The sequence below is a fragment of the Rhodospirillales bacterium genome (assembly GCA_016699855.1).
Lineage (GTDB): Bacteria > Pseudomonadota > Alphaproteobacteria > Reyranellales > Reyranellaceae.
On sequence record CP064988.1, the window covers coordinates 737,672 to 852,254 of the forward strand.

General features: G+C 71.3%; 101 protein-coding genes, 1 tRNA gene and 6 pseudogenes (2 of these 108 cut by a window edge). 56 read left to right on the plus strand and 52 right to left on the minus strand.

Features of this window, described 5'->3' with window-relative positions; genetic code table 11:
* The 4 genes and pseudogenes from IPK81_03535 to IPK81_03550 form a co-directional block, all read left to right on the plus strand.
* Positions 1–141: the final stretch of an ABC transporter ATP-binding protein gene (locus IPK81_03535; GenBank protein QQS13334.1), read on the plus strand. It extends 564 nt beyond the left edge of the window; 141 of the gene's 705 nt are visible here — the last part of the coding sequence; its start codon lies off the left edge, out of view; its stop codon occupies positions 139–141.
* A 16-nt stretch (positions 142–157) separates the two neighbouring features.
* Positions 158–2,018 (plus strand): annotated as a pseudogene (locus IPK81_03540) (feruloyl-CoA synthase).
* The gene (locus tag IPK81_03545; protein QQS13335.1) at positions 2,015–3,523 is read left to right on the plus strand and encodes a HAMP domain-containing protein; all 1,509 of its coding nucleotides are present in this window, start codon (positions 2,015–2,017) and stop codon (positions 3,521–3,523) included. Before IPK81_03540 ends, IPK81_03545 begins: the two are co-directional and overlap by 4 nt.
* An 11-nt stretch (positions 3,524–3,534) precedes the next feature.
* On the plus strand, positions 3,535–4,734 hold the full coding sequence (locus tag IPK81_03550) for an acyl-CoA dehydrogenase family protein (protein ID QQS13336.1): 1,200 nt from the start codon (positions 3,535–3,537) through the stop codon (positions 4,732–4,734).
* Here the strand turns inward: IPK81_03550 and IPK81_03555 are convergent.
* Genes IPK81_03555 through IPK81_03565 form a run of 3 tightly spaced genes read right to left on the minus strand, consistent with a single transcriptional unit; the run spans position 4,715 to position 6,071 of the window.
* Entirely contained in the window at positions 4,715–5,140 is a 426-nt protein-coding gene (locus IPK81_03555) for a hypothetical protein (GenBank protein ID QQS13337.1), read from the minus strand. The two genes, IPK81_03550 and IPK81_03555, sit on opposite strands and share 20 nt — an antisense overlap.
* 20 nt (positions 5,141–5,160) lie before the next feature.
* The gene (locus tag IPK81_03560) at positions 5,161–5,577 is read right to left on the minus strand and encodes an Rrf2 family transcriptional regulator (protein QQS13338.1); all 417 of its coding nucleotides are present in this window, start codon (positions 5,575–5,577) and stop codon (positions 5,161–5,163) included.
* Complete coding sequence (locus tag IPK81_03565; protein QQS13339.1) at positions 5,574–6,071, minus strand: GNAT family N-acetyltransferase; 498 nt, start codon at positions 6,069–6,071, stop codon at positions 5,574–5,576. The genes IPK81_03560 and IPK81_03565 overlap by 4 nt, the downstream gene beginning before the upstream one ends.
* 147 nt (positions 6,072–6,218) lie before the next feature.
* Here IPK81_03565 and boxC point away from each other — a divergent pair.
* The 3 genes and pseudogenes from boxC (at position 6,219) to IPK81_03580 (ending at position 10,147) form a co-directional block, all read left to right on the plus strand.
* Positions 6,219–7,889: pseudogene (boxC, locus tag IPK81_03570) on the plus strand (2,3-epoxybenzoyl-CoA dihydrolase).
* A gap of 142 nt (positions 7,890–8,031) precedes the next feature.
* Complete coding sequence (gene boxB, locus IPK81_03575) at positions 8,032–9,450, plus strand: benzoyl-CoA 2,3-epoxidase subunit BoxB (GenBank protein ID QQS13340.1); 1,419 nt, start codon at positions 8,032–8,034, stop codon at positions 9,448–9,450.
* A gap of 223 nt (positions 9,451–9,673) precedes the next feature.
* Positions 9,674–10,147 carry a hypothetical protein gene (locus IPK81_03580; GenBank protein QQS13341.1) on the plus strand — a complete coding sequence of 158 codons (474 nt, stop codon included), beginning with the start codon at positions 9,674–9,676 and terminating at the stop codon, positions 10,145–10,147.
* Between the two features lie 19 nt (positions 10,148–10,166).
* On the opposite strand, the gene IPK81_03585 is transcribed toward IPK81_03580, so the two are convergent.
* Entirely contained in the window at positions 10,167–10,478 is a 312-nt protein-coding gene (locus tag IPK81_03585) for a hypothetical protein (GenBank protein QQS13342.1), read from the minus strand.
* Positions 10,475–11,377, minus strand: a complete 903-nt coding sequence (locus IPK81_03590; GenBank protein QQS13343.1) for a J domain-containing protein — start codon at positions 11,375–11,377, stop codon at positions 10,475–10,477. The genes IPK81_03585 and IPK81_03590 overlap by 4 nt, the downstream gene beginning before the upstream one ends.
* A 239-nt stretch (positions 11,378–11,616) precedes the next feature.
* On the opposite strand from IPK81_03590, the gene IPK81_03595 reads away from it, so the two are divergent.
* On the plus strand, positions 11,617–12,231 hold the full coding sequence (locus IPK81_03595) for a hypothetical protein (protein QQS13344.1): 615 nt from the start codon (positions 11,617–11,619) through the stop codon (positions 12,229–12,231).
* 17 nt (positions 12,232–12,248) lie between these two features.
* Here IPK81_03595 and IPK81_03600 read toward each other — a convergent pair whose 3' ends face one another.
* Both IPK81_03600 and IPK81_03605 read right to left on the minus strand, forming a co-directional pair.
* Entirely contained in the window at positions 12,249–13,022 is a 774-nt protein-coding gene (locus IPK81_03600) for a sulfite exporter TauE/SafE family protein (GenBank protein QQS13345.1), read from the minus strand.
* A gap of 1 nt (position 13,023) precedes the next feature.
* A pseudogene (locus IPK81_03605) lies at positions 13,024–13,589 on the minus strand (rhodanese family protein).
* 118 nt (positions 13,590–13,707) lie between these two features.
* On the opposite strand from IPK81_03605, the gene IPK81_03610 reads away from it, so the two are divergent.
* On the plus strand, positions 13,708–14,571 hold the full coding sequence (locus tag IPK81_03610) for an MBL fold metallo-hydrolase (protein ID QQS13346.1): 864 nt from the start codon (positions 13,708–13,710) through the stop codon (positions 14,569–14,571).
* Between the two features lie 94 nt (positions 14,572–14,665).
* A complete protein-coding gene (locus tag IPK81_03615) occupies positions 14,666–16,243 on the plus strand; it encodes a benzoate-CoA ligase family protein (protein QQS13347.1) in 1,578 nt (525 codons plus the stop codon).
* 9 nt (positions 16,244–16,252) lie between these two features.
* Here IPK81_03615 and IPK81_03620 read toward each other — a convergent pair whose 3' ends face one another.
* Positions 16,253–17,062, minus strand: coding sequence for a transglutaminase family protein (locus IPK81_03620; protein QQS13348.1), 810 nt, complete (start codon positions 17,060–17,062; stop codon positions 16,253–16,255).
* A gap of 233 nt (positions 17,063–17,295) precedes the next feature.
* On the opposite strand from IPK81_03620, the gene IPK81_03625 reads away from it, so the two are divergent.
* The 11 genes from IPK81_03625 to IPK81_03675 all read left to right on the plus strand — a co-directional run bounded on the left by IPK81_03625 (position 17,296) and on the right by IPK81_03675 (position 27,905).
* Positions 17,296–18,471 carry an ABC transporter substrate-binding protein gene (locus IPK81_03625; GenBank protein ID QQS13349.1) on the plus strand — a complete coding sequence of 392 codons (1,176 nt, stop codon included), beginning with the start codon at positions 17,296–17,298 and terminating at the stop codon, positions 18,469–18,471.
* 82 nt (positions 18,472–18,553) lie between these two features.
* Positions 18,554–19,468, plus strand: coding sequence for a branched-chain amino acid ABC transporter permease (locus IPK81_03630; GenBank protein QQS13350.1), 915 nt, complete (start codon positions 18,554–18,556; stop codon positions 19,466–19,468).
* Positions 19,469–19,471: 3 nt separating this feature from the next.
* Positions 19,472–20,566 (plus strand): branched-chain amino acid ABC transporter permease, encoded by a 1,095-nt coding sequence (locus IPK81_03635; protein ID QQS13351.1) that lies wholly within the window; start codon positions 19,472–19,474, stop codon positions 20,564–20,566.
* A complete protein-coding gene (locus tag IPK81_03640; GenBank protein QQS13352.1) occupies positions 20,559–21,311 on the plus strand; it encodes an ABC transporter ATP-binding protein in 753 nt (250 codons plus the stop codon). The genes IPK81_03635 and IPK81_03640 overlap by 8 nt, the downstream gene beginning before the upstream one ends.
* A gap of 13 nt (positions 21,312–21,324) precedes the next feature.
* Positions 21,325–22,026, plus strand: a complete 702-nt coding sequence (locus tag IPK81_03645) for an ABC transporter ATP-binding protein (GenBank protein ID QQS13353.1) — start codon at positions 21,325–21,327, stop codon at positions 22,024–22,026.
* A 67-nt stretch (positions 22,027–22,093) separates the two neighbouring features.
* Positions 22,094–23,188 carry a polyamine ABC transporter substrate-binding protein gene (locus IPK81_03650; GenBank protein QQS13354.1) on the plus strand — a complete coding sequence of 365 codons (1,095 nt, stop codon included), beginning with the start codon at positions 22,094–22,096 and terminating at the stop codon, positions 23,186–23,188.
* Positions 23,130–24,290, plus strand: a complete 1,161-nt coding sequence (locus tag IPK81_03655) for an ABC transporter ATP-binding protein (protein ID QQS14945.1) — start codon at positions 23,130–23,132, stop codon at positions 24,288–24,290. The genes IPK81_03650 and IPK81_03655 overlap by 59 nt, the downstream gene beginning before the upstream one ends.
* Positions 24,254–25,168: an ABC transporter permease subunit gene (locus IPK81_03660; GenBank protein QQS14946.1), complete on the plus strand. Its 915-nt coding sequence runs from the start codon at positions 24,254–24,256 to the stop codon at positions 25,166–25,168. Before IPK81_03655 ends, IPK81_03660 begins: the two co-directional genes overlap by 37 nt.
* 3 nt (positions 25,169–25,171) lie before the next feature.
* Positions 25,172–26,023: an ABC transporter permease subunit gene (locus IPK81_03665; GenBank protein QQS13355.1), complete on the plus strand. Its 852-nt coding sequence runs from the start codon at positions 25,172–25,174 to the stop codon at positions 26,021–26,023.
* A 45-nt stretch (positions 26,024–26,068) separates the two neighbouring features.
* On the plus strand, positions 26,069–27,409 hold the full coding sequence (locus IPK81_03670) for a sulfite oxidase (protein QQS13356.1): 1,341 nt from the start codon (positions 26,069–26,071) through the stop codon (positions 27,407–27,409).
* A gap of 37 nt (positions 27,410–27,446) precedes the next feature.
* Complete coding sequence (locus IPK81_03675; GenBank protein QQS13357.1) at positions 27,447–27,905, plus strand: hypothetical protein; 459 nt, start codon at positions 27,447–27,449, stop codon at positions 27,903–27,905.
* A gap of 10 nt (positions 27,906–27,915) precedes the next feature.
* Here the strand turns inward: IPK81_03675 and benE are convergent, their stop codons facing one another.
* Positions 27,916–29,064, minus strand: coding sequence for a benzoate/H(+) symporter BenE family transporter (benE, locus tag IPK81_03680; protein QQS13358.1), 1,149 nt, complete (start codon positions 29,062–29,064; stop codon positions 27,916–27,918).
* Positions 29,064–30,305, minus strand: a complete 1,242-nt coding sequence (locus tag IPK81_03685) for a Zn-dependent hydrolase (protein ID QQS13359.1) — start codon at positions 30,303–30,305, stop codon at positions 29,064–29,066. Before IPK81_03685 ends, benE begins: the two co-directional genes overlap by 1 nt.
* A 171-nt stretch (positions 30,306–30,476) precedes the next feature.
* On the opposite strand from IPK81_03685, the gene IPK81_03690 reads away from it, so the two are divergent.
* From IPK81_03690 to fahA, 3 genes are all read left to right on the plus strand, one after another.
* Entirely contained in the window at positions 30,477–31,670 is a 1,194-nt protein-coding gene (locus IPK81_03690) for a CoA transferase (GenBank protein ID QQS13360.1), read from the plus strand.
* A gap of 93 nt (positions 31,671–31,763) precedes the next feature.
* A complete protein-coding gene (locus IPK81_03695; protein ID QQS13361.1) occupies positions 31,764–33,110 on the plus strand; it encodes a homogentisate 1,2-dioxygenase in 1,347 nt (448 codons plus the stop codon).
* Complete coding sequence (fahA, locus tag IPK81_03700) at positions 33,110–34,411, plus strand: fumarylacetoacetase (protein QQS13362.1); 1,302 nt, start codon at positions 33,110–33,112, stop codon at positions 34,409–34,411. Before IPK81_03695 ends, fahA begins: the two co-directional genes overlap by 1 nt.
* An 8-nt stretch (positions 34,412–34,419) precedes the next feature.
* Here fahA and IPK81_03705 read toward each other — a convergent pair whose 3' ends face one another.
* From IPK81_03705 to IPK81_03715, 3 genes are read right to left on the minus strand one after another with little or no spacing between them, the layout of a single operon-like run.
* Positions 34,420–34,830 carry a PaaI family thioesterase gene (locus IPK81_03705; protein QQS13363.1) on the minus strand — a complete coding sequence of 137 codons (411 nt, stop codon included), beginning with the start codon at positions 34,828–34,830 and terminating at the stop codon, positions 34,420–34,422.
* Between the two features lie 53 nt (positions 34,831–34,883).
* Positions 34,884–35,951, minus strand: a complete 1,068-nt coding sequence (locus tag IPK81_03710; protein ID QQS13364.1) for an Ldh family oxidoreductase — start codon at positions 35,949–35,951, stop codon at positions 34,884–34,886.
* Between the two features lie 49 nt (positions 35,952–36,000).
* A complete protein-coding gene (locus IPK81_03715; GenBank protein QQS13365.1) occupies positions 36,001–36,315 on the minus strand; it encodes an NIPSNAP family protein in 315 nt (104 codons plus the stop codon).
* 70 nt (positions 36,316–36,385) lie between these two features.
* Between IPK81_03715 and IPK81_03720 the strand changes: the two genes are divergently transcribed.
* From IPK81_03720 to IPK81_03735, 4 genes are all read left to right on the plus strand, one after another.
* The gene (locus IPK81_03720; protein ID QQS13366.1) at positions 36,386–37,060 is read left to right on the plus strand and encodes a hypothetical protein; all 675 of its coding nucleotides are present in this window, start codon (positions 36,386–36,388) and stop codon (positions 37,058–37,060) included.
* Between the two features lie 45 nt (positions 37,061–37,105).
* Complete coding sequence (locus IPK81_03725; GenBank protein QQS13367.1) at positions 37,106–38,020, plus strand: thioesterase family protein; 915 nt, start codon at positions 37,106–37,108, stop codon at positions 38,018–38,020.
* A gap of 210 nt (positions 38,021–38,230) precedes the next feature.
* Entirely contained in the window at positions 38,231–38,533 is a 303-nt protein-coding gene (locus IPK81_03730) for an HU family DNA-binding protein (protein ID QQS13368.1), read from the plus strand.
* Between the two features lie 88 nt (positions 38,534–38,621).
* Positions 38,622–39,812, plus strand: a complete 1,191-nt coding sequence (locus IPK81_03735; protein QQS13369.1) for an NAD(P)/FAD-dependent oxidoreductase — start codon at positions 38,622–38,624, stop codon at positions 39,810–39,812.
* 15 nt (positions 39,813–39,827) lie between these two features.
* Here the strand turns inward: IPK81_03735 and IPK81_03740 are convergent, their stop codons facing one another.
* Positions 39,828–40,523 carry a response regulator transcription factor gene (locus tag IPK81_03740; protein QQS13370.1) on the minus strand — a complete coding sequence of 232 codons (696 nt, stop codon included), beginning with the start codon at positions 40,521–40,523 and terminating at the stop codon, positions 39,828–39,830.
* A complete protein-coding gene (locus IPK81_03745; protein ID QQS13371.1) occupies positions 40,520–41,983 on the minus strand; it encodes a DUF4118 domain-containing protein in 1,464 nt (487 codons plus the stop codon). The genes IPK81_03740 and IPK81_03745 overlap by 4 nt, the downstream gene beginning before the upstream one ends.
* 227 nt (positions 41,984–42,210) lie before the next feature.
* On the opposite strand from IPK81_03745, the gene IPK81_03750 reads away from it, so the two are divergent.
* The gene (locus IPK81_03750) at positions 42,211–44,121 is read left to right on the plus strand and encodes a potassium transporter Kup (GenBank protein ID QQS13372.1); all 1,911 of its coding nucleotides are present in this window, start codon (positions 42,211–42,213) and stop codon (positions 44,119–44,121) included.
* 164 nt (positions 44,122–44,285) lie between these two features.
* A complete protein-coding gene (locus IPK81_03755; GenBank protein ID QQS13373.1) occupies positions 44,286–45,125 on the plus strand; it encodes a DUF2927 domain-containing protein in 840 nt (279 codons plus the stop codon).
* Between the two features lie 28 nt (positions 45,126–45,153).
* Here the strand turns inward: IPK81_03755 and IPK81_03760 are convergent, their stop codons facing one another.
* The 4 genes from IPK81_03760 to IPK81_03775 all read right to left on the minus strand — a co-directional run bounded on the left by IPK81_03760 (position 45,154) and on the right by IPK81_03775 (position 48,268).
* Entirely contained in the window at positions 45,154–46,233 is a 1,080-nt protein-coding gene (locus IPK81_03760) for an LLM class flavin-dependent oxidoreductase (protein ID QQS13374.1), read from the minus strand.
* Positions 46,234–46,250: 17 nt separating this feature from the next.
* Complete coding sequence (locus IPK81_03765; protein ID QQS13375.1) at positions 46,251–46,625, minus strand: nuclear transport factor 2 family protein; 375 nt, start codon at positions 46,623–46,625, stop codon at positions 46,251–46,253.
* Positions 46,626–46,691: 66 nt separating this feature from the next.
* Entirely contained in the window at positions 46,692–47,780 is a 1,089-nt protein-coding gene (locus tag IPK81_03770) for an HlyD family secretion protein (GenBank protein QQS13376.1), read from the minus strand.
* Positions 47,777–48,268: a MarR family transcriptional regulator gene (locus IPK81_03775; protein QQS13377.1), complete on the minus strand. Its 492-nt coding sequence runs from the start codon at positions 48,266–48,268 to the stop codon at positions 47,777–47,779. Before IPK81_03775 ends, IPK81_03770 begins: the two co-directional genes overlap by 4 nt.
* Before the next feature lie 76 nt (positions 48,269–48,344).
* Between IPK81_03775 and IPK81_03780 the strand changes: the two genes are divergently transcribed.
* The 7 genes from IPK81_03780 (at position 48,345) to IPK81_03810 (ending at position 55,080) form a co-directional block, all read left to right on the plus strand.
* Positions 48,345–49,715, plus strand: coding sequence for a DHA2 family efflux MFS transporter permease subunit (locus IPK81_03780; GenBank protein QQS13378.1), 1,371 nt, complete (start codon positions 48,345–48,347; stop codon positions 49,713–49,715).
* Positions 49,712–49,885, plus strand: a complete 174-nt coding sequence (locus IPK81_03785) for a hypothetical protein (protein ID QQS13379.1) — start codon at positions 49,712–49,714, stop codon at positions 49,883–49,885. Before IPK81_03780 ends, IPK81_03785 begins: the two co-directional genes overlap by 4 nt.
* 86 nt (positions 49,886–49,971) lie before the next feature.
* A complete protein-coding gene (locus IPK81_03790; protein ID QQS13380.1) occupies positions 49,972–51,042 on the plus strand; it encodes an ABC transporter substrate-binding protein in 1,071 nt (356 codons plus the stop codon).
* Complete coding sequence (locus IPK81_03795) at positions 51,039–52,103, plus strand: ABC transporter ATP-binding protein (protein QQS13381.1); 1,065 nt, start codon at positions 51,039–51,041, stop codon at positions 52,101–52,103. The genes IPK81_03790 and IPK81_03795 overlap by 4 nt, the downstream gene beginning before the upstream one ends.
* A gap of 8 nt (positions 52,104–52,111) precedes the next feature.
* On the plus strand, positions 52,112–52,942 hold the full coding sequence (locus tag IPK81_03800; protein ID QQS13382.1) for an ABC transporter permease: 831 nt from the start codon (positions 52,112–52,114) through the stop codon (positions 52,940–52,942).
* On the plus strand, positions 52,939–53,724 hold the full coding sequence (locus IPK81_03805) for an ABC transporter permease (protein QQS13383.1): 786 nt from the start codon (positions 52,939–52,941) through the stop codon (positions 53,722–53,724). The genes IPK81_03800 and IPK81_03805 overlap by 4 nt, the downstream gene beginning before the upstream one ends.
* 30 nt (positions 53,725–53,754) lie before the next feature.
* Complete coding sequence (locus IPK81_03810; protein QQS13384.1) at positions 53,755–55,080, plus strand: FAD-binding oxidoreductase; 1,326 nt, start codon at positions 53,755–53,757, stop codon at positions 55,078–55,080.
* A gap of 15 nt (positions 55,081–55,095) precedes the next feature.
* Here IPK81_03810 and IPK81_03815 read toward each other — a convergent pair whose 3' ends face one another.
* The 3 genes from IPK81_03815 to IPK81_03825 all read right to left on the minus strand — a co-directional run bounded on the left by IPK81_03815 (position 55,096) and on the right by IPK81_03825 (position 59,070).
* Positions 55,096–56,541 carry an ABC transporter substrate-binding protein gene (locus IPK81_03815; protein QQS13385.1) on the minus strand — a complete coding sequence of 482 codons (1,446 nt, stop codon included), beginning with the start codon at positions 56,539–56,541 and terminating at the stop codon, positions 55,096–55,098.
* Between the two features lie 62 nt (positions 56,542–56,603).
* Positions 56,604–57,704, minus strand: a complete 1,101-nt coding sequence (locus tag IPK81_03820; protein ID QQS13386.1) for a M14 family metallopeptidase — start codon at positions 57,702–57,704, stop codon at positions 56,604–56,606.
* Between the two features lie 40 nt (positions 57,705–57,744).
* Positions 57,745–59,070: an FAD-binding oxidoreductase gene (locus IPK81_03825; GenBank protein QQS13387.1), complete on the minus strand. Its 1,326-nt coding sequence runs from the start codon at positions 59,068–59,070 to the stop codon at positions 57,745–57,747.
* A gap of 112 nt (positions 59,071–59,182) precedes the next feature.
* Between IPK81_03825 and IPK81_03830 the strand changes: the two genes are divergently transcribed.
* Complete coding sequence (locus tag IPK81_03830) at positions 59,183–60,079, plus strand: LysR family transcriptional regulator (GenBank protein ID QQS13388.1); 897 nt, start codon at positions 59,183–59,185, stop codon at positions 60,077–60,079.
* A gap of 72 nt (positions 60,080–60,151) precedes the next feature.
* Here the strand turns inward: IPK81_03830 and IPK81_03835 are convergent, their stop codons facing one another.
* The 4 genes from IPK81_03835 to IPK81_03850 form a co-directional block, all read right to left on the minus strand.
* On the minus strand, positions 60,152–61,600 hold the full coding sequence (locus IPK81_03835; protein ID QQS13389.1) for an amidase: 1,449 nt from the start codon (positions 61,598–61,600) through the stop codon (positions 60,152–60,154).
* Between the two features lie 894 nt (positions 61,601–62,494).
* Complete coding sequence (locus IPK81_03840; GenBank protein ID QQS13390.1) at positions 62,495–63,463, minus strand: alpha/beta fold hydrolase; 969 nt, start codon at positions 63,461–63,463, stop codon at positions 62,495–62,497.
* Between the two features lie 93 nt (positions 63,464–63,556).
* On the minus strand, positions 63,557–65,668 hold the full coding sequence (locus tag IPK81_03845) for a xanthine dehydrogenase family protein molybdopterin-binding subunit (protein QQS13391.1): 2,112 nt from the start codon (positions 65,666–65,668) through the stop codon (positions 63,557–63,559).
* On the minus strand, positions 65,665–66,141 hold the full coding sequence (locus tag IPK81_03850) for a (2Fe-2S)-binding protein (protein ID QQS13392.1): 477 nt from the start codon (positions 66,139–66,141) through the stop codon (positions 65,665–65,667). The genes IPK81_03845 and IPK81_03850 overlap by 4 nt, the downstream gene beginning before the upstream one ends.
* Positions 66,142–66,387: 246 nt before the next feature.
* Here IPK81_03850 and IPK81_03855 point away from each other — a divergent pair, with 246 nt between their 5' ends.
* Entirely contained in the window at positions 66,388–66,921 is a 534-nt protein-coding gene (locus IPK81_03855) for a hypothetical protein (GenBank protein QQS13393.1), read from the plus strand.
* 76 nt (positions 66,922–66,997) lie between these two features.
* Here IPK81_03855 and IPK81_03860 read toward each other — a convergent pair.
* Positions 66,998–67,073 (minus strand) — tRNA-Glu (locus IPK81_03860).
* Positions 67,074–67,153: 80 nt separating this feature from the next.
* Entirely contained in the window at positions 67,154–68,164 is a 1,011-nt protein-coding gene (locus IPK81_03865) for a methyltransferase domain-containing protein (protein ID QQS13394.1), read from the minus strand.
* Positions 68,165–68,258: 94 nt separating this feature from the next.
* On the opposite strand from IPK81_03865, the gene IPK81_03870 reads away from it, so the two are divergent.
* Entirely contained in the window at positions 68,259–68,951 is a 693-nt protein-coding gene (locus tag IPK81_03870; protein QQS13395.1) for a hypothetical protein, read from the plus strand.
* Here the strand turns inward: IPK81_03870 and IPK81_03875 are convergent.
* The 3 genes from IPK81_03875 to IPK81_03885 are packed head-to-tail and all read right to left on the minus strand — an operon-like array spanning position 68,879 to position 70,628.
* On the minus strand, positions 68,879–69,916 hold the full coding sequence (locus tag IPK81_03875; protein ID QQS13396.1) for a low specificity L-threonine aldolase: 1,038 nt from the start codon (positions 69,914–69,916) through the stop codon (positions 68,879–68,881). The genes IPK81_03870 and IPK81_03875 overlap by 73 nt on opposite strands.
* Before the next feature lie 5 nt (positions 69,917–69,921).
* Positions 69,922–70,299, minus strand: coding sequence for a VOC family protein (locus tag IPK81_03880; protein QQS13397.1), 378 nt, complete (start codon positions 70,297–70,299; stop codon positions 69,922–69,924).
* Positions 70,300–70,307: 8 nt separating this feature from the next.
* Complete coding sequence (locus IPK81_03885; protein QQS13398.1) at positions 70,308–70,628, minus strand: hypothetical protein; 321 nt, start codon at positions 70,626–70,628, stop codon at positions 70,308–70,310.
* Here IPK81_03885 and IPK81_03890 point away from each other — a divergent pair.
* Both IPK81_03890 and rpoH read left to right on the plus strand, forming a co-directional pair.
* Positions 70,618–71,691, plus strand: a complete 1,074-nt coding sequence (locus IPK81_03890; protein ID QQS13399.1) for an RluA family pseudouridine synthase — start codon at positions 70,618–70,620, stop codon at positions 71,689–71,691. The genes IPK81_03885 and IPK81_03890 overlap by 11 nt on opposite strands.
* 167 nt (positions 71,692–71,858) lie before the next feature.
* Positions 71,859–72,746, plus strand: coding sequence for an RNA polymerase sigma factor RpoH (gene rpoH, locus IPK81_03895; protein QQS13400.1), 888 nt, complete (start codon positions 71,859–71,861; stop codon positions 72,744–72,746).
* 447 nt (positions 72,747–73,193) lie between these two features.
* Here rpoH and IPK81_03900 read toward each other — a convergent pair whose 3' ends face one another.
* Together IPK81_03900 and IPK81_03905 are read right to left on the minus strand one after the other, a co-directional pair.
* The gene (locus IPK81_03900) at positions 73,194–73,784 is read right to left on the minus strand and encodes a GDYXXLXY domain-containing protein (protein ID QQS13401.1); all 591 of its coding nucleotides are present in this window, start codon (positions 73,782–73,784) and stop codon (positions 73,194–73,196) included.
* Entirely contained in the window at positions 73,781–74,959 is a 1,179-nt protein-coding gene (locus IPK81_03905) for a DUF2157 domain-containing protein (GenBank protein QQS13402.1), read from the minus strand. Before IPK81_03905 ends, IPK81_03900 begins: the two co-directional genes overlap by 4 nt.
* Positions 74,960–75,322: 363 nt before the next feature.
* Here IPK81_03905 and IPK81_03910 point away from each other — a divergent pair, with 363 nt between their 5' ends.
* Positions 75,323–76,261: an NAD(P)-dependent oxidoreductase gene (locus tag IPK81_03910; GenBank protein QQS13403.1), complete on the plus strand. Its 939-nt coding sequence runs from the start codon at positions 75,323–75,325 to the stop codon at positions 76,259–76,261.
* Positions 76,262–76,557: 296 nt separating this feature from the next.
* Here the strand turns inward: IPK81_03910 and IPK81_03915 are convergent, their stop codons facing one another.
* Both IPK81_03915 and IPK81_03920 read right to left on the minus strand, forming a co-directional pair.
* Positions 76,558–77,337, minus strand: a complete 780-nt coding sequence (locus tag IPK81_03915) for a 2,4-dihydroxyhept-2-ene-1,7-dioic acid aldolase (GenBank protein ID QQS13404.1) — start codon at positions 77,335–77,337, stop codon at positions 76,558–76,560.
* Positions 77,338–77,373: 36 nt separating this feature from the next.
* A complete protein-coding gene (locus IPK81_03920) occupies positions 77,374–78,666 on the minus strand; it encodes an adenylosuccinate synthase (GenBank protein ID QQS13405.1) in 1,293 nt (430 codons plus the stop codon).
* 430 nt (positions 78,667–79,096) lie between these two features.
* On the opposite strand from IPK81_03920, the gene IPK81_03925 reads away from it, so the two are divergent.
* A complete protein-coding gene (locus tag IPK81_03925) occupies positions 79,097–80,179 on the plus strand; it encodes a hypothetical protein (GenBank protein QQS13406.1) in 1,083 nt (360 codons plus the stop codon).
* Positions 80,180–80,474: 295 nt separating this feature from the next.
* On the opposite strand, the gene IPK81_03930 is transcribed toward IPK81_03925, so the two are convergent.
* The 3 genes from IPK81_03930 to IPK81_03940 form a co-directional block, all read right to left on the minus strand.
* Positions 80,475–80,807 carry a hypothetical protein gene (locus IPK81_03930; GenBank protein QQS13407.1) on the minus strand — a complete coding sequence of 111 codons (333 nt, stop codon included), beginning with the start codon at positions 80,805–80,807 and terminating at the stop codon, positions 80,475–80,477.
* A 265-nt stretch (positions 80,808–81,072) separates the two neighbouring features.
* A complete protein-coding gene (locus tag IPK81_03935; GenBank protein QQS13408.1) occupies positions 81,073–81,672 on the minus strand; it encodes a DsbA family protein in 600 nt (199 codons plus the stop codon).
* A gap of 26 nt (positions 81,673–81,698) precedes the next feature.
* Positions 81,699–82,463: an SDR family oxidoreductase gene (locus IPK81_03940; GenBank protein ID QQS13409.1), complete on the minus strand. Its 765-nt coding sequence runs from the start codon at positions 82,461–82,463 to the stop codon at positions 81,699–81,701.
* A 127-nt stretch (positions 82,464–82,590) separates the two neighbouring features.
* On the opposite strand from IPK81_03940, the gene IPK81_03945 reads away from it, so the two are divergent.
* Positions 82,591–83,823: a hypothetical protein gene (locus IPK81_03945; GenBank protein ID QQS13410.1), complete on the plus strand. Its 1,233-nt coding sequence runs from the start codon at positions 82,591–82,593 to the stop codon at positions 83,821–83,823.
* A gap of 6 nt (positions 83,824–83,829) precedes the next feature.
* Here IPK81_03945 and IPK81_03950 read toward each other — a convergent pair whose 3' ends face one another.
* Positions 83,830–84,969: an iron-containing alcohol dehydrogenase gene (locus IPK81_03950; protein ID QQS13411.1), complete on the minus strand. Its 1,140-nt coding sequence runs from the start codon at positions 84,967–84,969 to the stop codon at positions 83,830–83,832.
* Positions 84,970–85,175: 206 nt separating this feature from the next.
* On the opposite strand from IPK81_03950, the gene IPK81_03955 reads away from it, so the two are divergent.
* From IPK81_03955 to IPK81_03970, 4 genes are all read left to right on the plus strand, one after another.
* Positions 85,176–88,298 (plus strand): AAA family ATPase, encoded by a 3,123-nt coding sequence (locus IPK81_03955; GenBank protein ID QQS13412.1) that lies wholly within the window; start codon positions 85,176–85,178, stop codon positions 88,296–88,298.
* Positions 88,299–88,386: 88 nt separating this feature from the next.
* A complete protein-coding gene (locus IPK81_03960; GenBank protein QQS13413.1) occupies positions 88,387–88,872 on the plus strand; it encodes a hypothetical protein in 486 nt (161 codons plus the stop codon).
* 128 nt (positions 88,873–89,000) lie between these two features.
* A complete protein-coding gene (locus IPK81_03965; protein ID QQS13414.1) occupies positions 89,001–90,437 on the plus strand; it encodes an alkaline phosphatase family protein in 1,437 nt (478 codons plus the stop codon).
* Positions 90,434–90,928 carry a GNAT family N-acetyltransferase gene (locus IPK81_03970; protein ID QQS13415.1) on the plus strand — a complete coding sequence of 165 codons (495 nt, stop codon included), beginning with the start codon at positions 90,434–90,436 and terminating at the stop codon, positions 90,926–90,928. The genes IPK81_03965 and IPK81_03970 overlap by 4 nt, the downstream gene beginning before the upstream one ends.
* 6 nt (positions 90,929–90,934) lie before the next feature.
* Here IPK81_03970 and IPK81_03975 read toward each other — a convergent pair.
* Positions 90,935–92,529 (minus strand): annotated as a pseudogene (locus tag IPK81_03975) (gamma-glutamyltransferase family protein).
* A gap of 97 nt (positions 92,530–92,626) precedes the next feature.
* A complete protein-coding gene (locus IPK81_03980; GenBank protein QQS13416.1) occupies positions 92,627–93,871 on the minus strand; it encodes a cellulase family glycosylhydrolase in 1,245 nt (414 codons plus the stop codon).
* 63 nt (positions 93,872–93,934) lie between these two features.
* On the opposite strand from IPK81_03980, the gene IPK81_03985 reads away from it, so the two are divergent.
* Positions 93,935–95,176 (plus strand): GntP family permease, encoded by a 1,242-nt coding sequence (locus IPK81_03985; protein ID QQS13417.1) that lies wholly within the window; start codon positions 93,935–93,937, stop codon positions 95,174–95,176.
* Positions 95,177–95,189: 13 nt separating this feature from the next.
* Here IPK81_03985 and IPK81_03990 read toward each other — a convergent pair whose 3' ends face one another.
* The 9 genes and pseudogenes from IPK81_03990 to IPK81_04030 all read right to left on the minus strand — a co-directional run bounded on the left by IPK81_03990 (position 95,190) and on the right by IPK81_04030 (position 105,492).
* Positions 95,190–96,623: an amidase gene (locus tag IPK81_03990; GenBank protein ID QQS13418.1), complete on the minus strand. Its 1,434-nt coding sequence runs from the start codon at positions 96,621–96,623 to the stop codon at positions 95,190–95,192.
* 121 nt (positions 96,624–96,744) lie between these two features.
* Positions 96,745–97,707 (minus strand): annotated as a pseudogene (locus tag IPK81_03995) (dipeptide ABC transporter ATP-binding protein).
* On the minus strand, positions 97,704–98,705 hold the full coding sequence (locus IPK81_04000) for an ABC transporter ATP-binding protein (GenBank protein ID QQS13419.1): 1,002 nt from the start codon (positions 98,703–98,705) through the stop codon (positions 97,704–97,706). Before IPK81_04000 ends, IPK81_03995 begins: the two are co-directional and overlap by 4 nt.
* Positions 98,702–99,583 carry an ABC transporter permease gene (locus IPK81_04005; protein QQS13420.1) on the minus strand — a complete coding sequence of 294 codons (882 nt, stop codon included), beginning with the start codon at positions 99,581–99,583 and terminating at the stop codon, positions 98,702–98,704. Before IPK81_04005 ends, IPK81_04000 begins: the two co-directional genes overlap by 4 nt.
* Positions 99,584–99,585: 2 nt before the next feature.
* On the minus strand, positions 99,586–100,527 hold the full coding sequence (locus tag IPK81_04010) for an ABC transporter permease (protein ID QQS13421.1): 942 nt from the start codon (positions 100,525–100,527) through the stop codon (positions 99,586–99,588).
* 52 nt (positions 100,528–100,579) lie between these two features.
* Positions 100,580–102,184, minus strand: coding sequence for an ABC transporter substrate-binding protein (locus IPK81_04015; protein ID QQS13422.1), 1,605 nt, complete (start codon positions 102,182–102,184; stop codon positions 100,580–100,582).
* A gap of 104 nt (positions 102,185–102,288) precedes the next feature.
* Positions 102,289–103,263 (minus strand): zinc-dependent alcohol dehydrogenase family protein, encoded by a 975-nt coding sequence (locus IPK81_04020; GenBank protein ID QQS14947.1) that lies wholly within the window; start codon positions 103,261–103,263, stop codon positions 102,289–102,291.
* A gap of 22 nt (positions 103,264–103,285) precedes the next feature.
* The gene (gene ftsH, locus IPK81_04025) at positions 103,286–105,106 is read right to left on the minus strand and encodes an ATP-dependent zinc metalloprotease FtsH (protein ID QQS13423.1); all 1,821 of its coding nucleotides are present in this window, start codon (positions 105,104–105,106) and stop codon (positions 103,286–103,288) included.
* A gap of 119 nt (positions 105,107–105,225) precedes the next feature.
* Positions 105,226–105,492: a hypothetical protein gene (locus IPK81_04030; GenBank protein QQS13424.1), complete on the minus strand. Its 267-nt coding sequence runs from the start codon at positions 105,490–105,492 to the stop codon at positions 105,226–105,228.
* Positions 105,493–105,713: 221 nt separating this feature from the next.
* Here IPK81_04030 and IPK81_04035 point away from each other — a divergent pair, with 221 nt between their 5' ends.
* The 5 genes from IPK81_04035 (at position 105,714) to IPK81_04055 (ending at position 110,282) form a co-directional block, all read left to right on the plus strand.
* Positions 105,714–106,751, plus strand: coding sequence for an LLM class F420-dependent oxidoreductase (locus IPK81_04035; GenBank protein ID QQS13425.1), 1,038 nt, complete (start codon positions 105,714–105,716; stop codon positions 106,749–106,751).
* Positions 106,752–106,771: 20 nt separating this feature from the next.
* On the plus strand, positions 106,772–107,797 hold the full coding sequence (locus IPK81_04040; GenBank protein ID QQS13426.1) for an LLM class flavin-dependent oxidoreductase: 1,026 nt from the start codon (positions 106,772–106,774) through the stop codon (positions 107,795–107,797).
* Between the two features lie 20 nt (positions 107,798–107,817).
* Positions 107,818–108,750, plus strand: a complete 933-nt coding sequence (locus IPK81_04045; GenBank protein QQS13427.1) for an LLM class flavin-dependent oxidoreductase — start codon at positions 107,818–107,820, stop codon at positions 108,748–108,750.
* A gap of 31 nt (positions 108,751–108,781) precedes the next feature.
* Entirely contained in the window at positions 108,782–109,636 is an 855-nt protein-coding gene (locus IPK81_04050; GenBank protein QQS13428.1) for an LLM class F420-dependent oxidoreductase, read from the plus strand.
* 127 nt (positions 109,637–109,763) lie between these two features.
* On the plus strand, positions 109,764–110,282 hold the full coding sequence (locus tag IPK81_04055) for a hypothetical protein (protein QQS13429.1): 519 nt from the start codon (positions 109,764–109,766) through the stop codon (positions 110,280–110,282).
* A 6-nt stretch (positions 110,283–110,288) separates the two neighbouring features.
* Here IPK81_04055 and IPK81_04060 read toward each other — a convergent pair whose 3' ends face one another.
* Positions 110,289–111,263 (minus strand): LLM class F420-dependent oxidoreductase, encoded by a 975-nt coding sequence (locus IPK81_04060; protein QQS13430.1) that lies wholly within the window; start codon positions 111,261–111,263, stop codon positions 110,289–110,291.
* Between the two features lie 102 nt (positions 111,264–111,365).
* On the opposite strand from IPK81_04060, the gene cofH reads away from it, so the two are divergent.
* Positions 111,366–113,735, plus strand: coding sequence for a 5-amino-6-(D-ribitylamino)uracil--L-tyrosine 4-hydroxyphenyl transferase CofH (cofH, locus tag IPK81_04065; GenBank protein ID QQS13431.1), 2,370 nt, complete (start codon positions 111,366–111,368; stop codon positions 113,733–113,735).
* 10 nt (positions 113,736–113,745) lie between these two features.
* Here the strand turns inward: cofH and IPK81_04070 are convergent.
* Positions 113,746–114,583, minus strand: a pseudogene (locus IPK81_04070) (alanine--glyoxylate aminotransferase family protein); it runs 349 nt beyond the window's last position.

The following is a 114,583-nucleotide window of genomic DNA, read 5'->3' on the forward strand; positions in this document are numbered from 1 at the left end:
TTGGTGGAGCAGAACGTCATGGCTTCGCTCAAGCTCGCCGACCGCGCCTACGTGCTCGAGAACGGCCGCATCGCGCTGGAGGGGACCGGCGCGGCGCTGCTCGAGGACGACAAGGTCCGTCAAGCGTATCTCGGGCTGTGAGATCGGGAGTGTCGGCATGGCCGCGCAGGCACCGTTGAGACCCGTCGACTTCGCCCCGCGCCGCGCGGACGTGGAGCGCCGCGCCGATGGCGGCGTCGTGCTGCGCGGTCCGGCGCTCGAGGCCGGCCATCCCGCCTCGCTCGGCGCGGTGCTGGAAAGGCGGGCGCTGGAGATCGCCGACCGCGTGTTCCTCGCCGAACGCGCCGCCGACGGCGATTGGCGCCGGATCACGTTCGGCGAGGCGCGCGACGCCGTCCGCGCCCCTCGGGCAGGCGCTGCTCGACCGCGGCTGCGGACCGCGGCGGCCTCTGGCGATCCTCTCCGGCAATTCCATCGACCATGCGTTGCTGACGTTCGCGGCCATGCATGTCGGCGCGCCGGCGGCGCCGGTGTCGGTCGCGTATTCGATGATGTCGCAGGACCACGCCAAGCTCGCGCATGTCGTGCGGTCGCTGACGCCGGCCGTGATCTTCGCCGACGACGGCGCGGCCTACGCCAATGCCGTCGCGTCGCTGCGCGCGCAGGGTCTGCTCGACGGCGTGCGGTTGGTGTTCACGGCCAACGCGCCGGCCGGCGCCGAGACCCTGGCGGACCTGCTGGCCGTCGAGCCGACCGCCGACGTCGACCGGGCGCTGGCGGCGGTCCGCGACGACACCGTCGCCAAGGTGCTGTTCACGTCGGGTTCCACCGGCATGCCGAAGGGCGTGATCAACACGCAGCGCATGCTGTGCACCAACCAGCAGGCGGCGCTCCAGACCTTCCCGTTCCTCGCCCAACGGCCGCCGGTGCTGCTGGACTGGCTGCCGTGGAACCACACCTTCGGCGGCAATTTCGTGCTGCATCTGGCGCTGTGGAACGGCGGCACGCTGCACATCGACGACGGCCGGCCGATGCCCGGCCTGATCGAGAAGACCGTGCGGAACCTCCGGGAGGTCGCGCCGACGCTCTATCTCAACGTGCCGCGCGGCTACGACCTGCTGCTGCCGTACCTCGAGGGCGATCCCGCGATCGCCCGCGCGCTGATGGCCGATTCCGCGTTCCTGTTCTATGGCGGCGCGGCGCTGCCGGAACCCGTGTGGGATCGCCTCGTGGCGGTGTCCGAGAGGACGCTCGGCCGCCGGATTCCGCTGACCGCCGCCTGGGGCTCGACCGAGACGGCGCCGCTGGCGACGGCGCTGCACTGGCCGGTCGATCGGCCCGGCAACATCGGCCTGCCGGTCCCGGGCGTCGAGGTGTTGCTGACTCCGAACGGCACCAAGATGGAGTTGCGGGTCCGCGGGCCGAACGTCACGCCGGGCTACTGGCGCGATCCGGAAAAGACGGCGGCGGCGTTCGACGCCGAGGGATTCTACCGCATCGGCGACGCCGGCAGGCTGGCCGATCCCGGCGACCCGACGATGGGCGTGATCTTCGACGGCCGCGTGGTCGAGGATTTCAAGCTGACCTCCGGCACCTTCGTGCATGTCGGCGGCCTGCGGCTGGCGGTGGTCGGCGCCGGCTCGCCGGTCGTCCAGGACTGCGTCGTCACCGGCCACGACCGCGACGAGATCGGCGCGCTGGTGTTCCTCAATCCCGCCGCCTGCGCGGCGCTCGTTCCCGGGGCGACCGCGACCACGCCGCTGGCGGCGTTCGCGGCGCATCCCGCGGTCCGTGACCTGATCGCGCGCGGCCTCGCCGCCCACAACCGCGCCAATCCGGGCGGCTCGACCCGGGTCCGCCGCGCGCTGCTGCTCGAGAGCCCGCCGGGAATCGACGCCAACGAGATCACCGACAAGGGCTACGTCAACCAGCGCGCCGTCCTCGATAACCGCGCCGCCGACGTCGCCCGGCTCCACGCCGACACCCCGGACCCCGGCGTGATCGTCGTGCCGGCATGAGCGCGCCGGCCGCCGCTGACGTCGAGGCGCGCCGGCTGACGCGCCGCTACTACCTCGCGATGTCGACGGTGTTCTTCGTCGACGTCGCGATCACCGCCATCTTCAGCGCGGTCCACCGCGCCCCGGGCCTGTTCGCGCTCAACGCGGCGATCGACATGGTCGTCCTCCTCGGCCTCAACCTCCTCGGCGCCCGGGCGTTGTTCGCGCCGATCCGCGCCTTCCTCGCCGGGAAGCGGCCGTTCGACCGCATCGAGCGGGACCTGACGCAGCTGCCGCTGAAATCCGCCGTCTGGGTGATGGGTCTATCGGCGCTGGTCTTCGCCGAGCGGCTCCTGCTCCCTCGGATACTCGGCGCGACGTCGTCGGGCGTGCCGCTGTCGACCTGGCTCGACGTCGTCGTGACGTTCACCGTGCAGACGCTCTTCCACTTCGTGCTGACGTACTTCCTGGTGAGCGGGTACCTCGCGCGGTTGTGCCGCGCGATCTTCGACCGCCACGGCCGCAACATGACGTTGTTCTTCGGCAGCTTCACGCTCAAGGCCGGCGTCGCCCTGGTGTTCTCCTCCGTCGGGCCGCTCGCGCTCGTCGCCGCCGACGTCTACAGCTACGAGGGCGCGCGTCTCCACCAGGAGGCGGCCGTCGACCTCCTCGCCTCCCTCATCGGCCTGCCGATCACCATCTACTGGGTGTCGCGTTCGCTGGCGGCGCCGCTGCGCCGGCTCGACGCCGGGATCGGGCGCGTGGCCGACGGCGACCTTTCGGCGCGGCTTCCGGCGACGTCCAACGACGAGGTGGGCCGCGTCACCGCCGAGTTCAACCGCATGGTCGAGGGGCTGGGCGAGCGGCAGCGCATCCGCGAGACCTTCGGCAAGTACGTCAGCGAGAGCGTCGCCTCGGCCCTGCTGCGCGGCAGCGGCGACGGCCGGCTGATCGCCGAGACCCGCACCGCCACCGTCCTCTTCACCGACATCGAGGGCTTCACGGGTATCGCGGAATGGCTGCCCGCCGACGACCTCGTCGCCGCGATCAACGAGTACCTCGCGTTGATCCTCGAGCCGATCCAGCGGCACGGCGGCGTCGTCAACGGATTCATCGGCGACGGGTTGATGGCCAGTTTCAACCTGCCGCTGGCCAACGACGACCACGCCGCCGCCGCCGTTGCGGCCGCGATCGAGATCGAGCGCCTGGTCGCCGACCGCACCTTCTCGGGCGTCGCCTTCGCGACGCGCATCGGCGTCAACACCGGCGAGGTGATCGGCGGCACGGTCGGCGCCGGCGACCGGCTCGGATACACGCTGCTCGGCGACGCCGTCAACACGGCCGCGCGACTCGAGCAGCTCAACAAGGAGCACGGCACGCGAATCCTCGTCGCCGGCTCCACGCGGGACCTGTGCGGCGACCGCTTCGCGTTCCGCGGACTGGGCGCCGTTAGTTTGCGCGGACGCGCCGGATCGGCGCTGGTCTACGCGATCGACGCGCCGCCCGCGGACGCCGTCGCGACGTGATGGAGGGAACCATGCCGCTCGATCTCACGACCGAACAACGCACGCTCCAGGCGAAGGCGCGCGAGCTTGCCAGGGGGCCGGTCGCGGCGCGCGCCGCCGAGGTCGATCGAACCGAGACCTATCCATGGGACAACGTCGCGCTGCTGAAGGAGGCAGGCCTCCTCGGCATGACGATCCCCACCGCCTATGGCGGCCAGAGCCGGTCGTGGCTCGACGCCACGATCGTGATCGAGGCGTTGTCGGCGGCGTGCTCGGTGACCGGCCGCATCGCCGTCGAGACCAACATGGGCGCGATCAGCGCCGTCATGGCCTACGGCTCGGAGGAGCAGAAGCGCATGGCCGCCGCGATGGTGCTCGACGGCGACAAGCCGGCGATCTGCATCACCGAGCCGGAGGCCGGCTCCGACGCCGGCGGCATGACGACCCGCGCCGACCGCCGCGGCAACCGCTTCGTGGTCAACGGCCGCAAGCACTGGATCACCGGCGGCGGCGTGTCGCGCCTGCATCTGATCTTCGCCAAGGTGTTCGACGCGGACGGCGTCGAGGAAGGCATCGGCGGCTTCCTCGCCATCCGCGACGAGACCGCGGGGCTGCGCATCGTCCGGCGCGAGCCGACCATGGGGCTGCGCGGCATCCCCGAGGCCGAGATCGCCTTCGAGGACATGGACCTGCCGCCCTCGGCGCTGGTGATCCCGCCGCGCGGCCTGCGCAAGGGCTTCGCCGACCTGATGAACGCCTACAACAGCCAGCGCGTCGGCGCCGCCACCGTGGCGCTGGGCATCGCGCAGGGCGCCTACGCGCTGGCGCTGGACTGGTCGGAGCGGCGCGAGCAGTTCGGCCGGCCGATCAACGAGTTCCAGGGCCTGCAATGGAAGCTGGCCGACATGTCGATCCGGCTCGCGGCCGCGCAGGCGCTCGTCTACAAGGCCGCGCGCAGCGGCGCCGACGGCTTCCCCGACATGCTGATGGCGGCGCAGGCCAAGATCTTCACGTCGGAGAACGCCATCGCCGTCGTCAACGACGCGCTGCAGTGCTTCGGCGCCCGGGGCTACTCGCGCGAGCTGCCGCTCGAGCGCATGGCGCGCGACGTGCGCATGTTCACGATCGGCGGGGGCACGGCCGAGGTGCTCCGCAACGTCGTCGCCGGATCGATCCTCGGCAAGAAATTGCCGCAGACACGCGACGGATGGCTCACGGATCGCGGATCCTGAAGCCGGGCACCGGCCGCCGCTCGACGTAGTCGGGATGGTACATGTCGAGGAACACGCGCCGCGCCATGCTGGCGCAGGTCACCGTGTACATGTCGAGCACCGTGCCGAACGGTCCCTTGCCGGCGGAGCCCGCGCGGCTGAACGCCGGCGCGCCGCCCTCGGGGCAGATCAGGCGCGACAAGTAGGCGCGTTGGCCCGGCGGCATGTAGACCCGCACGGGGTTCTCGCGCTCGCCCAGCGGCGCGGGATTGATGTAGCGCCAGTTCGGCAGGATCGTCTTGCGGCCCTCCAACGGCGTCTCGATCACGATCTCGCCGGACGGTCCCTCGATCTGCTGGGCGGACGCCGCCGCGGACGCCGCGAGAATGGCGATCGAGAGGGCTGAGGACATCGCTGCCGCGCGCATCGGCTTTCTCCGTGGTTCGCTCACGACGCCGCGGCGCCGGTACGCCGGATCTGCCGCAACAGCGTCTCCAGCGTGATCGAGCGCAGCGTCGCCTCGGCGATCTCGTCGATCTCCGTCAGAACGCCGGCGAGCGCCACGCCGATGTCCGTGTCGTCGCCGGCCTCCGGCGGCCGCCTTCCGGGCTCGACCTCGAACAGCGCGACGATGTCCATCAGCGTGACGCGCCGTGGATTGCCGGTGAAGCGGTAGCCGCCGGTGGCGCCGCGCTCGCCGGCGATCAGTCCGGCTCGCGCCAGCTCGCGCAGCACCTTGGCGAGATGGTGGGTCGACACGCCGAAGCGCGCCGCGAGATCGGTGGCCGATAGCTGGACCCCGGGATCGCGCGCCAGCTCGAGCGCCGCGTAGAGACCCAGCCGCGTCGCGGTCTGCAACCTCACGGCGCGCCCGCCCCTTGGTCGATCAGGCGTTCGAGTTCGATCGACGGGCCGGCCGTCAGCCCCTGGCTGCGGAAGAACGACAGGATCAGATGGTCCTTGCGGTCCACCATGGTGCGCACCCGGTCGACACCGGAGGTCCTGAACCGCGCGCAGATCGCGTCGAACAGCCGCGTGCCGATCCCCGCGAGACGCGCGTCGGGATCGACCTCGATCGCGAAGATCCAACCCGCGGGCGGCGCGCCGAACTCCCAGGCGCGGATTTCGCCGATCACGAAGCCCGCCAGCGCGCCATCGGGGGTCTCGGCGACGAGGAAGAACCGGTCTGGAGGCCCTCCACCGTAACGTTCGATGGTGGCGCGCCAGTAGTCCGGCTTCGCCACCGCGGTCAGGCGATGGTCGAGCGCCACGATCGACGGCAGATCGACCGCCTCGACGTCGCGTAACACCAAACCACCCGGGTCACCGGCGGCGTGCGCGTGTCCGGCTGTCGGCATCCCGCTTCCGGCCATCCGCTTCGCTTTCGATGCCACGACCATCCCCAAGGCGAACCCGCAAGGTTGACAGGATGAGGTGGTGGTGACATTCTGTAAATAGGTATTTCAGTACTGAATTACAAAATACCCTCCCGGCAGGAGCGCGACATGGCAGACGACACGGCGGAACCGGCGATCGACTTCCGCACTTCGCCCGACCGCTACCGCCACTGGAAGCTCGCGGTCGACGGCGCCGTGGCGACGCTGACCATGGATGTGGACGAGGCGGCGACGCTGCGGCCGGGCTACCGGCTGAAGCTGAACTCCTACGACCTCGGGGTCGACATCGAGCTCTACGACGCGGTCCAGCGCCTGCGCTTCGAGCATCCCGGCGTCGGCGCCGTGATCCTGACATCGGGCAAGGACCGCGTGTTCTGCTCCGGGGCCAACATCAACATGCTCGGCGTGTCGTCGCACGCGCACAAGGTCAACTTCTGCAAGTTCACCAACGAGACGCGCCTCTCGATCGAGGACGCCGCGGCGTCGTCGGGGCAGACGTGGATCTGCGCCATCAACGGCACGGCGGCCGGCGGCGGCTACGAGCTGGCGCTGGCCTGCGAGAGCATCATGCTCGCCGACGACGGCAGCTCGGCGGTGTCGCTGCCCGAGCTGCCGCTGCTCGCGGTGCTGCCGGGCACCGGCGGGCTGACGCGGCTGGTCGACAAACGCCGCGTGCGCCGCGACCGCGCCGATTTCTTCTGCACGACGTCGGAAGGCATGCGCGGCAAACGCGCGGTGGACTGGCGCCTGGTCGACGAGGTCGTGCCGCGCTCGAAGCTCGATGAGACCGCCCGCGGACGGGCGCTGGCGCTGGCCGCGACGTCGGACCGGCCGAAGGACGCCAAGGGTATCGCCCTGACGCCGCTGGAGCGCGCCATCGACGCCGACCGCGTGGACTACCGCCATCTCTCGGTCGAGATCGACCGCGCGCTACGCGCCGCGCGGTTCCGCCTGCGCGGACCGGAGACGCCGCCGCCGGCCGACGTCGCGGGCATCCACGCGCTCGGCGCCGCGTTCTGGCCGCTGGCCTTCGCGCGCGAGCTCGACGACGCCATCCTGCATCTGCGCCTCAACGAGCCGGAGATCGGCACCTGGGTGTTCCACGCGGCCGGCGACGCCGATCTCGTGGCCGCGCACGACGCGGCGCTGGCCGCCCACGCCGGCGACTGGCTGGTCCGCGAGATCACGCTGTTCCTCAAGCGCACGCTGAAGCGCGTCGACGTCAGCTCGCGCAGCGTCGTGGCGCTCGTCGAGCCCGGCAGCTGCTTCACCGGGACGTTGCTCGAGCTGGTGTTCGCGGCCGACCGCGCGTTCATGCTGTCGGGCGCGATGGAGGGCAGCAACCTGCCGCCGGCCACGATCCGCCTCGGCGCGATGAATTTCGGCCCGCTGCCGATGGGCAACGGCCTGACCCGCCTGGAGACGCGCTTCCTCGACGAGCCGGAGACGATGGCCGGCCTGAAGGCGCGCATCGGCGAGGACCTCGACGCCGAGGCGGCCGACGCGCTCGGCCTGGTGACGTTCACGCCCGACGACATCGACTGGGAGGACGAGGTGCGCCTCGCGCTGGAGGAGCGCGCCAGCTTCTCGCCCGACGGTCTCACCGGCATGGAGGCGAACCTGCGCTTCGCCGGGCCGGAGACGATGGAGACCAAAATCTTCGCGCGGCTGACGGCGTGGCAGAACTGGATCTTCCAGCGTCCCAACGCCGCCGGCGCCGACGGCGCGCTCAAGCTCTACGGCAGCGGCCGCAAGCCGCAATACGACCGCGCGCCTGTCTTTCGACGGGGGAGAAGGTGCCGGGCGGAGAGGCTTCCCGGGACGGCGGGCCAGGAGCCAGAAGCCCCTCATCCGGCGCTTCGCGCCAGCTTCTCCCCTCCCTTGAGGGGAGAAGGAAGAATTCGAAGAGGAGGCCCACGCCATGTCGATCGACTACACCCAGCGCATCCCCAACAACGTCGACCTGTCGGACGACCGGCGCCTGCAGCGCGCGCTCGAGGCTTGGCAGCCCGGCTTCCTCAACTGGTGGAAGGAGCTCGGACCCGAGGGATCGCTCGGCTACGACGTGTACTTGCGCACCGCGATCTCGACCGACGCCAACGGCTGGGCGAATTTCGGCCACGTGAGGATGCCGGACTACCGCTGGGGCATCTTCCTCGCGGACCGCGATCCGGACCGCGCCATCGAGTTCGGCGACCACAAGGGCGAGGCGGCGTGGCAGGAGGTGCCCGGCGAGCACCGCTCGACGCTGCGCCGGTTGATCGTCACGCAGGGCGACACCGAGCCGGCCTCGGTCGAGCAGCAGCGCCTGCTCGGCAAGACCGCGCCGTCGCTCTACGACCTGCGCAACCTGTTCCAGGTCAACGTCGAGGAGGGCCGCCACCTCTGGGCGATGGTCTACCTGCTGCACGCCTATTTCGGCCGCGACGGCCGCGAGGAGGCCGAGGCGATGCTGGAGCGCCACTCCGGCGACCCCGACAAGCCGCGCATCCTCGGCGCCTTCAACGAGAAGACGCCGGACTGGCTGTCGTTCTTCATGTTCACCTACTTCACCGACCGCGACGGCAAGTACCAGCTCGCCTCGCTGGCGGAGTCCGGCTTCGATCCGCTGGCGCGCTCCTGCCGCTTCATGCTGACGGAGGAGGCGCACCACATGTTCGTCGGCGAGACCGGCGTCGGGCGCATCATCCAGCGCAGCTGCGAGATGATGAAGGAGCACCGCACCGACGACCTGCGGCCGTTCGGCGGCATCGACCTCGCGACGCTGCAGAAGTACCTCAACTTCCACTTCTCCGTGTCGCTCGACCTGTTCGGCCAGGAGGCCTCGACCAACGCCGCCAACTACTACACCGCCGGGCTGAAGGGCCGCTTCCTCGAGGGCAAGATCGCCGACGACCACAAGCTGACCGACGCGACCTACGGGATCATGGGCCTCGACGGCGGCGCGATCGTCACGCGCGAGGTCCCGGCCCTGTCGGCGCTCAACGAGCGGCTGCGCCAGGACTACATCGACGACTGCGCCAAGGGCGTGCTGCGCTGGAACAAGATCCTCGAGCGGGCCGGCGTGCCGTTCGAGCTCAAGCTGCCGCACCGCGCCTTCAACCGCCGCATCGGCGCCTTCGCCGACAGCCGCGTGTCTCCGGACGGCCGCGTTCTGGGCGAGGCGGAGTGGCGCGCCAACGAAGGCAAGTGGCTGCCGACCGACACCGACCGCGCCTACGTCACCTCGCTGATGGGCCCGGCCGTGACCGCGCCCGGCAAGTTCGCCAACTGGATCGCGCCGCCGGCCCGGGGCATCAACAACCAGCCTGTCGATTTCGACTACGTGCGCTTCAACTAGGGCGGCGATCCCGGCGCGAAGGCCCCCACGTCGTCCCGAGCGGAGCGCGGGGGTCTCAGGCGGCCTCGAGATCCCTCGCTGCGCTCGGGATGACGCGGCGCGGCGCGTCGCCAACCCCACGAGACGGCCCGTCGTCGGCCGCGCCCCGCGCCATGGCGCGGCCGACGATCGCGCTTGATCCGCCGCCGCCGCGTGGGCAGCCTGCCGGCCGGGAGATGCGCCGATGTTCGGTCTGTTCAAATCGCCGCCGTTCGTCGATCCGGCGCTCGGCACCCTCGCGCGCTCCGGCGGCCTGTGGCGGTGCCGGATCCGGCTCGATGGCGCCGACGCCGCCATCCCGCTGGCCGTCGCCGGGCCGCGCGCGGCGCCCGATCCCGCCGCGCTGGCCCTCGCCCGCGCCGTCGCGGCGTCATACCCGGCGTGGCGTGGCCCGCTCGCGGCGGCGTTGTTCGACCACTACCAGCCCTACGCCGAGGCCGGCGCCGACGAGGCCGGTGGCGCGCCGGCGCCCGTGATCGCCGGCCCATCCGCCGTCTGGCCGCACGTGTCGCCGGTGTTCGTCGCCGTCGCGCCCCTCGACGGCGCGCTGGCGACGGAGATCGGGCTCAACGTCGCATGGGACGAGGAACACACGCTCGCCGCGCGCTTCCGCGACGGCCAGCTCGTAGAGCTCAACGGCAGCGTCGTCGCACCGTAAGCCCGCGCGCCCCGGTCCGCTACGATCTGCCGGCGTCGCCGTCGTCCACGTCCGCGCGCCGCGCGCGCGCGACGCGCAGCGTGTCGCCGAGCGCGCGTCGCAGGCCATGCACCTGGTCGAGCAGGTCGAGGATCACGCCGACGCCGGCGGCGTTGACGCCAAGATCGTCGGTCAGGTCGCGGATCAGCAGCGCGCGCGCCAGGTCGGCCTCGGAGAACGCCGGCTCGGGCGCCGTCCGGTCCGGCGCCAGCCACGCCTCCTCGATCCAAACCTCCAAGGTCGCGTCGTCGAGCCTCGCGCGGCGCATGAACTCCAGCTTGCCGATGATCATGGCCGCAGCTCCTTGCGCGGGTCGTAGCCGGCGACGGGCTTCCAGCCCGCGAGGAACGCCTCCAGCTCGGCGTCGGGCGCCGTCGGCAGCGCCACCTTGAGCGTCACGAACAGGTCGCCGGGCGCGCCACGGCGCGCGACCCCCTTGCCTTTCAACCGCAGCACCGCCCCGGTGTTGGAGCCCTTTGGAATCGTCATCATCACGGAACCCGTCGGCGTCGGCACCTCGACACGGCCGCCGAGCACGGCCTCGCCGAGCGTGACCGGCAGTTCCATCCGGATGTCGTCGCCGTGGCGCGTGAAGAAGCGGTGCGGCGCGACCGATATCTCGACCAGCGCGTCGCCGGGAGGTCCCTCGCCCCGCGACGGCGCGCCCTTGCCGCGCAGGCGCAGGACCTGCCCCTGCTCGATCCCGGCCGGGATCGACACATCGAGCGTGCCGCCATCCGGCAGCGTGACGCGCCGCGTCGCGCCGTTCACGGCGTCGAGGAAGTCGACCCCGAGATGGAAGCGCAGGTCCATGCCGGGCGCGCGCCGCGCCGCCTGGGCCTGGCGACGCAGCAGTTCGGCGAAGATGTCGTCGCCCTCGAAATCGGCGAAGCCGGAGCGGTTCTCGTAGGGATGGCCTTCGGCCGCCTCGGCCGCGAAATCCTTGTAGTAGCGCGGCCGCGGTCGCTCGGCCCCCGAGGCGTCGATCTCGCCGGCGTCGAAACGCCGCCGCTTGTCCGGGTCGGACAGCAGCTCGTTGGCGGCGGAGACCTCCTTGAACCGATCCTCCGCCGCCTTGTTCCCGGGGTTGAGATCGGGGTGGTGCTTCTTGGCGAGGCGGCGGTAGGCCTTCTGGATGTCGTCCGCGGAGGCGTCGCGCGCCACGCCGAGCGTCTCGTAGGGGTCTTTCACTGTGCCTCCGTCAACCGCACCGCCGCCGGTCGATGATCCGAGTGGGTTCGCATCGCCACTACATTTGATCGACCGACCAGCGGGTCAAGATCGCTCGGCGCGGCCACCAGCTCCATGCGCTCGATCAACCCCGGCGCCGCCGGCAGCGCGGCGCTTGATCTAGCCATGTATAAAGTGCACGCTCACTCTCTTTGTAAGCGGCCGTGTTTCCGTCCCCGCCTCGAGCGAAGGAGACGACGATGCCTACGACCCTCAACGCGCTGCTCGCCATCTCGCCGGCGGACGCCGAACGCCTCGCCCCCGCCGTGATCCGGCCGTTCCCCGGCTGGAAGTCCGAGGAGATCCGCCGCTACCTCGCGGCGGCGGTGCGCGCCTCGCGCCTGGTCAACACCCGCCACGCGCTGCTCGACGCAAAGGGCCGCGAGGCGGCGTGGGACGCGCCCGGTAGCATCGAGCTGAGATGGTTCGGCGTCTTCTCCCGGCATAAGGCGCGCAAGGTGCGCGCGACCTTCGAGGGGATCACGCAGCATCTGTCGAGCTGGCGCCTCGACGTCGTCGGGGATCCGCACAAGACGTCCTACGCCAGCGCCCTGCCCGTGATCCGCAAGATCACGCTGGGCCAGCGCTGGGTGACGCCGCCGGCGCACGTCGACGCCGACAGCGAGCGCGTGCAGACCTTCGTGCACGAGGCCTCGCACATCTGCGGCCGCTTCTCCGCCGACGAGGCCAATGGCTACGGCGCGGCGGACGCCCAGGCGCTGGCCGGCGACGGCATGCGCGCGACACGCAACGCCGACAACTACGGCTACTACGCGATCGACGCGATCACCGCCCCGCCCGTATCGACGATCTGAGGCGCGGCAGGGGCCGCCTAACCGGTGGCCGCGCTAAACGACCGCCACAGCATGTAGACGGCGACCGCGCCGATCGCGGCGGCGAAGACGCGCGTCAGGGCCGTTTTCGAGGTCGACAAGCGCGCGCCGGCGGCGGCGCCGAGCCACCCGCCGACGACGCCGCCGATCACGAAGAGGACGGCCGTCGGCCAGACGACCAGGCCGGCGGCCGCGTACGTGGCCGTCGTCGCCAGCCCGAACGCGCCCACCGCGAGCAGCGACGAGCCGATCGCATCGATCATCTTCAGGCGCGCAGACCACAACAGCGCCGGCACGATCAAAAAGCCACCGCCGATGCCGAAGAAGCCGGACGCGAGGCCGACCGCCAGCGCGGCGCCACCGACCCTGAGCGCCATGCCGCGGTCGAACGGCACCGCGCCGGCGGCGCCGGCCGCGCGGGGTCGCAGCATCGCGCCGGCGACGACGAGCATCACGAGCGCGAACAGGACGAGCAGCCGCTGGCCGTCGACCAGCTTGCCGAGGCTCGCGCCGCCGACCGCGGCCGCCGCGCCGACGCCCGCGAACAGGCCGGCGGGCCGCCAGCGCACGTGGCCGGCGAGCGCGTGCGGCACCAGGTTCGAGAAGGCGTTGGCGGACACCGCGAACGCGCTGGTGCCGATGGCGAGGTGCGGCGACCCGATGCCGACGACGTAGAGCAGCAAAGGCACGGCGAGGATCGAGCCACCGCCGCCGATCAAGCCGAGCGAAAATCCGACCAGCGCGCCGGACAGGATCGTGACCGGGTCCGGCACCTCACGCCGCCGACGGACGGACGGGCGGCAGGTCGATCTTGTTCCACGGCATGATCTGGAGCAGACGCGCCATGCCGCAGAATCCCGAGACGCCCGCGAACACCAACCCGGCGCCGACGAACCCGGCCAGCAGGTTGAACCATGGGGAGACCAGCGCCCCGAGGGCGACGCCGAGGAACACCAGTCCGCCGGCCGCGATCTGGACCTGCCTGAACAGGTCGATCGGCGCGTCCCGATTCCATGGGTCGGCAGGCCGGCCGCCTTCCACGCCTCGATTCCGCCCTGGAGCGCGTAAACGCGTCCGAAATCGCGGGCGAGGATCCGGGCCGCGTTGCTGGCGGTGCGGCTGCCGCTGCGGCAGTGCACCACGATGGTCTTGCCGCGGTCGCGGTCGAAATCGTGGCTGTCGAAGGCCGAGATCGGCACGAGACGGGCGCCGAGGATGTGCTCGCGCGCGTGCTCGGCCGGTTCGCGGATATCGACGAGGATCGCCGCACCGGCGTCGAGCTCGCGGCGCAACGTCGCGGCGTCCATGGTCGGCAGGGCGTTCGTGGAGCGGTCGGACATGGTCGGTCTCCCTCGCCGCGTCGCCGCGGCCGTGTGGATCGGATGAACTGAATATAAGCGCGCTTGTTATTTTAGCAATTACTAATATATAGGCGGCAGACGGAAAATGGAGACGACGATGCCAGCGCGAATCGACGCGTTCTTCGACCCTCGAACGTTCACCGTGACCTATCTGGTGGCGGACCCGGCCACCGGAGCGGCGGCCGTGGTCGATCCGGTTCTCGATTTCGATCCCAAGTCGGGGCGCACGTCGACGACGTCGATCGACCGCGTGATGTCGCGCGCGAGAGAGACCGGGGCGCGCGTGGAATGGGTGCTCGAGACCCACGCCCACGCGGACCATCTGAGCGGCGCGCAGCGCATCAAGGCGGCCACCGGCGCCCGCATCGGCATCGGCGCCGAGATCACCCGCGTCCAGGAGACGTTCAAGGCGGTGTTCAACGCCCCCGACATGGCCACCGACGGAAGCCCGTTCGACGCCTTGTTCGCGGACGGCGCGCGGATCCCGCTCGGCGGGCTGGAGATCGAGGTGATGCACACCCCCGGCCACACGCCGGCCTGCGTCAGCTACCGCGTCGGGGCGGACGTGTTCGTCGGCGACACGCTGTTCATGCCGGACTACGGCACGGCGCGCTGCGACTTTCCCGGCGGCGACGCGCGCACGCTCTACCGCTCGATCCAGCGCGTGCTCGCGCTGCCGCCGGAGACCACGCTCCACCTGTGCCACGACTACAAGGCGCCCGGCCGCGAGGCGTACGCTTGGACGACGACCGTGGCCGCGCAGCGGGCCGGCAACGTCCACGTCCGCGACGGCGTGTCCGAGGACGCGTTCGTCGCCATGCGCGCGGCGCGCGACGCGAAGCTCGACATGCCCACGCTGATCCTGCCGTCGATCCAGGTGAACGTGCGCGCCGGCAACCTCCCCCCGGCCGAGTCCAACGGCACGATCTACCTGAAGCTGCCGGTCGATCTGCTCGGATGAGGGCCGTGGCGCCGCGATGACAGCGCGCGCCCGCTCGCTATACTCGCGGCGCGACGCGCCGAAGACTTCGGAGCGGTGACGGCGGGAGAACGGCATGCGGGAAATCGGGGTGGAATTCGACCGGTCGGGCGCGACGCCGCGGGCGGTGTTCCCCGCGTCGTTCAACGCCGCCACGCCGTTCATCGACCGCCACACCGCCGCGGGCCGCGGCGCCAAGGCCGCCATCGTCACGTCGGCTGGCGAGACGGTCACCTACGCCCAGCTCGCGCAGCGCGTGGACCGCGCCGGCAACGCGCTGCTGGCGCTCGGCATCCGGCCCGGCGACCGGCTGCTGATGGTCGTCAAGGACTGCCCGGCGTTCTTCTACGCCTTCTGGGGCGCGATCAAGGCCGGCATCGTGCCGGCGCCGGTCAACACGCTGCTGCGCGCGCCCGATTACGCCTACATGGTCGACGATTCGGCCTGCGCCGCGGTGCTGTACTCGGCCGAGTTCGCGGCCGAGGTCGAACCGGCCCTGGCGCTTGCGTCGTCGAAGCCGGTCGCGCTGCGCGCCGACGCCGACGATGGCGGCCTGCTCGACCGCATGGCGCTGTCCGGCGCCACGCTGGAGGCGCGGCCGGCGACGGCAGAGGATGATTGCTTCTGGCTCTATTCCTCCGGCTCGACCGGACGGCCGAAGGGCGCCATCCACCGCCACCGCGATATGGTCGTGACCAGCCAGTTCTACGGCGTCGACACGCTGGGCGCCGGCGAGACGGACGTCTTCTACTCCGCCGCCAAGCTGTTCTTCGCGTACGGGCTGGGCAACGGCATGACGTTCCCGCTCTGGGTCGGCGGCACGGCGGTGCTCGACGACCGGCGGCCGACGCCGGACACGACGTTCGAGAACATCGCGCGCTTCCGGCCGACGTTCTTCTTCGGCGTCCCGACGCTCTACGCCGCCCAGCTCGCCGCGCTGGAGGTCCGCGACGCCGACTTCAGCGCGCTGCGCGCCTGCGTCTCGGCCGGCGAGGCGCTGCCGGCCGACATTTTCCGCCGCTGGAAGGACCGGACCGGCACGACCATCCTCGACGGCATCGGCTCGACCGAGATGCTGCACATCTTCCTGTCGAACCGGCTCGACGACGTCCGTCCCGGCACCAGCGGCAAGCCCGTGCCGGGCTACATCGCAGAGATCCGCGACGAGAACGGCGCGCCGGTGGCCGGCGACGCCAGCGGCCGGCTGTGGGTGAAGGGCGACTCGGGCGCGCGCGGCTACTGGAACAAGCCGGAGCGCACCGCCGCGACCATGGTCGACGGCTGGATCGACACCGGCGACACCTACCGGCGCGACGCCGACGGGTACCATGTCTACGAGGGCCGCAGCGACGACATGATGAAGGTCGGCGGCATCTGGTGCTCGCCGATCGAGATCGAGGGCTGCCTGATCGGCCACCCCGCCGTGCTCGAGGCCGCCGTGGTCGCCAAGGCGGATTCCGACGGGCTCCTGAAACCGCACGCGCTGGTCACGCTGAAGCCCGGCCAGAGCGGTGGCGAGGCGCTGACGGCCGAGCTGATGGCGCTCTGCCGCCGGACGCTGGCGCCGTACAAGTATCCGCGCTGGGTCGACTACGTCGACGAACTCCCGAAGACCGCCACCGGCAAGATCCAGCGCTTCAAGCTGCGCGGCTGAGCCGGACGCTCACGCCGCCAGCTCGTCGGTCCACACCTTGAACCCCGCCAGAGTGTTGGCGCCGAAGGCGTTGCTCAGCGCGACGTCGGTGGCGTCGCGGCCGCGCGCCATGAGGACGCGGCCGATCCGCGGCCGGTTGTGGCGGGCGTCGAAGGTGTACCAGCCGCCGCCCAGCCACGCCTCGAACCACGCGCTGAAATCCATCGGCGCCGGATCGGCGGGCACGCCGATGTCGCCGAGATAGCCGGTGCAATAGCGCGCGGGGATGTTCATGCAGCGGCAAAGCGCTATGGCGAGGTGCGCGAAATCACGGCACACGCCCTGGCGCTCCTGGAAAACGTCGAGCGCGCTCTTGTCGGCGCGCGCCTGGGCGTAGTCGAAGCGCACGTGGCCGTGGACGAAGTCGCAGATCGCCTGGACCTTGCCCCAGCCCATCGGGGCGGCGCCGAACATCGACCACGCCTGGTCCGCCAGCCGGTCAGTCTCGCAGTAACGGCTGCCCAGCAGGAACACGAGCGTATCGTCCGGCAGGTCCGCCACTTCGCTCTGGAAGGCGTCGCGGACAACCGGGTCGGGGGCGCCGCGATCCTCGACGACGCAGTCGCTGGTCAGCGTCAGCCGCCCCGCCGGCGCGACGACTCGGTGGCAGATGTTGCCGAAGCCGTCGACATACCGCCGGAGCGGCACCGGCGGATCGCACCGCAGGCGCTCCGGCTCGACGACGTCGCCGGCGCGCGACGGATGCACGCTGAGCGCCAGCAGCATGGGCGTCGGCTTGGGGCAGTCGTAGATCAGTTCGAATCCGGCTCGTATGCGCATCGGCTACCTCCCGGGCGGCGCGGCGGCCGGCGCCGCGGAGGGCCCGGTACGGACCATCGCACGTCCAACGCCCGGTCCCTATGCAAGTTCCTGTCCGCGGCCGGACCACCGCCGCGCCGGCCGCGGAAACCGTTTGTTGCGTCTGCGTTTTTCGGCTTTTATATCCGCCGTCGATCCGTCCCTGCCGAACGCGGCGGGACCAAGCAAATCCACCGTTCCAGGGAGCTGACACGATGAAGACCAGCCTCGTCGCCTCCGCCGCCGCGCTCGCGCTGCTGGCCGGCCCCGCCCACGCCCAGCAGCCGCCGATCAAGATCGGTTTCATCAGCACCTATTCCGGCCCGCAGGCCGCGATCGGCCAGGACATGCGCCGCTCGGTCGAGCTGGCGCTTGAGCACCTCGGCGGACGCATGGCCGGCCGCACGGTCGAGGTGGTCTACGAGGACGACCAGTTCAAGCCCGAGGTCGGCAAGCAGAAGTCCGAGAAGCTGGTGCAGCAGGACAAGGTCAACTTCGTCAGCGGCTACATCTGGTCGAACGTGCTGCTGGCCTCGCTCAAGGCCGTGACCGACGACGGCGACACCATCCTGATCAGCGCCAACGCCGGACCGTCGCAGATCGCCGGCGAGCTGTGCCACCGCAACTTCTTCTCGACCTCGTGGCAGAACGACCAGACGCCCGAGACCATGGGCGCCTACATGCAGGCCAAGGGGATCAAGAAGGTCTACCTGATGGCCGGCAACTACGCCGCCGGCAAGGACATGCTCGCCGGCTTCAAGCGCACCTTCAAGGGCGAGATCGTCGGCGAGGACCTGACGAAGTGGCCGGACCAGCTCGACTTCTCGGCCGAGATGTCGAAGATCCGCGCCACAAAGCCGGACGCCGTGTTCATCTTCTACCCCGGCGCGCACGGCGTGCAGTTCCTGTCGCAGTACACCCAGACCGGCCTGCGCGGCACCGTGCCGCTGTACCAGGCGTTCTCGATCGACGCGCTGTCGCTGCCGCAGATGAAGGAGCTGGCGCTGGGCGTGCCCGGCGCGCAGGAGTGGGTCAACGACCTGCCGAACGACGCCAACAAGCGCTTCGTCGCCGACTTCAAGAAGAAGCACGGCGTGTACCCGTCGTTCTACGGCGCGCAGTCGTACGACGCGATCATGCTGATCGCCTCGGCGGTCGACGCGCTCAAGGGCGACGTCTCCAACAAGGACAGGATCCGGGCGGAGATCAAGAAGGCGAACTTCAAGTCGGTGCGCGGGCCGTTCGCCTTCAACACCAACCAGTTCCCGATCCAGAACTTCTACATCCAGGAGACCGTGAAGGACGCCGACGGCGCCTTCACCCTCAAGACCGTGGCGACGGCGCTGACGGCGCACAAGGATTCCTACGCCGCGAAATGCCCGATGAAGTGACCGCGCGGGCGGCCGCGCCGGCTCCGGCCGGCGCGCCGCCGCGCGTCCGCCGGTCCGCCGCCGCGCGCGGGCGGAGCGCGCCATGACGCTGCTGATCGAACAGTTCCTCAACGGCGTGCAGCTCGGCCTGCTGATGTTCCTGCTGGCGGCGGGGCTGACGCTGGTGTTCGGAATCATGGACCTGGTGAACCTCGCCCACGGTTCGCTGTACATGTTCGGCGCCTATTTCTGCGCCTCGTTCGCGGGATGGACGGACTCCTTCGTGCTCGGCGCGCTGCTCGCGCTGCCGGCGGCGCTGGCGCTGGGCGTGCTGGTCGAGCTCGTCGTGGCGCGGCGGCTTTACGCCCGCGACCATCTCGACCACGTGCTGGCGACGTTCGGGCTGATCCTGATCGCCAACGACCTCGTGCGGCTGGTGTGGGGCCCCGACGGCCGGCGCATCCCGCTGCCGGCGTGGCTCGCCAGCCCGATCCACATCACGCCCGACCTGCCCTACCCGACCTACCGCTTCGCCGTGATCGTCGTCAGCGCGGCGGTCGCGCTGTTCCTCTACTGGCTGGTGACGCGCACCCGCATCGGCATGTGGATCCGCGCCGGCGCCTCGGACCGCGACATGATCGGCGCGCTCGGCGTCGACATCCGCACGCTGTTCACCCTGGTGTTCGGGCTGGGCGCCACCTTGGCGGCGCTGGCCGGCCTGATGGCGGCGCCGATCGTCACCGTGCAGATCGGCATGGGCGACAACATCCTGATCCTGGCGCTGGTTGTCATCGTCATCGGCGGCATCGGCTCGATCAAGGGCGCCTTCGCCGCCGCCATGATCGTGGGCATGATCGACACGCTGGGCCGCGCCTTCCTGCCCGGCCTGCTGAAGACGGTGCTGTCGGTCAACGCCGCCAACACGGCGGCGCCGGCCATCTCCTCGATGCTGGTGTACCTGCTGATGGCGGCCGTGCTGGTCTGGCGCCCGACCGGCCTGTTCGGCGCGCGCGGCTGAGCCATGGAACCGCTGCGCGAGCTCGGCGCGACGCTGCGCACACGACACGGCGCGGTCACCTTCGCGCTCCTGCTGGCGCTGGCGACGCTGCCGCTCTACGCCGGCCTGCTCGAGGACGCCGGGATCATCAGCCAGAAATTCGCGCTGTCGCTGATGACCCGCGTGCTGATCCTGGCGCTGGCGGCCGCCAGCCTGAACCTGATCCTCGGCTACGGCGGCATGGTGAGCTTCGGCCACGCCATGTACATCGGCGTCGGCGCCTACGCGGTCGGCATCTCGGCGCACCACGGCCTGACCAACGGCTTCCTCCAGATCCCGCTGGCGGTGGCGCTGGCCGCGCTGCTGGCGCTGCCCGTGGGCGCGCTGTCGCTGCGCACGCGCGGCGTCTACTTCATCATGATCACCCTGGCCTTCGCGCAGCTCGTCTACTATTTCGGCGTCGGCCTCGAGGCCTACGGCGGCGACGACGGCCTCACCATCCAGCGCCGCAGCGAGTTCGCCGGCCTGGTGACGACGCGCGGCCCCGGCAAGTTCGCCTCGTTCTACGCCGTCGCGTTCGTGGTCCTGATGGCGGCGCTGTGGCTGCAGCACCGCGCCACGCGGTCGCGCTTCGGCATGGCGCTGCGCGGCGTCAAGTCGAACGAGCAGCGCATGGAGGCGCTCGGCTTCCCGGCCTTCCGCTACCGGCTGGCGGCCTTCGTCATCGCCGGCGCGGTGTGCGGGCTGGCGGGCGCCCTGCTCGCCAACCACAGCGAGTTCGTGTCGCCGGCGCTGATGCACTGGACGCGCTCGGGCGACCTGATCGTCATCGTCGTGCTCGGCGGCATGGGCACGCTGTTCGGTCCGCTCTACGGCGCCATCGCCTTCCTGCTGCTGGAGGAGTTCCTGCCGTCGCTGCTCAAGATCGCGCTCGGCGGCCTGCACGCCGCCGCCACGACCGTCCTCGGACCCGACAAGGCGGGCACCGCGGCGGACTGGCTGCGGCTGGCGGAGTACTGGCAGATCGCGCTCGGCGTGATCCTGATCCTGGTCGTGCTGCACGCCCGCGGCGGCGTCGACAGCCTCGTCCGCGGCCCCTCCGGGGCGCGCGATGGCTGAGCCGCTGCTGCGCGTCGAGCGGCTGACCAAGCGCTTCGGCGGCCTGGTCGCGACCGACGACGTGTCGCTCGACGTCGCCACGGGCGAGGTGCACGCGCTGATCGGCCCCAACGGCGCGGGCAAGACCACGCTGATCGCCCAGCTCTCCGGCTTCCTGCGTCCGGATTCCGGACGGATCTCGTTCGACGGCCGCGACGTGACGCGCCAGCCCGCCTCGGCGCGCGTCGGGCTGGGCCTGGCGCGCTCGTTCCAGATCACCAGCGTGTTCCGCGAGTTCACCGCCCTCGACAACGTGGCGCTGGCGACGCAGGCGCGGCAGGGCCACTCCTTCCGCTTCTGGAAGCCGGCGCGCAGCGACGGATCGCTGCGCGCGCCGGCCGCCGCGGCGCTGGAGTCCGTCGGCCTGCGCGACCGGACCGACGCGCCCGTCGCCAGCCTGTCGCACGGCGAGCGCCGGCAACTCGAGGTGGCGATGGCGCTGGCCTGCGATCCCAAGCTGCTGCTGCTCGACGAGCCAATGGCCGGGATGGGCCCCGAGGAATCGGCGCGCATGGTCGGGCTGCTGCGCGGTCTGAAGGGCGCGCGCACGATGCTGCTGGTCGAGCACGACATGGACGTGGTCTTCGCCCTGGCGGACCGCATCACGGTGCTGGTCTACGGCCGCGTGATCGCCACCGGCGCCCCGGCCGAGATCCGCGCCAATCCCGAGGTCCGCGCCGCCTATCTCGGCGACGGCGACCATTGAGGCGGAGGCGGCGATGCTGAAGGTCAGCGGCCTGCGCGCCGCCTACGGCGACAGCCAGGCACTCTTCGGCATGGATTTCGAGGTCGCCGCCGGGGAGGTGGTGACCCTGATGGGCCGCAACGGCATGGGCAAGACCACCACCGTCCACGCGATCATGGGCATCGTGGCGGCCAGCGCCGGCGAGATCGTCCTGGCATCGACCGACATCCGCGGCCTGCCGCCGCACCGCGTCGCCCGCCTCGGGCTCGGCCTGGTGCCGGAGGGGCGGCGCATCTTCCCGAATCTCACCGTCGAGGAGAACCTCGTGGCCGCCGCCGCCAACCGCGACGGGCGGGCCGATCCATGGACGCTGCCCGGCGTCTACGCGATGTTCCCGCGGCTCGCCGAGCGGCGCGCCAACATGGGGAACCAGCTCTCCGGCGGCGAGCAGCAGATGCTGGCGATCGCGCGCGCGCTGATGACCAACCCGCGCCTGCTGATCCTGGACGAGGCGACCGAGGGCCTGGCGCCGCTGATCCGCGAGGAGATCTGGGCCTGCCTCGGGCGGCTGAAGCGCGACGGCCAGGCGATCCTCGTGATCGACAAGAACGTCGGCGCCCTGATCGCGTTGGCCGACCGCCACTACATGGTCGAGAAGGGCCGCGTGGTGTGGAGCGGCACGTCGGCCGAGCTGGCGGCCGACCCCGGCCTGCAGCACCGCTATCTCGGCGTGTGACGCACCCGCGCTTGCCTTCCACAGGCGGCGCCGGCCAAGGTGCCGGCGTCCCGCACCGGAGTCCGCCATGAAGTCCCGCGCCTTCGCCGCAGCCATTCTCGCGACCTTCGCCGCGTCCCCGGCGCTGGCGCAGGGCAAGGCCGTCAACGTCTACAACTGGACCGACTACATCGCCGAGGACGCCGCGAAGGACTTCCAGACCGCGACCGGCGTCAAGGTCAACTACACGACCTACGACACCAACGAGATCCTCGACGCCAAGCTGCGCACCGGCAAGTCCGGCTACGACGTCGTGACGCCGACCATGTCGCCGCATTTCGCGCGCCAGCTCGCCGCCGGGCTGTTCCAGAGGATCGACCGGTCGAAACTCAAGAACTACGCCAACCTCGATCCCGACATCATGGCGGCGCTCGCGAAGTACGATCCCGGCAACGCGCACGGCGTGCCGTGGATGTGGGGCACGACCGGCGTCGGCCACAACGTCGAGGCGGTCAAGAAGCGCATGCCCGACGCGCCGGTCGGCAGCCTGCGCATGGTGTTCGATCCGGCGGTCGTGGCGAAGTTCAAGGATTGCGGCGTCATGATGCTCGACAGCCCGACCGACGTGTTCCCGGCGGCGCTGCTCTACCTCGGCCTCGATCCCGACAGCAAGAAGGCGGAGGACCTCGGGAAGGCCGCCGACGTCGTGCGCAAGGTGCGTCCGTTCATCCGCAAGTTCACCAGCGCGGAGATGATCAACGCGCTGGCCAAGGGCGACATCTGCGTCGCCTTCACCTTCTCTGGCGACGTGCTGCAGGCGCGCGACCGCGGCGCCAAGGCCAAACCGAAGGCCGTCGCCGTCGAATACGCGATCCCCAAGGAGGGTACGCAGCTCTGGATCGACGTCATGGCGATCCCCAAGGACGCCCGGAACGTCGAGGAGGCGCACCGCTGGATCGACCACCTGCTGGACGCCAAGGTCGCGGCGGCGTCGAGCGACGCGGTCGGCTACGCCAACGGCAACCGCGCCGCCGTGCCGCTGATGAAGAAGGACGTGTCGGGCGATCCGCTGGTCTATCCGCCGGCGGAGGTGCGCAAGACCTTCTTCACCATCACGCCGGGCGATCAGGAGCACGTCCGCGCCCGCACGCGGCTGTGGACCTCCGTCAAGACCGGCAAGTGACCCCGCCTTGACCGGCGACGACGCCATCCTTCGGCTGCGCGGCGTCGTCAAGCGGTTCGGCGACGCGACGGCGGTCGACGGCGTCGACCTCGACATCCACCGCGGCGAGCTGTTCGCGCTGCTCGGCGCCTCGGGCTGCGGCAAGACCACCTTGCTGCGGCTGCTCGCCGGGTTCGAGACGCCGGATTCCGGCCGGATCGAGATCGACGGCGCCGACATGGCCGCGCTGCCGCCCTATCTGCGCCCCGTGAACATGATGTTCCAGTCCTACGCGCTCTTCCCGCACATGAGCGTGGAGCGCAACGTGGCGTACGGGCTCGCGCAGGAGCGCCGCCCCAAGGGCGAGATCGCGACGCGCGTGGCGGAAGCGCTCGATCTCGTGGAGATGGGCGCCTTCGCCGCGCGGCGGCCCGACCAGCTCTCGGGCGGCCAGCGGCAGCGCGTCGCGCTGGCCCGCGCGATCATCAAGCGCCCGCTGGTGTTGCTGCTCGACGAACCGCTGGCGGCGCTGGACCGCAAGCTGCGCGAGCGCACGCGGCTGGAACTCGTCGAGCTGCAGCGGCGCCTGGGCATCACCTTCGTGATGGTCACCCACGACCAGGACGAGGCGATGGCGATGGCGACGCGGATCGCCGTGATGGATCGCGGCCGCCTCGTCCAATGCGGTGCGCCCGCGGCGGTGTACGAGCGTCCGGCCGACCGATTCGTGGCCGATTTCATCGGGTCGGCGAACATCCTCGAGGCCCGGCTGGTGTCGCGCGACGGCTCCGGCGCGACGTTCCGATGCGATCGGTGGGGCGGCGACGTCCGCGTGGCGCACCCCGGCGCAGCGGCGGCCGACGCGCCGGCGTGGCTGGTGCTGCGGCCGGAGCGGATCGCCGTCGACCGCGCCGGCGCCGGCGGCGCGAATTCCGCCCGGGGAACGGTGCGCGACATCGCCTATCTCGGCGACCAGTCGATCCTCCATGTCGCGCTGGACTCGGGCACCGTGGTCCAGGCGTCCTACGCCAACGTCGGACCCGCCGCGGCGGTCGGCCTCGCGCGTGGCGACGCGGTGTCGCTCTCCTGGATGCCGGACACCGCCGTGGTGGTGACGTCGTGAACCGCGCCACGCGATCGCCGGCGTGGCGCGATTGCGCCCTCGCGGCGCTGGTCCCCTACGTCCCCTATCTCTGGCTGCTGCTGTTCTTCGCCGCGCCCTTCGTCCTGGTCGCGGTCATCAGCGCCGGCGACGCCGCGCCCGACGCGACGCCGCCGATCGCGTTCACCGGCAGCGGTGGATCCTACGCCCGGCTGGTCGGCGATCCGCTCTACATCGCCGCCTATATCGGATCGCTTCGCATCGCCGCGCTGTCCACGCTGCTGGCGCTGCTGATCGGCTATCCGATGGCCTACGCCATCGCGCGCGCGCCGGAATCGTGGCGCGCGGGCCTGCTGGCCGCCGTCATCCTGCCGTTCTGGACGCCGTTCCTGATCCGCGTCTACGCGTGGACCGGCCTGCTGTCGGAAAACGGGTTGGTCAACCAGCTCCTGCGCGGCACCGGCGTCGCCGAGAATCCCGGCACGATCCTCGGCACGGAATGGGCGGTGTGCCTCGGCATCGCCTACGCCTACCTGCCGTTCATGGTGCTGCCGCTCTACGCGACGCTGGTGAAGCTGGACGGCGCTCTGCTGGAGGCCGCCGCCGATCTCGGCGCGCCGCCGTGGCGCGCGTTCCTCACGGTGACGCTGCCGCTGTCGCTGCCGGGCGTCGCCGGCGGGTGCCTGCTGGTCTTCATCCCCGCCGTCGGCGAGGTGATCGTCCCCGACCTGCTGGGCGGCGCCGACACGCTGATGATCGGCAAGGTGCTGTGGGACGAGTTCTTCGCCAACGGCGACTGGCCGGCGGCGTCGGCGGTCGCTGTCGCGATGCTGGTCATGCTCGTCCTGCCGGTCATGGCGCTGCAGCGCGCCCGCGGACGCGCGCTGGAACGGCGTTAGCCCTTGCCCCACCGCCTCCACCGGCGTCTGCTCGCCGCCCTCGTCGTCGGCTACGCCTTCCTCTATGTGCCGATCGCGTCGGTGGTGGTCTATTCGTTCAACGAGTCGAAGCTCGCCACGGTGTGGGCGGGCTTCTCGCTGCGCTGGTGGGGCGAGTTCTTCCGCAACGAGGCGATGATGGAGGCCGCGACCCTGTCGCTCGCCATCGCCGCGGCGAGCGCGTCCGGCGCCACGATCCTCGGCACGATGGCCGGCTTCGCGCTGGCGCGGCGCGCGCGGTTTCCCGCCCGCACGGTGTTCGCCGGTCTCGTCGCCGGGCCGATGCTGCTGCCGGAGGTGGTGACGGGCATCGCCACGCTGCTGCTGTTCGTCGCGCTGGAGCGCCTCGTCGGCTGGCCCGAGCGGGGCGCCGCGACCATCGCCATCGCCCACGTGACGCTGTCCATGGCCTTCGTCGCCGTCGTCGTGCAGGCGCGGCTGGCGGATTTCGACCGCTCGCTGGAGGAGGCCGCGCTCGACCTCGGCGCCCGGCCGGCCGTCGTGTTCCGCACCATAACCCTGCCGCTGATCGCGCCCTCGGTCGCGGCCGGCTGGCTGCTGGCCTTCACGCTGTCGCTCGACGACCTGATCGTCGCGCAGTTCGTCGCCGGCCCGCAGTCCCAGACCCTGCCGATGCTGGTCTATTCCAGCGTGCGTCTCGGCGTCAGCCCTCAGGTCAACGTCCTGGCCACGATCATCCTCGTCGCGGCGGCCTCGATTCTCCTGGTCGCGCGTGCTTTCCTCAAGGCGGGGGAGCCGGCTGGTGACCGTATCGCGCGGCGGGATTGCTCCGACGCCGGAACTATAGCACATTAGCAATAACTAATAATAAATCGCGCCAACGAACCGAGGGAGACGACGATGACGGGCAAGGTCGAGCGTGGAATGCATGAACTCTACGGCGACGATCCGGAGCGCGCCGACGCGCTGGTGTTCGGCCGCCGCACCGGGCGGTCGCGCCGCGGCTTCCTGAAGGGCGCCGGGCTGGCGACCATGGGCGCCGCCGTCGGCGCCTCGCTGCCGTTCGCCGGCGGCATGCCGGGCGGCCTCGTGCCCGCGGCGCTGGCGCAGGCGCCGGCGGAGAAGGGCCCGAAGATCCTGAAAATGGACGGCAAGGCCAATCTGGTCGTCCTCGGCGACAAACCGTTGGTCGCCGAGACGCCGGCCGAGCTGCTGGACGACGACGTCACGCCGACCGAGAAGTTCTTCATCCGCAACAATGGATTGACGCCCGAGGCGTCGTCGATGCCGTCGGATCCGAAGGCTTGGAAGGTCAAGATCGACGGCGAGGTGAACACTCCGCTGGAGATCGCGCTCGGCGACCTGATGACGAAGTACCAGGCGGTCACGCTCAAGCTGATGCTGGAATGCGGCGGCAACGGCCGCTCGTTCTTCTCGCCCGAGGCGCGCGGCAACCAGTGGACCAACGGCGGCGCGGGCTGCGCCGAGTGGACCGGCGTGCGTCTGTCCGACCTGCTGAAGGCCGCCGGCCTGAAGCCGGGCGCGGTGTACACCGGCCACTACGGCGCCGACGTCCACCTGTCGGGCGACGCGTCGAAGCCCTCGATCTCGCGCGGCGTGCGCATCGCCAAGGCGATGGACGAGCACACGCTGGTGGCGTTCAAGATGAACGGCAAGGACATCCCCGCGATCCACGGCGGCCCGGTCCGCCTGATCGTGCCGGGTTGGGCCGGATCGGCGTCGCACAAATGGCTGACCCGGATCTGGATCCGCGACAAGGAGCACGACGGCCCGGGCATGGGCGGCTTCTCGTACCGCACGGCGAAGACGCCGATCGTGCCCGGCAGCAAGGGCGACCCGAAGGACACGGCGATCCTCGAATCGATGCCCGTGCGCTCGATCGTCACCTTCCCGGCGCACGGCGCGCGGCTCGCCAAGGGCACGCGCAAGATCGATCTGCGCGGCCATGCCTGGGCCGGCGACAACGCCGTGCAGTCGGTCGACGTGTCGATCGACTACGGCGTCACGTGGAAGAAGGCCGAGGTGAAGGCGCCCGCCAACAAATTCGCGTGGCAGCGCTTCACCGCCTCGGTCGACCTGCCCGGCGCCGGCTACTACGAGGTGTGGTGCAAGGCGACCGACACCAAGGGCGTCACGCAGCCGTTCCTCGCCGGCAACTGGAACCCGCAGGGCTATGGCGGCAACCCGGTGAACCGGATCGCCGTGCTCGTCGAGGCGTGAACCCTCGACGGCGCGGAACCGTGGTGTCGCTATCGCGATGAACATCTCGATGACCGGCGCGGTGACGTTGGCGATCGGCTCGCTGGCGTTGCTGATGATGCTGGACCGCGCCGGCGGATTCCGGCCGGCGCGCGAAGCGCCGGCCGCCACGGCGTCGTCCACCGCCGCGCCGCCGGCCGCGCGCGGCGGCCCGCTCGCCAAGGGCGCGATCCCCAAGGCGCTGCCGCCCGACGCCAAGCACCAGGACACGATCGACAGCCTGCCGGCCGGCAAGGGCCAGGAGGAGACATTCTATCTCTGCGCCGCCTGCCACGGCACCGCGCTGATCAAGGCGCAGGGCATGACGCGCGACATGTGGGACTCGACCTTCCAGCTGATGGTCGAGCGACACGCCATGGCGAACCCCGATCCGGACGACCGCGCCCTGATCCTCGACTATCTCGCCACGAACTTTCCGCCGCGCCGCCGCGGGCGCGACAATCCGTTCCTGAAATAGCGGCCGGCGTTCACCGCCACGGGCGGCGTTCGAGCGCGACCAGCAGCAGCCCGACGCACAGACCCCAGAAGGCCGATCCAACGCCGAACAATGTCAGGCCCGACGCCGTCGTCGCCAGCGTCGCCACGGCGGCGAAGCGGTCCTTCTCGACCGACAGCGCCGTGGCGGCGGCGCCGGCCATCGGGCCCAGCAGCGCCAACCCCGCCACGGTCGCCAGCAGCGCCGCCGGCAACGCCGCGAACAGCGCGACCGTGGCGCCGGCGAAGACCGCGATCAGCGCCCAGCAGGCAGCGTAGACCGGCCCGGTCAGCCAGCGCCGCGCCGGATCGGGATGCGCGTCCCTGCCGGCGCAGATCGCCGCCGTGATCGCCGCGAGGTTGGTGGTGTGGGCGCCGAGGAACGCGGTCGCGACCGACGCCAGGCCGGTGACGGCGAGGATCGAGCGCGTCGGCGGCTCGTAGCCGGAGGCGCGCAGCACGGCGTAGCCCGGCAGGTTCTGCGACGCCATCGTGACCAGGTACAGCGGCACGCCGACGCCGATCAGGGTCGCGGGGTCCCATGCCGGCGCGATCAACGCCGGCAGCGTCGGCGCCAGCGACCCGGCCGGCGCCGACACGAGGCCGAGCGCCACCGCCAGCGCGGCGCCGCCGACCAGCACCACCAGCGCGGCGAGCGCCGGCGCGACCAGGCGGATCACGAGGAACGCCGCGATCATCGGCAGCACGAGGCCGGGCGCGATCCGCACCTGGTCGACCATCGCGATCACCAGCCGCAGCAGGATGCCCGCCAGCATCGCCGCCGCGATCGTCGCGGGGATGCGGTCGACCAACCGCGACAGCGGCCGCAGGGTGGCCGTCAGCGCGATCAGTCCGGCGGCGAGCAGGAACGCCCCGACGGCGGCCGGCATGCCGGGAATCGTTGCCGACGCGGCGATCAGCGCCGCGCCCGGCGTCGACCACGCGGCGATGATCGGAATGCGGTGGCGCAGGCTGAGGATCGCTGTGCTGGCGGCGGTCGCGAGCGCCAGCCCGGCCAGCCACGAGACGGTCTGCGCCGGCGAGGCGCCCGACGCCTGCGCGGCGGCGAGGATCAGCGGCAGCGTGCCGCCGAGGCCGACCAGGACCGCGACGACCGCGGCGCTCAGGACGGAGACGCGCATCAGGCGTTCGCGCGGCCGACCATAGCCTGCAGCAGGATCTGGCAGCCCGCGGCGATATCCTCCTTACGGGCGTCCTCGACCTCGTTGTGGCTGATGCCGTCCTTGCACGGCACGAAGATCATGCCGGTCGGCGCGACCTTGGCGACGTAGCAGGCGTCGTGGCCGGCGCCGCTGACGATGTCCATGTGCGGCAGGCCGGCCCTCTCGGCGGCGGCGCGGACCGCGGCCACGCAGGCGGCGTCGAACGGGGTCGGCGGGAAGTACCAGATCTGCTCGATCGCCACCTCGAGACGGTGCGCCGCGGCGATCCGCGCGGCGGCTTCGCGCATCTCGGCGTCCATCCGCGCCAGCTCGGCGTCGTCGGGATGGCGGAAATCCAGCGTCATGAACACGCGGCCGGGGATGGTGTTGCGCGACTGCGGCTTGCTCTCGATCACGCCCACCGTGGCCCGCCCGTTGGGGCGCTCGCCGATGCGCCGCGCCTCGGCGATCAGCAGCGCCGCGCCCAGCAGCGCGTCGCGGCGGCCCTCCATAGGCGTCGTGCCGGCGTGGCTCTCCATGCCGGTCCACGAGATCTCGTACCAGCGCTGTCCCTGCGCCGCGGTCACCACGCCGATGGTCTTGGCGTCGCGCTCGAGGATCGGTCCCTGCTCGATATGCGCCTCGAAGAACGCCCCGACCTCGCGGCCACCGACCTCCTCGGGTCCGTCGTAGCCGATCTTGCGCAGCGCCTCGCCGAACGTCACCCCGTCGGGGTCGGTCCGCGACAGCGCGTAGTCCAGCGTGAAGACGCCGCCGAACACGCCCGACGCCGTCATCGCCGGCGCGAAGCGGCAACCCTCCTCGTTGGTCCACACCGCGACCTCGATCGGCGCCTCGGTCTCGTAGCCGTGGTCGTTCAGCGCGCGGATCACCTCGAGCCCCGCCATCACGCCGTAGCAGCCGTCGAACTTTCCGCCGGTGGGCTGGGTGTCGAGGTGGCTGCCGGTCATGATCGGCGGCCTGGACGGATCGCGGCCGGGCCGCCGCGCGAAGATGTTGCCGACCTTGTCGACCCGGATTTCGCAACCCGCCTCCCGGCACCAGCGCACGAACAGGTCGCGCCCCTGCCGGTCCAGGTCGGTCAGCGCGATGCGGCAGACGCCGCCCTTCTCGGTGCCGCCGATCTCGGCCAGCTCCATCAGGCTCGCCCAGAGGCGGTCGCCGTTGATCGCGAGATTGCCGATGTCCTGAAGCGCCATGATCGAGCTCCGCCGGGGCCAAGGGGTCCTAGGTAGCGAAGCCGCCGCCCGATGTCATCCGCGCGGGCCGGCGAATGGCTGCCATACCCCGCAGGGCGCGCGCGCGGCTTGCGGTGGGCGGCGCCACCGCGCAGTTTCGCGCCACCGTCCGCTCCAGCCCACGGAACGCGCATGCTGCCGCTCGAAGGAACCCTCGTCCTCGACCTCACGCAGGTGATCGCCGGCCCGACCGCCGGCCAGATCCTCGGCGACATGGGCGCGGACGTCATCAAGATCGAGCCGCTGCAGGGCGACCATTTCCGCCCGCAGATGGGCGGCGCCTGGGTGCCGGCGATGAACCGCAACAAGCGCGGGCTGGCGATCGACCTGAAATCGCCGGGCGGGCGCGACGTGCTGATGCGGCTGGTCCGGAAGGCCGACGTCTTCATGGAGGCGTTCGTGCCGGGCGTGATCGGCAAGCTGGGCTTCGACTACGCCACCGTGTCGGCGGCCAATCCGCGCATCGTCTACCTGTCGATCTCGGGCTACGGCCAGACCGGCCCCTACAGCCCGCGCGCCGGCTACGATCCCTGCATCCAGGCCGAGGTCGGATTGATGGAGGCGACCGGCCACGCCGGCGGCCCGCCGGCCCGCGCCGGCACCGCGCCGGTCGACCAGTCCACCGGCGCCTATGGCGCGCTCGGCGTGGCGATCGCTCTGCTCGGTCGCAACCAGTCCGGCAAGGGCCAGCACGTCGACGTGTCGCTCTACGACGTCGGCGCGCAGCTCATGAGCCACTGGATCACCAACTACGGCCGCACCGGCGAGAACCCCCAGCGCATGGGCACCTCGCACACGATGATCGTGCCGCTGCGCACCTTCGACACGAGGACCCAGCCGGTCTACGTCGCCTGCACCAACGACGCGTTCTGGGCCAAGCTGTGCGACGCGCTGGGGCTGGCGGATCTGAAAGCCGATCCGCGGTTCAAGACCAACGACGACCGCGTCGCCAACCGCGCCGCGCTGGAGCCGGCGCTCGAGGCCGTGTTCGCGGCGGCGACGGCGGAGCAGCTGCTCGGCAGGCTGATCCCCGCCAACGTGCCGTGCGCCGCCGTGAAGACGGTCGGCGACATGCTGAGCGACCCGCACGCCGTGGCGCGGCGCAGCTTCCTGAAGTTCGACTACCCCGGCCTCGGCGAGTTGATGACCGCCAACAACCCGATCCGGCTGTCGGACGCGCCGGTCGAGATCCGCCGCATGGGGCCGCGGCTTGGCGAGCACACCCGGGAGATCCTGCGCGAGCTCGGTTTCCGCGACGACGACATCGCCGCGTTGAAGGACGCCCGCGCCATCGGCCTCGACGGCGACGCGCCGCCCGGCCACTAGACCGTCCTTCCGCCTCACTTCCGGCGCCGGACTCGGGCTATAGTCCGGCGGCCGGGGCGCCCGACGCCCCGCCTCCAGGGAGGAGGAGCGGAGATGAGATTTTCCGACGTCGCCGACGGCCGCAGCGCCGCCACCTCTAGCGCCACCGCGCTCGCCTACCAGACCGGCTTCGGCAACGAGTTCGCCACCGAGGCGCTGCCCGGCGCGCTGCCGGTCGGACGCAACTCGCCGCAGAAGGCCCCCTACGGCCTCTACGCCGAGTTGCTGTCCAGCGCCTCGTTCCTCGCGCCGCGCGCCGTGAACCGCCGGACGTGGATGTACCGCATCCGGCCGGCCGCGAGGAACGCGCCGTTCCGGCCCTACGCGCAACCGCTATGGCGCACCGGCCCGGTCGACGAGGTCCCGATGCCGGCCGACCGGCTGCGCTGGAGTCCGTTCGCGGCGCCCACCGGCCCGACCGACTTCATCGACGGCGTGGCGACGCTCTGCGCCAACGGCGACGCCGCGATGCAGGCCGGCATCGGCGTCCACGTCTGGCGCGCCAACACGTCGATGGTCGACCGCTACTTCGCCAACAACGACGCCGAGATGGTGTTCCTGCCGCAGACCGGCCGCGTCCGGCTCGCGACCGAGATGGGCGTCGTCGAGGCGCGGCCGGGCGAGATCGCGGTCGTTCCGCGCGGCGTGCGCTGCCGCGTCGAGCTGCCCGACGGCCCGTCGTACGGATACCTTGGCGAGAACTACGGCACGCATCTGCGGCTGCCCGAGCTGGGGCCGTTCGGCTCCAACGGGCTGGCCAATCCACGCGACTTCGAGACGCCCGTGGCGGCCTATGAGGACCGCGCCGGCGATCTCCGGCTGGTCGTGAAGTTCGGCGGCAATCTGTGGGAGTGCGACACCGACCACTCGCCGCTCGACGTCGTGGCGTGGCACGGCACGCTCGCGCCCTACAAATACGACCTCGCCCGCTTCAACACGATGGGCACGGTCAGCTACGACCATCCCGATCCGTCGATCTACACCGTGCTCACCGCGCCGTCGGACACGCCGGGCTGGGCCAACATCGATCTCGTGATCTTCCCGCCGCGCTGGATGGTGGCCGAGGACACGTTCCGCCCGCCGTGGTTCCACCGCAACGTCATGAGCGAGTTCCTCGGCTTGATCCACGGCCAGTACGACGCCCGCGCCGAGGGCTTCGTCCCCGGCGGCGCCTCGCTGCACAACGCCTTCGCGCCGCACGGCCCCGACGCGCCGACCTTCGAGAAGGCGAGTTCCACGGCGCTGGCCCCGCACAAGATCGACGACACGCTGGCCTTCATGTTCGAGACCCGCTACCCGCTGCGTCCGACCCGCTTCGCGATGGAGGCGGTCGAACGGCAGCGCGACTACCACCGGATCTGGGACGGGCTCGCCGCCACCTTCGACGGAAAGAGGACGTGATGGCGTTGAACGAGACGCACGATCCCGCGCTACGCAGCTGGGTCGAGTCGGCCAACGCGGCCGGCACGGACTTCCCGATCCAGAATCCGCCCTTCGGCGTGTTCCGCCGCCGCGGCGCCGAGGAGGCGTTCAAGCCCGGCGTCGCGATCGGCGACATGATCCTCGATCTCGGCGCGCTGCCGGCGGGGCATTTCGGCGCCGAGGGCCGCAGCGTCGCCGCCGCGCTGGCGACGCGCGACCTCAACGCGCTGATGCGGCTGGGCCCGGCGGCGTGGTCGGCCGTCCGGCTGGCGGCGTCGCGCGCGCTGCGGCAGGGCTCGCCGCTGCAGGCCTCCCTGACGCTCACAGCGCAGGCCGACGCCGAGATGGCGGTGCCCGCGCGCATCGCCGACTACACGGATTTCTACGCCTCGATCCACCACGCGACGGCCGTCGGCCTCCAGTTCCGCCCCGACCAGCCGCTGTTGCCGAACTACAAGTGGCTGCCGATCGCCTACCACGGGCGCGCCTCGTCGATCCGGGTGAGCGGCCAGCGCTTCCATCGGCCGAAGGGCCAGCTCAAGCCGCCGGAGGCCAACGCGCCGGTCTACGCGCCCTGCCGCCGGCTCGACTACGAGCTGGAGATGGGCGCCTTCGTCGGCGTCGGCAATCCGCTGGGCACGACGATCCCGATCGCCGAGGCCGAGCGCCATCTGTTCGGGCTGGTGCTTCTCAACGACTGGTCGGCGCGCGACATCCAGGCGTGGGAATACCAGCCGCTGGGACCGTTCCTCGCCAAGAGCTTCGCCACCACGATCTCGCCATGGATCGTGACCATGGAGGCGCTGGAGCCGTACCGCGCGCCATGGACGCGGCCGGCCGACGATCCGCAGCCGCTGCCGCATCTCGATTCGCCCGAGAACCGGGCGCGCGGCGCGTTCGACATCCGCCTCGAGGTGCTCATCGAGAGCGAGCGCATGCGCGCCGGCGGCGTCGCGCCGACGCGGCTCTCGACCTCGAACTTCCGCGAGTCGTATTGGACGTGGGCGCAGATGCTGGCGCACCACGCGTCGAACGGCTGCGATCTGGCGCCCGGCGACCTGTTCGGCAGCGGCACCCAGTCCGGACCGTTCCCGGCCGAGGCCGGATCGCTGCTGGAGCTGTCGAAAGGCGGCAAGGAGCCGGTGGCGCTGCCTGGCGGCGAGACCCGGACCTTCCTCGAGGACGGCGACACGATCGTCTTCCGCGCGGCGTGCGAAGCCGAGGGACGCGTCCGCATCGGCTTCGGCGAGTGCCGCGGCACGGTGCTGCCGGCGGCGTGAGCCGGGCGTCAGGCGCCCGGCGCCATCAGCTTGAACGCGCCCTGCGCCGTGGCGACGAGGAAGCCGTCCTCGTGCTCGATCCGGCCCTCGACGAAGACGTTGCGCCGGCCGCCGCCGATCCGCCGCCCCGTGCAGATCAGCCGCTCCGGCCGCGCCGCCCCGACGAAGTTGATGTTCAGCGACAACGTGATCGAGAACTGCCGCTGCTTCGGATCGGGATGCGCTCCGGCGCCCATGGCGCAGACCAGATCGAGCAGGCCCGCGATCACGCCGCCATGCACGGCGCCGACGCCGTTCATGTCGTGCGGCCTCGGGTCGAAAGCGAATTTCCCGAAGCCGACGCCGCCGCCGAGCCGGGTGAGGCCGAGGCTCTCGGGATAGGGGTTGCGGCGCGTCACGGCCGGAGTATCAGCGTCCACGTTCGGTCTCGTTCTGGTCGGGCCGCCCGATAGACGCGAAGCGGCGCGCCGCGTCAACCCTCCAGCAGGTACGCCGCGTTGCTCTTGAGGCAGACCTCGCGGATCTGCTCGACCAGCATCTCGGGGATCGGAATGCCGTCGCGCAGGCGCCGCTCCTTCTCGGCGTATTCCGGATCGCCCGGCACCAGCACGGGCTGCGACGCGTCGGCCGGCGTCTGGCCATGCAGAAAGTCGATCATCTCGTCGAGGTCGCGCTCGAACGCGCCCTCCTCGCGGAACAGCTTCGGATCGATCGTCAGGAAGAAATGGCCGATATTGTCGGGCGTGTCGGCGCCCTCGCGCTGGACCCGCAGCGGCTGGAACGTCGTGCCCGACAGCGTCTGCGACAGGATGTTGACGACCATCGCGAGCCCGTAGCCCTTGTGGCCGCCGGTCTCGCGCGTGCCGCCCAGCGGCGCCATCCGCTTGGTGCGGAACGCCCGCTCGGCGTCGCGCTCCGGCGTGCCGTCCTCCTTGTAGGCCCAGCCCTCCGGGATCTGCTTGCCCTTGAGCCAGTAGACCTTGAGCTTGTTGACCGCGACCGGCGTGGTGGCCATGTCGAGGTTGAACGCCTGGTTGCGCGCCGCCGGCGCCGCCACCGAGATCGGATTGGTGCCGAACACCGGCACGGTGCCGTGGGTCGGCACCATCGTGATGCCGCGCGCCGATGTCGTGACGATGCCGATCAATCCGGCGCGCGCGGCCATGTCGCTGTAGCAGCCGGCGGCGCCGAAATGCGCGGAGCGGCGCACGCAGACGACGGCGATCCCGACCGCCTTGGCCTTGGCGATCGCCATGTCCATGCCGATCTTCGACGGCACGTGGCCGATCGAGTTGTCGGCGTCGATCAGCGCCGACACCGGCGTCTCGCGCACCACCCGGATGTCGGGCCGCATGTTGATCTTGTGGCCGCGCATGTCGTTGTAGATCGGCAGCATCGAGAGCCCGTGCGATTCGATGCCGCGCAGATCGGTCTCGACCAGCACGTCGGCGCTGATCGCGGCGTGCTCGGGGCTCATGCCCCAGCGCGTGAGGATCTCGACGCATTGCCGGCGCAGATTCGCGGCGGAGACGTTGACCATCGTGTCGTTCCCTTCCCTGTCCGTCTGTCGCCCCGTCCCCCGGCGGCCCTCAGACCGCCGGGCTCCACGGCGCCAGCTTCATGATCTTGTTCTCCTGCGAATGCAGCATCGGCCGGATCTTGCGGCCGAACTCGGCGAATTTCGGATTGGCGCGCAGGGTCGTCCATTGGTGGTCGCGGGCGGCGTGGTCGGCGAACTTCCAGAGATGGACGATCTGGTGCAGCGGGCCGATGTCGGTCGTGAAATAGCCGACGAGGTTCTGCTTCCACGCCGCCAGCTCAGGCCAGCCCTCGGCCTGGTACAGCGCGACGACGTCGACCGCCGCCTCCGGCTTCACGTTGTAGGTGCGCAGCTCGTAGATCATGATGCCTCCCCCGGCCGCGCCTCGGCGCGCGACGTGGCGGCGACGGTAGCGCGCGAGGAAACACGACGCCATGGCGGCGGAAACCGATCTCTACGAACCGGTCAAAATTCTGCTCGAGGGCCAGGGATACGACGTCAAGGCCGAGATCCGCGGATGCGATATCGTGGGCACGCGCGCCGACGAGCCTCCGGTCGTGGTCGAGTTGAAGCGCGCATTCGGGCTCGGCGTGGTGCTGCAGGGGATCGACCGGCTGGCGCTGACCGACCACGTCTACCTGGCGGTCGGCGCCTGGCCGAAGCGGCCGCGCGACGCCAAGAAACTGTGCCGCCGCCTCGGTCTCGGCCTGATGGTGGTGACGCCGCCGCGCGTAGAGGTGCTGCTCGATCCCGTCCCCTACCAGCCGCGCAAGAGCAAGCGCCGCGCCGAACGGCTTCTCGGTGAACACGCGCGCCGCGTCGGCGATCCCAACCGCGGCGGCTCGACGCGCACGCCGATCATGACCGCCTACCGCCAGGAGGCGCTGCGCTGCGCCGGATTGCTGGCCGCGCGCGGACCGACCCGGGCACGCGATGTGCGCGACGCGGCCGGCGTGCCGAAAGCGGCGGCGATCCTGCGGCGCGACGTCTACGGCTGGTTCGAGCGCACGGGGCACGGCATCTACGCTCTGACCCCGGCGGGCGCGGCAGCGTTGGAGCGGTTCGGCTGGTCCGCGACCGACGGCGCGGCGCCCGCGGCAGCCAGCTGACCCCGCTGGCGACGCAGGGCCGGCGATGCTAAGGCGTCGACCGCCATGACCGACCTGATCCCCACCGCGCGCGGCTACGTGAACACGTGGCAGTGCGACGAGAACGACCACCTCAACGTCCAGTTCTTCACCGCGCTGGCGGACGACGCCTCGGCCTTCCTCGGTCACGCGCTCGGCCTCGGTCCGGCCGCGCTGCGCGCCGCCGGTCTGACGATCCGGCCGGTCGAGGACCACATCCGCTATCACCGCGATCTGCGGGCCGAGGACACCGTGCAGGTGGTGTCCGGCGCCGTGGAGATCGCGGACGGCGCGCTGTCGACCTACCACGAGCTGCGCAATCTCTATAGCGGCGGTATCGCCGCCACCGTGCGCCGGCGCAGCCGGCTCGAGGATGCCGACGGCCGCGCCATCGAATGGCCAGCCGCGCTCGCCGCCGCCGTCGCCGCGCGGCGCGTGGTCGTGCCCGAGATCGCGCGGGCGCGGTCCACCGGCCGGATCGCCGACGCGCCGAAGCTGACGCTGGACATGGCGGAGGCCGCGGGATTGATCGAGATCTGCGCCGACGTCGTGAAGCCGGAAGAGTGCGACGCCGCCGAACGGATGCGGCCGCGCTTCCACTTCGCGCGCTACTCCGACGGGGCCCCGAGCCTGTGGCACGCTCTCGGCTTCGACCGCGTGGCGATGCGCGAACGCCGCATGGGCTCGATCGTGCTGGAGCTGCGCCAGCTCTACGTCGCGCCGCCAAGGTCCGGCACGCCGCTGTCGCTGCGCACCGGGATCGTCGGAATCGGCGACAAGACGCTCGACGTGCTGCACTGCCTGTTCGACGCCGAGAGCGGCGCGCTGGTCGGCTGGGCCGAGGGCGCGGCGGCGCTGTTCGACCAGGCGGCGCGGAAACTGGCGCCTCTACCGGCGTCGGAACGGACCCGATTGACGGCGCGCCTGGCGCGTCTTCCGTAACGCGCGAGGACGCCGCGGCCGGCGGACACCGCGCGCTTTGGCGGATTTCAAGGTGGAAAACGCCGGAATGACGGGCATTCTTCGCATTTTCCGGCGGAAAACCCCAATAAAACGCATGGCGTGGGCGATCCGTTGGCGTATTATCGCGGTCCCCCTCTCCTCCCGGTGGTCGGGAGGCCGCAGAGGCCAACCAAGTAACGAGGCATCAAAATGGCCGAGAAAGCCGCCGTCAAAGTCGAGACCGTTCCCCTCTCCAAGTTGATCGCCGAGCTCGCCGCCGGCCACGACATGCCGAAGAAGGCCGTCGCCAGCCTGTTCGACGATTTCGTCGGCGCCGTCGTCAAGAACCTGAAGAAGGGCAACAAGGTCCGCATCACCGGCCTGGGCATCATGCAGGTGCGCAAGCGCGCCGCGCGCATGGGCCGCAACCCGGCCACGGGCGAGGCCATCAAGATCAAGGCGTCCAAGAAGGTCGCCTTCCGCGTCGCCAAGGACCTCAAGGAAGCGATCTAGCGATCGCCGCCGGTCCTCACCGACCCGAACGGCCCGACCCCATGGTCGGGCCGTTTGCGTTCCACCGGACCAGGACTCCGCCGCCGCCATGGCCGCCCCGACGAGCCGATCGTTCGACGTCGTGATCATCGGCGCCGGCGCCGCCGGGCTGATGTGCGCGGTCTCGGCCGGACGCCGCGGCCGGCGGGTGCTGCTGCTCGACCACGCCGACGAGCCCGGCAAGAAGATCCTGATCTCCGGCGGCGGACGCTGCAATTTCACCAATCTGCACAGCGCGCCCGACCGCTTCATCTCGGCCAACCCGCATTTCTGCAAATCGGCGCTGGCGCGCCACACGCAGCGCGACTTCATCGCGCTCGTGGAGAAGCACCGCATCGCCTACCACGAGAAGACGCTGGGCCAGCTGTTCTGCGACGGCAGCGCGCGCGCCATCGTCGCGATGCTGCTGGCGGAATGCGACGCCGCCGGCGTCGACGTGCGGATGGCGCACGCCATCGCCGACATCGAGCGCGGCGAACGGTTCCGCGTCGTCACGGACCATGGCGATTTCGACGCCGCGACGGTCGTGCTGGCCAGCGGCGGCCTGTCGATCCCCAAGATGGGCGCCACCGGGTTCGCGCACCGCGTCGCGCGCCGCTTCGGGCTGCGCGTGACCGAGACCCGCCCCGCGCTGGTGCCGCTGACGTTCGGCGAGGACGACGTCGCGTGGATGCGGCCGCTGAGCGGCGTCGCGCTCGACGCCGTTGCCACGACCGGGCGCCGCAGTTTCCGCGAGGCGATGCTGTTCACCCATCGCGGCCTGTCGGGCCCGGCGATCCTCCAGATCTCGTCGTACTGGCGAGACGGCGCCGCGGTGACGCTCGACCTGCTGCCGGGGACCGACGCGCGGGCGTTCCTGCGCGACCGCAAGCGCGTTCGCCCCAAGGCGGAGTCGAAGACGGTCCTCGGCGAGGTGCTGCCGCAGCGTCTCGCGCAGGCGTTGGCCGACCGGCACCTGCCCGCCGGACCGATCGCCGGAATCCCCGACCGCGCGCTCGACGCGCTCGCCGCGACGCTCAACGCCATGACGGTCACGCCGACCGGAACCGAGGGCTACGCCAAGGCCGAGGTGACGCTGGGTGGCGTCGACACCACCGATCTGTCGTCGAAGACCATGGAGGCCAGAGCCGTGCCCGGCCTGTTCGCGATCGGCGAGGCCGTCGACGTCACAGGCTGGCTCGGCGGCTACAATTTCCAGTGGGCGTGGTCGAGCGGCTGGGTCGCGGGCGAGGCGGCGTAGCGGCGTCGCGTCCCGTCATCCTGCCGGGTCGGCGAGGCGGTAGCCGACGCCGGGCTCCGTCAGGATCAGCGTCGGCTCGCCGGGATCGAGCTCGATCTTCTGCCGCAACTGGCCGATGAACACCCGCAGGTACTGCGTGTCGGCGGTGTGCGCCGGCCCCCACACACGCGACAGGATCTGCCGGTGCGTCATCACGCGGCCGGCGCCGCCGGCGAGCGCCGCCAGCAGCTCGAACTCCTTCGGCGTGAGCCTCACCGGCGCGCCGCGCACCGTCACGCGATGCGCCGGAAGGTCGACCACGAGGTCGCCGATGGCGATCACGGCCGACGGATCGGCCGCGCCGCCGCGCGACCGCAGCGCCGCGCGGATGCGGGCGAGCAGCTCGCCGATCGCGAACGGCTTGGCGACGTAGTCGTTGGCCCCGAGGTCGAGGGCGGCGATCTTCTCGCCTTCGCGGTCGCGGGCCGACAGCACGATGATCGGCACCCCGGACCACCGCCGCGCCTCGGCGATCACGTCCTTGCCGTCCATATCCGGCAGTCCGAGATCGAGCACGACGACGTCGATCGACGAGACGGCGAGCGCGCGCAACGCCTCGGCGCCGCTCCCCGCCGCGACCACGTCGTAGCCCGCGGCCGTCAATCCCGGCCGCAGGAACCGCTGGATCTGCGGCTCGTCGTCGACGACGAGGACGCGCGCCGCCGCGGTCACGCGGGCCGCTCCGGCGCCGGCAGGGTGACGACGAAGCGGGTGCCGCGCCCGGCCTCCACGGGGCTGACCGCGACGACCCTCCCGCCCATCGCCTCGACCACGCCGCGGCAGATCGCCAGACCGAGACCGGCGCCCGGCGCCGCGCCGTCCGGCGGCCGCGTCGAGTGGAATTTGTCGAACACGCGCGCGAGGCGCTCGGCGGGGATGCCCGGCCCGTTATCGGTCACAGAGATCACGACGCCGTCCGCGGCGGACGAGACGCCGATCTCGACGGGTCCGTCGCGCGACGCGAACTTGACCGCGTTCTCGACCAGGTTCTCCAGCGCCTGCGCGAGCAGCGCGGCGTCGGCCTCGACCATCGGCGCGTCCGGGGCCACCGCGAGCCGCAGCGTGGCGCCGGGATGGGCGGCGCGCGCGCGCGCGACGACCGAGGCGGCGAGGTCGCCGACGTCGACCCAGTCGCGGCCGACCACCAGCCCGGCGTCGAGCCGCGTCATGTCGAGCAGGTTGGTCACGAACCGCCCGAGCCGGCCGGTCTCCTCCTCGATCGCCGCGAGCAGGTCGGCGCGCGCCTCCGCCGGCATGCGGTCGCCGAGCTGGCGCAGGCTGGTGACCGATCCGAGGATGGTCGACAGCGGCGTCCGCAGATCGTGCGAGATCGACGACAGCAGCGCCGAACGCAGACGCTCGCGCTCGACATCCGCGCGCGCGTCGGCGGTCTGGCGGGCGAGATCGAGGCGGTCCAGCGCGACCGCGCCCTGCCGCAGCAGCGCGACCAGCGTCCGCTCGCCATCGGCCGGAACGGCGCGGCCGCCGCCCCTCGGCGCGACCGCCACGACGACGGCCGCGCCCGCCGCCGTGACCATGGGCCGGAACTCGAACCGGCTGCCCGGCCATCCCGCCGCCGCCACCGCAGCCGCGCGGCCTTGGCGCAGCGCGCGGTCCGCCATCTCGACATCCGCCGGTCCGACCGTCTCGCCCGCCGGCGCGACGGCGCACGCCACCACGCCGCCGTCGCGGCGCGCGAACACCGCCGCGGCGCCCCGCACCGCGGCAGCCGCGCCGTCGGCGATCGCGGCGGCGACCTGGTCGGACGTGGACGCCGTCGCGACGCGTCCGGAGAAGTCCGACAGCGTCTGCAGCATCGCCGCGCGCCGCCGCGCGGCGTCGCCCTCGTCGCGCAGCCGGCCCGCCAGGCCGCCGGCGAGGACCGCGACGACGAGGAAGACGACGAGGGCGAAGGCGTCCCGCGGATCCGAGACCGCGAGGGTGAAGCGCGGCTCGATGAAGCAGAAGTTGAACGCCAGGAACGCGAGGACGGCGGCGGCGACGCCCGACCACGTGCCGAAGCGGGCGGCGCACGCCAGCACGCCGACAATGAACACGAGCGCCGCGTTGTGCGGCGGCAGCCACGTCGTCAGCAGCTCGCCGATGGCGGTGGAGACGGCGACCGCCGCCAAGGCGGCCAGCGCTCCGGCCGGCCGGACCCGGGTGGGAAAGGAGGGCGCCGCGTCATCCATCGCCGCAGATTAGCACGGCCGCCGGCACCGCCGCCCGCGCGGGCCTTGCCCGTCCTTATGGATTCCTTATGCCGGCGCCTTCGGATCCGCATCGCTTCCTTATGCGGCGGGGCGCAGTTTCGCCGCGTCCGCCGGCGCTTCCGGCGGACGCGATCCGGAGCCGGTGCATGACGATCCACGCGAAAGTAGACGCCCGCGCCGCGGGAACGGACCGCGCCCGCGCCGGCTTCTGGGGCCTGACGCTCGGGTCGATCGGCGTGGTCTACGGCGACATCGGCACCAGCCCGATCTATGCGCTGCGCGAGGCGCTGGCGGCGGCCGGCGCCGGACCCGGGACGGCCGCCTCGCGCGCCGACGTCGTCGGGATCCTGTCCTTGATGCTGTGGTCGCTGACGATCGTCGTCACGTTGAAGTACGTCGTCGTACTGCTCCGCGCGGACAATGCCGGCGAAGGCGGCACGCTCTCGCTGCTGGCGCTGGCCCAGCGCGGGCTGGGCCGGGCGACCACGCCCGTCTTCCTGCTCGGCGCCGCCGGCGCCGCGCTGTTCTACGGCGACGCCTTGATCACACCGGCGATCTCCGTGCTCTCCGCCGTCGAGGGCCTGAAGCTGGTGACGTCGGCGTTCGAGCCCTACGTGCTGCCGATCACCATCGCCATCATCGTCGGCCTGTTCCTCGTCCAGCGGCACGGCACGTCGGCGGTCGCCGGCTGGTTCGGGCCGATCACGCTGGTGTGGTTCGCCACCCTCGCGGTCGGCGGGCTGTCGCACATCGCCGACGATCCCGGCATCCTCGCGGCCGTCGATCCCCGGCACGCGGTCGGCTTCATGCTGCGCCACGGCATGATCGGGCTGGTCGTGCTCGGCGCGGTGTTCCTGACCGTCACCGGCGCCGAGGCGCTCTACGCCGATCTCGGCCATTTCGGCCGCAAGCCGATCCGGTGGGCGTGGTTCGGCGTCGTGCTGCCGGCGCTGGTCCTCAACTACATGGGACAGGCCGCCCTCGTGCTCGCCGATCCGAAGGCGATCGAGAACCCGTTCTTCCTGCTCTACCCGTCGTGGGCGTCGCTGCCGATCGTCGTGATCGCCACCCTCGCCACCGTCATCGCCAGCCAGGCGGTGATCACCGGCGCCTATTCGCTGACGCGCCAGGCGATCCAGCTCCGCTTCCTGCCGCGCCTCGAGGTCCACCACACCTCGGCGGCGCAGGCCGGCCAGATATACATGCCGCAGGTGAACACGCTGCTCGCTATCGGCGTCGTCGCGCTGGTGGTGCTGTTCGGCTCGTCGAGCCGGCTGGCGACGGCGTACGGCGTCGCCGTGACCGGCACCATGGTCGTGACCGCGAGCCTGATGTTCGTCGTCGCGTGGAAACTCTGGCGCTGGCCGGCATGGGCGGCGGCCGCGTTGATGGCGCCGTTCGTCGCCATCGACCTCGTATTCCTCGGAGCCAACCTCATGAAGGTCGTCGAAGGCGGCTACATCCCGCTCCTTCTCGCGGTGGCGATGATGGTCGTCATGCACACCTGGGTGAAGGGGACCGCGATCCTGTCGGCCAAGGCGCGACAGATCGACGTGCCGCTGCCCGATCTCGTGCGCGACCTCGAGCGCCGGCCGCCGCCGGTCGTCCCCGGCACCGCCGTGTTCCTGACGAGCGATCCGGAGACGGCCCCCGCCGCGCTCATGCACAGCCTCAAGCACTACAAGGTGCTGCACGAGCGGAACATCGTGCTGACCGTGGCGACCGCCGACGTGCCGCGCATCGCGGAGTCCGAGCGGGCCCGCGTCGAGAAGGCCGGCGACCGCTTCATCCGGGTGACGCTGACGTTCGGCTACATGGAGGCGCCCGACGTGCCCGCCGGTCTGACGCGATGCGGCGGGCCGGACTGGACGTTCGACATCATGTCGACCTCGTTCTTCGTGTCGCGGCGCTCGATCAGGCCGGGCGCCAAGAGCGAGATGCCGCTCTGGCAGGACCGCCTGTTCATCCTGCTGGCGCGCAACGCCAGCGACGCCACCGACTATTTCGGCATCCCGACCGGCCGCGTCGTCGAGATCGGCACGCAGATCGTCATCTGACGCACCGCCCGCGGCCTGGTGGCGCGGAGACCGCGACCTGGGGATAACACGCCGGTTATCCCCACAGTCGCTTGGTCGCGCCCCGAAATTGCCCATAAGGTCGATCAGTTCGAGGAGGGCAGCGCTCCCACCGCCCCGCGCAAGCGCCCAGATGGAATATTCGCGTGAAGCATTTCGCCTCGATCATTTCCCTCGCCGGCGCGCTGGCGCTCGGCGCCTGCGGCGAAAGCAAGGTCGCGGTGTACGACGCCTCCCCGAGCCCGGGCCTTATCACGAAACTCGGGTTGAACCCGTTCGCGACGGCGAAGCCCGACCCCGAGGCCGAGCGTCGCGCGCTGTCGCTGTCGAACGCGGTGAAGGCGTTCGAGGACTCGGCGCTGCGCGTCAACGCCACGCCGGTGACGGAAGTCGCGCGGTGGACGGGGACGATCTTCCTGGGCGTGGCCGACGACTCCACGCTGCGCGTCCACGCCGCCGAGATCGAGGCCGCCGTCCGCGCGATCGCCGCGATCGCCAGGGTGCCGGTGCAGCGCGTGTCGCCCGGCGACGGTCGACGCAATTTCATGGTCCATCCGCACGCGTCCGGCCATCTCGACGCGACGTCTTGCCGGTCGCGGCTCGACTGGGATGAAGGCGGCCGGCTCCTCTCGGTCGAGCTTCTCGTGAGCCTCGACAGGCCGGCGCTGATCTCGCGCTGCATCAACCACGAGGCGATGCACGGTTTCGGCTTCCGAGGCCATCCGACGTCCGTCGTCAGCGTCCTCAGCTACACCCACGCGAACCAGTCGCAGCCCACCGAGGCCGACCGCGTCCTCATCGAGACGCTCTACGACAAGCGCCTGAAGCCGGGCATGTCTCCGGCCGCCGCCGCGCCGATCGCCTGCCGCGTCATCGCGGAGAAGCTCGACTCCTCGCCCGCCGAGACGGAGAGCGTGTGCGGCGCGCGCGAGATGGTGACCGTCTCGAGCGAGGGGCCGTTCGGCCACGGTCGCGCCCTGCGCTGACCGGCCGTCCCTGGCCACGGCCGGAGACTCAATCCGCCGAGAGCAGCGTCCGGACGCGCGGCATGACGCCGCCCGCGACGGCCGCGACGCAATCCACGGCCTCGCGCAACGGCATGCCGGGCTGCCGCGGGTGGAAGATCAGGTGCTCCAGCCGCATACGCCGCTGCCACACGGCGATCTGGCCGGCGATCTCGTCCGGCGCGCCGAGGAACCAGCGCTCGCGCATGAACGCCTCCGACAGATAGTACGGATCGTCGCCCGCCAGCGGACGGCGCTGGCCCGTCGCGGAATCGCGGACGGTGAGGCCGGTCCGCTCCGGCGCGTACTGCACGCGGTAGACATGGTCGAGGTAGCGGCTGTGGCTGGAGACCGCATCGGCGGCGGAGCCGCCCACGAGGATCTCCCGCATCAGCGCGCGCGGCAGCGCGCCGGCGCCCTGCGCGGCGGCCTCGTCGTCGAACGAAGCGAACTGCCGCGCGGTGTGCTCGAGCTCTGTCAGCGGCGCCACGACCAGCCCGGCGCGGTGGCGCACGGCCCGCGCGCGCGACGCCGGCGCCGCGGCCCCGATCCAAAGCGGCGGCGCGCCGGGCCTGACGGGTGGCGGCCTCAGAACGCCCGCCGTCACCGAATGCACCCGGCCGGCGTAATCGAACCGCTCGCCGCTCCAGGCCAGCCGCAGGATGTCCAACGCGTCCTCGAACGCCGCCGTGCGGCGCGCGTAGGGCAGGCCGAACATCGCGAACTCGGACGGCCGGTAGCCCTGCCCGAGACCGATCTCGACGCGTCCGCCCGACAGGTTGTCGAGCACCGCGAGATCCTCGGCGAGACGCAGCGGATGGCCCTGCAACGGCGCCAGCGCGACCGCCTGGCCGACGCGGCAGCGTGGCGCGGCGACGGCGAGCGCGGCGCCGGCCAGCACCGGCGACGGGCAGTAGCCGTCCTCCTCGCCGTGGTGCTCGCTGGTCCAGATCGACTCGACGCCGAGGCGGTCGGCCTCCGCCGCCAGTTCCAGCGCCTCGCCGTAGACCGTCGACGATCGCTCGCCGAGCGCGCCGTGCGCCTGGAAGCTGATGGAGATCCCGAGCCGGGGCGGCCGGATTCCCGTCACCGCGCGACCACGCGGCGCTAGGCCGGCAGGCGCGTCGACTGCCACGCGACCATCTGCCAGTTCCCGCCGCGCTTGGCGTAGACGTCCATGAACCGCACGCTGAAGGCGTTCGGCGCGCCGTTCGAGACCACGCCGATGCGGGCGGTGCCGGTCAGCACCACCGCGTCGCCGAGATCCTGCGCCACAACGTCCGACGGCTCGACGGCGGTGTACACCGTGGCGCCGGACTCCATGGCGCCGATCAGGCTGGCCTTGGTGTCGATGCGCGCGGAGGAATGCGTGTAGATCAGGTCGTCGGCGATCAGCGCCTTAAGCGTCGCGACGTCCTTCTTGCCCATCGCGTCCATGCGCCGCTTGTCGAGCTCCACCACCATCGCGCCGTTGTCCGCCATCGACCGTTCCCCCACTTGAAGATGCCGCGACTCTGGCCCATCGCCGTCCGTGCCGCAACGCCGGCGCTACGGGGAATGGGCCGTCGTCGCGGGGCGGTCGGGCCGGCCGAGTCCGACCAACCGCTGGAGGTCGTTGACGCCGCGGCGGCGGCCGGTGTCGATGCGCACCGTGGCCGTCATGCCGGCGCGCAGCGGCGGCTCGCCCTGGTGCGGCAGCAGGCGCAGCTTCACCGGCAGACGCTGGACGACCTTCACCCAGTTGCCGCTGGCGTTCTGCGGCGGCAGGATCGCGAACTCCGCGCCGGTCGCCGGGCTGAGGCTCTCGACCACCGCTTCCCACGTCACATCGGGATAGATGTCGAGCACCACCGTCGCCTTCTGGCCGACGCGGACGTGCGTGAGCTCGGTCTCCTTGAAGTTGGCCTCGACCCACGGGCGGTTCAGCGCGACCAGCGCGAACAGCGGCGTCGACGCCTTGATCTGCTCGCCGCGCTGCAGCCGCAGGTTCACGACCACGCCGTCGACCGGCGCGCGCACCGTGGTGCGCGCGAGATCCAGCGCCGCGCGCTCGCGCGCCGCCGTCTTGTCGCGCACCATCGGATGGCTGTCGGACGGCATCTGCGGATCGTCGTTCAGCGCCGTGAGCACGCGCCGCAGCTTCTCGCGCACCGAGGCGACGCGGTCGGCGGCCATGCGCGCGTCGTTCTGCGCCTCGTCGCGCTTGCTCGCCGACAGCACGCCCTTGACCGCCAGCTCCTCCTGCCGCTGCCATTGCCGCTGCGCGTACGCGGCGCGAGCCTCGGCGTCGGCCAGCTCGCTCACCGCCTCGCGCCAGGTCGCGCGCAGCGTCTCGACGTGGCTGCGGGCGGCGTCGAGCTCGGCCTCGGCGCTGTCGAGCGCCAGCCGGAACGGCCGCGCCTCGATCGTCAGCAGCGTGTCGCCGGCCGACACCGTGGCGTGGTCGAGGGCCACCACGCGGCGGACCGTGCCGGACACCTCCGGCGCGATCTGGACGATATGCGCCTTCACGTAGGCGTTCTCGGTCGAGATGTAGCGCCCGCCGGACAGCCACCACAGCACGCCGCCGGCGACCGCGACGAGCGGCACCGCCACGATCATGAGGAAGCGCGGCAGGCGCGTCGGCATCCGGCTCATGCGGCCGCCCGCCGGCGCGCGCCGGACGGCCGGGAGGCCGGCGATTGCTCGACGCCGGCCAGCGACTGCAACCGTTCCTTGATCCGCGCCGCCTGGCGCGTGAACTCGACGCGCTGCACCTGGGAGAGCGGCGACAGGGCATCGTCCACCGTGGCCTCGGCGATCGCCCACATGCGGGCGTGCACGCGGCGCGCCTCCGCCGTCAGGTGCAGGCGCCGGATCCGGCGGTCACCGGCGTCGGCCCGGCGCTCGACCCAGCCGCCCTTCTCCATCCGGTCGATCATGCGGCCGGCGCTGGCCCGGTCGACCTCGAGCATGTCGGCCAGTTCGGTCTGGCTCGATCCCGGCCGGCGGTAGAGCCGCGACAGGACCAGCCACTGGGCCCGGGTCAGGCCGATGTCGCGCACGCGGCGGTCGAACACGGTGCGGATCAGCCGCGCCACGTCCGACAGCAGGTAGCCGATATAGCCGTCGTCGTCCGGACCCACCTGGACCCCCAAAAAGGCCACCGCCACGCCTTGTGGCTGGCTCGAGATTGCGGCCTAGGCTACAATAGCCATGTCCATGAGTTCAAGCGCTCCCGCCGTCGACGCGGCGCAGGTCAGCCCCGGCGAGTCCTACTCGACCGGCCGCCGGGTGCTGATCCTCGTCATGGTCGTGCTGGGCTCGACCCTGTACGCGACCACCCTGCTGATCGCCTCGACGCTGCTGCCGCAGATGCAGGGCGCCATGTCGGCGACCCAGGACGAGATCGCCTGGGCGATGACCTTCAACATCCTGGCGACCGCCGTGGCGACGCCGATGACCGGCTGGCTGGCGGCCCGGTTCGGGCGGCGCGAGACGATGATGTGGTCGGTGTTCGCGTTCACCGTCACCACCTTCATGTGCGGCGCCGCCGAATCGCTGGAGACGCTCATCCTCTGGCGCGTCCTGCAGGGGGCGCTGGGCGCGCCGGTGATCCCGCTGTCGCAGACCATCCTGCTCGACAGCTTCCCCAAGCGGCAGGCCGGCTTCGTGACCTCGATCTTCGGCATGGCGGTGGTGATCGGGCCGGTGATCGGCCCCACCGTCGGCGGCATGCTGTCGGAGCTCTACGGCTGGCGCTGGGCCTTCTACATGATCGTCCCGGTCGGCATGGTCTCGTTCATCGGCCTGCGCCTGACGCTGCCGCGCGACGCGCCGACCGGACGCGTGGCGCTCGACTGGACCGGATTCCTGTCGCTGTCGGTCACGATCGCCTGCGTGCAGCTCGTGCTCTCGCGCGGCCAGCGGCTGGACTGGTTCGAGTCGCGCGAGATCGTCGTCGAGACCTTCGTCGCGGCGCTGGCCTTCTGGGTGTTCATCGCCCACAGCCTCACGGCCAGCCGCCCTTTCCTCAACCTGCGCCTGCTGCTCGACCGCAAATACGCGATCGGCCTGACCCTCGTGCTGATCTACGGCATGGTGAACTTCACCCCGATGGTGCTGCTGCCGCCGCTGCTGCAGCAGCACGCCGGCTTCCCCGACCAGCTCATCGGCGAGATCATCGCCGCGCGCGGCGTCGGCGCCACGATCGGATTCTTCCTCGCGATCTTCGTCGGCCGGATCGATCCGCGGGTCGGCCTGGTCGGCGGCTTCACGCTGCAGGCGCTGTCCGGCTGGTGGCTGATGGGGATCGACCTCAACGTCGACACCGGCACGCTGATGGCCAACAGCCTGGTGCAGGGCGTCGCCATCGGCGTGATCTGGGTGCCGCTGACGCTGGTGACGTTCTCCAACGTCGCGCCCGCCAACCTCGCCGAGGGCATGGCGGTCTACCATCTGCTGCGCAACATCGGCTCGAGCTTCTTCATCTCGCTGTCGATCGCCGAGATCGTGCGTACCACCGGCGCCAATTACAGCCGCATGACCGAGTTCCTGAACCCTACAACAGGGCGCTGGCGCTGCCGTGGGTGACCGGCGGCTGGGACCCGGGCACGCTCCAGGGCCTCGCGCGGCTGTCGAAGGAGGTCGGCCGCCAGGCGGCGATGCTCGGCTACATCAACGCCTTCGGCTTCTACACGCTGTGCTCCGCGCTGGCGATCCCGCTGATCCTGCTGATCGGCGCCCGCGTCCGCGGCCGTTAGGCGGATCGCCCCGGGGCCGCTCGCGGCGTGACAAACCCGGACGCCGCGGTATTCTCGATCCGGGCACGTGGCGACCGGAGGGGCAGATGGATCGCGGAAGCAGCACGGGAAAAACCAGGCGCGGGGTCTTGGCGTCGCTCGGCGCGACGGCGGTCGGCGCGGCCGCCGGCCCGGCCTGGGGCCAGGCCGAGCCGCCCAAGCCCGCCCAGATCGTCGTCAACCATTCCGGCGGCTCGATGGGCTCGGCGATGCGCAAGGCCTTCTTCAACGGCTTCGAGAAGAAGTACGGCATCCGCATCGTCGAGACGAGCCCGGTCGATTTCGGCAAGCTGCGCGCCATGGTCGACTCGAAAAACGTCGAGTGGGACCTGACGGAGATCGGCGGCCAGGACGCGATCCGCGCCACCAAGATGGGCCTCGTCGAGCCGATCGACGACAAGATCGTCGACCGCTCGAAATACCCCGAGAAGGCGCGGACGTCGCACATCTTCGCGTCGTCCGTCTACACCACGATCATCGGCTACCGCACCGACGTGTTCAAAGGCGGCACCCATCCGAAGAGCTGGGCCGAGTGGTGGGACGTCAAGAAGTTCCCCGGCGCGCGCTCGATGCGCAACCACCCGACCGACAACCTCGAGTTCGCCCTGATCGCCGACGGCGTGCCGAAGGACAAGCTCTATCCGATCGACTTCGACCGGGCGTTCCGCAAGCTCGACCAGATCAAGCCGCACGTGACGGCGTGGTGGTCGACCGGCCAGCAGCCGGCGCAGCTCCTGCTCGACAAGGAGGTCGTGCTGGCGACCGGCTGGAACGGCCGCTTCTACGACATCATCAAGAAGGGCGCGCCGGTCGAGATCGAGTGGAACGAGGGCGCCCTCAAGCAGGGCAGCTTCGCCATCCCCAAGGGCGCCAAGAACCCCTACTGGGCGCAGAAGCTGCTGGCCGAGCTGTCGGTGCCGCAGCAGCAGGCGGTCTACGCCAGCGAGCTCGGGTACCCCGGCCTCAACCTCGAGGCGTTGAACTACGTCGACGCGAAGGTGAAGCCGTACCTGCCGACGCAGTACATCGACAAGCAGTTCTGGATCAGCGACGAGTGGTACGCCGAGAACGGCACCAAGGCGCAGGAGCTGTGGAACGCCTGGCTGCTGAAGAAGTGAGCCAGGCCGTGGACGGACCCGCCTCCGGGTCCGCGGAGCTGCGTCTGGTCGACGTCGAGAAGCGGTTCGGCGCCGTCGCGGCGCTGGACCGCGTGTCGCTGGAGGTCCGGCGCGGCGAACTGCTGACGATCCTCGGCCCGAGCGGATCCGGCAAGACGACGCTGCTGAAGGTGGTCGCCGGTTTCGAGACGCCCGACGCCGGCGACGTGCTGGTCGACGGGGTCGATTTCACGGCGCTGCCGCCGGCCAGACGCGGCATCGGCATGGTTTTCCAGAACTACGCGCTGTTCCCGCACCTCACCGTGCGGCGCAACGTGGCGTTCCCGCTGGAGATGCGCGACCGGCCGAAGGCCGAGATCGAACGCCGCGTGACGGAGGCGCTGGGACTGGTCGAACTGGCGGGCTACGACGACCGCCTGCCGCGCCAGCTCTCCGGCGGCCAGCAGCAGCGCGTCGCGCTGGCCCGCGCCATCGTCTTCAATCCGCGCCTGCTGCTGCTCGACGAACCGTTCGGCGCCCTCGACCGCAAGCTGCGCGAGACCATGCAGCTCGAGGTCCGCCGCCTGCAGCGCCGGCTGGGCCTGACCACGATCTTCATCACCCACGACCAGGAGGAGGCGCTGATCCTGTCCGACCGCATCGCGGTGATGGACAAGGGCTCGATCCGCCAGATCGGCGCGACGACGGACATCTACGAACGCCCGGCGTCGGATTTCGTCGCCGACTTCGTGGGCGAGTCGAACCTGTTCCACGGCGTCGTCACGGCGCCCGGCGCGGTGACCCTGAGCGGCGGACGCGTGGTCAAGGCCCGCACCGACGCCGCGGTCGGCCGCGCGCTGGGCGTGCTGATGCGGCCGGAGCGCTTCTCCTCGACCGAGAACCCGTTCACCGGCGAGGTGGTCGAGGCGGTCTATCTCGGCTCCTCGTTCAAGCTGCGGCTGCGATGCGAGGACGGCGTCGAGCTGATCGTGCGCCAGCCCGCCCGCGGCGCGCTGGCCGGCGTCGGCGCCCGCGTCACCGTCGGCATCGCCCCGGACGAGATCCATGTCTTCGACCGCTAGGCCCGGCCATGGCTGAGGCGGTGCGCGCCGGGCGCTGGAACGGGCTGTGGCCGGCCGCGCCGGCGCTGGCGCTGCTGTTCTGCTTCTTCCTGTTCCCGGTCGCGCGCATGCTCGGCTTCAGCGTCGAGTCGGGCTCGCTCGAATGGTACGAGAAGGCGCTCGGCCAGGGACTGTACCTGCAGGTGTTCTGGCGCACCTTCGAGATCGCCGCCCTCGTCACCGCCATCTGCCTCGTGATCGGCTATCCGCTCGGCTTCCTGCTGGCGACCACGACGCCGTTCTGGGCCACCCTCGGCTTCATCTTCGTGCTGCTGCCGCTGTGGACCAGCGTGCTGGTGCGCACCTACGCCTGGATGGTGCTGCTCGGCCGCAACGGCGTGGTCAACCGGACGCTGATCGACGCGGGCGTGATCACGGACCCGCTGCCGTTGCTGCACAATTTCACCGGCGTGCTGATCGGCATGGTGCACGTGCTGCTGCCCTACATGGTGCTGCCGATCTACGGCGCCGTGCGGCGGCTCGATCCGTCGGTCGTGGCGGCGGCGCAGGGCCTCGGCGCGTCGTCGTGGCGCGTGTTCTGGCGCATCTACCTGCCGCTCACCATGAACGGCATCTTCGCCGGCGGCGTGATCGTGTTCGTGCTGTCGCTGGGCTTCTACATCACGCCGGCCCTGCTCGGTGGCGGCCGGGTGATCATGATCGCGGTGCTGATCGAGCAGCAGGTGCGCGAGACGCTGAACTGGCAGTTCGCCGCCGCCCTGTCGGCGGTCCTGCTGGCCGCCACCTTCGCGGTCTACGCGCTGGCGCAGCGCTTCATGCGGCCGGAGCCGGCGTCGTGACCGGGCCCCGCGCCGCGCTGGTGGCCGTCTGCGCCGCCGTCTACCTGTTCCTGATGCTGCCGCTGCTGGTGGTGTTCCCGATCTCGCTGAGCTCGGCGCCGTACATGCAGTTCCCGCCGCCCGGCCTGTCGTGGCAGTGGTACGAGCGCTACCTCGACGATCCGCAATGGATCGACGCCACCGTCCGCAGCCTCTACGTCGGCGTCGCGACCATGGCTCTGTCGCTGGCGCTGGGCGTGCCGCTGTCGTTCAGCCTGGCGCGCGGGCTCTACCGCGGCCGCGCCCTGGTCGACCGCGTCACGATGGCGCCGATCGTCGTGCCGCACATCATCCTGTCCGTCGCGATCTACGGGCTGTTCGCCAAGCTCAAGATGATCGGCACGTGGTACGGGCTGGTCATCGCCCACACGGTGCTGGCGCTGCCGTTCGTCGCGCTGGTCATGGTGGCCGGCCTGCGCGATTTCGACCGCACGCTGGAGCAGGCCGCCGCCGGGCTGGGCGCCGGCCGGGCGCGGGTGATGTGGCGCGTGACCCTGCCGCTGCTGCGCCCCAGCCTGGTGTCGGCGGGGCTGCTCGCCTTCATCAGCTCGTTCGACGAGGTCGTGGTGGCGCTGTTCCTGTCCGGCGCCAGCATGACGCTGCCCAAGAAGATGTTCGACAACATCATGATGGAGATCGACCCCACCATCGCCGCGGTGTCGGTGATGCAGATCCTGCTGGTTTCCGTGGCGCTGTTCCTGGTCGGCCGGTTCGGCCGCGGGCTCGGCGCGGCGGCCCGTTGACACCCGGTTCGCCGACGAAAGGATAGCGCGATGGTCGACAGCGTCTTTCACAAGGACTTCAAGTCGATGCCGTGGTGGTGGGAGGCGTGGCATCCCTCCAACGAGCTGTCGCAGGACCCGCCGCTGAAGACCGACGTGCTGGTCGTCGGCGCCGGCTACGGCGGCCTCTCCACCGGGCTGGAGATCGCGCGCTCCGGCGGCGAGGTGACGGTGCTGGAGCGCGGCGATTTCGGCGTCGGCGCCAGCACCCGCAACGGCGGCGCCGTCAGCGGCGGCACGACCCTGGGCAAAGGCTTCTCGGGCAAGGGCGTGGTGGCGCCGGAGGAGTGGCAGCGGGTCATGTCGGCGATGCTGACCGACGCCGCCGAGTCGCTGACCCAGGTGCAGACGGTGATCGAGCGCGAGGGCATTGATTGCCACTGGCGCCTGGCCGGCCGCTTCGTCGGCGCCTACACGCCGCGCCACTACCGCGACCAGGCGGCCAAGCTCGGCGCCTACAACGACGCCGCCGGCGCCGGCACGCGCATGGTGCCGCGCGAGCGCCAGCGCGAGGAGATCGACACCGGCTACTACCACGGCGGCATGGTGGTCGACCGCTCCTGCCAGCTCCATCCCGCGCTCTACTACGGCGGCCTCCTGAAGGCCGCGCACCGCGCCGGCGTCAAGCTCTGCGCCAACACCGACGCCGAGCGCATCGAACGCAAGGCCGGCGGCTTCACGGTCCACACCAACAAGGGGCCGATCGAGGCGCGCGAGGTCGTCATCGCCACCAACGGCTACACCGGCGACGTCACGCCCAACCTCAAACGCCGGCTGGTGCCCGTGGCCAGCCACATCATCGCCACCGAGGAGCTGCCGGAGGATCTCGCGAAGAGCCTGATCCCCAAGGGCCGCACCATCAGCGACACCAAGCGGGTGCTCTGCTACTACCGGCTCTCGCCCGACGGCAAGCGCGTGATCTTCGGCGGCCGCGCCCGCTTCACGCAGGTGCCGCCCGAGGTCAGCGCGCCGGTGCTGCACGGCTACATGGTCGACCGCTGGCCGCAGCTCAAGGACTACAAGGTCACGCACGCCTGGACCGGCAACGTCGCCTTCGCCTTCGACTACCTGCCGCACATGGGCAAGGACGACGGCATGCACTACCTGATGGCGTGCAACGGAAGCGGCGTGGCGATGATGTCGTATCTCGGCTACCAGACGGCGCGCAAGATCGTCGGCGGCTCGAACGCCGCGGTCAACGCCTTCGACGGCCGCGAGTTCCCGACCATGGCGATGTACAACGGCGACCCGTGGTTCCTGCCGATGGTCGGCGCGTGGTACCGCACGCGCGACTGGTGGGACCGGCTCAACGCGTGAGGCGTCGCGGCCGCGTCAGCGGCCGGATTTCTCGACGTTCCAGAACACCGTCGCGGCCGGCGGCCGCACCCAGCCCGTGGTGCGGACGCTGACGACCGAGGCCGAGTACCACTCGCCCAGCGGGAAGTGCGTGCCGACGGTCAGGGCGCGCGCCTGGATCTCCCCGGCGAGCCCTCCCGAGCTCGACAGGATGATGTTCCATCCCCGCTGGTCCGGCGGGTCGCGGCGCAGGGCGCGGGCGAGATGCGTCTGCCAGTCCATCGACAGCATCTCGACCTTGAAACCCGCGCGCTCCAGCTGCGCCTTGGCGACCGGCGCGAGGTTCGTCAGCGACGCGATGTCGGTGACCTGCAGCAGAATGATCGGCCTGCCGTCGTAGCCGGCCTCTTTGAGCAGCTCCCGCGCCTTGGCGGCGTCGCCGGAGAGGCGCCCCGCCGTCCCCGCGTCGCTCGCCAGCGGCGTGTCGCAGAGGAAGTAGGTCTTGCAGACGCGGTAGTACCGCGGATCGCCCACCGCCGCCTCGAGGAACGGCGTCTGGTCGAGCGCGTAGCCCAGCGCCTCGCGGATCTTGGGGTTGTCGAACGGCGGATGGAGCCAGTTCGGCCGCAGCGCGTACTGGCCGGGCAGGGCGCCGCGCAGCACGGTGACGGATTTGTCCTTCTCCAGCAGGGGCAGCAGCTCGTGCGTCACCGCCTCGACCACGTCGACCTCGCCGTTCTGCAGCGCGTTGACGGCGGTCTGCTGGTCGACGATCGCCACCCACTCGACGCGGTCCAGTTTCACGACCTTGGCGCCGGCGAGCCCCGACGGCGCCTCCGCGCGCGGCGCGTAGGCGGGATTGCGGACGTAGACCACGCGCGCGCCCGGCCTCCATTCGTCGGCCTTGAAGATGAACGGGCCGGAGCCGACCGGATCCTTGATCTGCTGCGTGAACGGCGTGTCGGCGACGCGCTTCGGCATCATGAAGGGCACGGTGCCGCCGGGCTTCGCCAGCGTCTCCAGCACCATGCCGTAGGGCCGCCGCAGCTTCATGCGGATCGTCCGGGCGTCGACCGCCACCAGCTCCTCGATCTGGGCGAACAGCTTCTGCCCCATCGAATCCTTGCCGCCCCAGCGCCGCAGCGAGGCGACGCAGTCCTCGGCGGTGACCGGCGCGCCGTCGTGCCACGCCAGCCCCGCGCGCAGCGTGAAGGTGTGGAGCGTGCCGGCCGCGTCGACGCTGTGGGTCTCGACCATCTGCGGCCGGGGCTTGAGGTCGGCGTCGAGCGCGTAGAGCGTGTCGTAGACCATGTAGCCGTGCGCCCGGCTGATCTGCGCCGACGCCCAGACCGGATCGAGGATCTTGAGGTCGGAGTGCATGACGATGCGCAGGGTCGACTGCGCCGGCGCCGCGATGGGCGCCATCGCCGCCGCCGCGGCGACGAGGACTCCGGACGCGATGGACAGAAGGCGGTTCCGCATGTTGGCGCTCCCCGATCGCCGCGCCGCGCGCGACGTTGAACCGATCGATCCGCCGGCGCGGATCACGAATCCGTCGCGACGGCGTCGCCGAGGCCGTTGACCGTCTGGATCGCCAGCGCCCGGAACTGGCCGAGGACCATCCCCTTCCAGTCGTCGAAATCCGCGTAGAAGGCGTCGCGCACGGCGCGGCGGACCGCGGCCGCCGTCTCCGGCGCGGCGTCGGGATGTCCGGACAGCCACGCCTCGCCGCGCAGCGCGCCGCGCACCACCAACGACGGAAACGTGCCGTACTCAAGCGTCGTAAGCGTGGTCCGCGCCCACGGGCATTCCTGCGCCGCCGTCGGCGTGATGTGGCCGATCGTGCGCGGCGACACCGAGTCCGGCGCCGAGCTCAGGATCAGGTCCCGCCCCCACCACGTCAGCGCGCGCCGCGTCGTCGCCTCGTCGTAGGAACCGAAGATCTTTTCGCCGTGACCGTAGGGCCCGAGGCCGGTGTGCACGTCGATCCACGCGATGTGCCGGCGTCCCGCGCCGTGCCGGCGCAGAATCGCGCGCACCGTGTCGTTGCTCCACGCCGGCTGGACCCCGCCGTAGAACAGCCCGTGCGGCCGCGACACCTGGCCGCCCGAGACGCCGTAGCGCGCCGCGTCGCCGAGCCTGGCCATCTCGGCGGCCAGCCGCGCCTCCCCGTCGGCCGCCGGCGGCCACGACTCCGGCACCAGCAGCGGATGCAGCGCCTCGTACACCGCGTTGACCTGCGGCGGCGCCGTGAAATCCCGGAAGTTCCGGTTGATGTCGATATTGTCCTCGTTGGTCCGGCGAAGGTGCGAGAAGCCGTGCGGATTGACCGCGTGCACCAGCAGGATCGCGACGCCGCGGTCCAAGGCGCGCCGGCGCAGCAGGTCGTCGTCCAGCAGCGCGAGCTGGCACCCCGACCCCGCGAACCCTTCGACGCCGTGCGTGCCCGAGCTGACGATCAGCAGCGCCGGCGCGTCGCCCGCGCCGATCAGCGCTGTGTCGGTCGCGAGCTCCTCGCCCTCCGCGCCGGGGCCGCGCGGATTGACGTGCGACTCGACGGCGTAGCCGCCGGCGCACGCCGCCTCGAGGAACCGCGTCCGCGCCCGTCCGTAGGTCGCGGAGAAGAAGGCGGCGGCGATCGTCATCCATTCGCTCCCGTCACGATGGCGCCGGCTGCCCGCGGCGTCATCTGATCCGCTCGTCGATATGGTCGAGCAGGCGGAAGGCGCCGCCGACCACCGGCATGAACCACGGCGAGCCGTTGTAGAGCGGAATCCGCGGCAGTGGCGCGACGTCGAACGGCATCGTTCCGTCGAGCGCGCCGGCGAGCCGCCGACCCAACGCGTCACCGAGAAACGGCATCATCGAGACGCCGCTGCCGTTGCAGCCCAGCACGAAGTGCAGACCGTCGAGCTCGCCGGCGTGCGGCAGCGCGTCGTAGGTGAAGGCCACGTTGCCCTGCCAGGCATGCGTCACGCGGATGTCGGCCAGCTCGGGGAAGCGCTCGACCATCGCGGCGTGCAGCAGCCGCGCCCGCAGTTCGGCGGAGATCTCCGTGAAGCGCGAGCGGCCGCCGAAGATCACGCGCCTGCCGTCGGGCGACAGGCGGTAGTAATGCAGCACGCGGCGCGTCTCGGAGAACGTCCGCCCCCGTGGACAGAGCTTCAGCGCGAGACCGTCCGGCAGCTCCTCCGTGGCGATGATGTGGCTGGCGACCGGCACCACGCGGCGGCGCAGTTCCGGTGTCAGCGCGCCGGTGTAGCCGTTCGTCGCGATCACCACGTGCCGCGCCTCGACCTCTCCCGTCGCCGTCGTCAGACGCCAGCCCGCGGCGCCGCGCGCCAACGCGGTCACGGCGCAGCCGCCGGCCAGGGTGATCGCGTCACGCCGCCGGCACGCCGCCAGCAACCCGCCGTAGAATAGCGCGGGATGCAGCTTGCCCGCGTCCTCGAACACCATGCCGCCGTGGTAGAAATCGCTGCCGATCTCGGCGCGCTGCTCCGCGCGCGTGATCAGCCGGCAGTCCGTCGCGCCGCCGGCGCGTAGCTTGTCGTGGCGCTTGCGCAGCCCGTCGTAGTGCGACGCCGCGCAGGCGCCGAGGAAGCGTCCGCGCCGCTCGAAATGGCAGTCGATGCCCTCCGCCGCGACCAGGTCGACCAGGAAACGGTAGGCGTCGATGCCCCATCCCACCACGGAGCGGACGAGGTCCGGCGCGTAGTCGAGGCTGCGACCCGTGAAGCTCTTGCCGACGCTGAGTCCGGCGCTGAGCGCGCCGCCGCTGCGCGTGCTTGCACCCGATCCGAAACCGCCCGCCTCGAACACCACGCTGGCGACGCCGCGGTCGGCCAGCGCGCGCGCCGTCGACAGCCCGGCGTAGCCGCCGCCGACGATCGCGACCTCGGTCCGCCGCGGCGGCGCCGCCGCCTCGACGCGCGCCGGCCGGAAGGCCTCCCACCAGTAGGGCTCCTCCCTGAAATCCGGGTGTCGTACGTCGCGGGCGGGTCGCGGCATGGGGTCCAATCGGGCGGAACGCGCGGGGCGCATGATCCGGATTGACCGGCCCGATCGTCAAAGTCATTCTCGCGCCCACTTAATTCAGCGAAGTTATGATCCAGGCCGCCGCATGATCACCTCCCGCCAGCTCGAGACCTTCCGCGCGATCATGGAGCGCGGCACGGTGACGGCGGCGGCCGAGCGCCTCGGCGTCTCGCAGCCGGCCGTCAGCAAGATCCTCGCCGGGCTCGAGCGCGAGATCGGCTATCCCCTGTTCACCCGCATCAAGCAGCGGCTGGCGCCCACCGGCGAGGCGCGCCTGCTCGCCGGCGAGGTGGCGCGGCTGTACCACAGCCTCGAGCAGATCACCTCGGTGGCGCGCGAGATCCGCGACCGCCAGGTCGGCGAGCTCAGCGTCTACTCGACGCCGGCGCTGGGCCGCACCGTGCTGCCGGACGTGCTCGCGCGCTTCATGGAGCGGCACACCAAGGCGAACGTGGTCTTCTCGGTGCGCAGCTCGACCGTGGTCAACCAGCGGATGGTCGACCAGCAGCTCGATCTCGGATTCTCGATGATGCCGTTCGAGCATCCCGCGATGGTCGCCGAGGATCTGTCGCGCGCCGCCGCCGTCTGCGTCCTGCCGCCCGGCCACCGCCTGGCGCGGCGCAAGGTCGTGCGGCCGGCCGATCTGCGCGGCGAGCGCTTCCTGTCGTTCCCGATGGACGGCCGCATGCGCCATCTCGTGGACGCGGTGTTCGAGCAGGAGCGCATCGCGCGCCGCACGCAGTTCGAGGTCTACTCCTCGGCCGAGGCCTGCGCGCTGGCGGCGCGCGGCGTCGGCGTGTCGATCGCCGAGCCGTTCACCGCCCGCGACTACCTGCGCGACGGCATCGCCATCGTGCCGTTCGAGCCGACGATCCGATACACCTTCCGCGCCATGCGGCCGCGCTTCCGCCGACCGTCGCGGCTGGCCGACGCCTTCCTCGACGCCGTCAAGGCGCACCTCAAGGAGAAGGGCTGGTCGTGAGCTGACGTTTCGGCCGGCGAGGCGGTTCACCCTCTCCGCCGCTTAGCGGCGGAGAGGGAAGGCGGCGCCCGCTCACGCCTCCGGGCCGAAGCCCGGCGGATAGATGCCCGACGCGCCGGTCTCGGCGTCGAACGCCTCGGCCAGCGCGATCAGCTCGCCCTCGGCGAACCACGGCGCCACGAAGTGCACGCCGATCGGCAGGCCGCTCGCGGCGTGGCCGAACGGGATGTTGATCGCGGGGTGGCCGGTCATGTTGAAGGGGATGGCGTAGCTGTACCAGGCCGAGCGCAGGTCGCCGCGCGCCACGCCGTCGACCACCAGCGGCGCGAACTGGTCCTGCGCCGCCAGCGGCGCCGGCGTCGCCACGGTCGGCGTCAGCAGTAGGTCGGCGCCCTCGAACAAGCGCTGCACGGCGCGGTAGGCGACGGTGCGGTCGATCAGCGCCTGGCGCAGCGCCGGCAGGTCGATGGCGGCCGCCTCCTCCAGCGTCTGGACGAATGACTTGTCGAGATCGCCCCGCCGCGTCCGCAACAACTCGGCGAAGCGGCCGATCTGGTTGGCGCGCAGGATGATGCGGGCGACGTCGAGCTTCCAGTCGATCTCGCGCCCGTCGATCTCGCGGATGACGGCGCCGCCGCGGTCGAGGAACGCGATCGCCGCGTCGAGCCGCGCCTCGACGTCGGGATGCAGGTAGCCGCCGGTCATGCGGCGGATGACGGTCACGCGCCTGCCCGCGATCGGCGCCGCCGCGCGCGCCGGCGGCCACGCGAACGGCCGCGCGCCGGCGGCGACACTCCACGGATCGGCGGGATGCGGCTTGGACATCGCCGACAATCCGGCGCCGAGATCGCCGGGATGGCGCGCCATGATGCCGAGATAGGTGAGCTGGCCGAACTGGTCCGTCGCCTGCTCGTGCGGCACGCGGCCGAGCGTCGCCTTCAGGCCGTAGACGCCGCAGCACGAGGCCGGGATGCGTCCCGAGCCGGCGCCGTCGGTCGACACCGCGATCGGACCGAGGCCCAGCGCGATCGAGACGGCGGCGCCGCCGCTCGATCCGCCCGACGTGTGCTCGCGGTTCCACGGGTTGCGCGTCACGCCGTGCAGGCGGCTGTCGGTCAGCACCTTGTGGCCGAACTCCGGCGTCGTGGTCTTGGCGAACAGCACGCCGTCGGCGGCGCGCAGCTGGGCGATGGCGTCGGCGTCGACCGCCGGCACGTTGTCGGCCTGCGTCAGCGATCCGAGCGCGGTGCGCAGCCCCTTGGTAAGGATCAGATCCTTGGCCGAGAACGGCACCGCCGCCAACGGCCCGAAGGCGCCGCCGCCGGACGCGCGCCGCTTGTCCAGCGCGTCGGCCGCCGCGCGCGCGCCGTCGGCGTCCAGGGTGGCGATCGGATTGAACGGCGCCGCGGCGGCGCATCGGTCGAGTGTGCGCTCCACGATGTCGCGCGCCGACACCGCGCCGGCGGTGAACGCCCGGACGATGCCCGTCGCCGAATTCAGGTCCGGTCTGCCCGCCGCCATCGCATCCCCCGCTTCCGGTTTCCGCGCCACGCCTCGACTATCGCGCGGCCCGGCGTCACTGGCGAAATTCTTTCCGCCGGCGACATCATTCCACGGCGTTATGGGGTGCGGGCGACAAGTGTCGGCGGAGAACTCGACGCGGAAGGGGGTGCGGGGCGGCGACGCCGGCTCCAGCGCGCGACGGTTCGACGGCCACGTCGACCGCGTTCGACGGTGGCGCAGATTCGGCGTCCCGGCTCAAACCCTCTCATGCGCCCATCCACCGACCGCCTTGGCTTCCACTCTCGCATGGACGATGAACCACCTCAGCCTCGGTTGAAGGATCTTCGCACTCGATCCGATGCCGACTCGGGAGGGAGGCATGGCCCCTTTGAACGCTGGCACCGAAATCCCCCGCCGATGGCCGGGCCGTCGACGTGGAACCGACGAAGATGCGGCTTCCCCGGGCGTAGGCGAACGAGCGTGGAGCCCGCCCCGTCAGGCTGCCGCCACGTCGCCGACGACCCGCACCCGCAGCGAGTTCCCCGGCAGATACGCCGGCGGCAAGTCCTCGGTCTCGATCGTCGCCAATGCACGGCGGGCGGCGCCCGCCGACACCGCGTGGTCGGCGGCGAACTCGCCGGCCCGCGCGATCGCATCCCCCCGGGGTCATATCGCGGAAAATCTGGTCGCACCCGCCGGACACCTGGGCGATAGCGGCGGCGTTGGCGCAGTCGCCGTGTTCGACACGAACGACCCGGGGCACCCTTTCCAGCGCGTCGGGTACGTGGAACGCGCCGCCTCCAACCGCGATCAGCGGAACGTCGCCAGCCTCCGTCTTCATGCGGTCGACCGTCTCCTCGATCACGCGCCTCGCCTCGCCGAACACGGCGGCGCGCCGCGGCGCGGCCGCCGTCAGGCGGCGAGCCCGCCCTCCAGGAAAAGCTGCACCTGCTCGAACAGTGCCAGCCGGCCCCGCTCCATCAACGCGGTGTGCGTGGCCTCTCCAAGCAGCGCGAACCGCTTCTCCCGCGCGTTGGTCAAGAGCGAGAACAGCCTGAGACCCAGCGCCGGCGGCGTGTCGCGGTCCCACTCGCCGACCGCGATCAAGGTCGGCGCCGTGATTCCGGCGGGATCGTAGAGGGCCCGTCCGGCGGACCAGTACTCGCGGCTGTCGCGCACCACCCCGTTCGGCGCGCGCAGCACGGGCGGACGCATCGCCGCGCCGGCGGGGTCGGTCGCGAAGGTCGCGTCCGCCCAGGCGTCGAACCAGCCCGGAGGAATCAACGCCGCGCGCTTGTCGTCCGGAACGCCATTCAGCCACCGGGCGAGCGCGGCCTCCCGCGTCACCCCGCGCCACGCGCCGAGCGCGCCGCCCGGATCGGCCGCCGAGGCGCCGTCGCGGACCCAGCCCGGCGCGAACAGGACAAGCCGCTCGACCGCGGCGGGGTTTTCGGCGGCGAAGCTGCCCATGGTCGCGCAGCCCCAGGACCAGCCGATCAGGCACAGCCGATCGATACCGCGACGACGTTTGATATAGGCCACGACCGCCCCGACATCGGCGCGCGCGTCGGCGGTGCTGGCGAAGGGAGGGTTGGCCTCGGGCGGCGCGTCCATTTCCGGCGGACGGGTGGAGCGGCCGTAGCCGCGGACATCCAGCAGAAAGACGTCGAACCCCCGGCGCGCGATGTAGTCCATCCAGCTGAGGCCATCGAGCGGCAGGTCGAACGCCGTCTCGGCCGGATAGGTCGCGCCATGCACGAACAGGACGGTGCGCTCCGGCGTGAAGTCGGTCATTCCGACGGGATGCTTCTCGCGGACGTAGAGCGACACCCCCGGCATGGTCGAAGCGACGAAGGTCTCGTGCGTGACCAGCTCGCGCATCCCGGGTCTCTCCTTCACGACGTTCAGAGGGCGCCGGCTCGACAACCCCGCCGATCCGATGATCCGGAAAGGAAGCGCCGGATCGACGCGCCGCTAAGTCTTGAGCATCACCGCCATGATGCGTTCCCGTGTCAGCGGCATGTCGTGGATCCGCGTTCCGAGCGCATGGTTGACCGCGTTGCCGATCGCCGCGGCGGTCGGCCCGACGGTGCATTCGCCGACGCCGAGCGACGGGTTTCCGCCATCGTCGACCAGTTCCACGGACATCTCCGGCACCTCGCTGAACCGCAGGATCGGGTAGCCGTCCCAGTCGAGGGAGGAGATGCCGCGCTCGTCGAAGCGGACCCGCTCCTTCAGCGTCCAGCTCACCGCCTGGACGATGCCGCCCTCGAGCTGGTTGCGCGCCCCGTCGGGGTTGACCACCAAGCCGGCGTCGGCGGCGCACCACACGCGGTCGACCCGCACGGTCTCGGCCACGGTGACGGCGGCGACCACGGCGGCGTAGGCGGCGCGGTTCTTGTAGCGCGCGAGTCCGAGGCCGACGCCGCGGCCGGTGCCGGCCGGGCCGCGCGACGCCCAGCCGGCGCGCGCCGCGACGGTTTCCGGCAGACGCCGGGCGCGCGGATCGGAGAGGATCGACAGGCGGTAGGCGACCGGGTCCTCGCCCGCGCGCGCCGCGAGGTCGTCGAGCAGCGATTCGATGGCGTAGACGTTCGGCAGCGCGCCTAGGCCGCGCAGCGCCGACGTGCGGACGGGCGGACGCAGCACGAGGTGATGCAGGATGCGGTGCGCGCCGACATCGTACAACGGCACGGCGTTACGCGTGCCGCCTCCGCCCCGCGCCTCCGGCGGATCGGTCGGCGAGATCTCGGGCGGCGGTTCCGCCAGCGCCTCGGCGGCGAGAAGAAACCCGCTGCCGGTGCCCGGCCGCTGGACGTGCGTCGCGCTCCAGATTTCCGTCGTCCAGTCGGCCGGACGGCCCCGCTTGTCGAGGTCGACGTGCAGCCGCACCAGCATCGCGGGGCCGACCGGCTCGAAGCCGAACTCCTCCTCGCGGCGCCATTGCAGTCGGATCTTGCGGCCGGGCAGGCGCACGGCGATCAGCGCCGCGTCGAGCGCGGCGTCGTCCGCGCCGTTGTGGCCGTAGCAGCCCGCTCCGTGCAGATGCCGCGCGGTGATGGCGTCGGGCGGCAGGCCGAGCACCGCCGCCACGTTCCGGCGCAGCGGATGCATCCCCTGGCCATGGGAGTGGATCGTCAGGTGGCCGTCCACGAACTCGGCGAGCGCGCATGACGGCGCCAGCGAGGCGTGCGCCACGTACGGCCGCGAAAAAGTCGCCCGCACGAGCCGTTCCGGCGCGGCCGCTGGCGGCGGCGCGCCATGGCGCCGGTCGTCGCTGGGCTGGCCCTCGAGCCAAGCGGCCTCCTCCTGCGCGGCGTCGATGCGCCGGACGTTCTCCCAGGTCGCGTGCCGCGGCGCGGCGGCGGCCTCGGCGACGCCCTCGACCGGGCTGACGAAGGCCACGAAATTCGCCTCGCGGACGATCCGCAGCTCGCCCTTCGCCGCGCGGTGGATCGCCGCCTCGTCGAGCGCCGTCAGCCTGGCGCCGCGGCAGGGCTGGCGCAGCGTGCGGGCGTGCAGGAGGTCCGGCGGCATGTGGTCGTGCACGAAGGCGGCGCCGCTGACCTTCGCCGGCAGGTCGAGTCGCGGCACGCTCGTGCCGACCACGCGGTAGTCGCCTGCGGCCTTCACCGGCGTCGCCCCGGTGACGGGTTGGCTCAGATCGATCTCGGCCGCCACCGTCCAATAGTCCTGGCCGGTCGCCGCGCCATCCAATAGGAACCGGCCCTCGATCACGGACAGGTCGTCGCGGGCGCAATTCAGCCGCAGCGCGGCCCGCTCGAGCGCCTTGGAGCGCACCTCGGCGCAGACGAGCCGCACCGACGCTCCGGACACCTCGATCGACAACGAGGACGAGGTGTAGAGCTCGTCGGGCCCGTCGACGGTGTCGCCGGACAGCACGGCGACGCGGTCGAGCGGCACGTCCAGCTCGTCGGCCGCGATCTGGCCGATGGCGGTGACGACGCCCTGTCCGATCTCCACCTTGCCCGTGGCGATCCGCACCGTGCGGTCGGGCTGGAAGCGGATCCAGCGGTCGAGGCGCGGATTCTCGACGAGGCTCGGCGGCAAGGCCGGCGACGTCACGCCGGCCTCCCGTCGCGCAGCGCGGCGGCGGCGCGCTCCACGGCGCGCAGGATCCGCTGGTGCGCGCCGCACCGGCAAAGATGCCCGTCGAGCGCGGCGACGATGGCGGCGCGGCTCGGGTTCGGATCGCGGTCAAGCAGCGCCTTGGCCGACATGATGATCCCGGACAGGCAGTAGCCGCACTGGCCGGCCTGCTCGTCGAGGAACGCGCGCTGCAACGGATGCGGCTCGGAAGAAGTGCCGAGACCTTCGATTGTGGTGACCTCCCGGCCGGCGACGGTTCCCACCTCCCGGGTGCAGGCGTGCGCCGGCTTGCCGTCGACCAGCACCATGCAGCAGCCGCACTGCTCGAGGCCGCAGCCGTACCGCGTGCCGGTCAATCCGAGATGGTTGCGCAGGACCTCGAGGAGCGTCGTGGTCTCCGGCGCCTGGACGCGCCGCGCCGCGCTGTTCACGGTGAACACGATGTCCATGGTGGCCTCCCCCGCCCCGGCGATGGGCGCACCATAGCGCATCCGGCGCCGTCGCGATCCATCACGCCGATCGGCGCGCGGCCGGCTGGATCGAGCCGCTATTCGGAGCCGGAATCCCACCGATGCGCGTCGTGCCGTATCCGGCGCCTCCGGCGCGGCGGGCCGGATCTCGTCGAATCGGATGGCGTGGCTTGTCCGGGCCGGGTTACCCTGCCGGCATCCTCGACCATCCGCCCAGGGGCGCAGATGCCATTCATCCAGCGGTTGCACGGCAAATTCGCGCAGCTCTACCAGCCTCAGAACTACCGGTTCTCGACCATCGAGGCCGGCGGCGCGCGCCTGAGCTCCTTCTACTACCAGGACGCGCTCGGCAACCAGGGCCGGTGGCGGCGGGAGCATCCCCAAGGGACGCTCATCACGTACCAAGGCCAGGGGTTCCGGTTGTTCGTGGACGGCCCGGACAACTACGACGAGGACGAGTGCCTCGACATCATCGACCACCTGCGCGCCAATCCCGGCGTCGCCGGCATCCCCGGCCACCTCCCCGGCGCGGCGCACTATTCCCGCGCGCCCCAGGCCGGATGGCACGTGATCGAGGCCACGCCGGCGGCGGTCGCGGCGCGGACGGTCGGCCACCGGTCGAGCGGCACGGTGTCGCTGCACGACGCCGCCGCGTCCATGGCCGGCCGCATGGGGATCAATCTCTTCGACATCGAGACGGTGTCCGACTGGACGCAGATGCCGCCGGCCCATCCGCCGATGGTCAATCTTTTCACCTGAGCGGGGGGCGCGGTGGTTCGCCGCTGATTGTCGTCGACGACGGTGCGGGCGCGGGCCATGTGCCGCATTCGCCCGGTGGCGCCCCCTAGGGGATTCGAACCCCTGTTTCAGCCGTGAGAGGGCCGCGTCCTAGGCCTCTAGACGAAGGGGGCGAGACCGTGACCGGGGGCTTGTAGTCCAAGCCGCGCGGCGAGGCAACCCCCGCCGTGGGCCGGTCCGCCCGGCGCGCAAATCAGGCCGGCTTGCGACCCGTCACGCGGCTGAGGATGCCGGGGATGAAGGCGTTGACGGTGACGCCCGTGAAGCCCGCGCGCGCGAAATAGCCGCGCACGTCGGCCTCGGAATGCGCCATGCCGGTGCTGTTGAACACCGCCTCGTTGAGACCCCACAGCGAGGGGTTCAGCGGCCCGTCGCGCTCGTCGTTCAGCATCTCGCCGACGAGGTGCATCTCGCCGCCGGGCGCCAGCGCCGCGAACGCCTTGTCGACCACCAGCTGGATCAGCTCCGGCGAGTACTGCGGCAGGTTGCTGGCCATCACCACGGCGTCGACGCCCCCGGGGAACGGCGTCTTCGTGAAATCGCCGGGCAGCGTCGAGACGCGGTCGGCGACGCCGTGCTGGGCGATGTAGTCGTTGGCCACCACGCAGACCGGCGGCAGGTCGAGCACGACCGCCTTCAGCCCCGGCCAGGTCTGCGTCGCCACGATGCTGTAGGCGCCGGAGCCGCCGCCGAGGTCGAGCAGCGACTTCCGCGTCGAGAGGTCGACCTGCTTGCAGAACAGGCGCCCCGCGCCCATGCCGATCGAGTTGGTGGCGGCGTGGTAGCGGCGCGCGTCCTCGACCGTGAAGTTCTCGTAGTCGCCCAGCACCTTCTCGACCTTGACCTTGAGCGCCTCCGACAATTTGCCCCAGCGGTCCCAGCGCGGCTTGGTGAAGGTGATCCACGGCCCGGCGTAGCGCGGCGAGCCCTTGACGAGAAAACGCTCCACGTCCGCCGCGTTGGCGTAGGTGGCACCGGTCTTTCTCAGCAGCGTCATCGCCGTCAGCGCCGTCAGCAGCCGCTCGGCGTTGCGCGCGGTGATGTCGAGCGCGGCGGCCAGTTTGGGGATCGTGTCCGCGCCCTTCGAGATCGCGGTGAAGACGTCGAGCTCGACCGCGGCCATGATCGCGGCGCTCTGCTGGTAGGCCAGCGCCAGCGCCTGCAGCCGCGTGGTGTCCAGCCGTGGTTCCGGCGTCTGGGCCATGTCGTCTCCTCCCGGTTTCTTCGATATCGTCGCGCCGATCCTAGCCGCCGGCCGGCGCCGCGCGGAAGCGCCGCGGCGCGGGAAGGGGGCAGCCATGCGCAAGCCGTCGTCGGTGAAGGGACTGGAGGCGCTGTCGCGCGCGCGGCTGTCGCGCCACTTCTTCCTGCGCGACTTCCTCTACAGCGAGGTCGCCGCGGTGCACGGCCTGCGCAACGTGCCGGACGATCCCGATCTGGCGATCGAGGCCGGCGGCCGTCTGTGCCAGGAGCTGCTGGAGCCGTTGCAGGCGGCGTTCGGCCGCATCGCGATCCGCTCGGCCTACCGCTCGGTCGAGATGAACGCGCTGTGCAACCGCCTGAAGCTCGGCTGCGCGCGCAACGAACACAATTTCGCGCGCCACATCTGGGACCGCCGCGACGCCGACGGTTTCATGGGCGCGATGGCCTGCGTCGTGGTGCCGTGGTTCGTCGACCACGACCGCAGCGGCGGCTGGCGCGCCATGGCGTGGTGGATCCACGACCACCTGCCCTACAGCGAGCTCGAGTTCTATCCGCGCCTCGCCGCGTTCAACATCGGCTGGCACGAGCGCCCGAGGCGGACGATCCACAGCCAGATCCCGCCGCTGCGCGGCTATCTCACCAAGCCCGGCATGGCGAACCACGCCGGCGACCACGCCAGTCTCTATCCCGGCTTCCCGCCGGCGCCCGTGCTGGATCAGCCCACAGCCAGCGCCACGAAGCGGTCGACATCGGCGGCATCGGTCTCGAACGACGTCACCAGCCGGTAGGCCTTCTCGCCCGGACGGTCGCCGGGCCACGGATGGAATTTCGCGCCCGCCGCCTCCAGCCGCGCCACCGCGGCGTCCGGCAGGGTCGTGAACAGCTCGTTGGCCTCGCGCGGATAGAGCGGGCGCGCGCCGTTCGACCGCGCCAGGCCGGCGGCAAGGCGCGCCGCCATGGCGTTGGCGTGGCGCGCGTTCTCAAGCCACAGCCCGCCGTCGAGATAGGCGTCGAGCTGGGCCGACAGCAGGCGCATCTTCGCGAACAGGTGCCCGCCGCGCTTGCGCCGGAACTCGAACTCGCGGGCGTCCTTCGGATCGAAGAACACCACCGCCTCGGCCGCCAGCGCGCCGTTCTTGGTGGCGCCGAAGCTCAGCACGTCGACGCCTGCCTTCCACGTCACGTCGGCGGCGCCGCAGCCGACATGCGCCAGCGCGTTGCCGAATCGCGCGCCGTCCATGTGCAGCTTCAGGCCGCGCGTCCTCGAGATGTCGCTCAGGGCGCGGACCTCGTCCGGCGTGTAGCTGGCGCCGCATTCCGTCGCCTGGGTGATCGACAGCGCCGCCGGCTGCGGATGGTGCACGACGCCCCGCGTGTCGTTCGCCAGCGCCGCCGCCAGCGCGTCGCGGTCGACCTTGCCGGCCGGGCCGCCGACCGGCGTCAGCTTGGCGCCGCCGGCGAAGAATTCCGGCGCGCAGGCCTCGTCGACGTTCACATGCGCCTCGGGATGGCAGTAGACCACGCCCCAGGCCGGCGTCACGCAGGCCAGCGCCAGCGCGTTGGCGGCGGTGCCGGTGGCGATGGGATAGGCCACCAGCGTGTCGTGCTCGAACAGCTCGCGCAGCCGCGACGTGACCCGCGCGGTGAGTTCGTCGGCGCCGTAGGACGACAGCGGTCCGGAACGGTAGGCGCGCGCGACGGCCTCGAGGATGGCGGGATGCGCGCCGGCCGTGTTGTCGCTGCGGAAATCCATGGGCCTCACACTTCCGGTTCGCGGCTCACGGCCTCGATGCGGTTGCCGTCGGGATCGCGCACGAAAGCGCCGTAGTAGACCGGGCTGTAGATCTCGCGGATGCCCGGCGGGCCGTCGTCGGCGCCGCCATGCGCCAGCGCGGCGGCGTGGAACGCCCGCACGGCGGCGCGGGACGGCGCGCGGAAGCACCAATGCCGGTTGTCGGGCACGACGTTGGCGCTGAGATAGACGGAGAGGTAGCAGGCGCCGCTGTCGCGCGCGCCGTAGCCGATGGAGCGCTCGCGGCGGTTGACGCGCGGATGGCCCAGCGCGCCGAGCACGGCGTCGTAGAACACCTGCGCCCGGTCGAGGTCGGTGGTCGTGATCGAGACGTGGTCGAGCATCGGCCGGACTACCTCTTCGGCGGCTCGCCGGGCGGGAACCGCACGATCCCCAGCAGCGCGCCGGTCCCCGCGTCGACCACGTAGGCCATCGAGGCGCCGTCGCGCGCGCGCACATGCGCCACCACGCGGCCGCCGTCGGCGGCGACGCTCTCGACCCGGGCGCCCTCGGGGATCGCCACGTCGACGGCGCCGAAGCCGCGGAGCGCGACGGCCTCGCGCGGCGGCGTCGCCACGGCGCCCGCCGCCGGCGCGGTGGCGCTCATGCGCCGCACCAGCTCGACGGCGATCACGGCCAGGCCGGCCACGATCATCACGCCCATGACGACCACCGCGATCGTCTCCGCCGCGGAGGATTACGACGAGCTGATCGTCGATACCGCCCCGCCGGAGCCCGTCGACGGACCGGCGGCCGGCGTCCACACCGGAATCGTGTCGGACGAGGTCGCGGGCCAGCGCCTCGACCGCGCCGTCGCCACCTGGCTGCCCGGCCTGTCGCGCAGCCGCGCCAAGACCTTGATCGAGGACGACCGCGTGACGCTGCGCGCCCCCGGCGGCGCGGGCGCGACGATGGCCGACGCCTCCCGCAAGGTCAAGGCGGGCGAGGCCTACGACGTCGACGTGCCCGAGAGCGCGCCGGCCATCCCGCTGCCGGAGGCCATCGCGCTGGTCGTGCTGCACGAGGACGACGATCTCATCGTCATCGACAAGCCCGCCGGCATGGTCGTGCACCCCGCCCCCGGCCACGATTCGGGGACGCTGGTGAACGCCCTGCTGGCGCATTGCGGCGCCTCGCTGTCGGGCATCGGCGGCGTCCGCCGGCCGGGCATCGTCCACCGCCTCGACAAGGACACGTCGGGCGTGATGGTCGCCGCCAAGAACGACCGCGCCCACCACGCGCTCAGCCGCCAGTTCGCCGACCACAGCATCGAGCGCGCCTACGGCGCCCTCGTGCACGGCTCGCCCATGCCGCCGGCCGGCCTGATCGAGACCCAGATCGGCCGCAGTCCGACGGACCGGCAGCGCATGGCCGTGCTCAAGGCCGGCGGCCGCCACGCCGCGACGCGCTTCAAGCTGCTGGAGTCCTTCGCCGGCCCGCGCGGCACCGCCATCGCCAGTCTGGTCCATTGCGAGCTGCTGACCGGACGCACCCACCAGGTCCGCGTGCACCTCGCCCATCTCGGCCATCCCGTGGTCGGCGACCCGGTCTACGCCCGTGGGCGCGGCGCCCGCACCACCGCCCTGCCCGACGTGGCCCGCGCCTTCCCGCGCCAGGCCCTGCACGCCCGACGCCTCGCCTTCGACCACCCCCGGACCCGGGAGCGTCTCACCTTCGATTCAAATTTTCCTAATGATATCAGTGAATTAATTCGCGCGCTCCGGGCTCTCGTCTGATCACAATTCCGACACGTTTACTGGGGTAATCTTGCCTCATAGTGCGACGCAGCATACATTGGCACTCGGAGTTTAAGAGTGCCAAGCGTTGGAACGTTGAGCGTGTATGGAGCGTTCTGCGCTGGGGGTGGTCCGGATAGGGCCGCCTTGAGAGGGGGAGCTAGACCATGGCAACCGCATCGTTACCCGCCATTCAGGGACTGTCTCCGGACGGCAACCTGTCGCGCTACCTGCAGGAAATCCGCAAGTTCCCGATGCTGGCGCAGGAGGAGGAGTACATCCTCGCCAAGCGCTGGCGCGAGCATGAGGACTCCGAGGCCGCGCACAAGCTGGTCACCTCGCATCTGCGCCTGGTCGCCAAGATCGCGATGGGCTACCGCGGCTACGGTCTGCCGATCGGCGAGCTGATCTCCGAGGGCAACGTCGGCATGATGCAGGCGGTCAAGCGGTTCGACCCGGAGCGCGGCTTCCGGCTGGCGACCTACGCCATGTGGTGGATCCGCGCCTCGATCCAGGAATACATCCTGCACAGCTGGTCGCTGGTGAAGATCGGCACCACCGCGGCGCAGAAGAAGCTGTTCTTCAACCTGCGCAAGGTGAAGGGCCAGATGCAGGCGATCGAGGAAGGCGACCTCAAGCCGGAGCAGGTCAAGAAGATCGCCACCCGTCTCGGCGTGCCCGAGGACGAGGTGATCTCGATGAACCGCCGCCTCACGGCGCCGGACCAGTCGCTGAACGCCCCGATGCGGGCCGATGGCGAGGCCGAGTGGCAGGACTGGCTGGTCGACGACACGCCCAGCCAGGAGACCCGCTTCTCGGAGACGCAGGAGCTCGAGCAGCGCCGCGCGCTGCTGACCGACGCGATGAAGACGCTGTCGGAGCGCGAGCGCCACATCATCACGCAGCGCCGCCTGATCGACGAGCCGAAGACGCTCGAGGATCTGTCGACCGAGTTCGACATCAGCCGCGAGCGCGTGCGCCAGATCGAGGTGCGCGCCTTCGAGAAGCTCCAGAAGGCGATGAAGAACGCCGTCGTCCAGGCCGCCCACGCCTAGGCGGCGGCGACGATCGCCCAGGTGGCGACGCGGCCGCTCGCGTCACCAGCGCGCGGTAATCCGAATCGCTATGTCCCTACCGTCATCCCGAGCGCAGCGAGGGATCTTTCGACCGCGCCAAGATCCCTCGCTGCGCTCGGGATGACGTGACGGCCTCCGGGACGACGCGGCGATAGCGGGCGCCGCGTTCCCATGCCCTCTCCGCCGCGCAGCGGGGGAGAGGGAGGGGACCCATGCGAAGCATGGGGAGGGTGAGGTGGTCGTCGGATCAGTCGTGATGTCGACCGGGCATACGTCGCGCGCCGATATCAAACAACGCCAACTCCACAACGACCACCTCACCCCCGCCGTATCGGCTTCGCCGATACGGCGTTCCATCGCGCTGCGCGCGACGGGCCCCTTCCCTCTCCCCCGCTGCGCGGCGGAGAGGGAGAATACCGCCCCGCCCTACCGCCGCTCGCGCGCCCATTCGGCGATGGTTCGGCCGTCGATGTGCCAGGCCTTGACGCGCGAGCGGCCGTCGGGCCGCACCGCGAGGTCGACGGTCATCTTCGTCTTGCCGTCCAGCAGCGCGCGTTCCAGCGCGCGCGCGTGCTCCTCCGGCACGTAGAGCCGCAGATCCTCGACGCCGTAGGGCGTGAAGTCGAGACGCCCGCCCGAGGTCGGCTGGTCCGGCGTCGTGCGGCGGGCCTCCGCCAGCACCGTCCCGTGGCCGCTGATGGTCACGACGCAATCGCCTTTGGCGACGGGCTTGCGCGGCTGGACCGGCACGACGACGGCGACGCCGTCGCGCGGCATCTCCCGGACGCACAGTTCGCCGACCGTCCCGACCTCGGCGGTGCCCGACGGCACGCCCCAGTCGAAGCGGTAGCGCAGGTAGTGCCCGCGCAGCGGATCGCGCGGGTCGTAGCCCGTGATCGCCACCCGCACGACCGGCATGCCGGAGATCATGCGTTCGGCGTCGACCACCATCCAGGCCAGCGCCGCCACCGGCAGGGCCAGCGCGGCGGCGACGACGATGGCGAGAACGCGGTTCATGGCGTGACCTCCACCGAAGCGCCGCGTCGCTTGGCGATCCACCAGCCCAGCGCCGCCATCCCCATGCACAGGAAACCGCCGAGGATCAGGCCGAGGCCGGTGTTCAGCAGGCCGCCCAGCGCCTCCCAGTAGAAGATGAAGACGCGGATGGCGATGATCGCGAAGGCGACGACGAAAAGGCCGCGCTTGCCGGCGTGCAGCGCCAGCCAGCTCAGGAACGCCCAGTAGCCGATGAACGCGAGCGCGAACAGCAGCCGCGGCAGCTGCGCGCCGCGCCGCGCGCTCCACGTGTCGCCCTCGGCGCCGAAGAAGCCGTGGTGGATCGCCATCATCGCCAGCAGCGTGATCGCGGTCGCGAACGCGATGCCGCCGGTCCGCAGCGCGTCGTCCCGGTCGGTCGCGGCGCGCAGCCAGAGGAGCGGTGCGAGGATCACGGCCGCCGCGACGACCGCCCACGGCAATCCGGCGTAGGGATTGCGGCCGAAGAAATCGAACTGCGGCGCCACGGTCAGCGCCATCATGCCGAGCGCGCCGCACATCGCCAACGTCCCGCCCTGCGCCCGGGTCGACGCCGGAATCGCGCGGACCAGCCCGATCGCCAGCAACGCGACGGCGGGAATCCAGCCCATCACCATGACCGGCTCGGTCTTCACCATCATGACCCTGAGAGCGCGCTCGATGACCTCCCAGGCCGAGAACCACGTCGTCGTCAACGCCAGCGCCCAGACGACGCCCAGCAGCCGCGAGCGCGTCACCAGCGCGAGGAACGGCGTGCAGACCAGCATCCAGACCAGCAGCGCCTGCCAGACCTCGCCGGTGAGCTGGTAGACTTGGCTGATCAGCGCGATGCCGCTGATGACGAGGCCGAACAGCAGGATCGCCAGCAATTCGCGCGTCTTCTCCCATCCCCGCCGCCAGACGAAGTACAGGCCGGCGGCGACGGCGCCGTTGACCGCCAGATCGACGCCGATCTTGAGCCACCCCGGGAGCTCCTCCCAGTTGGCCGCGACCAGCGCCATCACGCCCATGGCGATGGCGAACGCGCCGAGGCCGGACAGCGCCCACAGCCACACCGGCCGCGCCGTCGACGCCTCGTGCGCCTGGATGCGCGCGACGGTGTCGGCGTCGAGCAGACCGGCGGCCTGCCAGCGCGCGAGATAACGATTCTGGAACATGTCAGATAATTGAGCAATTCCTCACTAATGTCAAGCGAGCGATGGCGGACCTCCTTCCCCTTCTCCCCCGTCATCGGCGGAGAAGGTGCCCGAAGGTACGCCGCGGCAGCCGCGGCGGGGATGAGGGGCTTTCGCCTTCGCCCATGCCCGTAACTGGGTGCGCCAGGACGGTGATCACGCTCGTGCGCGGCACCGCGCCCCTCATCCGGCGCTTCGCGCCACCTTCTCCCCCGATGACGGGGGAGAAGGGAAAATATGAAGCACCGTCTCTCCGCTACGCCCTCGGCATGGAGCGAGCATCCCCGTAACGCTTGCATTCACCCCCGCCGCCGGCCTACCTCGCCGCTCCACGGAGGACACGGCATGGACGGCGAATTCGATCCCCTCACCATCGCGTTGATCGGCTTCGGCGAGGCCGGGTCGGCGATCGCGCGCGGGCTGGCGGGCGACGGCGGCTGGCGCGGCGCGGCGCGGCCCGGCGACAACCGGCCGAGGCGCGTGATCGCCATCGACACCGCGCTCGACGCCGACGACCGCGGCCGCGCGCTGGGCGCCCACGCGCGCCGGCTCGGCGTGCCGATCGCGGGCGGCTACACGGCGGCGCTGGCCGAGGCCGATCTCGTACTGTGCGCCGTGCCGGGCGAGAGCGCGCTGGACGCCGCGACGGCGGCGGCGCCGTTCCTGAAGCCGGGCGCGCTGTATCTCGACCTCTGCACCATCAGCGGCGCCATGGCCGCGGACGACCGCGCCGCGGTCGAGGCCGGAAGCGCCCGCTACGTCGACGTCGCGGTGATGGGCACGTTCTTCGGCCACGGCATCCGCACGCCGATGATCCTGGCCGGCGCCGACGCCGCGGCCGCCGCGGCATGGATGAACGGCAACGGCTTCGCCGTCAGCGTGCTCGGCCCCAAGCCGGGCAGCGCCTCGTCGGTCAAGCTGATGCGCAGCGTGCTGATCAAGGGGCTGGAGGCGCTGGCCGTCGAGTCGCTCGTCGCGGCCGGGCGCCAAGGCATCCTCGAGGAGGTGCTGGCCTGCCTCGGCGACGTCGACAAGGTGCCGTTCCGCCAGTTCCTCACCACGCTGCTGGAGACCCACATCGTGCACGCCGGCCGGCGCATGGAGGAGATGGAGCTGGTCGAGCGCACGCTGGCGGAGATCGACGTCGACCCGCTGATGACCCGCGCCATCGTCGCCAGCCACCGCCGCACGGTCGACGCCGGCATCAAGCCGGCCGACGGGCGTGTGCCGCCGTTCGACGTCGCTTTGGCGCTGCTGGCGGACAAGGTCGTGGGCGGTCGATAGGCCGCATCTGGTGGCGCAGCGGGGCTGTCCCCGCGACCGGTGGTGTGCCGGCACCGATTTTGTATATTGTATGCAAAATACAATATACAAACCCGGAATCGGCCCGCCACGGCGTCCGCGCGGCGGCGGCGCCGACGGCGATCCGATGCAGTGGTGACGGCGATTTCCGCGCCGGACGCGATTTTTTTACGGCGCGAAACCGTGCCGTCGAAAAGCGCCCGCGGCGAACCGATTCGACGCCGGCCGAGGACATCCCCGTCCGTACGCGCGCCGGTCGCGCGCGTACGGCGGAGGGCTCAGTTGGCGGCGGCGCCTGCGGCCTTGCGGGTGGCCGTGACGGCCTCCTTGGCGGCCTTGGCCAGCAGCGCGCTGTCGTTGGCGATGGTGACCAGCTGGAAGCCCATGCCGATCATGCGCGCGGCATAGGCCGGGCTGCCGTTGTGCAGGCCGGCGAACTGGCCGCGCTTCTTGGTCGCCGCCAGCAGCTTCTCGTAGATGCCGAGGATCTGCGGCTCCTCGCGGTCGAGCATCGGCTTCAGCCCGAGCGACAGGCCGAGGTCGCTGGGACCGACGTAGATGCCGCTGATGCCCGGCACGTCGAGGATGGCGTCGATGTTGTCGATCGCCTCCTGCGTCTCGATCATCGGGATGACGAGCACCTCGTCGTTGGCGGTCGCCTGGTAGGGCGTCGCCTCGCCGTAGGCGCCGGCGCGGATCGGACCGTTGCTGCGCTTGCCCTTCGGCGGATAGAGGCTGTACGAGACCAGCGCCTTGGCCTCGGCGGCGGTGTTGACCATCGGGCAGATCACGCCCCAGGCGCCGCCGTCGAGCACCTTGCCGACGATTCCCGGCTCGTTCCACGGCACGCGCACCAGCGGCGTGACGGGATGGCGGTCCATCGCCTGGAAGCAGCGGACCATCGACATGTAGTCCTGCACGCCGTGCTGCATGTCGACCGTGACGCTGTCCCAGCCGCACTGCGCCATCGTCTCGGCCGCGAACCCGTCGGGGATCGCCAGCCAGCCGTTGACGCAGGCCTTGCCCGCCGCCAGCCGCTTCTTGAGCATGTTCGCCATCTCGCGTTTCCTTTCCCTCGTTCCAACTTCAGCCGCTCAGTCCTTGAACGGATCCCGCATCAGGATCGTGTCCTCGCGCTCCGGCGACGTCGACAGCAGCGCGACAGGGCAGCCGATCAGCTCCTCGACGCGCCGCACGTACTTCACCGCGTTGGCCGGCAGCTGCACCCAGGAGCGCGCGCCCCTGGTGCTCTCGTTCCAGCCCTCGAATATCTCGTACACCGGCTTGATGCGCGACTGCGCGCCCATGGTGAACGGGAAGCGCTCGATGCGCTTTCCGTCGAGCTCGTAGCCGACGCACACCTTCAGCTCGTCCATGCCGTCGAGCACGTCGAGCTTGGTCAGCGCGATGCCGTCGATGCCGTTGAGCTTCACCGCCTGGCGCACCATGACGGCGTCGAACCAGCCGCAGCGCCGCTTGCGTCCGGTGTTGACGCCGACCTCCATGCCGCGCGCCTGCAGTCCGTCGCCGATGGCGTCGAACAGCTCGGTCGGGAACGGGCCCTCGCCGACGCGCGTGGTGTAGGCCTTGGCGATGCCCAGCACGTAGCCGACGCTGCCGTTCCCCATGCCGCTGCCGATCATCGCCTGGGCCGCGACCGTGTTCGACGAGGTGACGAACGGATAGGTGCCGTGGTCGACGTCGAGCATCGTCGCCTGCGCGCCCTCGAACAGGATGCGCTTCCCGGCGCCGCGCAGCGCGTCGAGCCGCTCCCACACGTCCTCGGCGTAGGGCAGGATCCGCGGCGCCAGAGCGAGCAGCTCGGCCAGCAGCGCGGCGCCGTCGACCAGCGGCTTGCCGAGCCCGGCGCGCAGCGCGTTGTGGTGCGCCAGCAGCGTGTGCACCTTGCGCTCGAGGATGTCGGGCTCGCCGAGGTCGCCGACGCGGATCGCGCGGCGGCCGACCTTGTCCTCGTAGGCCGGTCCGATGCCGCGCCGCGTGGTGCCGATCTTGATCGTGCCCGGCACGTCCTCGCGCCAGCCGTCGAGGTCGCGGTGCAGCGGCAGGATCAGCACGGCGTGGTTGGCGATCTTCAGAGTCGCCGGGGTCACGGCCACGCCCTGCCCGCTCACCTTGGCGACCTCCTCGAGGAAGTGCCACGGATCGACGACGACGCCGTTGCCGATCACCGACAGCTTGCCCGGCCGCACGACGCCCGAGGGCAGCAGCGCCAGCTTGTAGGTCTGGTTGCCGATGACGAGGGTATGGCCGGCGTTGTGGCCGCCCTGGAAGCGCACCACCACCTCGGCGCGCTCCGACAGCCAGTCCACGATCTTGCCTTTGCCCTCGTCGCCCCACTGGGCGCCGACGACCGCCACGTTGGCCATTTCGTCACTCCGTCCATTCGTTCCGCGCGCGCGGCCGCCACGGCGCCGCGCGCACAGAAAACGCCCCTCCCGGCGGTGGCCGCGAGGGGCGTGAGCGTGATTAGCACGGTCTTCCCCGCGGGGGGAGCGCGAATATCGCGGCGGTGGGGAGAACTGAGGGGCGCGGCCCGGGGCCAAGACGCCGTCGTGGCCAAGCTCCTTCGCTGGTGCATCGCGCCACCCGAGCGGCTTTCCAAGCGGACTCCCGCCGCGGTGGAGACGATGAACCCTGTGGCGTCGGTCGGCCCATCCGCGACGTTGCCAAGTCGCGGTGGCCCGCGTCATCATGCCGTGGATAGAGGGGCATGCGCGGACGTCGCGACCGCACGACGGCCACTGTCCATGATGGCCGGAGTCGCAGGGTTCGATCGACCATGGGGATCATATCGTGATGATCAACCGCCACCTCGCGGCCGGCAGCCTCCTCGTCGCGCTGATCGGCGCCGGACAACCGGCCCGCGCTCAGGACGATCCGCTGGGCGTGCGCTGGGTAATCACCGAGTACAATGGCGTTTGGCACGCGGTGTGGACGCGGCGAGGTTCGGCCAATGTGTTCGACGGCGACTGGCTCGGACCGAAGGACTGGTATGACGGGCGCATCCACGCCGGGTTGACCATCAACATCGACGGCGGCGCCGTCACGGTCCAGCGCTACAACAGCACCGACGGCAACGACTGCAACTACACGGGCACGCTCTCCGGCAACACCGTCCAGGGCACGTATAGCTGCACCAAGGTTCCCGGCACGTTCCGCTGGTCGGGGGTGATCCACCAGGGCATCTCCGCCCCGAGGCCCCTGAGCGCCGCTGAACGGGCGAGATGCGCCGACCATGACGATGCCGAGGACGAGATCCGAGCCCGCGCTATGGCCTCGCAGGTCTCGCTCGAGGTGCTACGCCGCTTCCGCGCGTCCCTTGACGACCGCTACGAGGTCGAGCGCAGGAGCGGCTATGCCGGCGCCGTGGTCGACGCCGGCGCCCTCGCGGCCGGCTGGCCACTGGGAAAGATGGCCGAGGCGGCGTTGCGCGAGGTGGCGGTGAGCACTTTGCGGGACAAGCTCATCAAGGCCGGCTTCAAGTCGATCGACAAGCGCCTGCTCAAGGACGCCGGGCAGGGGCGGTCGGAGCTGATGGAACACCTGACGAAGCCAGACGGCATTTCGTTCGACGTCTTGAAGGCGGCGTTGAAGGAGACGCTTGGAGAGATGGGCGATCCGGTCGCCGGCGCCTTCGACATGGCGTTCTTCGCCGCCAAGCGGATGAAGGACATGAGGACGCTCGAGGCGCTGCGCGGGCTGATCCGCGACGCCAACGCCCAGATCGCGACGCTCGAAGCCCAGCACGCGCGGCAGGCGGCGATGTACCGCATGGCAAGGACCGCGCAAGCCAACTGCCTCCAGCGCGTGCAGAACGGGCAGGCGCCCGACGCGAACGACCGCTCCTATCTGGAAGTGCGGCGCTTCCTCGGCGGCTGACGACCTGTCGAGCGCGCGGACACCGGGCTGACGGCGACAAGCGTCAGGCGGATCCGTAAGCGGCGGGATGGGGCGTTGGCGTGGCGCCTTGCGGTGTCGCCGAGCGGGCGTGGCAAGGCCGCCGGGCTTGACGCGGCGCCTTCGCGGCCGGCCTTTCGCGCGGGAGATCGACCCTGCCGTGGCCTCAGAACAGCTCGCCGTCGATTGCGAATGCCGGCACGCCGACCACTCCTGGGCCTCGACGTTGAGCGCGGCGAGCCGCGCCCGGCCGTCCCGCCGCGCGCCGCACCACCGCCTACTGCCGGATGCAGTCCAGCCGGTCGCTGATGCCCGCCGCGCTGCGGTAGTCGAACGCGACCACGGTCTCGCCGCGCGAATTCGTGCCGCGCACGGCCACCGCCTGGACGGTCCAGTCGTCGGGCAGGCCGGGCAGCCGCGCCATGCCGCCGCGCACCTCCATCGTGCCCATCTGCCTCAAGCCGCCGCTCGGCGACAGCTTGTGGCAGCGATAGGTGCCATCAGCCACGCCGGCCCCGACCCTCGTCCCGGCGCCTTGCGCCTCGACCCGGCCGACGCCGCCCAACAACACCGCACCAACGCCGACCAAGTACGCCAAACGCGTGATCATCGCCGATCTCCGCCACTCTGAGGCCGTTCCCGAGGAGGTCGAGCGGCCGGCGTCGGCGCGATCCAACGATGTCGCGAGACCCCGCCGTGGACCACCGAGCCGATGCCGACCATTCGACGCCAGCATAGCCGCGCGACGCGGCGGGAGTCGATGCGGACGCGCTCGATCCCGCGCGCGGCGCGCGCGACCGCCGCCTCGGGACGGGGCGCCGGCGTGGCGGCTTTCAGACGTGTCGAGCAAGCGCGACGAGGCGAGGCCGCCGGGCTCAGCGCGGCGCCTTCTCCGCGAGCCGTCCGCGCAGAAGCTCGACGCGGTCGTGGCCCCAGAACAATTCGCCGTCGACAGCGAATGTCGGCACGCCGAACACGCCCTGCCCCTCCGCCTCTGCGTTGAGCGCGGCGAGCCGCTCCGGGCCGTCGCCGTCGCGCGCCGCCGCGAGCCCCGCCGGATCGACGCCGATCCCCGACAGCACGCCCGCGATCTCGTCCGCGTTCTCGATGTCGATGCGCCGTTGGAAGAATAGCGGGTAGATGGCGGCGAGGTAGTCCCGCCCGCGCCCGTGGCCGCCGGCGACGAGCAGGCCGAGATGCGCCAGCGCGCCGTCGAACACCTTCCTCGGCCCGAGGATCGTCAGTCCGCGCGGCCGGGCGAAGCGGCGAACGTCCATGTAGAGGTACTTGATCTTGCGCATGCCGCGCGCGACGGCGGCGGGATCGGCGAGGTTCAGCGCGCCGCCGATCTCCAGCGTGAACGGCTTGATCGCCAGCGCGACGTCGAAATCGCGCTCCAGCGCGAGGGCCGGCTCGAGCGCGAGATACGAGTACGGGCTGCGGCAATCCAGCCACATCGTGACGGCGAGCGGCATCGACCGGCTCCGGCGTCCGCGGCGGGCTACTTCACGGTGCGGTCGCGCAGGCGCCGCATGCCGCCCAGCCAGCGGTCGAGATCGTTGGCCTTGCGGCGCATGTAGTCGTGCACGACGGGATGCGAGAGGATCAGGAACCGCTCCTCGTCCATCGCCTTGACCACGGCGTCGGCGACCTCGGCGGGCTTCATGATCCCGTCGATGCCGGCGGCGGTCGTGCCCGTGCCGCGGTACATGTCGGTGTCGACCGCCTGCGGGCACAGCACCGAGACGCGGATGCCCTTGTCGCCGTACTGGATCGACAGATGCTCGGCCAGCGCTACGGCGGCGTGCTTGGTGACGCCGTAGGGCGCCGAACCCATCGAGGCGAGCAATCCGGCGGCCGAGGCGGTGTTGAGCAGATAGCCGGAGCCGCGCGCCAGCATGCCCGGCACCAGCGCGCGCGCCGCGTAGACATGGCTCATGACGTGGATCGCCCAGCTGTCGGCCCAGTCCTTGTCCGACGCGCCCTCGTGTCCGGCGCGCGCGATGCCGGCGTTGGAGAAGAACACGTCGACCGGGCCGAATTTCGCCTCCGCCTTCGCGATGAGCGCCTGGACGTCCGCCTCCTTCGCCACGTCGCAGGCCACCGCCAGCCCGCCGATGTCGCGCGCCACGGCGGCGGCCCGGTCGACCGACATGTCGGCGACGACCACCCCGCGCGCGCCGTCGGCGGCGTAGCGCCGCGCCACCGCCTCGCCGATTCCGCCCGCCGCGCCGGTCACGACGCAGACCTTGTCCTTCACCTTCATGTGCCCGTCTCCACCCGTTGCGTCGCGATGGTAGCCGGCTGACGCGACCGATGTCCAAGCCGGCGGCGCCGATGCGCGGAACGCGCGGCGCATGGTAGGCTCGCGGCGTCCTTCCGGAGCGTCGTCCATGCGTGTCCTTCTCTTCGCGCCGTCGGTTCTACTGGCGCTGGCGCTCGGCGCCGTGGCGCGGGCGCAGTCTCCGGCGCCGACCGCCGCGGCCCATGTCGGAATCTACGAGGGCGCGATCGGCGGCGCGCCGGTCGTGGTCGAGCTCGGCGGCGCAAAGGGCGTCTACTTCTACACGCGCGTGGCCGAGAATCTTGACCTCGCGATCCGCGCCGAAGGCGCGCGCTTGAACGTGGAGGAGAGCGCGCCGCGCCCGGATGGACGGCCGGGACAACGCACCGGCGCGTGGACGTTGACGCTGTCGGGAGACCGCCTCGACGGCGTCTGGCGCGATCCGGCGACCGGGCGGACGGCGTCGGTCGCGCTGCGGCGCGTGGCCGCGCCGTCGCGGCCGTGCTGCCGGGACGACTACGTCTCGCCCGAGGCGACGCCCTACGAGCACCGCCGGGTGCTCGCGCTGGCGCGGTTCACGCCGGAGGCGGAAGCGCCGGCGTCCGGACCCGTGGCCTACAGGCTGGTGCGCGACGCGCCGACCGGTATCGCCGTTCCGCGCCTGACGCGGCATCCCGATCCGACCAGGATCGCGCCGGCCAACGCGGCGCTCGACCGCGCGCACTGGCGGTTCATCGCGCAGGCGCGGCAATGCGACCGCTTCCGCGCGCAATCCGCCGCCGCCGGCGGACGCGTGGTCACCAAGGTCGACCAACCCTGGCGGGAGCCTGTGGTCACGTATCTTTCGCCGACGCTGCTGAGCTTCACGGCGGCGGCGATGTACGAGTGCGGCGGCGCCCACCCGACCCACGCCATCGAGGCGGCGTCCGTCGATCTCGCGCGCGGCCTGGAGATGCGCGCGCTCCACTCGATCCACGACACGCCGCCCGGCGCGTTCGGCGGCTATCTCGATCTTTCGACGCCGGCGCTGCGCGACGCGTTCGACCGTCTATGGATCGAGCGCCTGCGCGCCGCCACGCGGGGGCACCGCGCGAAGGTCGGCGAGGCCGACGACGTCTGCGGCGGCGACATCCTCGACGACGGCTTCCTGGACCGGCGATCCTCCGGCGCGTCGAGCTATCTGCTCTACTTCACGGCCGGCGGGCTGGCGGTGCACGCCATGGGATGGCCGTTCGCGGCGGCCGTCTGCTACATGGGCTACGAGCCCAATCCGGTGGTGATCCCCTACGCCGACCTGCGCCCGCTGGCGACGCCGGCGCATCCCTACGCCGACATCAGGTAGTCCGGCTCACGCGGCCTCGGCGATCAGACCGAGGTACTCGTCCCTCGTCGGTTGCCGCGGCGTGGTGAGGTGGCAGTGGTCGCCGAGCGCGCCGTCGGCGATCGCCTCGTGGCGGTCCGCGCCGACGCCCATCGCGCCGAGACCCGACGGGATCCCGATGCGCGCGTTCATCGCGGCGATGGCCTCCGCCAACGCGGCGGCCGTCGGGGCGCAGCCGAGGATCGCGGCCATCCTCGCGATCTTCTCGACGCCGAGCGCGGGTCCGTTGAAACGGAGCACGGGCGGCAGGTAGACGGCGTTCAGCGTGCCGTGGTGCAGGCGCAACCCCTTGAGGCCGCCGGAGGGATGGCTCAGCGCGTGCACCGCGCCGAGGCCCTTCTGGAAGCACATCGCCCCCTCCATCGACGCCATCATCATGTTCCAGCGCGCGTCGCGGTCGTTGCCGTCCCGCACCGCCCGCTCGAGATGGCGCCACGCCCGGTCGAGACCGTCGAGCGCGATGGCCTCGGCCGGCGGGTTCACCGACGGCGCCATGTAGGTCTCCATGCAGTGCGCGATCGCGTCCATGCCGGTGCCGGCGGTGAGATGCGGCGGCAGGCCGAGGGTCAGCTCGGGATCGCACAGGGCCAGCCGCGGAATCAGGTGCGGGCTGCCGATCGCGAGCTTGCGGCCGTCGTCCATGATGACCACGCCGCCGCGGCTGACCTCGCTGCCCGTCCCGGCCGTCGTCGGGATCGCGACCAACGGCGCCATCGCCGCCGTGATCTTCGCCATGCCGCCCTCGACCATCGCGTAGGGCAGCAGCGACTCGCCGGGATGGGTCGCCATCAAGCCCACCGCCTTGGCGAGATCCATCGAGGAGCCGCCGCCGATCGCGATGATCCCATCGCAATCCCCCGCCCTATAGAGCTTCAGCGCGTCGCGCATCGCCGCCTCGGTCGGATTCTCCGGCGTGCCGTCGTAGTAGGTCAGCGGCAGGTTCCCGGGCAGCGCCGCCTTCACCTTGTCCCAGATGCCGGCGGCGGCCACGCCCTTGTCGGTGACGATCATCGGCCGGCGCATGCCCAGCGTCTGGAGTTCGGAATCGAGCAGCTTGAGCGCGCCGAAATCGAACTGGATGCGGGTGAGATACGTGATCAAAGCCATAGGGTCCTCCGTTCCCCGCAACCATAGCGCGGCGGGCACCTGCGGCGCGACAGGAACGACGCCGCGGACGGCGGCCCGCCGCCGCGACCTCGAACGGGCGTCAAGTGAGCGGGCTCACACTCGGGAATATCGACACCCGCCGCGCACGAAAAGGTTGCGGGTAGCCGGGCGACGGGCGCAATCTTCCCGCGGGGAGACTGCACGCAATGACGTCCGCGACGCCCGTGGTGCCAGGGTCCGGATTCGCGAGCTGTCCGGCTTGCGGAACCGAGAACCCGCCGCGCGCGCGGTTCTGCGGCGAGTGCGGCACCCGGCTCGCGACGCGTGGCGAGACCGCCGCGATCCCCGCCGAGCGCAAGTTCGTCACCATCCTGTTCGCGGACATCCGCGACTCGACGCGGATGATCCAGAACCTCGACCCCGAGGACGCCGCCGAAAAGCTGCGGCCGGCGATCGAGGTGATGACCGCGGCGGTGCGCGAGGCCGGCGGCATCGTCAACCGCATCCAGGGCGACGGCGTGATGGCCTTGTTCGGCGCGCCGATGGCGGTCGACGACCACGCCCTGCGCGCCTGCCGCGCCGCGCTGCTGATGCGCAACCGGATCGCGGAGCTGCCGGACGCGGACCTCGCCGTGCGCATCGGCCTGCACTCCGGCGATGTCGTGACGCACGTCCGCCCCGGCGACATCGCCCACAGCTACGACGTGACGGGGCCGGCGGCGCATTTCGCGGCCCGGCTGGAGCAGGCGGCCGAGTCGAACACCGTGCTGATCTCCGGGGACACATGGGCCCTGGTGCAGGGTTCGGTCGAGGCGCGGCGGCGGGACGGTCTCGTCTTCAAGGGCTTCGACCAGCCGGTCGCCGCGTGGGAATTGACCGGTCTCGGCCAGCGCTCGCGCTGGATGGCGCGGCAGGCGGCCGGGCTGTCGCCGTTCGTCGGCCGCGAGGCGGTGATGGGCTACCTGCGCGGGCGGCTGAACCGCGCGCGCAACGGCAGCGCCCAGTTCCTGGCGATCGGCGGCGAGCCGGGCACCGGCAAGTCGCGCGTCGCGCACGAGCTGGTCGGCGGCGAGGCCGGTGGCGCATGGACGGTCTGGGAGGCCGACGGCGAGACCACCAGCAGCCGCGCGCCGTTCGCCATCATCCGCGCGCTGTTGCGCCGCTGGCTCGCGGTCGAGGAGACCGCCGCCTACGAGGATGTCGGCGCGGCGCTGACGGCGCGGCTCGCCGCGCTCGATCCGCCGGCCGGAAGCGATTCGGCGCTGGCCGCGCTGCTCAATCTCCAGCGCGACGACCCGGCGTGGAGCGAGATGGATCTGCCGGCGCGGCGCCGCCTGATCGAGGCCGCCGTGGTCGCGATCATCGACGCCGCGCAACGCGAGCGGCCGCTGTTCCTGTTGATCGAGGATTTCCACTGGGCCGACGTCGAGTCGCGCGCCGTGCTGCTGGCGCTGCCCGACCGCCTGCCGGACGCGCGCCTCGCCATCGTCGCCACGCACCGTCCGATGGACGGCGTTCCGGCCCGCGCGCCGCACACCCTGCCGATAACGCTGTCGGAGTTCCAGGTCGACACCGCCGGCCGCTTCCTCGACCGCCTGCTGGGCGGCCATCCGTCGGTACGCGCGATGAAGGAGCAGTTGCTCGACCTGACGGGACGGCTGCCGCTGTTCCTCGAGGAGGCCGTGCGCCACCTGGTCGAGAGCGGCGCGCTCGACGGCACGCCCGGCGCGTTCGTCGCGTCGGGCGACCGGCCGCGGGTCGAGACGCCGCGTTCCGTCCAGGCCGTCGCCGCCGCGCGCATCGACGGCCTCGACGCGCCGCTGAAGGCGCTGACGCAGGTCGCGGCCGCCATCGGCAAGCGCTTCCCGCGGGCGCTGCTGGCGGATGTCGGCGAGGCCGACACGGCGGCGCTGCCGGCCGCGGTCCGCGAGCTCGCGGCGCGCCACATCCTGTTCGACAGCGCCGACGGCTCCGGCGATTTCGTCGAGTTCCGGCACGAGTTCATCCGCGAGGCCGCCTACGGCGCCATGGTGCGCGACCGCCGGCAGGGGCTGCACCGCCGCATCCTCGACGCCATCGAGGCGCGCTTCGCCGACCAGCTGCGCGACTGGACCGCCACCCTCGCCCACCACGCCGCCGAGGCGCAGATGTGGGCGAAGGCGGTCGAGTACGAGCGCAAGGCGGCGGAGGGCGCGATCGAGGCGTCGTCGTACCAGGCGGCGCAGGATTTCTGCCAGAAGGCGCTCGACCACCTCGAGAGGATGCCGCGCACGCGCGACACGATATCGCTCGGAATCAGCACACGGCTGTTGCTGCGCGTCGCGATCGGCGCGACGCCGGATTTCTCCTCTTGGCTGCGGATGCTGACCGATGCCGAAAAGCTCGCCACGGAGATTCACGACTTCAGAACCGCGCTCATCTGCCGCGTCCAAGCGGCTTTCGCCCTGACATTTCAAGGGGACGTCCTAAATGCCATCGAGACGGCGTCGGCCGCGCTCGGCGAGGCGCGATCGTCCGAGAACAAGGCCGCGGAAGTGCTGGCGCGATACGCCCTTGGCCAGGCGTTCTTCTCCTCCGGCGCGTATTCCGATGCTGTCCAAGCGCTACTGCCGGCGGTCGACTACCTGTCGGCCGAGCGGGAGATGGCTCATATCGGCACCACGGCCACCACGTCGATCCTGTGCCGGTCGGTATTGGCCTGCGCTTATGCGAGCATGGGACGGCACGACGACGCCGACCTTGTGACCAAGAGGTCACGCGAGACGGCGCGTAGGACGAACAACGTCTACGACATGGCTTCGGCCTCCTACGGGTACGGCGCAACGCTCGTGTTGGGTGGAAATTTCGCTGCCGCGACCGCGGTTCTCCAAAGCGGCTTGGCGCTTTGCGAGAAGCATGGGATTGGCGTCCTTTCGCCGCTGATCGGCGGCCAGCTTGGCGCCGCGCACCTCGGGTGCCGCGACATCGGTGCCGCGGAGGCCACTCTGCGCACCGCAGCGGATCGGGCGAGGAGTATCGGTCATGCGGCCGCACTCTGCGCGGCGGAGGCGCTCTACTCGATGGCACTAGCCGCCCGGGAGGACTATGCGACCGCCGAGCGGTTCGCCAGGTCGGCTCACCAGGACGCCCGGACGCGTGGTCTGCGGGGCCTGCAATCCCTCGCGGCACGAGCGCTGGCGACGGCGATCTTCAGGCAATCCAGTTCGCGTCGGGAGGAGGCGTTGGCGATGATCGAAGAAAGCTGTGAATTGGCTCGGGCATGCGAAGCGGCTCCAGCGCTGAGGCAGTCGAGCGCGTTCCGCAAATTGCTGGTCGAGGCTAGAATGTAGAACGAGTTTGTTCAGCAAGCGTCACCGCGTCGACCCGTGCTTCAAGCACGGAGCGGCGCATCAAGACCGCCAATAGAAGGAGGCCGGGATGTTCATGAAGACCTTGGATCTGTATCCGCGACTCATCGTGGTGTTCGACCCGCTCGCGGAGAAGCTTTCGGAGCGGTTCTCCATCGACGAGATCGGGAAGCGGAAGGACGAATTCGAGGCCAAGGGCGGAATCAGCGCCTATACCTTCGGCGGCCTCGCCAAGACCTTCGTTCCCAACCCAGGCGACTGGGAGAAGGCTACATCCCCGGGATCGCGCGATGCCTACCTGAAGTGGGGTCAGGAAAGCGGGAACGTCTCACAGGCGACATCGCGTGCCCTGACCGCGATCATCGGCGGGAATCTTGCGCAGAAGACACCGCTTCCGATGCAATTCATCGTCCGCGAGAATACGGAACCTTACTACGGCTGCGCGGCAGGCGTTACGTACAACCGGACAGGCGGATACTACCAGCTTACAGTGCTCATGCTCTGCCCGAGTGGGACGTCCGAAGCACTGGAGAAGAAATTGAAGAAGGCGCCCTGAACGGATTAGCGAACCGCGTGCCGTTTGGGATTCGCGTCGAGTCGAGCGTCGATCGATCGCTAGTCGGTGCGAGTCGGAGATGTCGAGGTACATGCCCGGGGCGACGAGCCACGAAAGTCCTGATCGTCGTGTTCGACGGGTTGCGGCCGGACATGGTCGACGCCGCGACGATGCCGAACCTGCACGCGTTCCAGGACCGGCACTGCCGCTTCGCCCGCGCACGCTGCGTCTTTCCAAGCGAGACGCGGGTCAACGCCGCGGCGCTGGTCACGGGCTGCCAGCCGGCGCGCGCCGGCGTCGTCGGCAACCAGTTCCACGCCGGCGACGTCTTCGCCGACCGCTGGGTGCGGACGGCGGAGCGCGACGATCTCGTGGCCGTCGACGCGGCCTGGAACGGCCGGCTGATCGACGCGCCGACGCTGGGCGAGCGGCTGGCCGCGGCGGGATTGACCTACGCCGTCGTCGCCACCGGATCGACCGGCGCGACGTGGCTGCTGGCGCACCGCGCCGAGGCGCTGGGCCAGCTTCGATGGTCGGCGCACGGCGCCGCGCACAGCGCGTCGCGGGCGATGTGGGACGGAATCGAGGCGCGTTTCGGCCCGCCGCCGCCGGGTGGCGTGCCGGCCTCGGCGCGCGTCGCGCACGCCACGTCGATCTATCTCGACCACGTGCTGCCGCGCATCGATCCCGACGTCGCGGTGCTCTGGTACACCGACCCGGACAATTCCTACCACTACGCCGGCATCGGCTCGGCGGCGGCGCGCGAATCCCTTGTGGCTGCCGATTCCGCGTTCGGCCGGGTCGTCGAGGCGTGGGAGCGCGCGCCCGACCAAGACCGCCGCACGATCATCGTCGTGTCGGACCACGGCCAGGTCACCAACCGCGGCCGGATCGATCTCGTCGGCGCGTTCGCCGGTTCCGGCTTCTCGGTCGACACCCGCGCCGTCGGTAACGCCGATCTCGGCCTCGTGCCGGGCTCGGCGTCGGCCGTCACCTTCCGCCGCGACGATCCCGGTCTGCGCCGCGCCGTGGCGGAATGGGTCGCCGAACAGGCGTGGAGCGGCGCGCTGTTCAGCGCCGGGCCCGACCGCGACGCCGGCGCGCTGGATGGCACCTTCAACCGCGCCCTCGTCGGCCTCGATAGCGGCCGCGTCGCCGATCTGGTGTTCACCTTCGCCCACGACGACGCGGTCGGCGGTGGCGGCTGGCCCGGCGGCGCGCCGCACGACAGCGCGCTGGCCGATGGCCACGGCAACCACGGCGGCCTGCATCCCCGCGAGATGGGCAACTACCTCGCGATCGGCGGCGCCCGGTTCCGCGGCGGCTACGTCTCCCCCTGCCCCGCCGGCATCGTCGACATCGCCCCGACGATCCTGCACCTGCTCGGCCTGCCGCATGGCGGCTGCGACGGACGCGTTCTCCACGAGGCGTTCGTCGACGGCGCGACGCCGGTATGGGAGGCCCACGCGCTCGACCTCGTCGTCGGCGGCGCCACACGGCGCCTGTCGCTGTCGCGGGTCGTCGGCACGCTCTACGTCGATGGCGGCGGCAGGGTGGCGCCATGACGGACGGCGCGATCATCGTCCGGCGCGCCGTCGACGCGGACGCGGCGGCCATCGGCGCGCTGATCAACGCCGCTTTCATCGAATACCGCGGCCGGCTGAAGCCGGAATCCGGCGCGCTCGACGAATCCGCGGCGACGATCCTGCCGCAGCTCGCCGCGCCCGGCGGCGCCGCCATCGCGTGGCGCATCGAGGGCGGCGCGCCCGTGGCCGTGGGCGCCGTCCTCTACCGGCCGGACGGCGACGATCTCTATTTCGGCCGCCTGTCGGTGCCCCCGGCGCGACGCGGACAGGGCATCGCCGGCGCGTTGATCCGCTTCGTCGAGGACGAGGCGCGCCGCCGCGGCTGCGCCGGCGTCACCCTCGGCGCGCGCATCGCGCTCGCCGCCAACCAGGCGATGTTCGCGGCGTTGGGCTACGCGGAGGTCTCGCGCGAGGCGCATCCCGGGTACGACGCGCCCACGTCGATCAACCGCCGCAAGGCCCTGCTCTAGGCGCGCTCACACGGCGACGACGTTGCCGTCGTGGCCGGGATCGGCGCCGCCATCGAGTCCGTCGGAGTGGATGCGCAGCGCGTGCACGGCGGCGAAGCCGAAGCCGTAGGGGCTGCGGATCACCTCGTAGCCCATGCCTTCGAGCGCCCGCTGCGTCGTCCAGGGGATGCGGTTCGAGATGTCGATGGCGTCGCTGGTGGCGGAGAAGCGCGGCGCGCTGACGGCCTCGACCATGGTCATGTCGAAATCCAGCGCGTTGAGCGTGGCGTGCAGCACGCCCATGGCGATCTGCGTCGCGCCGGGCGCGCCGATCACCAGCTCCGGCCGGTCGCCGTCGAACACGATCGACGGCACCACCGAGCTGAACCGCGCCTTGCCCGGCGCGATCGAGCCCGCCCGGCCCGGCCGCGGATCGAACACGCCCATGCAGCCGTTGTACATGAAACCCAGCCCGTCCGTGACGACGCCCGACGGCATGCCCAGCGAGTGGGTCATGGTGGCGCAGTTGCCGTCCTTGTCGACGACGGAGATGTGCGTGGTATCCTTGGTCGGCGTTCCGGTGTTGAAGCGCGGGACGCTGGCCTTGACCCCGCGCGGATCTCGTCGGCCATGGCGCGCGCGTAGGCTTTCGACGTCAGGCGCTCCAGCGGCACCTCGACGAAGCGCGGGTCGCCGACATGGGCGTCCTTGTCGATGGTCGCGCGCTTCATCGCCTCGGCGACCACGCGCACGTATTCCGGCGTGTTGTGGCCGATGGCGGCGAGATCAAAATTCTCGAGGATGTTGAGCATCTCGACCAGCATCACGCCGCCGCCGGGCGGCTGGTTGGTCGACACGCGGCGGCCGCGGTACGTGCTCCACAATGGATCGGTGCGCACCGTGCGCCATTTACGCAGGTCCTCGGCCGTCAGCAGGCCGTCGTTGCGGCGCATATCCTCGGCGATGGCCGCCGCGATCTCGCCCTCGTAGAAGGCGTCGGCGCCGCCGCGCGCGATGGCGCGCAGCACCTCGGCGTAGTCGCGGTTCACCACCCGGTCGCCGACCCGTTTCGGCGAGCCGTCGGGCCGGCAGTAGAGCCGCTTGGCGGCCGGCGTGAACGTGAGCCGCTCGTGGTTGGGCGCGCGCCCCATGGCGCCTTCGTCGCTCCACCAGAAATGCACGTGCGGCCGCACCGTCCAGCCGTTGTGGGCCCAGTGGATCGCCGGTTCGACCACCCGCGACCACGGCAGCGATCCGTGCTCGCGGTGGGCGTCGTGGTACATGCGCAGATTGGCCGGCGCGCAGATCGAGCGGTAGCCGATGTCGTTGACACGGCCGCGCAAGATGAAGCCGTAGCCATCGCGCGCTTCGCCCTCGATCAGGTTCGCCCACATATCCGGCCGCGCGCCCAGCGGCGCCGGCGCGTGCGCGTCGATGTAGCCGTGGAACCTCTTGCCCGGCATGTAGATGCCGCAGCTGCCGAAGCCGGCGATGCCGCACATCAGCGGATCGACCACGCCCTGGGTCAACGCGCAGGCGATCAGCGCGTCGACCGCGTTGCCACCCTCCCGCAGCATGTCGGCGCCGGCCTCGGTCGCCTCCGGCTGCGGCGCCACGATCATGGCTTTCTCGCGATATCGCATCGTGCTCCGGTTCCTCGTTCCATGGCGGGCGCCGCCTCGCCCGCGGGGCGGACTGTCGCGGCCCGGCGCCGCCCCGTCAACGCGGCGCGACGGTGTCGGACGGCACCCGCATCCCCAGCGCGCGCAGGTAGCCCGCGTTGATCGTGTTGCGCGCCAGCGGCACGTCGGCCAGGTAGGCGTCGATCGCGGCGCGGGCGCGTGTCAGCGCCGCGCCTTCGGCGGGCGCGGCTCCATCGGCGATGGCGACCACGTCGGCCCAGCCGTCCGGCCGGCGGATCGACGCCACGGTCGAGGGCGTGTCGAGGTTCTTGTACGTCCAGAAGCACCAGCCGATGCCCAGCCGCTCGTGCAGCTTACGGAACGCGGCGTGCCAGTCGTCGGTCCACTCGCCGGTCTCACCGATGAGCAGCGGCACGTCGTGGCGCAGCGAGAAGTCGATGTGCCGCTGGATCGAGTCGCGCCGGGGGCTGCTCCAGAAGGCATGGTAGGTGTAGACGAGGTTCGGCGCGAACGGCCGGCCGAACATCTCGAGATTGGTGCTCCACTGGCCGCCCGCGAGCAGCACGATCCGATCCGGATCCTCGGCGCGGATCGCCGCGGTGGCGTCGCGGTAGAAGGCCTCGAGCTTGTGGTTCAGGCGCGAGACGTCGTGGTACGGCGCGACGGGCTCGTTCAGCAGGTCGAAGCCGAGCATCGCCGGCTCGCCGCGGTAGCGCGCCGCCAGCCGGCGCCAGATGGAGATCGTCAGCGCGCGGTGCGCCGGCACGTAGAACATCAGCGGATAGCCCGACCCGTCGTCGTGGTTGAACCCCGTCTGTCCGCCGGGCGCGGCGTGCAGGTCGAGGATCACGCGAAGCCCCGCCGCGCGCGCCCACGCCACCAGCGCGTCGAGACGGGCGTAGCCCTCGCCCTCGAAGCGCGGCGGTGCGCCGGGTGCGCCCGGCGTCACCAGCGAGGCGTAGTGGAACGGCACGCGCACGACATTGAAGCCGGCGGCGGCGATGAAGCGGATGTCGGCCGCGTCGACATAGGCGTCGCGCCACCGGGCCCAGAACGCCCGCGCCCCGGCAGCGCCGAGGACCCGTTCGAACGCGGCGTAGATCCGCCGCGGCGACCGCGCGGTCTTGAACTTGAACATGTAGCCTTCGGGCACCAGCCAGTTGCCCAGGTTGATGCCTTTGACCGCGAAAGTCCGCCCGGCGGCGTCGACCAGGCGCCGGCGATCGACGCGCAGCGACGACAGCGGCCGGCCCGCCGCGGCGGGCGCGGCGATGGCGGCGGCGGAAGCGAGCGCTGATCCGATCAGCCGGCGACGGAGCATGGCGCCACGATAGCGCCGCCGGCCGGTTTGTCACGGTCCGGCCGCGTGATATGAGCAACAAGCATGTCGCCGCTGCTCCAGGCCGCCCTCCTCCTCGCCGCCGTCGTGGTCCTGGTGCCGCTGGTCGACCGGTGGCGCCTGCATCCAGCGCTGGCGCTGCCCCTGGTGTCGATCGGATACGGACTGGCCGCCGACGCCACGATCGGCGGCATGGGCTGGGCGGTCGGCGCCGGTGTCGCGCACGCCGTCGATCCGCTCGGCCTACCGTTGCTCGCGGGCGCGCTGATCGCCGTCCTGCTGCGGCGCGCCGGCCGCGGCGCGATGGGCCGCGACGGCGCCGTCGCGGCCACGGGTTTCGCGCTCGGGGCCGGGGCGACCACCGCCGCCGGCCTCGGCTTCCTGGCGGCGACGGCATCGGGGCCGCGCGCGCTGGTCGCCGGCCTGCTGGCGATGACCGCGTGCCACGGCCTCGTCATCCCCTCGCCCGACGCGGTCACGGTCGCGACCATCCTCGACGCCTCGACGACTCGCGTGGTCGCGCTCGGCCTGCCCGTCGCGGTCATCATGGCGGCGGCCGGATGGTTCTACGTCGCCCGGCTAACGCGCGGCGGCGGCGACTCCGGATCGACGGTGGTAGCGCCGTCGCGCTACGCGCTCGCGATGATCGCGGTGCCCGCCGCGCTGCTGCTGGCCCAGTCCGTCGCCCAGCACCCTGCCGCTCCGATCGGCCAGGCCGGCGAGCACCTGAACGCGCTGGCGCGGCCCGTCTTCCTGGCGGCGTTCGCCATCGCGGCGGCCGTGGCGCTGGCGCGGTGGTGGAACCGCCGGGCGCTGGCCGACGGCGCCGGCGTCGCGGACGCGGTGGCCGTGGCGGCGCCGGTGATCCTGGTCGCCGGGCTGGCGGGCGGCTTCGGCCGCGTGCTGGGCGAGACCGGCATGGGCGAGCTGCTGGCGGAGACGGCCGTCGATCCGCGGCTGGGCCTGCTGGCGCCGTTCATCGGCGCGGCGATCGTGAAGACGCTCTACGGCTCGTCGTTGACCGCTGTGCTGACGACCGCCGGCCTGGTCGAGCCGCTGCTGCCGGCGCTCGGCCTCGACGGCGCCGACGGCCGCGCGCTGGCGACGCTGGCGATCGGCGCCGGCGCCACGGCGGTGTGCCACGTCAACGACCCGCTGTTCTGGGTCGTGGCGTCGCTCGGGCGGATGCGGACGGCCCGCGCCCTGCTGTTGATCGGCGGCGGCTCGGCCGCGCAGGCGCTCGCCGCGCTCGCGGCGTTGCTGCTGATCGGCGTCGTCGTATTGTGAACGCGGGCGCCGGTCAGGCGGCGAGCGCCCTCAGATCCGGCAGCGGCCGCGCGAGATGCGGATCGCCAGCCATCGCCTTCTCGAGCGCCAGCGCCACCGAGAGCACCCTGGCGTCGCCGCCGAACGGTCCGACGATCTGGAGGTGCATCGGCGTGCCGGTGGGCTCCAGCCCGCAGGGGATCGAGATCGCGGGATGGCCGGTGATGGTCGGTCCGTAGGCCAGCGCCAGCCAAGGGAAATACGTGCGCATGGCGACGCCGTCGATCCGCTCGGGGTAGAGCGTCTCGATCGGGAACGGCGGCACCGTCGTGGCCGGGCAGATCAGCACGTCGTGGGCGCGGAAGAACTCCTGGAAGGCGCGGAATATCCTGGTCTGCCGCGCATGCGCGCGCGCCACGTCGAGCGCCGAGTGGCCGAGGCCCTGCTCGACGTTGGCGACGATGTTCGGGCCGATCAGGTGGCGGCGGTTCCGGTAGTTGTCGAGCTGCGACGTCAGGAAGTTCTGCGCCCGGATGACCTCGAAGGTGTCGTCGGCCTCGGCCATGTCCGGATCGGCCCAGGCGCAGTCGCGGAACCAACCGCCGATGCGCCCGATCCGGTCCGCGAAGGCGGCGCGGATGCGCTTGTCGACGATGGCGAAGCCGAGATCGACCGACGCCGCCAGCCGCAGCGTCGATAGATCGGCCGGTTCGGGCGCCCGCAGCAGCGCCGGATCGACCGGACGCGCCAGCGGGTCGGCGCCGTCGGACCGGACCTGCGCCGACAGCAGCAGCGCGGTGTCGGCGACGTCGCGGCCCATCGGTCCCTGCACCGAGATGTTGGTCCAGCCCAGCGGCCGCCGCTCGGTCGGGACGGTGCCCGGCGAGACGCGGAAGCCGACGATCCCGCACAGCGCGGCGGGGGTGCGCAGCGAGCCGCCGGTGTCGGAGCCGGTGCAGATCGGCAGCATCGAGGTCGCCAGCGCCACCGCCGAGCCGCCGGACGAGCCGCCGCAGATGCGCGCCGTGTCAAACGGATTGCGCGTCGGGCCGTAGACGGGGTTGTTGGTGTTGGCGCCGGCGCCGAACTCCGGCACGTTGGTCTTGCCGACGACGATGGCGCCCGCCGCGCGGCACGCCGCGACCATGCGCTCGTCCTTCTCCGGCACGTGGTCCTTGAAGATCGGCGAGCCCCAGGTGGTGCGCAGGCCGGCGGTCTCGTTGAGATCCTTCACGCCCAGCGGCAGTCCGTGCAGCGGGCCGAGCGCGTCGCCGCGGCGGACCGCGGCCTCCGCCTCGCGCGCCTCGCCGCGGGCGCGCTCGACGCACATCGCCGTCACGGCGTTCAGCCGCGGATTCACGGCGTCGATCCGGCGCAGGCAGGATTCGAGCACCTCGACCGGCGAGATCGACCGCGCGCCGATGAGGCGGCGCAGCTCGACGGCGCCGAGATCGCAGAGTTCGGACATCGCAGGGACTCCAGACGGACCGGTTCGGAAACGCCGCGGACGGTAGCCCGCGGCCCCCCCCCTCCGCCAGGCGCCGGGCGGGGGACGACGGGGGGGATGGTCGCCGCCCACCCGGGCGGCGCAGGCACGCGACGTGGTGCCCCGCGGCGACCTCGATCAGCGGCGGCGTCTCGACCTTGCAGGCCGGCATCGCGTAGGGACAGCGCGTGTGGAAGTGGCAGCCCGGCGGCGGCTTCGCCGGGCTCGGCACGTCGCCCTGGAGGACCATCCGCCGCCGCTTGCGCTTCGCGGGGTCGGGGATCGGCGCCGCCGCCAGCAGCGCCTCGGTGTAGGGGTGCAGCGGGGTCGCGAACAGGGAACGCTTGTCGGTCAGCTCGACGATCCGGCCGAGATACATCACCGCGATGCGGTGGCTGATATGGCGCATGACCGCGAGGTCGTGGCTGATGAACAGATAGGCCAGCCGGAACTCGTCCTGCAGGTCGATCAGCAGGTTGAGCACCTGCGCCTGGACCGAGACGTCGAGCGCCGACACCGGCTCGTCGGCGACGATGACCTCGGGATTGACCGCGAGCGCCTTGGCGATGCCCAGCCGCTGCCGCTGCCCGCCCGAGAACTCGTGCGTGAACCGGTGCATGGCGTCGGGACGCATGCCGACGCGCTGGAGCAGCGCCGCGACGCGCTCGTCCTTCTCCCTTCCCGTGGCGATGCCGAAATTCTCCAGCGGCTCGCCGACGATGGTCCCGACCTTGAGCCGGGGGTTCATCGACGAGTACGGATCCTGGAACACCGTCTGGATGCGCCGGCGGTGCTCCCACATCGCGCCCGGCGAGAGCCGGGTGACGTCCTCGCCGCCCAGCAGGATCGCGCCCGAGGTCGGCTCGTGCAGCTTCAGCACGGTGCGGCCGACCGTCGACTTGCCGCAGCCGGACTCGCCGACCAGCCCCAGCGTCTCGCCGCGGCGGATGGCGAAGCTGACGCCGTCGACCGCCTTCACCGCGCCGGTGCGCCGCTGCAGCAGGCCGCTGTGGATCGGGAAGTGCTTGACGAGGTCGCGGACCTCGAGGCTCGCGGGCTCGCTCACGCCGTGGCCTCCAGCACGCGCCGCGTCTCCCAGCACGCCGCGAAATGGCCGCCGCCGTGGTCCTCCAGCGGCGGCGCCTCGGCGCGGCAGCGCTCGGTCGCGAAGTCGCAGCGCGGCGCGAAGGCGCAGCCGACGAGCTCGCGGTCGAGCCGCGGCACCATGCCGGTGATCTCCTTCAGCCGCGGCCGGCGGCCGGCGATCTCGGCGTCGACGTCGAGCCGCGGGATCGCGCGCATCAGGCCGTGTGTGTAGGGGTGCAGCGGCCGGGCGAACAGGTCGTCGACCGGCGCCTCCTCCACCTTCCGGCCGGCGTACATCACGACCACGCGCTGCGTCGTCTCGGCGACGACGCCGAGATCGTGGGTGATCATGACGATGGCGGTGCCGAGCTTCTCCTTGAGCTCGAGCATCAGGTCGAGGATCTGGGCCTGGATGGTGACGTCGAGCGCGGTGGTCGGCTCGTCGGCGATCAGCACGCGCGGATCGCACGACAGCGCGATGGCGATCATCACGCGCTGGCGCATGCCGCCCGAGAGCTGGTGCGGGTACTCGTCGAGCCGGCGCCGCGAATCGGCGATGCCCACCAGATCGAGCATCTCCATCGCCCGCTCGCGCGCCCGCGGCCACCCCGCGCCGGTGTGGCGCACGACGTTCTCGGCGATCTGCGTGCCGACCGTGAGCACCGGGTTGAGGCTGGTCATCGGCTCCTGGAAGATCATCGAGATGCTGCGCCCGCGGATCGCGCGCATCTCGCGCTCGGGCAGGCCGACCAGCTCGCGGCCCTCGAACATCACCGAGCCGCGGGCGACGCGCGCGGTCTCCGGCGGGATCAGGCCCATGACCGTCAGCGCCGTCACCGACTTGCCGCAGCCGGACTCGCCCACGATGCCCAGCGTCTCGCCGGCGGCGACGTCGAACGACACGCCGTCGACGGCGCGGACGATGCCGTCGCGCGTGTGGAAATGCGTCGCCAGATCGCGGACCTCGAGGATGTTCACATCCGCCTCGCCAGCCGCGGATCGAGCCGGTCGCGCAGGCCGTCGCCCAGCAGGTTGACCGCCAGCACGGTGAGCGCGAGGAAGGCGCCGGGGATCAGGATGCTCCACGGCGCGATCTGGAAGAACGTCCGGCCCTGCGCGATGATGTTGCCCCAGCTCGGGATCTCCGGCGGCACGCCGGCGCCGAGGAAGCTAAGCCCGGCCTCGATCAGCATGCCGGCGGCGCAGATGTAGGTCGCCTGGACGATCAGCGGCGCCAGCGTGTTGGGCAGGATGTGGCGCGCCAGCAGCTTGGCGCCGCGGGTGCCGCCGGCGATGGCGCTGTCGATGTAGGGCTGCGCCCGGATGCTGAGCACCACCGACCGCACGACGCGCACCACGCGCGGCACCTCGGGGATGACGATGGCGACGATGACGATGGCCAGCCCCGGCCGCGTCAACGTGATCAGCGCGATCGCCAGCAGGATCGACGGGATCGCCATGATGCCGTCCATGATCCGCATGACGACGCCGTCGACGCGGCGGAAATAGCCGCAGACGATGCCGAGCGCGAGGCCGAGGACCGCGGACACCATCGCCACGGTGATGCCGACGACGAGCGACACCCGCGCGCCGTGCAGGGTGCGCGCGAAGATGTCGCGGCCGAACTGGTCGGTGCCGAACCAGAAGCGCGCCGACGGCGGCCGCAGGCGGAACGGCGTGTTCTGCTTGAGCGGATCGCCGCTGAGCCACGGCGCCAGGACCGCCAGCGCGACGAGGACGGCCAGCAGCGCCGCGCCGACGGCGATCGTCGGATTGCGCCGGATGCCGGTGGCGAGCGCCGCCAGCGGCGACGGCGCCGCCGGGGCGAGGATCCCGTTCTCGGCGACCGCGGCCATCGTCAGTACCGGATGCGCGGATCGAGGAAGGCGTAGGAGATGTCGATCATCAGGTTGACCAGCACCTTGGCGGCGGCGAACACCAGGATCAGTCCCTGCACGATCGGGTAGTCGCGCTTCAGCACGGCGTCGACCGTCAGCCGCCCGAGGCCGGGGATGTTGAACACCGTCTCGGTGATCACGACGCCGGAGATCAGAAGCGCGATGCCGATGCCGATGACGGTGATGATCGGCACGGCGGCGTTCTTCAGCGCGTGCAGCAGCAGCACCCGTCCGGTCGCCAGCCCCTTGGAGTTGGCGGTGCGGATGTAGTCCTGCGACAGCACCTCGAGCATCGACGCCCGCGTGATGCGGGCGATCAGCGCCATGTAGGTCACGCCCAGCGCGATCGACGGCAGGATGAGGCCCTCGACGAACGGCCACAGACCCTCGGCGATCGGCCGGTAGCCCTGCACCGGCAGCCACTGGAGCTTCACCGCGAAGATCCAGATCAGCACGTAGGCGGCGAGGAATCCGGGCACCGCGAAGCCGAGCACGGCGAACACCATGACGGCCCGGTCGGCCAGCCGCCGCGCCTGCCACGCCGCCACGACGCCGGTCGGGATCGCCAGCGCCACCGCGACGAACAGCGTCGAGAGCGTCAGCGCCACGGTCGGTTCGACCCGTTGCGCGATGAGCCGGGTCACCGGCAGGTCGGAGAAGATCGACACGCCGAGATCGCCCTGGGCGAGGCGCCATATCCAGAGCGCGAACTGCTCCAGCACCGGCCGGTCCAGCCCGAGCTTGACGCGCACGGCGGCGATGCTCTCGGCGGTCGCGTCGTCGCCGGCGATGATCGCCGCCGGATCGCCGGGCGCCAGCCGCAGCAGGAAGAACACGAACACCGCCACGACGGCCATGACCGGCAGCGTCGCGAACAGGCGGCGGATGATGTACGCGGTCATGCCGTCGGGCGCCGCTCCCGCGGCGGGGCGGGGACGGGGGCGCCCATTTCCCCTACTTCTTCCGGATGCCCCAGAGCACGGCCAGGCCGGTGTTCGGCACGATGCCCTCGATGCGGTCGGCGCGGTAGGCGAGCGGCGTCGTCCACTGGCCGAACGGGATGTAGACGACCTGCTCCATCGCCCGCGTCTGCAGCTCGCGCGATATCCGCTTCTTCTCGTCGTCGGTCTGCGCGAACGCGAAGGCGTTGCGCATCTCCTCGATCTTGGCGTCGCACGGCCAGCCGAACAGGCCCTTGTCGCAGGCCGCGCCGATCCAGGTGTGCAGCACCGGGTTGGCCGAGCCGACGCCGCCGGTGGTCGTGACGAAGATGTGCCAGCCGCCCTGCGCCGGCGGCTCCTTCTTGGCGCGCCGCGACACGACCGAGCCCCAGTCCATCGACTGGACGTCGAGGTTGATGCCGGCCTCGCGCATCGCCTGGATCAGCACCTGCGTCGCGGGCGTGATGGTGTTGTGGTCGGTCGCGGCGAGGATGGTGATCGGCTCGCCCTTGTAGCCGGCCTCCTTGAGAAGCTGCAGCGCCTTCTTGGGATTGTACTCCTTCAGCAGCGCGCTGCCGCCGTCGTTGGCGAGCGGCGAGCCGCAGGTGATCAGCCCGTGGCACACGCGGTAGTAGGCCGGGTTCCCGACGATGGCGCGCAGGAAATCCTCCTGGTTGATCAGGTGGTACATCGCCTGCCGCGCCTTCACGTTGTCGAACGGCGGATGCAGGTGGTTGAGCCGGATCATGCCGTGGGTGCTGTCGAGGTCGCCGGTCTTCATCAGCTTGACGCCGCGGCTCTTCTCCAGGATCGGCAGGAAGTCGATGCCGGGGTTCTCGTAGAAGTCGATCTCGCCGTTGACCAGGGCGGACATCGCGGTCTGCGAATCGGAGATCCACACCAGCTCGATGCGGTCGACGCCGGCGATCTTGCTGCCGGCGAACGCCGACGCCGGCTCGTTGCCCGGACGCGGCGCGTAGTGCGGGTTCTTGACGTAGACCGCCTTGCTGCCCGGAACCCACTGCTCCTTGACCATCATGAACGGGCCGGAGCCGACGGATTCCTTCACCTGCGTGTTGGGCTCCGTCATCGCCTCCTTCTCGCGCATGATGACGGCGACCGAGCTGTTGGTCTTGCCCAGCGATTCCAGCACCATGCCGTACGGCTTCTTCAGCGTCATGCGGAACGTCTTGTCGTCGACCGCCTCGAGCTTGTCGACGAATCCGAACAGGCGGATGCCGACGCCGTCCTTGGCGCCCCAGCGCCGCAGCGACGCGATGACGTCCTTCGACGCCACGGGCGAACCGTCGCTGAACTTCAGGCCGTCGCGCAGCGTGAACGTGTAGACGAGCTTGTCGGCGCTGACGTCGTACTTCCCGACCATCTGCGGCTTCGGCACCATCTGCGAGTCGTTGCCGAACAGCGTGTCGTAGACCAGCATTCCGTGGATGTTCGCGATGGTCTGCGTCGTCCAGATCGGGTCGATGACGCGCACGTCGGCGTGCATCACCGCCTTCAGCACCTTCTCCTGCGCCATCGCGCCGGAGCCGAGCGCCAGAGGGGCGGCCGCGGCGATCGCCGCGCGCCGCGCCACGCCAAATAGATTCGCCGTCGCCATCGCCACCCCCAACCGAAGATCGCGGCGGCCCCGCCTCGGCGGGCCGTCCGCCGGACGAATATGCGGCGCGGAGACCGCGGTTGGCAACCGGCGCCGCCGCCCGTCTAGGGGATCAGGACCGCGGCTCCCCGGAGACGGCCGGCCCGGAGCGCGTCCAGCGCCGCGTTCGCGTCCGAGAGCCGGAACCGCTCGATCTCGACGACCACCGGCACCAGCGGCGCGATGCGCAGGAACTCCACCGCGTCGCGGCGAGTCAGGTTCGCGACCGACACGAGCTCGCGCTCGCCCCAGAGCGCGTCGTAGGGGAACGCGGGTATGTCGCTCATGTGGATGCCGCCGCAGACCACGCGGCCGCCGGGCCGCACCGCCCGCAGCGCCAGCGGCACCAGGAAACCCGCTGGCGCGAAGATGATCGCCGCGTCGAGAGCGACCGGCGGCCGAGCCTCCGACGGCCCGGTCCAGACGGCGCCGAGATCGCGCGCGAAGCGCTGGGCGTCGACGTCGCCTTCGCGGGTGAAGGCGTAGACGTCGCGCTCCTGCCACCGCGCGACCTGGGCGACGATGTGGGCCGCGGCACCGAACCCGTAGATCCCGAGACGTCGCGCGTCGCCGGCCTTCACGAGCGACCGGTAGCCGATGAGGCCGGCGCAGAGCAGAGGCGCGGCGTGGGCGTCGTCGTAGGAGTCCGGCAGCGCGAAGCAGAACCGCGCGTCGGCCACGACCCGGTCCGCGTAGCCGCCGTCGATCTGGTAGCCGGTGAACCTGGCCTCGTCGCAAAGGTTCTCCCGCCCCGAGCGGCAGTGATCGCAATCGCCGCACGCCCAGCCCAGCCACGGGATGCCGACCCGCGCCCCCGGCCCGAACCCGGCGACCCCGGGACCGCACGCGAGGACGGTCGCCACGATCTCGTGCCCGGGGACGAGCGGCAGCTTCGGATGCGGGAGCTCGCCGTCGACGACGTGGAGATCCGTGCGGCAGACCGCGCACGCGTCGACCCTGGCCAGAACCTGCCCCGGACCGGGCGACGGGTCCGGCTGCTCGACCGGTTCGAGCGCCCGCCCGGCTCCCCGCATCACCATCGCGAACACGACCGTCCTCCGCCTACGCGCCGCCGCCGGGCGCGACCCGCCCGTGCAGCGACGCGATCTCGGCCGGGCCGAGCGTCTCGCTCCGCAGCAGATCCCGCGCCGCCTCCTCCAGCAACCCGCGGTTCGACTCCAGGATCGCGCGGGCCCGTTTCAGCGCGCCCTCGACGATGCGCAGCACCGCCGCGTCGATCGTCGCCGCCGTCTCGTCGCTGTACCACCGCGGCCCGGGCTGGGCTTCCAGCAGCGGCCCGAGGAACGGCGACGGCTCGGCGTCGTAGGCGACCGGGCCCAGCTCCGTCTCCATGCCGAACCGGGCCGCCATCGCGCGCGCGATATCGGTCGCCTTGCGGAGGTCGTCCGCCGCGCCGGTCGACACCGAGGGAAACCGCAGCGACTCCGCGGCGCGTCCGCCGAGCAGCACGGTCAGTTTGCGCTCGAGTTCCTCCCGGCTCATCAGGAAGCGGTCCTCGATCGGCCTCTGGATGGTGTGTCCGAGCGCGCCGATTCCACGCGGAATGATCGAGACCTTCTGGACCGGGTCGGACCCGGGGAGCGCCATCGCCACCAGCGCGTGCCCCATCTCGTGGACGGCGATCCGCTCGCGCTCGCCGGGGTTGAGAATCCGGTTCCTCTTCTCGAGGCCCGCGACGATCCGCTCGATCGCCTGGGTGAAATCGTCGAGCGTGACGTCGTCTCCGCCGCGCCGGGTCGCGAGCAGCGCCGCCTCGTTGACCAGGTTGGCGAGGTCGGCGCCGGTGAAACCCGGCGTGAGCGCGGCGACGTCCTCGAGGGCGACTCCAGCCGCCAGACGGACCTTCCGGGCATGGACGCGCAGCACGTCGGCGCGCCCCTTCCGGTCGGGCCGGTCGACCAGCACCTGCCGGTCGAACCGGCCGGCGCGCAGCAGGGCCGGGTCCAGCGTCTCCGGGCGGTTGGTGGCCGCAAGCAGGACGATTCCGCCTTTCGGGTCGAATCCGTCGAGCTCGGCGAGGAGCTGGTTGAGCGTCTGCTCCTTCTCGTCGTGTCCGCCGTGCGTGAACGTGCCGCGCGCCCGGCCGAGCGCATCGAGCTCGTCGATGAAGATGATGCACGGCGCGTGGCCACGGGCGCGTTCGAACAGGTCGCGCACGCGCGCCGCCCCCACCCCGACGAACATCTCGACGAACTCGGACCCGCTGATCGAGAAGAACGCGACGCCGGCCTCGGCGGCGACCGCGCGCGCCAGCAGCGTCTTCCCGGTGCCCGGCGGACCGACCAGCAGGATTCCCTTGGGGAGGCGCGCGCCGAGCCGGCTGTGCGAAACGGGGTCCTTCAGGAAGTCGACGATCTCGCGCAGCTCGGCCTTGGCCTCGTCTACGCCCGCGACGTCGGCGAACGTCACTCCCGGCGACCTCTCGAGGTAGATCCGCGCCTTGCTCTTGCCGATCGAGAGCAGGCCGCCGCCCATCCCGGCCATCCGCCGCGCGAGGTACATCCAGACGCCGAAGAACAGCGCCGTCGGCACGATCCACGACAGCACGGTCTTGAGGAGCCCGGAGTCGTGCTCCGCGGTGTACCTCACCTTGTGCTTGGCGAGGTAGTCGGCGAGATCCGGGTCGAGGCGGCTGGTGATGAACTCCCGCTTCTCGCCGCCGGCGGGCGCCGCCAGCGTGCCGCGGATGTAGGTGTCCCCGACGGCGATCTCCGCGATGCGCCCGGCCTCGAGCAATGCGCGGAACTCGCTATACGCGATGTGGTCGACGCTGCGGCTGTGCTGCCAATAGTCGCGCGCCGCGACGATCGCCATCTCGGCGAGCACGGCGTAGAGGATGTTGAAACGGCTCTCGCGCGTCATCGAAGGCTCTCAGTCCGTCGGGGCGGCGGCGGTGCCGGGTGACGGGCGCGCACAACCCTGCCCGGACCAGAGGGAGTGGAAAGTAGCGCCGCGCCCAAGGCGAGGCACGCGGCGCGGCGTCAGATGCGGAACCCCTGCGCGCGCAGAGCCGACTCCAACGTCTCCAAGGCGCCGTCGGCGCGTCCTTGCCGGCACCGCTCGATCGCCACGCTCACGGCCACCGAAGGAGTCGACGTCGCCGTCGCCGTCTTCGCGACATAGCGTTCGTAGAGCGCCGCCAGCTGGAGGCAGCGGACGACCCTCGGGTCGTCGTCGACCGCCGCCGCTCCGCCGGTCTGGACCGCGAAAGCGCAGGCTAACGCGAGAAACCATCTGGCGGCGACCATGGTCGACTCCTCATGGATGCAATTGATCAAATGTCGATCACGCCCGCCGCCGGCGCCTTGACGCACCGCAATGAGCCGCCCGACAGGCGCGCCGGCGGAAGGCATGGCTGCGTCCCGGCCGCCACGCGCGTCTGTTCATGGGCGGTGGCGCTCCGTATCCTTCGCACTGGAAACGGCGCCCCCAACTGTCCGGGCGGGCCGCCGGTGGGAGGAACGACTCGATGAAACTCGGATTGTCGCTTGGATACTCCGGCGCGCATCTCGACATCCCCGTCAAGCTCGTGCAGCGGGCCGAGGAGCTCGGCTACGATTCCGTGTGGACGGCCGAGGCCTATGGTTCCGACGCTGTCACGCCGCTGGCGTTCCTCGCCGCGCACACCAAGCGCATCAAGCTGGGCACCGGCATCATGCAGCTCGCGGCGCGCACGCCCGCCAACGCGGCCATGTCGGCGGCGACCATCGACGCGATGTGCGGCAGCGGCCGCACGATCGTCGGCATCGGCGTCTCCGGGCCGCAGATCGTCGAGGGCTGGTATGGCCAGCCCTGGGGCAGGCCGTACTACCGACTCAAGGACTACGTCGCGATCATGCGCAAGATCTTCAAGCGCGAGGGACCCGTGACGCACGCCGGGCGAGAGATCCAACTGCCCTACACCGGCGAGGGCGCGATGGGGATCGGCAAGCCGCTGAAATCGATCCTGCACATGAACCCCGACATCCCGATCTACCTCGCGACCGTCAACGAGGCGACGGTCAAGCTGACCGGCGAGGTCGCCGACGGCTGGATGCCGACCGGGATCGTGCCCGGTTCGATTGCGGAGTACCTGCCGTGGCTCGAGGAGGGCTTCCGGCGCGCCGGCAACGGCAAGAGCCTGAGGAATTTCGAGATCCAGACGTCGGTGCACGTCGAGGTGCGGGACGACGTGAAGGCGGCGTTGGCCGAGCTCAAACCGGAGGTCGCGCTCTACGTCGGCGGCATGGGCCACAAGGACAAGAACTTCCACAACGACCTGATGACGCGCCGCGGCTTCGGCGACGCCGCCAAGCGCATCCAGGAGCTCTACCTCGCGGGCCGCAAGGACGAGGCGATCGCCGCGGTGCCCGACGAATGGGTCGATCTGAAGTCGCTGGTCGGTCCGCCGGCGCGCATCCGCGAGCGCTACCGCGCGTGGGAGGATTGCGGCATCGACACGCTGAGCGTCCGCTCGCGCCAGCCCGAGGCGATCGAGGTCATGGCGCAGGCGGCGCGGTTGAACTGACCGCCCGCGGAGGTACCGCCATGCGACCGTCGCTCCGGATCGGCTGCGTCTACGATTTCCGCAACACGCCGGAATCGGGGATGGACAATCCCAGCCTCTACGCCGCGATCATCGAGCAGATCGCCACGCTCGACCGGCTAGGCCTCGATCTCGTCTGGTTCACCGAGCACCACTTCCTCGACGACGGCTACCTGCCGTCGTGGATTCCGGTCGCCGGTGCGATCGCGGCGCGCACGAGGCGCGTGAAGCTGTCGAGCGACGTCTGCCTGCTGCCGTTCAACCATCCGGTGCGGCTGGCCGAGGATCTCGCGGTGCTCGACAACCTCAGCGGCGGGCGCGTCGAACTCGGCGTCGGCATGGGCTACGCGCCGCACGAGTTCAAGGGGTTCGGCCTGCCGGTGTCGCGTCGCGTGTCGCTGACCGACGAGGGCATCGAGGTGCTGCGCCGCTGCTTCTCGGGCGAGCGGTTCAGCTTCCACGGCAAGCGCTACACCTTCGAGGACGTGGTGATCCGGCCGGGCTACGTCCAGGCCGGCGGCCCGCCGCTGTGGATCGCCGCGATGTCGGGCGCCGGCGCCGAGCGCGCCGCCAAGTTCGACAGCAATTTCCTGCCCCAGGGGGCCCGGACGGCGGTGCTCGATCCGTGGCGCGCGGCGCTACGCGGCTCCGGCCGCGACCCCGACACCTACCGCGTCGGCATCATCCGCTCGTGCCTGGTCACCGACGACCGCGAGCGCGACTGGCCGGCGGTGCGCGCCGCCGAGCGCTACCGCGGCGAGGTCTACCGCAGCTTCAACGCCGGCGAGGGTTCCGCCGGCGGCGTCGCCGGAAACACGCGCGAGGCCAGCATCCCGCAGAGCTGGGTGGTCGGCGATGTCGATCACTGCGTGCGCGAGCTGACCGCCTTCGTGCGCGAGTACGGCATCACCGACCTGGTCACCTGGGCGGTGCCGCCGGGCATGCGGCCGGACCAGATGGACGCCAGCCTCGAGCGCTTCGTGCGCGACGTGGCGCCGCGCCTGAAGGCCGCGGCGGCGGCGCCCTAGACGCGACGAGGAGTCCACGCATGCGCGTCGCCATCGGCCTGGGTTGCGCCGAGTTCCCGTTTTCCGGCGCCGCCGCGTGGTGGCGCTGGGTCGACATGTGCGAGTCGGGCGGCGTCGACTCGATCTGGCAGACCGATCGCATCGTCGGCCGTCAGCCGTTTCTCGAGTCGATGACGACGATGGCGGCGCTGGCCGGCCGCACGCGGCGGATGCGCTTCGGCATGAACGTCGTGTCGCTGGCGTTCCGCGATCCGGTGCTGCTCGCCAAGCAATGCGCCACGATCGACACGTTGTCGGAGGGGCGTCTCCTGCCGGCCTTCGGCATCGGCTCGCCGCTGGGGCCGGAGTGGAAGGCGCTGAACATCGACACGAAGACGCGCGGGCGGCGGACCGACGAGTGCCTGGAGATCATCTCGCGGCTGTGGCGCGAGGAGTCGGTGGATTTCGACGGCGTCTTCCACAAGCTGTCCGGCGTCTCGATCGCGCCGCGGCCGGTGCAGCCGGATCTGCCGATGTGGATCGGCGGCTCGACCGAGGCCGCGATCCGCCGCACCGCGCGGTACGGCACCGGATGGCAGGCCGGCGGCGACACGCCGGCCGAGGCGGGACGCGTGGTCGCGGCGATCAAGGCCGCCGCCGCCGAGGCCGGCCGCGCGATCGACGAGGACCATTACGGCGCGGGCTTCGCCTTCCACCTGGGCAGCGCGACCGATCCCGTGGTCGCCAAGGCGATGGACGCCTACGCGAAGCGCACCGGCCGCGATCCCCGCGCGGTGTTCGCGGTCGGCGACGTCGACACGGTCCTCGCGCGCGTGGCGGAGTACGTCGACGCCGGCGTGTCCAAATTCATCCTGCGGCCGCTCGGCGCCGACGACGAGGCGGTGCTGACGCAGACCCGCGAGCTCATCGAGAGGGTGCTGCCGCGCGTGGCGTCGCGCTGGCCCAGGCGCTAGGATCGCGGCCGACATGGCGAGGGGGGAACCAATGCGGATCGGCGGCGCCGTCTTTTTCACGGACTACTCGATGACGCCGGCCGAGATGGGCCGGGCCCTCGAGGAGCGCGGCTTCGATTCGCTGTGGGCGCCGGAGCATTCGCACATACCGCTGTCGCGCAAATCGCCATTCCCCAGCGGCGGGGAGGTGCCGAAGAAATACTACGACGCGATGGACCCGTTCGTGGCGTTGACAGCGGCGGCGGCGGCCACGACGAGGCTGCTGGTCGGCACGGGCGTCTGCCTGGTGGCGCAGCGCGATCCGATCCAGACGGCGAAGCTGGTGGCCTCGATCGACCACGTCTCCAACGGCCGCTTCCTGTTCGGAATCGGCAACGGCTGGAACCAGGACGAGATGGAGAACCACGGCACGGTGTTCGAGAGCCGCCACAAGCTGGCGCGCGAGCGGATCGAGGCGATGAAGGAGATCTGGACCAAATCGAAGGCCGAGTACCACGGCGAGTTCGTGAACTTCGATCCGATGATGGCGTGGCCCAAGCCGGTGCAGAAGCCGCACCCGCCGGTCCTGGTCGGCGGCGCCTTCCCCTTCTCCGCCCGCCGCGCGCTGCGCTACGGCGACGGCTGGATCCCGCACCGCGCGCGCAAGCAGTACGACGACGTCTTCGACCTGATGCCCAACTTCCGGCAGATGGCGGCCGAGGCCGACCGCGATCTCGCCAGCGTGCCGGTGACGATCTGGGGCGCCAAACCCGACGCCGACCTGCTGAGGCGCGACCGCGACGGCGGCGTCTCGCGCGTGATCATCACGTTCAAGTCGGCGAAACTGGACGAGGTGCTGCCCGAGATGGACAAGTGGGCCGCGATCATCCGCAAGCTCGATACCTAGGTCGCGTCGATCGGACCGTCGTTCGGGTCATCGTTCCTCGGGGGAGGCGGCGCCAGCGGCCGGCGGGTAGGGCGCGGCGGCAGGGTAGCCGGCTCCGGCCGCCATCGTTGCGAGCGCCCCCTATTCGATGTCCGCGGCGCCGGCCTTGTCGGAGGTAAGATGCCTGTCTGAGGCGCTGGGCTTCATCGAGATCCCCAGCGCCGACTACGACCTGTGGCGGGCGGGCAATCTGAAGCCGGACGACAAACACCGGGCCCACGGGACGTGCGTGCCGATCGCGCTGGGCGGCTGCGATTGCCCCGGCTCCAACGCTTCGGGCGACCACGGCGCCAGAAGGCGCGCCGTCTTCGTGGCGCGGCGCATCGACAGCTGCCCCGGGTCGGTCGCGGCGGCCGTCATCGGCGGCACCTGGACGGCCATGAACACGGTCTACAACATCACCCCGCCGGACATGACCTTCACCTGGACGAACCCGGGCCTGGGAGGGGAGATCGCCGCCGGCGCGATCGACGGCGCGGCGGTCAAGGCGTCGTGGAAGGGCGGCCGGTTCGGCGACGGATCGGGCACCGGCAAAGGCGTGACCGATGCCGGCCGTCGCGCGATCCGTATCGAGTGGAGCAACGGCGTCGTGTTCGCCAGGAAATAGACCGCCCTAGACCAGCGAAAGCACCTCGCTGCGCAGCTTCGCCATGTTGCCGAGCACCTCGTCGGCGGTGTTCCCGGGCACGCCGAAATCGAGGCAGCCGACGCCCGCGTCGCGCAGCGCCCGGATGTCGGCGGCGATCTCCGCCGGCTTGCCGGCGAACAGGCGGCGCTCGCCGTCGCCGGCCAGCGCCGGCACGCCTTCGCCATAGGCGGTGACGCGCAGGGTGAGGCCGACCGCGCCGGGATCGCGCCCGGCTTCCGCCGTCATCTTGCGCAGCCGCGCGACCTGGGTTTTGAAGCGCTTGAGGCTGTCGAGCGGGTTCGCGGGGTTGGTGCCGATCGGATACCAGGCGTCGCCCAGCTTGGCAGTGCGGCGTAGCGCGGGTCCGCTCTCGCCGCCGACCCAGATCGGCGGATGCGGCTTCTGCACCGGTTTGGGCGCGAACACGATCTTGTCGAACTTCACGTGCTCACCGGCGAATGTGGGATCGTCGTTGGTCCACAGCTCCTTGAACGCCGCGATGTATTCGTCGGTGACCTTGCCGCGGGCCTCGAAGTCGGGCGCCTGGATGGCCTCGAACTCCTCCTTCAGCCACCCCGCCCCGATGCCCAGCACCAGCCGGCCGCCCGACAGCACGTCGATGGTCGAGAGGATCTTGGCCGTGAGCACCGCCGGCCGATGCGGTACGACCATGACGGACGAGACCAGCCGGAGTTTCCGGGTCATGCCGGCGACGTAGGCCATCTCGGTCAGCTGCTCGTGGCGGCCGCCGCGCGATCCGCTGGGGAACTCGCCGGTCGCGCTGTAGGGGTAGGTCGCGTGGATGTCGGTCGGGATCACCACGTGGTCGCTGAACGTCGCGTAGTCGTAGCCGAGCCCCTCGCCGCCGACCACAATCCGTGTAAGGTCTTCCACCCCGTAGAGCGCGCCGGCCGTGGGCGCGTTGAAGCCGATCTGCATGGCGTGCTTCCTTCCCTGCATTGCGCCGCTCGCGACGATGCGACACCATGCGGCGGCGGCGGGAAGGCGGCAAGCGCGTCCTGCCGCGGTGTGTGGTCGAGCCCGGGTAAGGACACGGCAATCATGACGGCGAGCGGCGGTCCTGCGACGGAGCGGTATGTCGACATCCCGCTGGCCGAACTCATGGCGCGCGCGTCGGCGCTGCGCGACGGGGGCCACGGCCGGCTGATCTCCTATTCGCGCAAGGTGTTCATCCCGCTCACCAAGTTATGCCGCGACGTCTGCCACTACTGCACCTTCGCGGAGCGGCCGCACGCGTCGCGGCCGGCCTACCTCTCGCCCGACGAGGTGCTGGCCATCGCCCGCGCCGGCCAAGCGGCCGGCTGCACCGAGGCGCTGTTCACCCTGGGCGACAAGCCGGAGCTGCGCTACCACACCGCGCGCGAGGCGCTCGCCGCGCTCGGCCACGCCACCACCATCGACTACCTGACGGCGATGTGCGCGCTGGTCCTGAAGGAGACCGGTCTGCTGCCGCACGCCAATCCCGGCGTCATGACGCGCGAGGAGATCGCGGCGCTGCGCAAGGTCACGGCGAGCCAGGGCATGATGCTGGAATCGACCAGCGAGCGCTTGTGCGAACGGGGCGGCGTGCATTTCGGCTCGCCCGACAAACACCCCGCGGCGCGGCTGGAGACCATCCGGCTGGCCGGCGAGCTGAAGGTGCCGTTCACGACCGGCATCCTGATCGGCATTGGCGAGACGCGCGAGGAGCGCATCCACGCCTTGGAGGCGATCCGCGACCTGCACGCCGCGCACGGCCACATCCAGGAAGTGATCGTCCAGAATTTCCGCGCCAAACCCGACACCAAGCTGGCCGACGCCGACGAGCCCGATCTGGACGACCTGCTCTGGACCATCGCCGTGGCGCGGCTGATCCTCGGACCGGACATGAGCGTCCAGGCGCCACCGAATTTGTCGCCGGGCATCTACCAGAAACTGGTCGGCGCGGGCCTGAACGACTGGGGCGGCGTCTCTCCCGTCACCCCCGACCACGTCAATCCCGAGGCGCCGTGGCCTGCCATCGCCGACCTGGCGCGTCGCAGCGCCGAGGCCGGCAAGCTGCTGGTCAACCGGCTCACCGTCTATCCGTCGTACGTCCGCGCCGCCGATACCTGGCTGGCGCCGGAGATCGCCACGCGCGCCCGCCGCATGAGCGATTCGGAGGGCTTCGCGCGCGACGACGACTGGTCGCCCGGCAACACCGAGCCGCCGCCGACGCCCATGACGCTGGCCCGGACGGTCGACCCGGAGGTGGTCCGCATCGTCGACCGCGCGACGTCCGGCGAGCGTCTCGGATCCGGCGAGATCGTCCGGCTGTTCGCGGCGCGCGACGCCGACTACCGCCACGTCACGCAGGCCGCCGACGCGCTGCGCCGGGCCGTCAGCGGCGACGTCGTGCGCTACGTCGTCAACCGCAACATCAACTACACGAACATCTGCCACTACCGCTGCAAGTTCTGCGCGTTCTCGAAGGGACGCACGCACGAGGATCTGCGCGGCGCGCCCTACGACCTCGCGCTCGACGAGGTGCGCCGGCGGACCCTCGAGGCGTGGGAGCGCGGCGCCACCGAAGTCTGCATGCAGGGCGGCATCCACCCCGACTACACAGGCGAGACCTATCTCGACATCTGCCGGACCATCAAGGACGCGGTGCCGGACATGCACATCCACGCCTTCTCGGCGCTGGAGGTGACGCAGGGCGCGGCCACGCTGGGCCTGCCCGTCGCCGAGTTCCTGGCGCGGCTCAAGGACGCCGGGCTGGGCACGCTGCCCGGCACGGCGGCGGAGATCCTCGACGACGAGGTCCGGGCGCTGATCTGCCCCGACAAGATCGATACCGCGCAGTGGCTCGCCGTCCAGCGCGCCGCCCACCGGACCGGCCTGCGCACGACGTCGACGATCATGTACGGCCATGTCGAGACGTCGCTGTCGTGGGCCAGGCATCTGCTGGCCCTGCGCGACCTGCAGGCCGAGACCGGCGGCTTCACCGAGTTCGTGCCGCTGCCCTTCGTGCACATGGAAGCGCCGATGTACCGGCTGGGCATGGCGCGCCGCGGACCGACCTTCCGCGAGGCCGTGATCATGCACGCGGTCGCGCGGCTGGCGCTGCATCCGCTGATCCCGAACATCCAGACGTCGTGGGTGAAGATGGGTCCGGCCGGCGCGGCGATCTGCCTGCGGTCCGGCGCCAACGACCTCGGCGGCACGCTGATGAACGAGAGCATCTCGCGCGCCGCCGGCACCCAGCACGGGCAGGAGTTCCCGCCGGCCGAGATGGAAGCGCTGATCCGCTCGATCGACCGCCAGCCCCGGCAGCGCGACACGCTGTACCGCGCCGTGCCCGAGGAGCGCCGCGCCGCCTCGCTGGTGGCGCGCGAACTGGCGCCCGTGGTGCAGACGCCGCCGCGCAAGCGGGCGGCGGCGCGGACCTAGCCGGACCGCGCTACGGCGCCACCTCGGCGGCCAGCCAGTCTATCGCCGCCTGCGTGCCGCCCTTGCCGTGCGGCACGCCCAGCGCGCCCAGCGCCGTCTCGACGACGCCCAGCGTGCCCAGGATCATCGGCGCGTTGACGTGGCCCATGTGCGCGATCCGGAAGGCCTTGCCCGACAGGTCGCCGATGCCGTGGCCGAGGACGACGCCGCACTTCGTGTTGCAATAGGCCCGCAGCTTCTCCGGATCGTGGCCGGTGGTCAGCACGGTGGTGACGGTGTCGCAGCGCTCCGACGGCTCGACGATGTTGAAGCCGATGGCCTGGCCCTCGGACCACACGCCGACCGCGCGCCGCACCGACTCCGCCAGCAGGCGGTGGCGGTGGTGCACGTTGTCGAGGCCCTCCTCGAACAGCATGTCGATCGCCTGGCGCAGGCCGAACAGCAGGTGCTCGGGCGGTGTGCCTGCGTATTTCTGGTAGTGCTGGTCGCCCTCGCGCTCCGTCCAGTCCCAGTAGGGCGTCCGCAGCCCGGCCTTCTTGTGCGCCGCGCGCGCCCGGTCGTTGGCGGCGACCAGGCCGAGGCCCGGCGGCGTCATCATGCCCTTCTGCGAACCCGACATCGCGACGTCGACGCCCCAGGCGTCCATCTCGAACGGCATGCAGCCCAGCGACGCCACCGCGTCGACCATCAGCAGCGCCTCGTGGCCGGCGGCGCGGATAGCCTGGCCGATCGCGGCGATATCGTTGACGACGCCCGAGGCGGTGTCGACCTGCACCACCAGCACGGCCTTGATCGTGCCGCCCTTGTCGGCGCGCGCAGCCGCGCCTCGACCTCGGCCGGCCGCACCG

Excerpts from the sequence above, each read along its gene's own strand:
- IPK81_03925 (QQS13406.1), top strand. The coding sequence starts at position 79,097 with ATGATCAACCGCCACCTCGCGGCCGGCAGCCTCCTCGTCGCGCTGATC.
- IPK81_03960 (QQS13413.1), top strand. The coding sequence starts at position 88,387 with ATGTTCATGAAGACCTTGGATCTGTATCCGCGACTCATCGTGGTGTTC.
- IPK81_03675 (QQS13357.1), top strand. The coding sequence starts at position 27,447 with ATGAACATCTCGATGACCGGCGCGGTGACGTTGGCGATCGGCTCGCTG.
- IPK81_03550 (QQS13336.1), top strand. The coding sequence starts at position 3,535 with ATGCCGCTCGATCTCACGACCGAACAACGCACGCTCCAGGCGAAGGCG.
- IPK81_03645 (QQS13353.1), top strand. The coding sequence starts at position 21,325 with ATGCTGAAGGTCAGCGGCCTGCGCGCCGCCTACGGCGACAGCCAGGCA.
- rpoH (QQS13400.1), top strand. The coding sequence starts at position 71,859 with ATGGCAACCGCATCGTTACCCGCCATTCAGGGACTGTCTCCGGACGGC.
- IPK81_03905 (QQS13402.1), bottom strand. The coding sequence starts at position 74,959 with ATGTTCCAGAATCGTTATCTCGCGCGCTGGCAGGCCGCCGGTCTGCTC.
- IPK81_03920 (QQS13405.1), bottom strand. The coding sequence starts at position 78,666 with ATGGCCAACGTGGCGGTCGTCGGCGCCCAGTGGGGCGACGAGGGCAAA.
- IPK81_04045 (QQS13427.1), top strand. The coding sequence starts at position 107,818 with ATGCGCGTCGCCATCGGCCTGGGTTGCGCCGAGTTCCCGTTTTCCGGC.
- IPK81_03565 (QQS13339.1), bottom strand. The coding sequence starts at position 6,071 with ATGCCGACAGCCGGACACGCGCACGCCGCCGGTGACCCGGGTGGTTTG.
- IPK81_03855 (QQS13393.1), top strand. The coding sequence starts at position 66,388 with ATGCCATTCATCCAGCGGTTGCACGGCAAATTCGCGCAGCTCTACCAG.
- IPK81_03865 (QQS13394.1), bottom strand. The coding sequence starts at position 68,164 with ATGGCCCAGACGCCGGAACCACGGCTGGACACCACGCGGCTGCAGGCG.
- IPK81_03990 (QQS13418.1), bottom strand. The coding sequence starts at position 96,623 with ATGTCCGAACTCTGCGATCTCGGCGCCGTCGAGCTGCGCCGCCTCATC.
- IPK81_04060 (QQS13430.1), bottom strand. The coding sequence starts at position 111,263 with ATGCAGGGAAGGAAGCACGCCATGCAGATCGGCTTCAACGCGCCCACG.
- boxB (QQS13340.1), top strand. The coding sequence starts at position 8,032 with ATGTCGATCGACTACACCCAGCGCATCCCCAACAACGTCGACCTGTCG.
- IPK81_03610 (QQS13346.1), top strand. The coding sequence starts at position 13,708 with ATGCCAGCGCGAATCGACGCGTTCTTCGACCCTCGAACGTTCACCGTG.
- IPK81_04015 (QQS13422.1), bottom strand. The coding sequence starts at position 102,184 with ATGGCGACGGCGAATCTATTTGGCGTGGCGCGGCGCGCGGCGATCGCC.
- IPK81_03835 (QQS13389.1), bottom strand. The coding sequence starts at position 61,600 with ATGGCGGCGGGCAGACCGGACCTGAATTCGGCGACGGGCATCGTCCGG.
- IPK81_03985 (QQS13417.1), top strand. The coding sequence starts at position 93,935 with ATGTCGCCGCTGCTCCAGGCCGCCCTCCTCCTCGCCGCCGTCGTGGTC.
- IPK81_03620 (QQS13348.1), bottom strand. The coding sequence starts at position 17,062 with ATGCGCATACGAGCCGGATTCGAACTGATCTACGACTGCCCCAAGCCG.
- IPK81_03810 (QQS13384.1), top strand. The coding sequence starts at position 53,755 with ATGGTCGACAGCGTCTTTCACAAGGACTTCAAGTCGATGCCGTGGTGG.
- IPK81_03625 (QQS13349.1), top strand. The coding sequence starts at position 17,296 with ATGAAGACCAGCCTCGTCGCCTCCGCCGCCGCGCTCGCGCTGCTGGCC.
- IPK81_03670 (QQS13356.1), top strand. The coding sequence starts at position 26,069 with ATGACGGGCAAGGTCGAGCGTGGAATGCATGAACTCTACGGCGACGAT.
- IPK81_03555 (QQS13337.1), bottom strand. The coding sequence starts at position 5,140 with ATGCGCGCGGCAGCGATGTCCTCAGCCCTCTCGATCGCCATTCTCGCG.
- IPK81_03915 (QQS13404.1), bottom strand. The coding sequence starts at position 77,337 with ATGGCGAACATGCTCAAGAAGCGGCTGGCGGCGGGCAAGGCCTGCGTC.
- IPK81_04040 (QQS13426.1), top strand. The coding sequence starts at position 106,772 with ATGCGACCGTCGCTCCGGATCGGCTGCGTCTACGATTTCCGCAACACG.
- IPK81_03685 (QQS13359.1), bottom strand. The coding sequence starts at position 30,305 with ATGGCGCTTCAGGACATCGGCAATCTCGCGATCAACGGCGACCGCCTC.
- IPK81_03840 (QQS13390.1), bottom strand. The coding sequence starts at position 63,463 with ATGCGCGAGCTGGTCACGCACGAGACCTTCGTCGCTTCGACCATGCCG.
- IPK81_04035 (QQS13425.1), top strand. The coding sequence starts at position 105,714 with ATGAAACTCGGATTGTCGCTTGGATACTCCGGCGCGCATCTCGACATC.
- IPK81_03695 (QQS13361.1), top strand. The coding sequence starts at position 31,764 with ATGAGATTTTCCGACGTCGCCGACGGCCGCAGCGCCGCCACCTCTAGC.
- IPK81_03730 (QQS13368.1), top strand. The coding sequence starts at position 38,231 with ATGGCCGAGAAAGCCGCCGTCAAAGTCGAGACCGTTCCCCTCTCCAAG.
- IPK81_03970 (QQS13415.1), top strand. The coding sequence starts at position 90,434 with ATGACGGACGGCGCGATCATCGTCCGGCGCGCCGTCGACGCGGACGCG.
- IPK81_03830 (QQS13388.1), top strand. The coding sequence starts at position 59,183 with ATGATCACCTCCCGCCAGCTCGAGACCTTCCGCGCGATCATGGAGCGC.
- IPK81_03585 (QQS13342.1), bottom strand. The coding sequence starts at position 10,478 with ATGATCATCGGCAAGCTGGAGTTCATGCGCCGCGCGAGGCTCGACGAC.
- IPK81_03615 (QQS13347.1), top strand. The coding sequence starts at position 14,666 with ATGCGGGAAATCGGGGTGGAATTCGACCGGTCGGGCGCGACGCCGCGG.
- cofH (QQS13431.1), top strand. The coding sequence starts at position 111,366 with ATGACGGCGAGCGGCGGTCCTGCGACGGAGCGGTATGTCGACATCCCG.
- IPK81_04005 (QQS13420.1), bottom strand. The coding sequence starts at position 99,583 with ATGGCCGCGGTCGCCGAGAACGGGATCCTCGCCCCGGCGGCGCCGTCG.
- IPK81_03690 (QQS13360.1), top strand. The coding sequence starts at position 30,477 with ATGCTGCCGCTCGAAGGAACCCTCGTCCTCGACCTCACGCAGGTGATC.
- IPK81_03890 (QQS13399.1), top strand. The coding sequence starts at position 70,618 with ATGACGACCACCGCGATCGTCTCCGCCGCGGAGGATTACGACGAGCTG.
- IPK81_03630 (QQS13350.1), top strand. The coding sequence starts at position 18,554 with ATGACGCTGCTGATCGAACAGTTCCTCAACGGCGTGCAGCTCGGCCTG.
- IPK81_03875 (QQS13396.1), bottom strand. The coding sequence starts at position 69,916 with ATGGATTTCCGCAGCGACAACACGGCCGGCGCGCATCCCGCCATCCTC.
- IPK81_03815 (QQS13385.1), bottom strand. The coding sequence starts at position 56,541 with ATGCGGAACCGCCTTCTGTCCATCGCGTCCGGAGTCCTCGTCGCCGCG.
- IPK81_03595 (QQS13344.1), top strand. The coding sequence starts at position 11,617 with ATGCCTACGACCCTCAACGCGCTGCTCGCCATCTCGCCGGCGGACGCC.
- benE (QQS13358.1), bottom strand. The coding sequence starts at position 29,064 with ATGCGCGTCTCCGTCCTGAGCGCCGCGGTCGTCGCGGTCCTGGTCGGC.
- IPK81_03640 (QQS13352.1), top strand. The coding sequence starts at position 20,559 with ATGGCTGAGCCGCTGCTGCGCGTCGAGCGGCTGACCAAGCGCTTCGGC.
- IPK81_03820 (QQS13386.1), bottom strand. The coding sequence starts at position 57,704 with ATGACGATCGCCGCCGCCTTCTTCTCCGCGACCTACGGACGGGCGCGG.
- IPK81_04010 (QQS13421.1), bottom strand. The coding sequence starts at position 100,527 with ATGACCGCGTACATCATCCGCCGCCTGTTCGCGACGCTGCCGGTCATG.
- IPK81_03870 (QQS13395.1), top strand. The coding sequence starts at position 68,259 with ATGCGCAAGCCGTCGTCGGTGAAGGGACTGGAGGCGCTGTCGCGCGCG.
- IPK81_03765 (QQS13375.1), bottom strand. The coding sequence starts at position 46,625 with ATGGCGGACAACGGCGCGATGGTGGTGGAGCTCGACAAGCGGCGCATG.
- IPK81_03715 (QQS13365.1), bottom strand. The coding sequence starts at position 36,315 with ATGATCTACGAGCTGCGCACCTACAACGTGAAGCCGGAGGCGGCGGTC.
- IPK81_03955 (QQS13412.1), top strand. The coding sequence starts at position 85,176 with ATGACGTCCGCGACGCCCGTGGTGCCAGGGTCCGGATTCGCGAGCTGT.
- IPK81_04030 (QQS13424.1), bottom strand. The coding sequence starts at position 105,492 with ATGGTCGCCGCCAGATGGTTTCTCGCGTTAGCCTGCGCTTTCGCGGTC.
- IPK81_03735 (QQS13369.1), top strand. The coding sequence starts at position 38,622 with ATGGCCGCCCCGACGAGCCGATCGTTCGACGTCGTGATCATCGGCGCC.
- IPK81_03980 (QQS13416.1), bottom strand. The coding sequence starts at position 93,871 with ATGCTCCGTCGCCGGCTGATCGGATCAGCGCTCGCTTCCGCCGCCGCC.
- IPK81_03635 (QQS13351.1), top strand. The coding sequence starts at position 19,472 with ATGGAACCGCTGCGCGAGCTCGGCGCGACGCTGCGCACACGACACGGC.
- IPK81_03750 (QQS13372.1), top strand. The coding sequence starts at position 42,211 with ATGACGATCCACGCGAAAGTAGACGCCCGCGCCGCGGGAACGGACCGC.
- IPK81_03930 (QQS13407.1), bottom strand. The coding sequence starts at position 80,807 with ATGATCACGCGTTTGGCGTACTTGGTCGGCGTTGGTGCGGTGTTGTTG.
- IPK81_04020 (QQS14947.1), bottom strand. The coding sequence starts at position 103,263 with ATGGTGATGCGGGGAGCCGGGCGGGCGCTCGAACCGGTCGAGCAGCCG.
- IPK81_03725 (QQS13367.1), top strand. The coding sequence starts at position 37,106 with ATGACCGACCTGATCCCCACCGCGCGCGGCTACGTGAACACGTGGCAG.
- IPK81_03935 (QQS13408.1), bottom strand. The coding sequence starts at position 81,672 with ATGCCGCTCGCCGTCACGATGTGGCTGGATTGCCGCAGCCCGTACTCG.
- IPK81_03945 (QQS13410.1), top strand. The coding sequence starts at position 82,591 with ATGCGTGTCCTTCTCTTCGCGCCGTCGGTTCTACTGGCGCTGGCGCTC.
- IPK81_03900 (QQS13401.1), bottom strand. The coding sequence starts at position 73,784 with ATGAACCGCGTTCTCGCCATCGTCGTCGCCGCCGCGCTGGCCCTGCCG.
- IPK81_03950 (QQS13411.1), bottom strand. The coding sequence starts at position 84,969 with ATGGCTTTGATCACGTATCTCACCCGCATCCAGTTCGATTTCGGCGCG.
- IPK81_03800 (QQS13382.1), top strand. The coding sequence starts at position 52,112 with ATGGCTGAGGCGGTGCGCGCCGGGCGCTGGAACGGGCTGTGGCCGGCC.
- IPK81_03720 (QQS13366.1), top strand. The coding sequence starts at position 36,386 with ATGGCGGCGGAAACCGATCTCTACGAACCGGTCAAAATTCTGCTCGAG.
- IPK81_03545 (QQS13335.1), top strand. The coding sequence starts at position 2,015 with ATGAGCGCGCCGGCCGCCGCTGACGTCGAGGCGCGCCGGCTGACGCGC.
- IPK81_03940 (QQS13409.1), bottom strand. The coding sequence starts at position 82,463 with ATGAAGGTGAAGGACAAGGTCTGCGTCGTGACCGGCGCGGCGGGCGGA.
- IPK81_03710 (QQS13364.1), bottom strand. The coding sequence starts at position 35,951 with ATGGTCAACGTCTCCGCCGCGAATCTGCGCCGGCAATGCGTCGAGATC.
- IPK81_04050 (QQS13428.1), top strand. The coding sequence starts at position 108,782 with ATGCGGATCGGCGGCGCCGTCTTTTTCACGGACTACTCGATGACGCCG.
- IPK81_03580 (QQS13341.1), top strand. The coding sequence starts at position 9,674 with ATGTTCGGTCTGTTCAAATCGCCGCCGTTCGTCGATCCGGCGCTCGGC.
- IPK81_03770 (QQS13376.1), bottom strand. The coding sequence starts at position 47,780 with ATGAGCCGGATGCCGACGCGCCTGCCGCGCTTCCTCATGATCGTGGCG.
- IPK81_04055 (QQS13429.1), top strand. The coding sequence starts at position 109,764 with ATGTCCGCGGCGCCGGCCTTGTCGGAGGTAAGATGCCTGTCTGAGGCG.
- IPK81_03650 (QQS13354.1), top strand. The coding sequence starts at position 22,094 with ATGAAGTCCCGCGCCTTCGCCGCAGCCATTCTCGCGACCTTCGCCGCG.
- ftsH (QQS13423.1), bottom strand. The coding sequence starts at position 105,106 with ATGACGCGCGAGAGCCGTTTCAACATCCTCTACGCCGTGCTCGCCGAG.
- IPK81_03825 (QQS13387.1), bottom strand. The coding sequence starts at position 59,070 with ATGCCGCGACCCGCCCGCGACGTACGACACCCGGATTTCAGGGAGGAG.
- IPK81_03910 (QQS13403.1), top strand. The coding sequence starts at position 75,323 with ATGGACGGCGAATTCGATCCCCTCACCATCGCGTTGATCGGCTTCGGC.
- IPK81_03780 (QQS13378.1), top strand. The coding sequence starts at position 48,345 with ATGAGTTCAAGCGCTCCCGCCGTCGACGCGGCGCAGGTCAGCCCCGGC.
- IPK81_03850 (QQS13392.1), bottom strand. The coding sequence starts at position 66,141 with ATGGACATCGTGTTCACCGTGAACAGCGCGGCGCGGCGCGTCCAGGCG.
- fahA (QQS13362.1), top strand. The coding sequence starts at position 33,110 with ATGGCGTTGAACGAGACGCACGATCCCGCGCTACGCAGCTGGGTCGAG.
- IPK81_03790 (QQS13380.1), top strand. The coding sequence starts at position 49,972 with ATGGATCGCGGAAGCAGCACGGGAAAAACCAGGCGCGGGGTCTTGGCG.
- IPK81_03880 (QQS13397.1), bottom strand. The coding sequence starts at position 70,299 with ATGCTCGACCACGTCTCGATCACGACCACCGACCTCGACCGGGCGCAG.